103 protein-coding genes, 2 tRNA genes and 1 pseudogene are annotated in these 110,358 nt (G+C 54.1%); 57 read left to right on the forward strand and 49 right to left on the reverse strand.

Features of this window, described 5'->3' with window-relative positions; genetic code table 11:
• The first annotated feature begins 132 nt into the window (after positions 1 to 132).
• From K355_RS0114045 to K355_RS24055, 11 genes are all read left to right on the forward strand, one after another.
• The gene (locus K355_RS0114045; RefSeq protein ID WP_022732788.1) at positions 133 to 429 is read left to right on the forward strand and encodes an SCP2 sterol-binding domain-containing protein; all 297 of its coding nucleotides are present in this window, start codon (positions 133 to 135) and stop codon (positions 427 to 429) included.
• A gap of 21 nt (positions 430 to 450) precedes the next feature.
• Positions 451 to 1,116, forward strand: coding sequence for a DUF6134 family protein (locus K355_RS0114050; RefSeq protein WP_022732789.1), 666 nt, complete (start codon positions 451 to 453; stop codon positions 1,114 to 1,116).
• A gap of 55 nt (positions 1,117 to 1,171) precedes the next feature.
• Positions 1,172 to 2,482, forward strand: coding sequence for an OmpP1/FadL family transporter (locus K355_RS0114055; RefSeq protein ID WP_022732790.1), 1,311 nt, complete (start codon positions 1,172 to 1,174; stop codon positions 2,480 to 2,482).
• 97 nt (positions 2,483 to 2,579) lie between these two features.
• A complete protein-coding gene (locus tag K355_RS0114060; RefSeq protein ID WP_022732791.1) occupies positions 2,580 to 4,271 on the forward strand; it encodes a long-chain-fatty-acid--CoA ligase in 1,692 nt (563 codons plus the stop codon).
• A gap of 105 nt (positions 4,272 to 4,376) precedes the next feature.
• Entirely contained in the window at positions 4,377 to 4,781 is a 405-nt protein-coding gene (locus K355_RS0114065; protein WP_022732792.1) for a MerR family transcriptional regulator, read from the forward strand.
• A 45-nt stretch (positions 4,782 to 4,826) separates the two neighbouring features.
• Positions 4,827 to 5,963, forward strand: a complete 1,137-nt coding sequence (locus K355_RS0114070; protein ID WP_022732793.1) for a thiolase family protein — start codon at positions 4,827 to 4,829, stop codon at positions 5,961 to 5,963.
• Positions 5,963 to 8,299 carry a 3-hydroxyacyl-CoA dehydrogenase/enoyl-CoA hydratase family protein gene (locus K355_RS0114075; RefSeq protein WP_022732794.1) on the forward strand — a complete coding sequence of 779 codons (2,337 nt, stop codon included), beginning with the start codon at positions 5,963 to 5,965 and terminating at the stop codon, positions 8,297 to 8,299. The genes K355_RS0114070 and K355_RS0114075 overlap by 1 nt, the downstream gene beginning before the upstream one ends.
• Positions 8,300 to 8,316: 17 nt before the next feature.
• Positions 8,317 to 10,101, forward strand: coding sequence for an acyl-CoA dehydrogenase C-terminal domain-containing protein (locus tag K355_RS0114080; protein WP_022732795.1), 1,785 nt, complete (start codon positions 8,317 to 8,319; stop codon positions 10,099 to 10,101).
• Positions 10,102 to 10,156: 55 nt separating this feature from the next.
• Positions 10,157 to 10,687 carry an acyl-CoA thioesterase gene (locus K355_RS0114085; RefSeq protein ID WP_022732796.1) on the forward strand — a complete coding sequence of 177 codons (531 nt, stop codon included), beginning with the start codon at positions 10,157 to 10,159 and terminating at the stop codon, positions 10,685 to 10,687.
• A gap of 54 nt (positions 10,688 to 10,741) precedes the next feature.
• Complete coding sequence (locus K355_RS0114090) at positions 10,742 to 11,548, forward strand: enoyl-CoA hydratase (RefSeq protein ID WP_022732797.1); 807 nt, start codon at positions 10,742 to 10,744, stop codon at positions 11,546 to 11,548.
• Between the two features lie 23 nt (positions 11,549 to 11,571).
• A complete protein-coding gene (locus tag K355_RS24055) occupies positions 11,572 to 12,465 on the forward strand; it encodes an SDR family oxidoreductase (RefSeq protein ID WP_022732798.1) in 894 nt (297 codons plus the stop codon).
• Between the two features lie 262 nt (positions 12,466 to 12,727).
• Here K355_RS24055 and K355_RS0114100 read toward each other — a convergent pair whose 3' ends face one another.
• From K355_RS0114100 to K355_RS0114130, 7 genes are all read right to left on the reverse strand, one after another.
• Entirely contained in the window at positions 12,728 to 13,207 is a 480-nt protein-coding gene (locus K355_RS0114100; protein WP_022732799.1) for a hypothetical protein, read from the reverse strand.
• Positions 13,208 to 13,344: 137 nt separating this feature from the next.
• Positions 13,345 to 15,474, reverse strand: coding sequence for a glucans biosynthesis glucosyltransferase MdoH (mdoH, locus tag K355_RS24060; RefSeq protein WP_022732800.1), 2,130 nt, complete (start codon positions 15,472 to 15,474; stop codon positions 13,345 to 13,347).
• Between the two features lie 59 nt (positions 15,475 to 15,533).
• The gene (locus K355_RS0114110) at positions 15,534 to 17,354 is read right to left on the reverse strand and encodes an OpgD/OpgG family glucan biosynthesis protein (protein ID WP_022732801.1); all 1,821 of its coding nucleotides are present in this window, start codon (positions 17,352 to 17,354) and stop codon (positions 15,534 to 15,536) included.
• Between the two features lie 337 nt (positions 17,355 to 17,691).
• Positions 17,692 to 19,290 (reverse strand): gamma-glutamyltransferase family protein, encoded by a 1,599-nt coding sequence (locus tag K355_RS0114115; protein WP_022732802.1) that lies wholly within the window; start codon positions 19,288 to 19,290, stop codon positions 17,692 to 17,694.
• Between the two features lie 9 nt (positions 19,291 to 19,299).
• Positions 19,300 to 20,823, reverse strand: coding sequence for a tripartite tricarboxylate transporter permease (locus K355_RS0114120; RefSeq protein ID WP_022732803.1), 1,524 nt, complete (start codon positions 20,821 to 20,823; stop codon positions 19,300 to 19,302).
• Positions 20,824 to 20,838: 15 nt separating this feature from the next.
• Positions 20,839 to 21,390 carry a tripartite tricarboxylate transporter TctB family protein gene (locus tag K355_RS0114125; protein ID WP_022732804.1) on the reverse strand — a complete coding sequence of 184 codons (552 nt, stop codon included), beginning with the start codon at positions 21,388 to 21,390 and terminating at the stop codon, positions 20,839 to 20,841.
• Complete coding sequence (locus K355_RS0114130; protein WP_022732805.1) at positions 21,387 to 22,331, reverse strand: tripartite tricarboxylate transporter substrate binding protein; 945 nt, start codon at positions 22,329 to 22,331, stop codon at positions 21,387 to 21,389. Before K355_RS0114130 ends, K355_RS0114125 begins: the two co-directional genes overlap by 4 nt.
• Positions 22,332 to 22,567: 236 nt before the next feature.
• Here K355_RS0114130 and K355_RS0114135 point away from each other — a divergent pair, with 236 nt between their 5' ends.
• Both K355_RS0114135 and K355_RS0114140 read left to right on the forward strand, forming a co-directional pair.
• Positions 22,568 to 23,401 (forward strand): sulfite exporter TauE/SafE family protein, encoded by an 834-nt coding sequence (locus tag K355_RS0114135; protein WP_028791615.1) that lies wholly within the window; start codon positions 22,568 to 22,570, stop codon positions 23,399 to 23,401.
• Between the two features lie 110 nt (positions 23,402 to 23,511).
• Positions 23,512 to 24,183, forward strand: coding sequence for a FadR/GntR family transcriptional regulator (locus tag K355_RS0114140; RefSeq protein ID WP_022732807.1), 672 nt, complete (start codon positions 23,512 to 23,514; stop codon positions 24,181 to 24,183).
• Between the two features lie 11 nt (positions 24,184 to 24,194).
• Here K355_RS0114140 and K355_RS0114145 read toward each other — a convergent pair whose 3' ends face one another.
• From K355_RS0114145 to K355_RS0114165, 5 genes are all read right to left on the reverse strand, one after another.
• On the reverse strand, positions 24,195 to 24,953 hold the full coding sequence (locus tag K355_RS0114145; protein ID WP_022732808.1) for an aspartate/glutamate racemase family protein: 759 nt from the start codon (positions 24,951 to 24,953) through the stop codon (positions 24,195 to 24,197).
• The gene (locus tag K355_RS0114150) at positions 24,950 to 25,786 is read right to left on the reverse strand and encodes an ABC transporter permease (RefSeq protein WP_022732809.1); all 837 of its coding nucleotides are present in this window, start codon (positions 25,784 to 25,786) and stop codon (positions 24,950 to 24,952) included. The genes K355_RS0114145 and K355_RS0114150 overlap by 4 nt, the downstream gene beginning before the upstream one ends.
• Positions 25,787 to 25,788: 2 nt before the next feature.
• Positions 25,789 to 26,646, reverse strand: coding sequence for an ABC transporter permease (locus K355_RS0114155; RefSeq protein ID WP_022732810.1), 858 nt, complete (start codon positions 26,644 to 26,646; stop codon positions 25,789 to 25,791).
• Positions 26,647 to 26,784: 138 nt separating this feature from the next.
• Positions 26,785 to 28,101 (reverse strand): ABC transporter substrate-binding protein, encoded by a 1,317-nt coding sequence (locus K355_RS0114160; RefSeq protein ID WP_022732811.1) that lies wholly within the window; start codon positions 28,099 to 28,101, stop codon positions 26,785 to 26,787.
• 38 nt (positions 28,102 to 28,139) lie between these two features.
• Positions 28,140 to 29,225 carry an ABC transporter ATP-binding protein gene (locus tag K355_RS0114165; RefSeq protein WP_022732812.1) on the reverse strand — a complete coding sequence of 362 codons (1,086 nt, stop codon included), beginning with the start codon at positions 29,223 to 29,225 and terminating at the stop codon, positions 28,140 to 28,142.
• 318 nt (positions 29,226 to 29,543) lie between these two features.
• Between K355_RS0114165 and K355_RS0114170 the strand changes: the two genes are divergently transcribed.
• Positions 29,544 to 30,275, forward strand: a complete 732-nt coding sequence (locus K355_RS0114170; protein WP_022732813.1) for a GntR family transcriptional regulator — start codon at positions 29,544 to 29,546, stop codon at positions 30,273 to 30,275.
• 594 nt (positions 30,276 to 30,869) lie between these two features.
• The gene (locus K355_RS24065) at positions 30,870 to 32,447 is read left to right on the forward strand and encodes an aldehyde dehydrogenase (NADP(+)) (RefSeq protein WP_022732814.1); all 1,578 of its coding nucleotides are present in this window, start codon (positions 30,870 to 30,872) and stop codon (positions 32,445 to 32,447) included.
• Positions 32,448 to 32,571: 124 nt separating this feature from the next.
• On the opposite strand, the gene chrA is transcribed toward K355_RS24065, so the two are convergent.
• The 3 genes from chrA to K355_RS0114190 form a co-directional block, all read right to left on the reverse strand.
• Positions 32,572 to 33,939, reverse strand: a complete 1,368-nt coding sequence (gene chrA, locus K355_RS0114180; RefSeq protein ID WP_022732815.1) for a chromate efflux transporter — start codon at positions 33,937 to 33,939, stop codon at positions 32,572 to 32,574.
• A gap of 1 nt (position 33,940) precedes the next feature.
• Positions 33,941 to 34,759, reverse strand: a complete 819-nt coding sequence (locus K355_RS0114185; protein ID WP_022732816.1) for a chromate resistance protein ChrB domain-containing protein — start codon at positions 34,757 to 34,759, stop codon at positions 33,941 to 33,943.
• Between the two features lie 239 nt (positions 34,760 to 34,998).
• Positions 34,999 to 35,448, reverse strand: coding sequence for a PaaI family thioesterase (locus K355_RS0114190; RefSeq protein ID WP_022732817.1), 450 nt, complete (start codon positions 35,446 to 35,448; stop codon positions 34,999 to 35,001).
• A 315-nt stretch (positions 35,449 to 35,763) separates the two neighbouring features.
• Between K355_RS0114190 and K355_RS25570 the strand changes: the two genes are divergently transcribed.
• The gene (locus K355_RS25570) at positions 35,764 to 35,940 is read left to right on the forward strand and encodes a hypothetical protein (protein WP_022732818.1); all 177 of its coding nucleotides are present in this window, start codon (positions 35,764 to 35,766) and stop codon (positions 35,938 to 35,940) included.
• 92 nt (positions 35,941 to 36,032) lie between these two features.
• On the forward strand, positions 36,033 to 36,965 hold the full coding sequence (locus K355_RS0114200; RefSeq protein WP_022732819.1) for a LysR family transcriptional regulator: 933 nt from the start codon (positions 36,033 to 36,035) through the stop codon (positions 36,963 to 36,965).
• Positions 36,966 to 36,993: 28 nt separating this feature from the next.
• On the opposite strand, the gene K355_RS0114205 is transcribed toward K355_RS0114200, so the two are convergent.
• Complete coding sequence (locus tag K355_RS0114205; RefSeq protein WP_022732820.1) at positions 36,994 to 37,794, reverse strand: sirohydrochlorin chelatase; 801 nt, start codon at positions 37,792 to 37,794, stop codon at positions 36,994 to 36,996.
• 112 nt (positions 37,795 to 37,906) lie between these two features.
• Entirely contained in the window at positions 37,907 to 38,818 is a 912-nt protein-coding gene (locus K355_RS0114210; protein ID WP_022732821.1) for a LysR family transcriptional regulator, read from the reverse strand.
• Between the two features lie 139 nt (positions 38,819 to 38,957).
• Here K355_RS0114210 and K355_RS0114215 point away from each other — a divergent pair, with 139 nt between their 5' ends.
• Both K355_RS0114215 and K355_RS0114220 read left to right on the forward strand, forming a co-directional pair.
• Positions 38,958 to 39,659: a pirin family protein gene (locus K355_RS0114215; protein WP_028791616.1), complete on the forward strand. Its 702-nt coding sequence runs from the start codon at positions 38,958 to 38,960 to the stop codon at positions 39,657 to 39,659.
• A gap of 37 nt (positions 39,660 to 39,696) precedes the next feature.
• On the forward strand, positions 39,697 to 40,167 hold the full coding sequence (locus tag K355_RS0114220) for a DoxX family protein (RefSeq protein WP_022732823.1): 471 nt from the start codon (positions 39,697 to 39,699) through the stop codon (positions 40,165 to 40,167).
• A gap of 95 nt (positions 40,168 to 40,262) precedes the next feature.
• Here the strand turns inward: K355_RS0114220 and K355_RS0114225 are convergent, their stop codons facing one another.
• The 3 genes from K355_RS0114225 to K355_RS0114235 form a co-directional block, all read right to left on the reverse strand.
• On the reverse strand, positions 40,263 to 41,780 hold the full coding sequence (locus K355_RS0114225) for a sensor histidine kinase (protein WP_022732824.1): 1,518 nt from the start codon (positions 41,778 to 41,780) through the stop codon (positions 40,263 to 40,265).
• Positions 41,767 to 42,231 (reverse strand): putative pterin-binding protein, encoded by a 465-nt coding sequence (locus K355_RS0114230; protein WP_244271169.1) that lies wholly within the window; start codon positions 42,229 to 42,231, stop codon positions 41,767 to 41,769. Before K355_RS0114230 ends, K355_RS0114225 begins: the two co-directional genes overlap by 14 nt.
• 99 nt (positions 42,232 to 42,330) lie before the next feature.
• Positions 42,331 to 43,506, reverse strand: a complete 1,176-nt coding sequence (locus K355_RS0114235) for an EAL domain-containing response regulator (protein ID WP_162142303.1) — start codon at positions 43,504 to 43,506, stop codon at positions 42,331 to 42,333.
• Positions 43,507 to 43,671: 165 nt separating this feature from the next.
• On the opposite strand from K355_RS0114235, the gene K355_RS0114240 reads away from it, so the two are divergent.
• From K355_RS0114240 to K355_RS0114260, 5 genes are all read left to right on the forward strand, one after another.
• On the forward strand, positions 43,672 to 44,643 hold the full coding sequence (locus tag K355_RS0114240; protein ID WP_022732827.1) for a DNA-binding response regulator: 972 nt from the start codon (positions 43,672 to 43,674) through the stop codon (positions 44,641 to 44,643).
• A gap of 213 nt (positions 44,644 to 44,856) precedes the next feature.
• Positions 44,857 to 45,477, forward strand: a complete 621-nt coding sequence (locus tag K355_RS24070; protein ID WP_258548871.1) for a sugar transferase — start codon at positions 44,857 to 44,859, stop codon at positions 45,475 to 45,477.
• Positions 45,477 to 46,700: an outer membrane beta-barrel protein gene (locus K355_RS0114250; protein WP_022732829.1), complete on the forward strand. Its 1,224-nt coding sequence runs from the start codon at positions 45,477 to 45,479 to the stop codon at positions 46,698 to 46,700. The genes K355_RS24070 and K355_RS0114250 overlap by 1 nt, the downstream gene beginning before the upstream one ends.
• 1 nt (position 46,701) lies before the next feature.
• A complete protein-coding gene (locus K355_RS0114255) occupies positions 46,702 to 47,247 on the forward strand; it encodes a polysaccharide biosynthesis/export family protein (protein ID WP_022732830.1) in 546 nt (181 codons plus the stop codon).
• Between the two features lie 239 nt (positions 47,248 to 47,486).
• Positions 47,487 to 49,154 (forward strand): thiamine pyrophosphate-binding protein, encoded by a 1,668-nt coding sequence (locus K355_RS0114260; RefSeq protein WP_022732831.1) that lies wholly within the window; start codon positions 47,487 to 47,489, stop codon positions 49,152 to 49,154.
• A 26-nt stretch (positions 49,155 to 49,180) separates the two neighbouring features.
• Here K355_RS0114260 and K355_RS0114265 read toward each other — a convergent pair whose 3' ends face one another.
• From K355_RS0114265 to K355_RS0114285, 5 genes are all read right to left on the reverse strand, one after another.
• Complete coding sequence (locus tag K355_RS0114265; protein WP_022732832.1) at positions 49,181 to 49,828, reverse strand: 5'-methylthioadenosine/S-adenosylhomocysteine nucleosidase; 648 nt, start codon at positions 49,826 to 49,828, stop codon at positions 49,181 to 49,183.
• A 103-nt stretch (positions 49,829 to 49,931) separates the two neighbouring features.
• A tRNA-Arg gene (locus K355_RS0114270) sits at positions 49,932 to 50,008 on the reverse strand.
• A gap of 162 nt (positions 50,009 to 50,170) precedes the next feature.
• Positions 50,171 to 51,907, reverse strand: coding sequence for an adenylate/guanylate cyclase domain-containing protein (locus K355_RS0114275; protein ID WP_022732833.1), 1,737 nt, complete (start codon positions 51,905 to 51,907; stop codon positions 50,171 to 50,173).
• A 145-nt stretch (positions 51,908 to 52,052) separates the two neighbouring features.
• Complete coding sequence (locus K355_RS0114280) at positions 52,053 to 52,976, reverse strand: alpha/beta hydrolase (protein ID WP_245562951.1); 924 nt, start codon at positions 52,974 to 52,976, stop codon at positions 52,053 to 52,055.
• 224 nt (positions 52,977 to 53,200) lie between these two features.
• Complete coding sequence (locus tag K355_RS0114285) at positions 53,201 to 54,163, reverse strand: ABC transporter ATP-binding protein (protein ID WP_022732835.1); 963 nt, start codon at positions 54,161 to 54,163, stop codon at positions 53,201 to 53,203.
• A 182-nt stretch (positions 54,164 to 54,345) separates the two neighbouring features.
• On the opposite strand from K355_RS0114285, the gene K355_RS0114290 reads away from it, so the two are divergent.
• From K355_RS0114290 to K355_RS0114310, 5 genes are all read left to right on the forward strand, one after another.
• Positions 54,346 to 54,525: a zinc-finger domain-containing protein gene (locus K355_RS0114290; protein WP_022732836.1), complete on the forward strand. Its 180-nt coding sequence runs from the start codon at positions 54,346 to 54,348 to the stop codon at positions 54,523 to 54,525.
• Positions 54,526 to 54,650: 125 nt separating this feature from the next.
• Positions 54,651 to 55,874, forward strand: a complete 1,224-nt coding sequence (trpB, locus tag K355_RS0114295; protein ID WP_022732837.1) for a tryptophan synthase subunit beta — start codon at positions 54,651 to 54,653, stop codon at positions 55,872 to 55,874.
• A complete protein-coding gene (trpA, locus tag K355_RS0114300) occupies positions 55,871 to 56,719 on the forward strand; it encodes a tryptophan synthase subunit alpha (protein WP_022732838.1) in 849 nt (282 codons plus the stop codon). The genes trpB and trpA overlap by 4 nt, the downstream gene beginning before the upstream one ends.
• A gap of 61 nt (positions 56,720 to 56,780) precedes the next feature.
• A complete protein-coding gene (accD, locus tag K355_RS0114305) occupies positions 56,781 to 57,704 on the forward strand; it encodes an acetyl-CoA carboxylase, carboxyltransferase subunit beta (RefSeq protein ID WP_022732839.1) in 924 nt (307 codons plus the stop codon).
• The gene (locus K355_RS0114310; RefSeq protein ID WP_022732840.1) at positions 57,685 to 58,995 is read left to right on the forward strand and encodes a bifunctional folylpolyglutamate synthase/dihydrofolate synthase; all 1,311 of its coding nucleotides are present in this window, start codon (positions 57,685 to 57,687) and stop codon (positions 58,993 to 58,995) included. The genes accD and K355_RS0114310 overlap by 20 nt, the downstream gene beginning before the upstream one ends.
• Here K355_RS0114310 and K355_RS24075 read toward each other — a convergent pair whose 3' ends face one another.
• On the reverse strand, positions 58,996 to 59,574 hold the full coding sequence (locus tag K355_RS24075; RefSeq protein ID WP_022732841.1) for an alpha/beta fold hydrolase: 579 nt from the start codon (positions 59,572 to 59,574) through the stop codon (positions 58,996 to 58,998).
• Positions 59,575 to 59,607: 33 nt separating this feature from the next.
• Positions 59,608 to 60,390 (reverse strand): hypothetical protein, encoded by a 783-nt coding sequence (locus tag K355_RS0114320; RefSeq protein WP_028791619.1) that lies wholly within the window; start codon positions 60,388 to 60,390, stop codon positions 59,608 to 59,610.
• Between the two features lie 301 nt (positions 60,391 to 60,691).
• On the opposite strand from K355_RS0114320, the gene polA reads away from it, so the two are divergent.
• Complete coding sequence (gene polA, locus K355_RS0114325; protein WP_022732843.1) at positions 60,692 to 63,538, forward strand: DNA polymerase I; 2,847 nt, start codon at positions 60,692 to 60,694, stop codon at positions 63,536 to 63,538.
• A 90-nt stretch (positions 63,539 to 63,628) separates the two neighbouring features.
• On the opposite strand, the gene dapB is transcribed toward polA, so the two are convergent.
• Positions 63,629 to 64,429, reverse strand: a complete 801-nt coding sequence (dapB, locus tag K355_RS0114330; protein ID WP_022732844.1) for a 4-hydroxy-tetrahydrodipicolinate reductase — start codon at positions 64,427 to 64,429, stop codon at positions 63,629 to 63,631.
• A 104-nt stretch (positions 64,430 to 64,533) separates the two neighbouring features.
• Positions 64,534 to 65,418, reverse strand: a complete 885-nt coding sequence (locus K355_RS0114335) for an aldo/keto reductase family oxidoreductase (RefSeq protein WP_022732845.1) — start codon at positions 65,416 to 65,418, stop codon at positions 64,534 to 64,536.
• Positions 65,419 to 65,528: 110 nt separating this feature from the next.
• On the opposite strand from K355_RS0114335, the gene K355_RS0114340 reads away from it, so the two are divergent.
• A complete protein-coding gene (locus K355_RS0114340; RefSeq protein WP_022732846.1) occupies positions 65,529 to 66,443 on the forward strand; it encodes a LysR family transcriptional regulator in 915 nt (304 codons plus the stop codon).
• 65 nt (positions 66,444 to 66,508) lie between these two features.
• On the opposite strand, the gene dnaJ is transcribed toward K355_RS0114340, so the two are convergent.
• From dnaJ to K355_RS0114360, 3 genes are all read right to left on the reverse strand, one after another.
• Positions 66,509 to 67,663 carry a molecular chaperone DnaJ gene (gene dnaJ / locus K355_RS0114345; protein ID WP_022732847.1) on the reverse strand — a complete coding sequence of 385 codons (1,155 nt, stop codon included), beginning with the start codon at positions 67,661 to 67,663 and terminating at the stop codon, positions 66,509 to 66,511.
• A 103-nt stretch (positions 67,664 to 67,766) separates the two neighbouring features.
• The gene (dnaK, locus tag K355_RS0114350) at positions 67,767 to 69,689 is read right to left on the reverse strand and encodes a molecular chaperone DnaK (RefSeq protein WP_022732848.1); all 1,923 of its coding nucleotides are present in this window, start codon (positions 69,687 to 69,689) and stop codon (positions 67,767 to 67,769) included.
• A 336-nt stretch (positions 69,690 to 70,025) separates the two neighbouring features.
• Entirely contained in the window at positions 70,026 to 70,526 is a 501-nt protein-coding gene (locus K355_RS0114360) for a DUF2244 domain-containing protein (RefSeq protein WP_022732850.1), read from the reverse strand.
• A gap of 223 nt (positions 70,527 to 70,749) precedes the next feature.
• Between K355_RS0114360 and nth the strand changes: the two genes are divergently transcribed.
• Positions 70,750 to 71,391 carry an endonuclease III gene (gene nth, locus K355_RS0114365; RefSeq protein ID WP_033368946.1) on the forward strand — a complete coding sequence of 214 codons (642 nt, stop codon included), beginning with the start codon at positions 70,750 to 70,752 and terminating at the stop codon, positions 71,389 to 71,391.
• Positions 71,392 to 71,441: 50 nt separating this feature from the next.
• Here the strand turns inward: nth and K355_RS0114370 are convergent, their stop codons facing one another.
• The gene (locus K355_RS0114370) at positions 71,442 to 72,806 is read right to left on the reverse strand and encodes a penicillin-binding protein activator (protein ID WP_245562952.1); all 1,365 of its coding nucleotides are present in this window, start codon (positions 72,804 to 72,806) and stop codon (positions 71,442 to 71,444) included.
• Between the two features lie 2 nt (positions 72,807 to 72,808).
• On the opposite strand from K355_RS0114370, the gene rsmI reads away from it, so the two are divergent.
• Positions 72,809 to 73,843 carry a 16S rRNA (cytidine(1402)-2'-O)-methyltransferase gene (gene rsmI / locus K355_RS24080; RefSeq protein WP_022732853.1) on the forward strand — a complete coding sequence of 345 codons (1,035 nt, stop codon included), beginning with the start codon at positions 72,809 to 72,811 and terminating at the stop codon, positions 73,841 to 73,843.
• Positions 73,844 to 73,846: 3 nt separating this feature from the next.
• Entirely contained in the window at positions 73,847 to 74,245 is a 399-nt protein-coding gene (locus tag K355_RS0114380; protein WP_022732854.1) for a YraN family protein, read from the forward strand.
• Between the two features lie 27 nt (positions 74,246 to 74,272).
• Here K355_RS0114380 and K355_RS0114385 read toward each other — a convergent pair whose 3' ends face one another.
• Positions 74,273 to 74,680, reverse strand: a complete 408-nt coding sequence (locus K355_RS0114385; protein ID WP_022732855.1) for a DUF2000 family protein — start codon at positions 74,678 to 74,680, stop codon at positions 74,273 to 74,275.
• 32 nt (positions 74,681 to 74,712) lie between these two features.
• Here K355_RS0114385 and K355_RS0114390 point away from each other — a divergent pair, with 32 nt between their 5' ends.
• The 6 genes from K355_RS0114390 (at position 74,713) to K355_RS0114415 (ending at position 83,120) form a co-directional block, all read left to right on the forward strand.
• Positions 74,713 to 75,576 carry an AraC family transcriptional regulator gene (locus K355_RS0114390; protein WP_022732856.1) on the forward strand — a complete coding sequence of 288 codons (864 nt, stop codon included), beginning with the start codon at positions 74,713 to 74,715 and terminating at the stop codon, positions 75,574 to 75,576.
• Positions 75,577 to 75,711: 135 nt separating this feature from the next.
• Complete coding sequence (locus tag K355_RS0114395) at positions 75,712 to 76,374, forward strand: BON domain-containing protein (protein ID WP_022732857.1); 663 nt, start codon at positions 75,712 to 75,714, stop codon at positions 76,372 to 76,374.
• On the forward strand, positions 76,352 to 77,473 hold the full coding sequence (locus tag K355_RS24085; protein WP_022732858.1) for a SirB1 family protein: 1,122 nt from the start codon (positions 76,352 to 76,354) through the stop codon (positions 77,471 to 77,473). Before K355_RS0114395 ends, K355_RS24085 begins: the two co-directional genes overlap by 23 nt.
• Positions 77,474 to 78,127: 654 nt before the next feature.
• Positions 78,128 to 79,117 (forward strand): adenosine kinase, encoded by a 990-nt coding sequence (locus K355_RS0114405; RefSeq protein WP_022732859.1) that lies wholly within the window; start codon positions 78,128 to 78,130, stop codon positions 79,115 to 79,117.
• Between the two features lie 447 nt (positions 79,118 to 79,564).
• Entirely contained in the window at positions 79,565 to 81,385 is a 1,821-nt protein-coding gene (gene typA / locus K355_RS0114410; RefSeq protein ID WP_028791621.1) for a translational GTPase TypA, read from the forward strand.
• Between the two features lie 160 nt (positions 81,386 to 81,545).
• Positions 81,546 to 83,120, forward strand: coding sequence for an AmpG family muropeptide MFS transporter (locus tag K355_RS0114415; protein ID WP_022732861.1), 1,575 nt, complete (start codon positions 81,546 to 81,548; stop codon positions 83,118 to 83,120).
• Between the two features lie 136 nt (positions 83,121 to 83,256).
• On the opposite strand, the gene ptsN is transcribed toward K355_RS0114415, so the two are convergent.
• From ptsN to K355_RS0114455, 8 genes are all read right to left on the reverse strand, one after another.
• The gene (gene ptsN, locus K355_RS0114420; RefSeq protein WP_028791622.1) at positions 83,257 to 83,721 is read right to left on the reverse strand and encodes a PTS IIA-like nitrogen regulatory protein PtsN; all 465 of its coding nucleotides are present in this window, start codon (positions 83,719 to 83,721) and stop codon (positions 83,257 to 83,259) included.
• A 38-nt stretch (positions 83,722 to 83,759) separates the two neighbouring features.
• Positions 83,760 to 84,356 (reverse strand): ribosome hibernation-promoting factor, HPF/YfiA family, encoded by a 597-nt coding sequence (hpf, locus tag K355_RS0114425; protein WP_022732863.1) that lies wholly within the window; start codon positions 84,354 to 84,356, stop codon positions 83,760 to 83,762.
• A gap of 162 nt (positions 84,357 to 84,518) precedes the next feature.
• A complete protein-coding gene (rpoN, locus tag K355_RS0114430; RefSeq protein ID WP_022732864.1) occupies positions 84,519 to 86,099 on the reverse strand; it encodes an RNA polymerase factor sigma-54 in 1,581 nt (526 codons plus the stop codon).
• Between the two features lie 43 nt (positions 86,100 to 86,142).
• Positions 86,143 to 86,895 (reverse strand): LPS export ABC transporter ATP-binding protein, encoded by a 753-nt coding sequence (gene lptB, locus K355_RS0114435; protein WP_051146009.1) that lies wholly within the window; start codon positions 86,893 to 86,895, stop codon positions 86,143 to 86,145.
• A gap of 75 nt (positions 86,896 to 86,970) precedes the next feature.
• Positions 86,971 to 87,873, reverse strand: coding sequence for an LptA/OstA family protein (locus tag K355_RS0114440; protein ID WP_022732866.1), 903 nt, complete (start codon positions 87,871 to 87,873; stop codon positions 86,971 to 86,973).
• Entirely contained in the window at positions 87,870 to 88,577 is a 708-nt protein-coding gene (gene lptC / locus K355_RS0114445) for an LPS export ABC transporter periplasmic protein LptC (protein WP_022732867.1), read from the reverse strand. The genes K355_RS0114440 and lptC overlap by 4 nt, the downstream gene beginning before the upstream one ends.
• Positions 88,578 to 88,579: 2 nt before the next feature.
• Positions 88,580 to 89,602, reverse strand: a complete 1,023-nt coding sequence (locus tag K355_RS0114450) for a KpsF/GutQ family sugar-phosphate isomerase (protein WP_022732868.1) — start codon at positions 89,600 to 89,602, stop codon at positions 88,580 to 88,582.
• 167 nt (positions 89,603 to 89,769) lie between these two features.
• A complete protein-coding gene (locus K355_RS0114455) occupies positions 89,770 to 90,381 on the reverse strand; it encodes a ribonuclease D (protein ID WP_022732869.1) in 612 nt (203 codons plus the stop codon).
• Between the two features lie 194 nt (positions 90,382 to 90,575).
• On the opposite strand from K355_RS0114455, the gene K355_RS0114460 reads away from it, so the two are divergent.
• Positions 90,576 to 91,556: a hypothetical protein gene (locus K355_RS0114460; RefSeq protein WP_022732870.1), complete on the forward strand. Its 981-nt coding sequence runs from the start codon at positions 90,576 to 90,578 to the stop codon at positions 91,554 to 91,556.
• Positions 91,557 to 91,756: 200 nt separating this feature from the next.
• Here K355_RS0114460 and K355_RS0114465 read toward each other — a convergent pair.
• The 4 genes from K355_RS0114465 to rph all read right to left on the reverse strand — a co-directional run bounded on the left by K355_RS0114465 (position 91,757) and on the right by rph (position 94,856).
• Positions 91,757 to 91,843, reverse strand: a tRNA-Leu gene (locus K355_RS0114465).
• A 203-nt stretch (positions 91,844 to 92,046) separates the two neighbouring features.
• The gene (hemW, locus tag K355_RS0114470; RefSeq protein ID WP_022732871.1) at positions 92,047 to 93,240 is read right to left on the reverse strand and encodes a radical SAM family heme chaperone HemW; all 1,194 of its coding nucleotides are present in this window, start codon (positions 93,238 to 93,240) and stop codon (positions 92,047 to 92,049) included.
• A gap of 112 nt (positions 93,241 to 93,352) precedes the next feature.
• The gene (gene rdgB / locus K355_RS0114475) at positions 93,353 to 93,949 is read right to left on the reverse strand and encodes an RdgB/HAM1 family non-canonical purine NTP pyrophosphatase (RefSeq protein WP_022732872.1); all 597 of its coding nucleotides are present in this window, start codon (positions 93,947 to 93,949) and stop codon (positions 93,353 to 93,355) included.
• 190 nt (positions 93,950 to 94,139) lie between these two features.
• Positions 94,140 to 94,856: a ribonuclease PH gene (gene rph, locus K355_RS0114480; RefSeq protein ID WP_022732873.1), complete on the reverse strand. Its 717-nt coding sequence runs from the start codon at positions 94,854 to 94,856 to the stop codon at positions 94,140 to 94,142.
• 289 nt (positions 94,857 to 95,145) lie between these two features.
• On the opposite strand from rph, the gene hrcA reads away from it, so the two are divergent.
• The 3 genes from hrcA to K355_RS0114495 all read left to right on the forward strand — a co-directional run bounded on the left by hrcA (position 95,146) and on the right by K355_RS0114495 (position 97,881).
• The gene (gene hrcA, locus K355_RS0114485) at positions 95,146 to 96,204 is read left to right on the forward strand and encodes a heat-inducible transcriptional repressor HrcA (RefSeq protein ID WP_022732874.1); all 1,059 of its coding nucleotides are present in this window, start codon (positions 95,146 to 95,148) and stop codon (positions 96,202 to 96,204) included.
• Positions 96,205 to 96,256: 52 nt separating this feature from the next.
• Positions 96,257 to 96,898 carry a nucleotide exchange factor GrpE gene (gene grpE, locus K355_RS0114490; RefSeq protein ID WP_022732875.1) on the forward strand — a complete coding sequence of 214 codons (642 nt, stop codon included), beginning with the start codon at positions 96,257 to 96,259 and terminating at the stop codon, positions 96,896 to 96,898.
• Between the two features lie 236 nt (positions 96,899 to 97,134).
• Complete coding sequence (locus K355_RS0114495) at positions 97,135 to 97,881, forward strand: NAD-dependent deacylase (RefSeq protein ID WP_022732876.1); 747 nt, start codon at positions 97,135 to 97,137, stop codon at positions 97,879 to 97,881.
• A gap of 3 nt (positions 97,882 to 97,884) precedes the next feature.
• Here the strand turns inward: K355_RS0114495 and K355_RS0114500 are convergent, their stop codons facing one another.
• Positions 97,885 to 98,565, reverse strand: a complete 681-nt coding sequence (locus K355_RS0114500) for an ArsR/SmtB family transcription factor (protein ID WP_022732877.1) — start codon at positions 98,563 to 98,565, stop codon at positions 97,885 to 97,887.
• Positions 98,566 to 98,641: 76 nt separating this feature from the next.
• Here K355_RS0114500 and K355_RS0114505 point away from each other — a divergent pair, with 76 nt between their 5' ends.
• The 3 genes from K355_RS0114505 to K355_RS24090 are packed head-to-tail and all read left to right on the forward strand — an operon-like array spanning position 98,642 to position 100,162.
• Entirely contained in the window at positions 98,642 to 99,559 is a 918-nt protein-coding gene (locus K355_RS0114505; protein ID WP_022732878.1) for a DMT family transporter, read from the forward strand.
• 13 nt (positions 99,560 to 99,572) lie between these two features.
• On the forward strand, positions 99,573 to 99,914 hold the full coding sequence (locus tag K355_RS0114510) for an NIPSNAP family protein (RefSeq protein WP_022732879.1): 342 nt from the start codon (positions 99,573 to 99,575) through the stop codon (positions 99,912 to 99,914).
• Positions 99,911 to 100,162, forward strand: coding sequence for an antibiotic biosynthesis monooxygenase family protein (locus tag K355_RS24090; protein WP_022732880.1), 252 nt, complete (start codon positions 99,911 to 99,913; stop codon positions 100,160 to 100,162). Before K355_RS0114510 ends, K355_RS24090 begins: the two co-directional genes overlap by 4 nt.
• Positions 100,163 to 100,187: 25 nt before the next feature.
• Here K355_RS24090 and K355_RS0114520 read toward each other — a convergent pair whose 3' ends face one another.
• Positions 100,188 to 101,423, reverse strand: coding sequence for a metallochaperone AztD (locus K355_RS0114520; protein ID WP_022732881.1), 1,236 nt, complete (start codon positions 101,421 to 101,423; stop codon positions 100,188 to 100,190).
• A 178-nt stretch (positions 101,424 to 101,601) separates the two neighbouring features.
• Between K355_RS0114520 and K355_RS0114525 the strand changes: the two genes are divergently transcribed.
• Both K355_RS0114525 and K355_RS0114530 read left to right on the forward strand, forming a co-directional pair.
• Positions 101,602 to 101,943 carry an NIPSNAP family protein gene (locus tag K355_RS0114525; RefSeq protein WP_022732882.1) on the forward strand — a complete coding sequence of 114 codons (342 nt, stop codon included), beginning with the start codon at positions 101,602 to 101,604 and terminating at the stop codon, positions 101,941 to 101,943.
• Positions 101,940 to 102,302, forward strand: coding sequence for an antibiotic biosynthesis monooxygenase family protein (locus tag K355_RS0114530; protein ID WP_022732883.1), 363 nt, complete (start codon positions 101,940 to 101,942; stop codon positions 102,300 to 102,302). The genes K355_RS0114525 and K355_RS0114530 overlap by 4 nt, the downstream gene beginning before the upstream one ends.
• Here the strand turns inward: K355_RS0114530 and K355_RS0114535 are convergent.
• Positions 102,299 to 103,246: a DMT family transporter gene (locus K355_RS0114535; protein ID WP_022732884.1), complete on the reverse strand. Its 948-nt coding sequence runs from the start codon at positions 103,244 to 103,246 to the stop codon at positions 102,299 to 102,301. The genes K355_RS0114530 and K355_RS0114535 overlap by 4 nt on opposite strands.
• 246 nt (positions 103,247 to 103,492) lie before the next feature.
• On the opposite strand from K355_RS0114535, the gene K355_RS0114540 reads away from it, so the two are divergent.
• The 8 genes and pseudogenes from K355_RS0114540 to K355_RS0114575 form a co-directional block, all read left to right on the forward strand.
• Entirely contained in the window at positions 103,493 to 104,431 is a 939-nt protein-coding gene (locus K355_RS0114540) for a LysR family transcriptional regulator (RefSeq protein WP_022732885.1), read from the forward strand.
• A gap of 98 nt (positions 104,432 to 104,529) precedes the next feature.
• Positions 104,530 to 105,420, forward strand: coding sequence for a glycosyltransferase family 2 protein (locus tag K355_RS24095; RefSeq protein WP_022732886.1), 891 nt, complete (start codon positions 104,530 to 104,532; stop codon positions 105,418 to 105,420).
• A gap of 164 nt (positions 105,421 to 105,584) precedes the next feature.
• Positions 105,585 to 106,109, forward strand: a complete 525-nt coding sequence (ppa, locus tag K355_RS0114550; protein ID WP_022732887.1) for an inorganic diphosphatase — start codon at positions 105,585 to 105,587, stop codon at positions 106,107 to 106,109.
• A 335-nt stretch (positions 106,110 to 106,444) separates the two neighbouring features.
• Complete coding sequence (locus K355_RS0114555; RefSeq protein WP_022732888.1) at positions 106,445 to 106,987, forward strand: L,D-transpeptidase family protein; 543 nt, start codon at positions 106,445 to 106,447, stop codon at positions 106,985 to 106,987.
• Positions 106,988 to 107,056: 69 nt separating this feature from the next.
• Complete coding sequence (locus K355_RS0114560) at positions 107,057 to 108,031, forward strand: DUF2333 family protein (protein WP_022732889.1); 975 nt, start codon at positions 107,057 to 107,059, stop codon at positions 108,029 to 108,031.
• Between the two features lie 162 nt (positions 108,032 to 108,193).
• A complete protein-coding gene (locus tag K355_RS0114565; protein WP_022732890.1) occupies positions 108,194 to 108,763 on the forward strand; it encodes a NifU family protein in 570 nt (189 codons plus the stop codon).
• Between the two features lie 194 nt (positions 108,764 to 108,957).
• Entirely contained in the window at positions 108,958 to 109,950 is a 993-nt protein-coding gene (locus tag K355_RS0114570; protein ID WP_022732891.1) for a glucosaminidase domain-containing protein, read from the forward strand.
• A 110-nt stretch (positions 109,951 to 110,060) separates the two neighbouring features.
• Positions 110,061 to 110,358 (forward strand): annotated as a pseudogene (locus K355_RS0114575) (IS3 family transposase); the annotation flags it as partial.

Here is a 110,358-nt window from a genome sequence, read left to right on the forward strand (position 1 = left end):
AAAATTGTTAAATTTCAAAGCTCTATTCGTTATATTCCTCCCTCTATCGTAATTTGTTTTACGTTAACGTCACATTCCGCTACAGTTGAGCCACAATCATAAAAAAACACCGTCTTTAAGAGGGAGGCGTTCGTGGATGACATCCTCGAAACTGTAAAACAGAAACTGCCGCAGTTGCGCGGCCTGAATGCTGTTGTCGCATTTGATTGCGGCGATGACGGTCAGATTGTGGTCGATGCCACCGGTGATGAGCCGGAAATCACCGATGATGACCTGTCGGATGCGGATTGCATTCTGAAAATCAAAAAAGCCAACCTCGAAAAACTGATCAACGGAAAACTCGATCCGATGCTGGCCTTCACCATGGGCAAGCTCAAGATCAAGGGATCCATGGGAGTTGCGGCGAAATTATCGTCCATGCTGGACTGATCTGTTCTACGGGGGAACACCATGCGGAACCGCGTCTTACAACGCACCGTATCGGCTTTGGCGGCAGGATCTGTCGCCCTTCTTATGGCGTCATCGGCTTATGCTGGTGACATCCTGAATTTCCGCGTTCTTAAGGACGGGGAACCGATTGGCTATGAGAAAGTCGACATCACCCAAACGGCAAATGGCCGCACGGTTGAGGTTGAAACCCTGACCGATGTCCGGGTGCTGTTTCTTCAATTCCACTATGACCACCAGCGGACCGAGCAATGGCACGGAAACCAGCTGGTTTCGGTCAAAACCACCACCAATGATGACGGCACACACTACACCTATCAGGCGAACTATCAGGCAGATTGCTATGATGTTGCCGGAAAAGGTGTCGGGAAGCGCAACACCTGTGACGGCGCCTGGCCACTGACCTTGTGGCTTGAAGACGTCACAGACAAATCGCATCTCTATAGCGTCATCAACGCCGAACCTTATGCGGTGCAAACCAACAAGATCGGTGACGAAATACTAATGGTCGAAAACCGGGAAACACCGGCGACCCATTATGTAATGTCCGGCGATGTCGAACGCGACCTTTGGTATGGCAGCGACGGATATCTTCTTAAAACCAGTTTTAAAAGAAAGGGTTACGACATCGATTTTATCAGAGTCGATGCGATAGCCCTTCAAGAATGACAGCGGGCGCTTTGATCAAAGAATTTTGGCGCTTTACGATTAAGGGAGAAACTTTATGTCCAAGTTCAACAAAGGTTGCCTGTGGGGAGCAGCGTCGGGTACCGCACTTCTATGCGCACTCGCCACCGCCGGAACAGCACAGGCATCAGGCTTTCAGGTCCGCGAAACCAGTGGCACGCTGCAGGGATCGAGTTTTGCGGGTATGTCGACGCTCTCTACCGATGCGTCCACGATGTCCTATAACCCCGGCACCGTTGGTCAATATAAAGAAACGACCTACAGTACGGGTGTCACCGTCATTCGGCCTGTTGCCAAGGCAAAAAATGTATCTGCATCCGGCGGCACGCTAAACAATACGCAAAGCTTTAGCAGTCCAAGCGACGAGGATATGGCAAATGACGCTATCGTTCCAAACGCACATGCTGTCTGGAAGCTCAATGATCAATTGAATCTGGGAATGTCCATTACATCGCCGTGGGGCCTTGTAACGGATTACGAGGGTGACTTCGCAGGTCGGTTTTACGGCACGACTTCCTCGATTAAGACCATCAATATGAAGCCTGTGTTGGCATATCGTTTTGATAATGGTTTGTCGATCGGTGCAGGGCCACAGATCCAGTATATGGATGCTGAACTCTCAAAAGCTGTAGATAATCTTGCTGGCGCAGGCGAAGGCAGCAGCAAAGTTAGCGGGGACTCCCTTGATTATGGCTGGACTGCGGGCATCAACTGGGAGATGACCCCATCTACGACATTTGGTCTGTCTTATGTTTCCGAAGTTGAACACGAGCTAAAAGGTAAAATCGATTTCGACAGCGCTGCGGAAGGTTTTGCAGCACCTTATGTAGATAGAAATGCAACAGCAACCGTCTCAACCCCCGAGTCAGTTACGTTTGGCATCGCTCAGAAGCTAGACGAACAATGGACTGTAATGGCAGATGCGCAGTGGACCAATTGGAACACGATTGACACATTAACCTTCAAATTTGATGGTTTGACGAACGCTGCCGCTGCGACCTCCAATTCCAGTTCTGATGAATATAAATGGGGAAGTGCGTGGTTCGGATCGCTTGGTGCCCGCTACAAATATGATGAGAATTGGGCCTTTACCGGTGGTATTGCATTTGACGAAACGCCCATCAAAACCCAGTACCGCAATGTACGCCTCCCTGACTCCAACAGGTACTGGACATCATTGGGAGCCTCTTATCAGGTTTCCGATTGGGCAGTGGTCAGCCTCGGCTACACTCATATCTTTGCGGATGAAGCGCGCGTTGACCACACGACCTCGACGCTCGGCACGTTCCAAGCCGATTACGAGGCCCACGTCGACATCATCGCCCTGCAGGCGAACTTCAAGTTCTGATCTGCTATACTGTTCGGTGCGGGGGAGCGGATGCTGCCCCGACCGGGCCCGTTTTTTTTGCCCGTAAAGTGACGTTAACGTAATGGAGTTAACGCGAATGAACCAGATGAACGTTCAAGAATCCCCGACCCTGATCAATGGCGTTGACGTAAGCTCGCCGGTTTACACCTGCCCGGTTCATGAGATTTTCGACCGGGCTGCAGCACGTTTTCCCAATCGTCCCTGTATTGATTTTCTGGGTCGGATTTACGATTACAAAACCATCAAGGATCAGATTGATCGCGCCGCCGAAGGCTTTAAACAGCTTGGCATCCGCAAAGGCGACAAGGTTGGTTTGTGCCTGCCCAATACGCCGTATTATGTGGTGTGCTATTACGCGATCCTGAAATGCGGCGGCGTGGTGGTCAATTTCAATCCGCTGTATGCAAAGCGCGAGATCGCCTATCAGATCGAGGATTCCGGCTGTCGCCTGATGGTGACCCTGAACCTTAAACAGATTTATCCCAAGGTCGCGGCCTGTCTGGATCAAACCTGTCTGAAGCGGATTGTCGTTTGTGAAATGAGCGACATTCTGCCGCCGATCAAAAGCGTTCTGTTTTCATTGTTTAAACGCAGTGAACTGGCCGACGTCCCGACCGATTTGCGCCATATTGCCTATGATCGTGTTATCGGCTGCAAGCCGATTGATACGGCGGCCGATATCGTGGTCGATGATCTGGCAGTACTCCAATATACCGGCGGCACGACTGGTCGCCCCAAGGGGGCGATGCTGACCCACGCGAACCTCAGTGCCAATGTTGATCAGCTGACCCGCTGGATGCCAGACGCCAATCCCGGATATGAGGTCACGCTTTGTGTCCTGCCGTTCTTCCATGTCTTTGCCATGACCGTGGCGCTTAATACATCGGTCAACATGGGGTCGGAACTTGTTCTTCAACCCCGCTTTGAGCTTAATGCCTTGCTTAAGGCGCTCGATAAAAAGCGGGCAACGATCTTTCCGGGCGTTCCGACGATCTATACCGCCATCAACAATTCGCCAGAAACCCCCAAACACGATCTGTCACACATTCGATGCTGTATTTCAGGCGGTGCGCCGCTTCCCGTTGAGGTCAAACACCGGTTTGAGGAAATCACCGGATCGAAAGTCGTTGAAGGATACGGCCTTACCGAAGCCAGCCCGGTTTGTACCTGTAATCCGGTCAAAGGGGTCAACAAGGAAGGCTCAATCGGTCTGGCCATGCCGGGGGCTGAAATCGAAATTCGTTCGTTAGAACACCATGCTCAACCCGTGCCACTGGGTGAAAAGGGCGAGGTCTGCGTGCGTGGGCCGCAAGTTATGCCGGGGTACTGGCAAAACCCCGCCGCGACCGAGGAAACCTTTGTCGATGGATGGCTCCGGACAGGCGACGTCGGCTATCAGGATGAAGATGGCTATACCTTCCTTGTTGATCGGTTGAAGGACGTCATTCTGTGCAGTGGATACAACGTCTATCCCCGCGCGATTGAGGAAGCCCTTTATCTGCATGAACAAATCGCCGAGGTCACCTGTATTGGTGTGCCCGACCCCTATCGTGGGCAGGCGCCAAAGGCATTTGTCCGTCTGAAGGATGGCGTGACAGATATTACCGCCGAAGATTTGCGGGCATTCCTTGATGATAAAATTTCGCGAATCGAAATGCCGCGCGAGATTGAAATCCGTGAAGAACTTCCCAAAACCATGGTCGGCAAATTGTCGAAAAAAGAGCTGGTTGAGGAAGAGCGCCTAAAACGTGAGGGGACACGTCAATAAATTCAATGCGTTAACGTCACATCACACACAGAGAAAAAATCAATGTGACGTTAACGTAAACTAATTGACGTTAAGTGAAAAATAGGTACCATGGGGGGCGAGAACATGACGAAATTAGACGACCGGTTTTACACCGTGCCAGAACTGGCCGCTGATCTTGGCATCACGCCACGCACCATTCGGTTTTACGAACAAAAGGGTCTCGTAAATCCGCAACGTGCAGGTACCACACGGGTTTATACCCGGCAGGATCGCGCCAAGATGCTGATCATTCTGCGCGGCAAGCGACTGGGGTTCAGCCTTAGAGAGATCGCTGATTATCTTGATCTCTATGGTGCAGACCCCACCCAGGCAGAACAGATCAGAATGCTGCTTGGCCAGGTTCGCGAACGGATGTCGGATCTGGAAGAACAACGCCAGGCCCTGGACGTCACATTGGATGAATTGCGCGAGATCGAACAACAATCGATTGATGCGCTTAAAGAAAAAGGACTCGATCCGGTTTCGTAACAATATATCCGAAATCGAGGACAGCTCAGGAAGGAAGACATCGCCATGACCAACGCCGTAATTGCCGGATATGTCCGCTCACCCTTTACCCCGGCCCGCAAAGGGGCTCTTGCCAAGGTCCGTCCTGACGATCTTGCGGCACAGGTTGTCAAAGGTCTGGTCGAAAAGACCGGGGTCGATCCCAAAGATATCGAAGACCTGATCCTTGGCTGTGCCTTTCCCGAGGGCGAACAGGGTTTTAACGTTGCCCGTCTGGTGACCTTCCTGGCCGACCTGCCGCGCTCGGTCGCGGGGGTTACCGTCAACCGGTTCTGTGGGTCATCGATGCAGTCGATCCATCAGGCGGCGGGTGCCATTGCGATTGGTGCCGGGGATGTCTTTATCTGTGCCGGTGTCGAAAGCATGACGCGCGTGCCGATGATGGGCTTTAACCCGTTGCCCAACCCGGATCTGTATAAGGAAATGCCCGAGGCCTATATGGGTATGGGCGATACGGCCGAAAATGTTGCGGCGAAATACAGCCTGTCGCGCGCCGATCAGGAAGCCTTCGCGGTTGAAAGCCACAAGCGGGCTGCATCCGCACAGGCCGCAGGCAAATTCACCGATGAAATCATCCCGATCCAGACCAAAGATGGTGTTGTTTCCGAAGATGGTTGTATCCGCGCTGAAACCACCGCGCAAAGCCTTGCCGACCTGAAACCGGCATTCAAGGCCGATGGTGTTGTAACGGCGGGCACGTCTTCGCCGCTGACCGACGGGGCATCGGCGGTTCTGGTCTGCTCGGAAGACTATGCAAAGAAACACGGCCTGACCCCGCTTGCGCGGATCAAATCGGTTGCGGTGGATGGGTGTCTGCCGGAAATCATGGGCATTGGCCCGGTGGGTGCCTCGAAAAAGGCCCTGTCACGTGCCGGCCTTTCCGCATCCGATATTGATGTCACCGAACTGAACGAGGCGTTCTCTTCACAGGCGATGGCCAGCATTTCCGACCTTGGTCTGGACGGGGCAAAGGTCAATATGGACGGCGGTGCGCTGGCCCTTGGTCATCCGCTGGGTGCGACCGGTGCGCGTATTGTCGGTAAGGCCGCAGCCATCCTGAAACGGGATGGCGGCAAATACGCCCTTGCATCGCAATGCATTGGCGGGGGTCAGGGGATCGCGACCATTCTGGAGGCGATGTAATGCCCAACGTAACATCAGACATCAAACAGGTTGCCGTGATCGGCGCCGGTGTTATGGGGGCTTCGATTGCCGCCCATATCGCCAATTCAGGGACCCCGGTCCTGCTGCTTGATATCGTTCCCGACGGGGCCAAAAACCGCAATGCGGTGGCCGAGGGTGCGGTTGCCAAAATGCTGAAAACCGATCCGGCCCCGTTCATGTCCAAACGGGTCGCCAAACTGATCACATGCGGCAATATCGACGATGACCTTGATAAAATTGCCAAATGTGACTGGATCATCGAGGCGGTTATTGAACGCCTTGATATCAAGCAGGACCTGTATCGTAAAATCGATGCCGTCCGTGCCAAGGGATCGGTGATTTCGTCAAATACTTCGACCATTCCGCTGGCCACCCTGATTGACGGGATGGATAAGACGTTCGCGCAGGACTTCATCATCACCCACTTCTTTAACCCGCCGCGCTATATGCGTTTGCTGGAACTGGTGGGATCGGATGCGACCCGTGATGGCGTGATCGACATGGTTGCCGATTTTGCCGATCGCAAACTGGGAAAGACCTGTGTCACCTGCCATGACGAACCGGGCTTTATTGCCAACCGTCTGGGTGTTTACTGGATTCAGGCCGCCATGGTCGAGGCGATGGACCGCAAGCTTACCGTCGAAGAAGCCGACAGCGTCATTGGCCGCCCATTTGGCATTCCCAAAACCGGGGTGTTTGGCCTGATGGATCTGGTGGGTCTTGATTTGATGCCCCATGTGCAATCCAGCATGGCGGGCGCGCTTGATAAATCCGATCCGTTCCACGCCATTTACCGCGAAAGTGAATTGGTGACCAACCTGATTGCCGATGGCTATACCGGGCGTAAGGGCAAGGGCGGCTTTTACCGCCTGAACCGCGATGGTGGCGGGAAAGTCAAAGAATCGGTCGATCTGCAAACCGGTAAATTTTCCACATCCGAAAAGGCCCGTGTTTCAAGCGTGCGTGCGGCAGGCAAAGACCCGCGCAAAATGATGGAAGCATCCGATAAGGGCGGTCAATATGGGCGCGCTGTCATGGGCAAAACCCTTGCCTATGCCGCCTTCATTGCCGAGGTCGCGGCCAATTCGATTGTCGATGTCGATGATGCGATGAAGCTGGGCTATGCATGGAAAACCGGCCCGTTTGAGCTGATTGATGCCATTGGCGTTGATGTGCTGATTGCGATGCTTGAGGAAGACGGCGTTGAAATCCCGGCATTGCTCAAAAAGGCGGCTGGCAAATCGTTCTATAAGGTCGAAGATGGACAGCTTTTCTATCTTGGCTTTGACGGGGAATATACCGCCGTCACCCGCCCGGATGGCGTCATCCTGCTTGAAGACATCAAACGCAAATCCGAACGGGTTGCCGGCAACCGTGCCGCATCGCTTTGGGATATTGGCGATGGGGTTGCCTGTCTTGAATTCCATACCAAGATGAACGCGCTTGATGCCGACGTGCTTGGTGCAATCAAAACATCGATCCGAACTGTCAAAAAGCAGTTCAAGGCGATGGTGATCTATAACGAAGGCAGCAATTTCTCGGCCGGGGCCAACCTTGGTCTGGCATTGTTTGCCGCCAATATCGCCGCATGGCCGGAAATCGAGAACCTCGTTGAAACCGGTCAGGAAACCTATAAGGCGCTTAAATATTCACCCTTCCCGGTTGTTGGCGCGCCAAGTGGTCTTGCCCTTGGTGGCGGCTGTGAGGTTCTACTTCATTGTGACGCGGTTCAGGCGCACGGGGAAACCTATATCGGGTTGGTTGAACCCGGTGTTGGCCTGATCCCGGCATGGGGCGGATGTAAGGAAATGATCCGTCGCTGGACGGAAAATCCGAAATTCGTCAAAGGCCCGATGGCCCCAAGTGCCAAGGCGTTTGAAATCATCTCGGTCGCGACCGTTGCCAAATCGGCGATGGAAGCCAAGGAAAACCTGTTTTTCCGCGAATCAGATGGCATCACCATGAATCGCAACCGTTTGCTGGCCGATGCCAAGCAACGCGCGCTTTCGATGGTAAAGGACTACGAAGCGCCCGAGGAATTCACCTATCGCCTGCCCGGTGAAAGTGCCCGTGTGGCGTTTGAAATGGCGGTCGATGGTTTCCACCGTCTTGGCAAGGCCACCGATTACGACCGTGTCGTGGCCGGGGAACTGGCTAAGGTTCTGGCCGGTGGCGATACCGACGTCACCGAAGAACTGTCCGAAGACGACATGCTTGAAATGGAACGCGAAGGTTTCATGCGGCTGGTCCGCAATGAAGGCACCATGGCCCGGGTCGAGCATATGTTGCTGACCGGCAAGCCGTTGCGGAATTAAGGACGAGGAGACGGAAAATGGCAGAATATAAAGCACCCTTACGCGACATGCGCTTCGTCCTGACCGAGCTGTTTGATTTTAACGACATCAATCAGATGCCCGGTTGCGAGGATTTCACCCCCGACGTTGTCGATGCGGTTCTCGAAGAAGCCGCCAAGGTCTGTGAAGAGGTCCTTTATCCGATCAACCGGTCGGGCGACGAGGAAGGCTGTCACTGGGATGACGGGGTTGTTACGACCCCCAAAGGATTTAAGGAAGCCTATAGAACCTTTGCCGAAGGCGGCTGGACCGGCATTGCCTGTGACCCGACCTATGGCGGGCAAGGTGCGCCAAAATCGATCAATGCGCTGGTCGAAGAAATCATATGTTCGAGCAACCTGTCCTTTGGCATGTATCCCGGCCTGTCTTTCGGGGCCTATGCCGCCCTGCACAGCCACGCATCAGACGCATTGAAGGACAAATTCCTGCCCAAGATGGTCGAAGGTACGTGGGCGGGCACCATGTGCCTGACCGAACCACATTGCGGGACCGATCTTGGTATTATCAAATCCAAGGCCGAACCGCTTGATGACGGGTCTTATGAAATCACCGGGACCAAGATTTTCATCTCGGCCGGGGAACATGATCTGACCGAAAACATTATCCATCTCGTGTTGGCAAAACTGCCTGACGCGCCCAAGGGCACCAAAGGCATTTCGCTGTTTCTTGTCCCGAAATTCATGGTCGGGGATGATGGATCACTGGGTGATCGCAACGCGGTCAAATGTGGTTCCATCGAACACAAGATGGGCATCAAGGCATCATCGACCTGTGTGATGAACTTTGATGGTGCGGTTGGCTATCTGGTCGGTGAACCCCATCAGGGCATGCCCGCGATGTTCACCATGATGAACCAGGAACGCCTGTCGGTCGGTATTCAGGGGCTTGGTCTTGGTGAGGCCGCCTATCAGGGCGCACGCGCCTATGCCAAGGACCGCCTTCAGGGCCGGGCACTTACGGGGGCGAAATCGCCTGACAAGGCGGCTGATTCGATCATTGTGCATCCCGATGTGCGTCGCATGTTGCTAACAGCGAAGGCCACTAATGAAGGCTGCCGGGCGATGGGCATGTGGGTGGCACGCGCCCTTGATACCGCCAAACATCACGATGACCCGATCAAACGCGAAGAAGCCGATGAATTTGTTCAGCTGATGACCCCGATTGTAAAAGCCCTGTTTACCGATTGGGGTTTTGATAACGCCAATCTCGGTGTGCAGGTCTTTGGCGGGCATGGCTATATCCGTGAATGGGGCATGGAACAATATGTCCGTGATGCCCGCATTGCCCAGATTTACGAAGGCACAAACGGCATTCAGGCCCTTGATCTGGTTGGGCGTAAAATGCCCGCCAAGGCAGGCCGTTACCTGCGCCGGTTCTTCCACCCGGTACAGGAATATATCGAAGCCAACGTATCGAACGGGGAACTGGGCGATTACGTTCAGCCGCTGGCCAAGGCGTTCATGCGCCTGCAACAGATCACCGGTGAACTGGCCCAGCGCGGCATGAAAAACCCCGATGAAGCCGGGGCCGCCGCATCTGAATTCCTGCGTCTGTTTGGCTTGGTCGCGGTTGGCTTTATGTGGGCCCGCATGGCCGAAATCGCACTGGCCAAACGCGATGATGACCCGGACGGGTTCTATAAGGCCAAGCTGATCACGGCGAAATTCTATATGGAACGGGTTTTGCCGCAATCAGGGGCGCTGTTTAGTCAAATGATGTCGGGCTCCAGCAACATGATGGCGCTTGATGAGGAGCTGTTCTGATCATGGCATCGGACCGTATCCAGGATAACAGGGCACCCATGCCCGGGGGGATGTCGTGAACCTTATTTTCCGACTGATCCGGGTATTGATCCTGTCGCTGGTGCGGTCCCGTCTTGATCCGCTGGATCCATCTGTTTTGCATTTCCGGGCTTGGCCATTTGATCTCGACATCAACGTGCACATGACCAATTCGCGGTATTTTGCGCTGATGGACCTTGGCCGGACCGAGCTTATTTTGCGCAATGGCATCGCCAAACAGATGTTTAAACGCAAATGGCAGCCGGTGGTCTCGGGCTCCACCATGCGGTTTAAACGCGCCATCAAACCGTTTCAGAAGTTTGCTGTGGAAACCCACGCACTTTATTGGGATGACAAGGGATTTTATCTTGAACAACGCTTTGTTGCGAACGGAAAAACCCTTGCCCTTGGTGTTGTAAAGGCCGTGTTTGTCGGCCCCGAAGGCATTATCCGACCCGAAGAAATTTGCCGTCTTGTTGGTGCGGATGAAACCTCGCCACTGATGCCCGACTGGCTGTCGGGCTGGCCGGATATGGAAAGTGCGATTGAAGCACGCCTTGCGGCCTGATGCACAGGTAAGCACAGAAAGAAAACCGGGCAAAAGCCCGCGGGAGGAACTCACATGGCATCGAATGACGCCGTTTTGCTGTCGATAACCGATCAAATCGCAACCATCACGCTCAACCGGTCTGAGCGGATGAACGCGCTTGATCAGGCCATGGTCGCCGGACTGTCTGACGCCCTTGATCAGATCGAAGCTGACATTACCAATATCGGCGCGATCATCATCGAAGGATCGGGCGGGACCTTTATGGCCGGTGGCGATGTGAAGTTCTTTTATCAGATGGCCCAAACCCCCACCAATGAAGCCCGCCCGCTGATCGAAACCATGATTGGCGGCGTGCACGACATTATTGCCCGCATTCATGCCCTGCCCCGTCCTGTTGTGGCAAAGCTTGAAGGCGCGGTTGCCGGGTTTGGTATCAGTCTGATGAATGCCTGTGACCTTGCGGTTGCCGCCGAGGATACGGTTTTCACCCTTGCCTATATCCATATCGGCACATCCCCCGACGGGGGGGCGACCCATTCGCTGACCCGTTTGGTCGGCATGAAGAAGGCCAAGGAAATTGCCCTTTTGGGGGATCGGTTTGGTGCGGACGAGGCCCTTGATTACGGATTGATCAACCGGGTGGTTCCAACTGCACAGCTGCCATCGGCCACCGCGAAATACGCCACCCGTCTGGCCAATGGTCCCCGCGATGCGATTGCCCGGACCAAGGCGCTGTTGAACGCCGCCCCGGAAAACGACCTTTCCACCCAACTCGCTGCTGAGGCCACATCATTTGCCGACTGTGCGGTCAGTGCCGATTTCCGCGAAGGTGTCACCGCCTTTGTTGAAAAACGCAGTCCCCAGTTTGGCAAATCATAAAAAGAATTCAGGGAAAAACATCCATGGCAAATCTTGCAGGCAAAACACTGTTCATCACCGGCGCGTCACGTGGCATTGGCAAGGAAATTGCCCTGCGTGCTGCACGTGACGGCGCCAACATCGCCGTGATTGCCAAAACCGATGAACCCCACCCGAAACTGCCCGGCACCATCCATAGCACCGTCGCCGAAATCGACGCCGCCGGTGGCAAGGGTCTGGCACTTAAAACCGACATTCGCGAAGAAGACCAGATCGCCGCGGCGGTTGCCAAAACAGTCGAAACATTCGGCGGTATTGATATCCTGATCAACAATGCCAGCGCGATCAATCTGACCCCGACCCTGCAAACGCCGATGAAACGGTTTGATTTGATGCATCAGGTCAATACACGGGCCAGCTTTGCCTGTGCGCAGGCCTGCCTGCCGCATCTTCTGAAATCGGATAATCCGCATATCCTGACCATGTCCCCGCCGCCCAATCTGTCACCGCAATGGTTTGCCAATCACACGGCCTATACCATTTCGAAATACGGCATGAGCCTGGTGACCCTTGGTCTGGCCGCCGAGTTTGCCGACGAAGGCGTTGCGGTGAATTCATTGTGGCCGGTCACCGTGATTGAAACCGCCGCCTTGAACATGATCCCCGGACTGGAACAGGGCCGTGCGCGCAAACCTGAAATTATTGCCGACGCCGCGCACGCCATCCTAACGGCGCCATCGCGCGAGGTTACTGGCGGGTTCTTTACCGATGAGGCGGTCCTTGAAGCCATCGGCATCACTGATTTTGAACAGTACAACCTGACACCGGGAAAATCGCCCTACCCGGACTTCTTCCTTGAGCTTGACCGCAATGGCAAGAACGACCCGCAGGTTGCAAAACTTCTGGAAAAACTTGGCCGCTTTCACAAAGCCGCCTGAACACCGTTTGGCGCCGAAGTAGTGTGTGCTTCGGCGTCTTGCAGGGGCCTGATCTGACCAAGGTGGTTTTATCAGGTTTCTCGCCCGCTGAACTCAACCCGCCCTTTGTGGCGGGTTCTTTTTTGGAAATTTACCCAGAGTCAGGACATGCTTACACAAAAAAGCACCGCCAACATATGTGGCGGTGCCAATCCTTCAGGCTTTGCATATCAACGTTGAGGGTTAAGATGAAAAAGCAAAAGAGCGAAGGATACGTTCTGTATCAGGAAGCGCGGCGCTCAAGCGTTTGGCGCGGCATTTCACATGATTTCAAACTTGGTGTCGGCAACATCATCTGAACCGACAACGCAATTGCCAAATCATGATGGGTGCGAGTCTGATCAAGAAAATGCTCTGACCAGATGCCGTCGCGATTGGCCGACAAAAAGGCACAGCGCAGCATCGAAAACGTTCCTGAGCCATAGCAATCATGCTGACCGGTTACCTGTGCAAACCAGCCACCAATCGTGTCATGTGCGGCTTGATCCAGAAGGTCCTGCATGTTTGTCCGGTCATTTGCCGCAAAGCTGTCTTGCGCAAGCGCATCGCGCAGTGCTGTGACCAAACGCTGCTTGGCGGATGCATTGGTCAAACCAAAAGACCGCAGCCAAGCATGTGCTGTATCTTCGATCAGGCGCGTCATCGCAGCCGATTCAAAAGAAGCGTAAGAAAAGCCCTGTGATGCAATGGTCAGATCAGTCATTTTTTTGGCCCCTAAGAAGCTAAGCAGTCATCGGTGATTAACTGTTCGTTAAGAATGATATTCACCTTAAAAAGTCGGGATATTTTGCTCAAATCTGGGCGTTTTTGTGGCGATATGTATTGTTTTAAAACAATATCTTACGACAAAACGTCCGGGGATTTTGCCGCAGATGCATCCCGTCCCGCCATGATCTGATCAAGCGGCTTGACCGGCCAGGACAAGATCAGCAGCTTTTCATCGCGCGTCAGGCTTTCAATGCCAAGACGTGCCAGTTTTTCATAAATAATGCCAATCTCGATCGCGGTGCGGGAATCCGGTTTACGCGCGGGAAGCAATGCCGAATGCAGCGCATTGGCATACGGATCTTCGATCAGGCGCAAAAGCCCGTCCTTCACGTCACCACCACCACCATTTTCAGCCGTGATCCGTTCAAGGGCGCGCAGTTCTTCGGGGCTGTCATATTCTTCTGGTGTGACAAAAAGCTTCATCCGGCGTGCGGCCTTGCCAATGGCAAGGTTGCTCGAATAATGCGTTAACCACGGCGATAAAACCAAACCGGCCAAAATCGGCGAAAGCCACCAGAAGAACGCTGTATCAACAAAAACGGCAATCGCCCCCCAAATCAGCCCGATCACAATGATCGTACGATGGGTTTTAAGGGCGGCACGAAATGGCACACCGGCATCGTCGCGTTCCTGCGCATCCCAGCCAACCTGATTGCCGGTCAGAACCGAAAACACAAATTGCGCATGCAACATCATCATGATCGGCGCCTGCAACGCGGAATACAGCGTTTCAAGCAGGCCACTCATAAGCACCATCACCCCGCCATACTGCTTGCGATCCCGACCAAGACACACCATCAGGATCGAGATGATCTTGGGCAGCACCAGCATGCCGATGGTAAAGATCAAAAGGACCAGCATTTCAAACGACCGGTCCACCGGCCATTGCGGGAACATCGTGAAATGGCCGGGGAAGAAGCTATAGGTCAGCTGCGTATTTTGCAGTGTCGCAATGGTCGAGCTTAACAACAGCAACAACCAGAGCGGCGACGAGGCAAAGCTCATCACCCCCATAAAGAAATGAAGTCGGCTCAGCGGTTTAAACCCATCAGCCACCATCAGGCGGGCGTGTTGCATATTGCCCTGACACCAACGGCGGTCACGAATGGCAAAATCAATCAGATTGGGCGGTAATTCTTCCCAACTGCCTTCAAGCTGCGGGATCAGCCAGCACCGCCAGCCTGCTTTGCGCATAAAGGCTGCCTCGACGAAATCGTGGCTCAGGATATGCCCGCCCATTGGGGGCTTGCCCGACAGAACCGGAAGCCCGCAGCATTCAATGAACGCCTTAACCCGAATGATCGCGTTATGGCCCCAATAGTTCGAACTGCCCATGCACCAGAATGACAGACCCGCCGACATGGTAGGGCCATGGACGCGCGAGATAAATTGCAAGATGCGGGCAAAAAGCGTCTGACGGCCGGTCGGTTGCGGCGGACTTTGAACAATCCCGGCATCCGGATTGTTTTCCATCAGATAGGCCATGTTGACCATGGCATCGCCTGACATCACACTATCGGCGTCAAACACGATCATATGATCGTAATTGGCCGCATAGGTTTCACAGAATTCCTTAAGGTTGCCCGATTTTCGTTCGGTGTTTTCCGCCCGGCGGCGGAAGAAAATCTTGCCGCGTGCATTCAGATCGGTACAGGCCTTTGCCCATGCCATTTCTTCGGCAATCCAGATATCGGGATCGCGCGTGTCAGACAGAACAAAGAAATCAAACGCATCTATTTCGCCCGTGGCAGCAAGGCTTTCATAACTTGCGCGAAGGCCTGCGAACACGCGGTTGGGGTCCTCGTTATACACCGGGATCACAACCACGTTCTTGGATTGCAGCGGCCCTTTGCGTGCAATGGGTTTAAGACGTTTGAGCGTAATCGCATCAAGCTTCAACCCGCGCAGGATCAACCCGACAATACCGGTAAAGAACGACAGTGAAATCCAGGCAAAGTTGATGCTAAAGAACGCAACCACCACCATTTCCATGATGGTCAACTGGTCCGCGCCCAAGACATCGGCCATCAGCCACGCAGCATAGACCGTTGCGGCAAGCGATGCGCCAAACAGGAAGAATCGCCGTGCCCCAACACCCGGCCCGCGCAGTCTGACGGCTGGGTCATAGGCGACCGCATCGTCTGGACTGCCTTTCGGATGATCGGGCGTCGGGTCGTTCTGTGGATCAGAAATCCGGTTCATTTGGGGCTACCTGAATATGTCTGTGATCAGCGGTCTGATGGACGGTTCTGAAAACCGGGTCAAAAGACCCACGGCATCGTCCAGGTTTCACTTAGGACCTGTTCGTCATACAAAAGGAACGCACGCAAATCGCTGCTGGCAACATCGCCATCACGCAGCAGATCAAATATCACCCTGACCCCGCCGTTTTCCGGATCGGCCATCAGGCGGATGTTTTCAACCGTGCCATGGGCTGCACTGACGTTTGCCTTCATCTTAGCGATGTTTTTACTGAAATAGTCAAGATCACCACCGGCAAAGTTCAGAACGAACCGGGTTTTGGCCGGCTCATCATCGCCTTGTGGTGCAATCCGCATGATCCGGGTATCTGTCGCCTGTGCCATCTGGTGCAGATCATCACCGTCACGGGTTGCGGTAATGCTGTATTCGATCTGCATTTCGCCGCCTGCCACGGGTTTGGTTTCCGGCACCCAATAGGCAACGATATTGTCGTTGCTTTCACTTGGGATCGGGATTTCAACCAGTTCGACATGACCCTTGCCCCAGTTGCCCTTGGGCGTCACCCAATAGCCGGGTTGCTGATCGAAACGACGATCAAGGTCCTGATAATGGTCAAAATCGCGGTCACGCTGCAACAGTCCAAACCCGCGCGGGTTTTCATCGAGGAACGAACTGATCTGCAAGTTGACCGGATTATCAAGCGGCCGCCAAAGCCATTCACCATGACCATTATTGATCAAAAGACCATCGCTTGAATGCACTTCCCCGCGATAATCGTCAAAGGTGCGGCGACGCTGTTCGCCAAACAGGAACATGCCGTTCAATGGCGCAAGGCCGACCTTCTCAATGCCTTCGCGGAAAAACAGATTGGCCCGAATATCGGCTTTGCTGTCCGCACCCGGTATGATGTCAAACCGATAGGCCCCGGTGACGCGCGCACTATCAAGCAGCGCGTAAACCGTGATTTTGCGTTCGCCTTTTTTGGGCGCCACAATCCAGAATTCACGAAATACTGGCACTTCTTCGCCCGTTGGACCAGCCAGATCAAGCGCCAACCCACGTGCCATCTGACCAATCGACTGGCCTTCACCCTGCAAACGGAAATAAGACGCGCCTAAAAACCGCGCCAGTTCATCGTTGCTGGTGACATCGGACAACGGATAGCGCAGCCGGAACCCGGCATAGCCCTGTGTCGAAAAATCATTCCCCGACAATCCGGCCTCGCCAAAATCAAACAGCCCGGCGGAATAGGGCACAACCTGCAAATTGCCATCGCGTACAAGATTGATCGCAATCGGCACGTCATACATGTTGCCCGGATGGAACAGCTCAAGCGAGAAGCCGGAATTTGCCTGACTGAAAAATGCCCTTTGTGACTTGAACCTGATCTGGTCGTATTCTTCCGCACTCAGATTGGCCAAGGCGTCGGGCAAGTCACGATGCGGATCCTCAAACGGCTTTGCCGCCAGCGCACGAGCGCGATCAATCACCATTTTCGGATCAAATGCCACCGGAACAGACGTGACCGGCTTGTCCTGATCAACAGCAGCCGGGGGAGTTGCGTCAGTTGGGCGCGCCGTTGTGTCGTCTTGCGGAGCGGGTTCATTTTGCGGATTTTGCACCGGGACGACGTCCGCGCCAGATGGCGCAGCCTCGTCTGCCACAGGCGTTGTTTCGTCTGCCACAGGCGTTGCAACCGCTGCCGCACCGGGCTTCGGCTTTGCCGGCACCACGGCATCACCCTGCGCCGCCGCAGCAGGTTTGCTATCCTGCGCCAAAGCCGTATGTGATGTGCCCAGCACAATGGATCCGGCTGCAAATGCAACCAGAAGGACATGTTTCAAGCTCAGCGCTGAACGCCGTTGACTGTTTTGCATCATTCTCGTTTGAGTTACCCAACCAATGGACTTCTTTGGAATCCTGATTGTGTTTGTGCGCAAAAAACGAGGCAGGAATGTGTCGCGATAAGGGAAAGAATTCGCAGTCCCCCATAACACACCCTACACGTATGATCTGAATTACGCCCATCCACCCTATACGCAAAGCGGCATTTTTGCATGGGCTATCGTACTGTAATGCGTGGATTTCCGCCTTGACAGAACCGTGACTTTAAATGGCAAGCTGTGCATTTATGCCGTCCATAAAAAAGGGTCGGCCCATTTCAGGGCCGACCCGGACTTCAGATGACTGCGAATGCCGATCTGAAAGACCTCTTAATCAATAGCCAACCGCACAGCCATCCTTGCGCGGATCGGATCCCGCAACATAGCCAACATCGGTTTTGGCGATCAATTGTGCGCCCCCAAACCCGAAATTGGTGCTGTCTGGTGTTTCGACCGCAATGGCGTGGCCCTTGGCCTTCAACCCGTCAATGACGTCTGCACCAAGCGATGCTTCGACCGCGACTTCAAGTCCCGAAAGCGCCTGCCAGCGCGGTGCATCAACAGCCGTTTGCGGGTCCTGCCCCCAAAGCTGGGTGCGCAGGGTCATTTGCAAATGGCCTTGTGACTGCATCGGACCACCCATGACGCCAAAGCTCATCACCGGATTGCCGTCATCGCCCATCAGGAACGCCGGAATGATCGTCTGGAACGGACGTTTTCCGCCCGCAACATGGTTGGGGTGCCCCGGCGTCAGGCTAAAGCCATGACCGCGGTTTTGCAGGCTGATCGACGTGCCCGGCACCACAACGCCCGAGCCAAAGCCCATATAGTTCGACTGAATAAACGACACCATCATGCCGTTTTCATCAGCTGCGGTGACATAGACAGTCCCACCATGCTTGGGCGCACCGGCCTTGAAATCCTGGGCGGTATTCGTATCAATCAGTGCAGCACGTGATTTCAGATACTCATCAGACAAAAGATGTTCGACCGTCACATCGGTCATATAATCCAGATCGGCGACATAGGCGCGCATATCGGCAAACGCCAGTTTCATCGCCTCAATCTCAAGATGCAGCGCCTCGACCGAGTCGGACTCATAATCAGAAATGTTGGTGTGGCGCAAAATGCCCAAGGCAATCAGGGCCGAAATCCCCTGCCCGTTTGGCGGGATTTCATGCAGCTTCACCTTGCCAAAGCTTTGCGAGATTGTGCCAACCCAGTCGGCCTTGTGATTGGCAAGGTCGTCTTCGGAAAGGGCTGCCCCATTTTCCTTGGCAAAGGCGGCGATTTTGGCCGCCAGTTTACCACGGTAAAAGCTTTCGCCCTTGGTCTCGGCAATATCAATCAGGCTGTCGGCGGCGGCTTTATTGACAAACAACTCACCGGCCTTGGGCGCCTTACCGCTGGGCAGGAACGCCTCGGCAAAACCGGGTTGTTTGCCCAGCGTCTGACCGCCTTTTTCCCATAAGGTCGCAATGATCGGGGAAACGGCAAAGCCACGTGATGCATATTCAACAGCCGGTTCGAACAGCTTTTCAAACGGCAGCTTGCCAAATTTATCGGAAATTTCGCGCCATGCGGAAACGGCCCCCGGCGTTGTCACCGATTCCCAACCGCGCTGGGGCATTTTATCAGCCCCGGCAAACCGTTCCGGAGTCCATGCCCCGGGCGCACGACCAGATGCATTCAACCCATGCAGTTCCTTGCCATCCCAGATGATGGCATAGGCGTCCGAGCCCAGACCATTGCCGGTCGGCTCCACCACGGTCAGTGCAATGGCCGATGCCAGCGCGGCATCCGCCGCATTGCCCCCGGCAAGCAACATGCGCAAACCGGCCTGTGCGGCCAGAGGTTGGGACGTGGAAACGATGTTGCGCGCCAAAACCGGTGACCGGCGTGAGGCATAAAGCGCGTCATGACGAAGTTTCATTGGAGTCTCCTAATCGCCGTCTTGTTCATCGGTGACAGCGCGGTTTTTCTTACGCATCTTCAAAACAGACCGGATGCTGAAAATGACAGACAGCAAGGCTGCGGCCAGTAGCACGGCTGAAATCGGGCGGGTAAAGAACACCGTCCAGTCGCCGTCACTCATCAAGGCACGGCGCAGGTTGGTTTCGGCAATCGGTCCCAAAATCACGCCCAGCACCAAAGGTGCCAACGGGTAATCAAGCGATTTAAGCCCATAGCCAACCAGACCAATCGCACCAAGCAGATACAGGTCCGTTACACGGTTATTGAGCGCAAACGCCCCAATCACACAGCAAATCATCACGGTCGGCACGATGAACTGCTTGGGAATGTCGGTCACGCGCAGGAACAGACGCATCGACAACACACACACCACCAGCATCATCAATGACGCCACAATCATGGCAATGAACATACCATACGCCAGATCGGCATTATCCATGATCAAACGCGGGCCAACCGAAATGCCGTGCACCATCAGGGCCGCCATCAGGATCGCATCAACCGCTGATCCGGGAATGCCCAATGCAATCATCGGGATCAAACCGCCACCGGCCGTCGCAGAGTTCCCGGCTTCCGACGCGATCACGCCATCTGGCGTGCCCTTGCCGAATTCTTCGGGGGTTTTGGAGCTGCGTTTGGCCTGATCATAGGCCAGAAGGTTGGCAATCGAGCCACCTGCACCGGGCAATGCACCAATAAACACCCCAATCAGGGAGGACCGAATAAGGTTCACCGGATGCATCAGAACTTCGCGCATCACGGCCCAGGTTTTGAATTCGATCACATCGGGGATCAACGCCCCCTTGGTTTCTGATTTGCCATCATCTTCGACTTCACCCATCAGCTGGCTGATGGCAAAGATGCCGATCAAGACAATCAGAAACGGCAGGCCGGGCATCAGAATGTCCGAGTCAAACGTCAAACGCGGACGTCCCATCATCGGATCGGGCCCAACGGTCGCCAGACCAAGGCCAATCACACCGGCAATCAGGCCACGCATCAGTGAATTACCGACAAGCGATGCAACAATCGTCAGCGCAAACACGATCAACGAGAAATATTCCCACGGGCCCAGCTTAACCGCGATCAGGGCCAATGGCGGTGCGGCAACAATCAGAATGATGGTCGAAATGATCGTTCCAAAGAAAGATGACCAGACCCCCAGCGAAAGCGCACGCCCCGGTTCCCCGCCCCGCGCCATCGGATAGGCGTCAAAGGTGGTGGCAACCGAACTTGGTGTTCCGGGAATCCCCAAAAGGGCCGCACTGATCAGCCCGCCGGTATAGCCACCGACATAGACCGACAGCATCACCGAAACGCCCTGCAACGGATCCATGGCGAAGGTCAGCGGCAAGGTCAGAATGATTGCCATCGTAACCGTAAAGCCCGGAATGGCCGCCGCAACGATCCCGGCAACGGAACCAATCAGCATATAAATCAGGGTATCGAATGCGAAAACCTGATGGGCACCGGCAAGAAATGCATCCAGCATGATCGTAAACTTCTGTTAGCCCGCGAACAGTACGCCGCGCGGGAGAAACACGTTAAAGACTTCGGCAAACAGCAGATTCAAGCCAACCGAGAAAATCAGGGCGGCGATCAGGGACTGAATGACGGTCTTTTTCGAAATACCTGCGATCATAAGCTGTGTGATCAGCAGAAACACAAAGGTCGCCAGCGAAAATCCGGCATAGGGCAAAACGCCAAGGTAGATCACCAGCAAGCCAAACAGCGCAAAGGCAAACCGGCGCACCTTGAGCCATTCAGCCAAAGCCGCGCCAAGACCACTTAGGTGACCGGTCTTGCGAAGATCAATGACGGTCCGAACTGCCGAAATCAGGCACAAGACCGCCAGAACGGCAAAAACCAGCTTGGGGAACGATCCCGCACCAAGTGGTTCCCAGCGTGATGTCGGCAACGCACTCGCCCGGACGGACAGATAAACCGACCCCAAACCAAATACGATGTATGAAATCAGCCGTGCGAATTCTGCCCTTGCACGAGAAGCAGCGGATGCATCTGCACCCGCTGCTGCTGATTTCTCAGTCCCGTTCGTCATCCTGCGAGCTTGCCAACCAGACGGTTAACAGTTTCAGACAGTTTGCCGAGATAGGCTTTGTATGCATCCTGACCAAGGAAGACCGGCTCGGAACCAACATTTTTGATTTTGGTCCGGACGTCTTCGTTCTGCATGACTTTTTCCAGATGTGCTTCAAGCGCATCTGCAACATCCTGCGGCGTGCCTTTCGGAAGAACAACACCACGGGTCACTGCAAGATCAAGATCCTGACCAAGTTCCTTGAAGGTCCGAACATCAGGCTCTTCGGCGGTACGTTCTGGCATGCCAACAGCGGCAAAGATCAAATCGCCATTTTCAACAAACTGACCCGCCGATGAAACGTCACCGATGGCAACGTCGATGTTGCCACCAACCAGTGCACGGATACGCTGACCGGTACCTTCATACCCGACATAGGAAAACTGAATGTCAAAAGCATCTTCGATCATGGCCATGTGCAAATGCGGCACACCGGCAAGGGTCACACCGGCACGAACGGCACCCGGATGTTCTTTGGCATAGGCAACCATTTCTTCAAAGGTCGAGAAATTGTCGTTCTTTGACAGCGTCAGATACTGCGGCGACGAGGTCACCAGCGCGATCGGCATGAAGCTGTCCCAGTTCAGGTCCGTAATGCCGGTACCGTTTGAGATCAGAAGGCCTTCGTGGATCTGCGAAATCGTGTAGCCATCTGCCGGACGTTTGGCGAATTCTGCCAAACCAACATTGCCGCCAACGCCGGGCATGTTGATCACCGGAACAGCCTGACCGGTTTCTTCGGCAAGACCCTGTGCAACAAGACGCATCTGCGTATCACTGCCGCCACCCGGGCCCCATGGGACGATGAATTCAATTGGTTTCGTCGGATAGTCTTGCGCCTGCGCCGGACCGGCAATGGCAGCAGCCATCAAACCGGCGGCAACGGCAATCTTGCGGAACATGGTAAGTGCCTCCTGATGAGTTATTCGAATCAATCAAAACCAATTAAATTTTGGTTCCATCATTTTGTCGGCATATTGTTGTCATCTGAATATTGTATTCGCAAGCCTAAAAACGCATTTATGCGTATTTTTCGCGATATTTCACGTATTGTTGCGCAAATTTATTGCCAATCTGTAATCACTGGCGTTAGTACCTATACAGATGTAATCGCAAAATTGGTTTGGATTGGTTTGAGATGATTGAAATTGAAGGCACCATGAGCCTCTATCTGGTTTGGGGCGCTGCCATGCTGTTTGCCGGCGTTGTCGGTGGGATCATGGCCGGGCTTCTTGGTGTGGGCGGCGGCATTGTTATTGTGCCGGTGCTCTATCACTTTTTGACCACCATGGGGGTCGACGAGTCGCTGCGCATGCAGGTCGCGGTCGCCACCTCGTTAACGACAATCATCGCCACCGCCATCTCATCCACCCGAAGCCATTATAAGAAAGGGTCGGTTGATACGGCCCTTCTGAAACACTGGGGACCGGCCATTATCGTTGGTGTGATCATTGGGACCGCCATTGGCGGCCTTGCCGATGGTCGGGTTCTGACAATTGTGTTTGCCGTTGTTGCCCTTCTGGTGGCCGCCAACATGATCCTGGTCAAAGACCGCGAAACGGATGAGGCCAAAAATCCACCGAAATCAGTCTGGGCCGTACTGGGTGTGATTGCCGGTAGCCTGTCGGCCATGATGGGAATTGGTGGCGGCACGATTTGTGTGCCGGTGCTCAACTTCCTTGGCTATGACATCCGCCGTGCGGTTGGCACGTCTGCGGCCATCGGTTTGATCATCGCCATCCCCGGCACGATTGGCTATGCCATGTCCGGTATTGGTGTTGACGGGCGCCCGCCCTTCTCAATCGGCTATGTCAATGTTCTGGCCGCCGCCCTTTTGATCCCGATGACCGTGCTCTGTGCACCAATTGGCGCACGCATTGCCCACACCATTCCACGCCGGGCATTGCGCATGTGTTTTGGCCTGTTTCTGGCTGTGACATCATTGCGGATGTTCTATGATCTGATTAACTGATATCAGTTCAGACAAACGTCAAAGCCGAACCAGTCCTCTGGGAAATGACGCCGCAAAAAATGGGTGCGGATTGGTTCGGAATAGGGATCGCCATAAAAAGAATAACGACCATGCATGATATCGCGACACAGGGACTGGCCGAGAAACTCAAAGCGGGTTTCACCGATGGCAGCTTCGTCAAAGACGGGCGCGTCATTGCAGAACGTCACCTTGCGCAGCAACTTGATGTTGGCCGCCGCGCCCTTCGCAAGGCATTTGATTTGCTTGAGGCCGAAGGCATCATCTGGCGCCGTCAGGGACAAGGGACCTTTGTTGGCACCCCGCCAACCCCACGCCTGCGCAAGCTTGAAGGCATCGCCACCAAAACCAGCCCGTTCGAAATCATGGAAGTTCGTCAGGAAATCGAACCGTCCATGGCCCGCTTTGCCGCCCTTCGTGCGTCACAGGGCGATATTGATGCCATGCGCACCATGGTCGAACACGCCGCCCGCGCGATCACACAGGGCGAGTATGAAAAATGGGATGCGGCCTTTCACCAGAAACTGGCGGAATCGGTTAAAAACACCTTGTTTCTGGCGGTGTTTGAGGCCGTCAATGCCGTGCGACGTGATGCGGCATGGGCCCGCATGCGCGAAAGCAGCCATTCCGGCAGCCTGATCAATGACCTAAGTCGGCAACACCGTGAAATTGTCGATGCGATTGAACAGCGTGACCCCAAACGTGCAGAAGACGCCATGCGTCGCCATCTGGCACAGGTCGAACAGGCCCTAAAACAAAGCTGAGCTCTCGTTGCTCAACCTTGCGGGGCGAAACCGGAAAACATCCCATGATACGTCTTAAGCGGCGGGCTGGCATAGGCCCCGACCTTGCTGGTGTGAAGACCCAGCATCGCCATGGCTTCAATCATCTTGACTGCCGCACTGACCCCGTCAATCACCGGCACGCCAAGCTCGTCCTTTAGACGGTCGGCAATATCGGTCATGCCCGCACAGCCCAGAACGATGGCTTCTGACCGGTCTTCTGTCAGGCTGGCTTTTGCCTGTTTCTTAAGCGCCTGATAGGCCGCGTCTGCCCCATCGCCTTCGAAATCAAGCGTTCGGACACCCGCCGCCCGGACAACACATTGCGAGGCCGCGCCATACTTCGCGACCAGATGCTCAAGCGGACGGACCGATACCGGCATCGGAGTGACAATGGCAAAACGCGACGCCACGGCGGCGGCCATGCGAAGCGCCCCTTCGCACAGGCCCAAAACCGGCGCGCTGGTCAAACAGCGTGCCGCATCAACCCCGGTATCGTCAAAACAGGCAACCACATATCCACCAATCGGATTTGCGATATGATCGGGTGCGGCTTCAAGGTCGCGAATGACTGACAGCAACCCGACACTGGCAAAGGCCTCGTCGTAATATCCTTCGATGCTGGCCGGGCCAAATTGCGGATTAAGCGCGATGATATCAGTATTCGCGCCAACAATGCTGCGTGCCTGATCACCAACCTTTCGGGTGAACCCCTCTGAAAGGTTGGGATTGATAACCGCGATCTTGCTCATGCTTTTTGCCCTTTGCGCATTCTAAGGATCGCCACCGACCCAAGGGCAAGTGCGATCACCAGGAACGAGAACCCGGTGGTCACCGTGCCCAGCGCATACAGAACTGGCGTCGTGACATTGGTGGTCATGCCATAAATCTCAAGCGGCAGGGTATTAAGCGCGCCTGCCGTCATCAAAGTGCGGGCAAATTCATCGTAAGACAGGGTAAAGGAAAACATCGCCACCCCGATCAAACTCGGCCCGACCATCGGCAAGACAACATATTGAATGGTTTGCCAGTTACTCGCCCCCAAATCACGCGCGGCTTCCTCGTATGACGGATCAAACCGGTTAAACACCGCAAACATGATCAAAAGCCCGAACGGGAAGGTCCATGTCAGATGCGCACCAAGGGCAGATGTGAACCATTGTGGTTGCCATTCGATGATGTTGAACAGCAAGCCAATCCCCAGCGAAATCAGGATCGAGGGCACAATCAAACTGGCAATCGCCAGATAGAACACAATACTGTCGCCCTTAAACCGGCGGCGGAATGCCAGACCGGCCATAAAGGACACAACAACCGTCACCACCATGACAATCAGGCCAAGCTTAAGCGACCGTAAAAACGACCCGCCAAAGTCGCCGACCGCCTGACGTTCAAACAGATTGCCAAACCAGTGGAACGAAAATCCGTTCATCGGGAAGGTCAAACCACCATTCACGCCCTGAAACGACAGGATAAAGATCGTCAGCATCGGCCCATAAAGGAACAGGACAAACAGGGTGAAAAACGCGGCAAGGAAGTAAAAACTCGTCGGACGCCGTTCACGGGTCTTGCGCGACATTGCCATGATTACAGCTCCTTCCTGATATCAACCAACCGTAACAATCCGGTCACGATCAACAGAACCGTAATCAACAGCACCACCGCACTGGCCGCGGCGGCCGGGTATTGCAACAGACCGATTTCATTGGAAATCTGCAAACCAACCGATGCACTTTGCCCGCCACTCATCAAACGCACCGTGATGAAATCACCCATCACCACCGTGATGACAAAAATCGATCCGATGGCAATGCCCGGTTTGGACAGCGGTACGATCACTGATTTTAAGGTTTCAAACCCGCTGGCCCCGGCATCGCGGGCCGCCTCGATCAACGACCGGTCAATTCGCATCATCGAATTGAAAATCGGGACCACCATAAACAGCGTATAGAGATGCACATCTGCCAACACGACTGCGAAATCGGAAAACAAAAGGAACTCAAGTGGCTGATCGACAATGCCCATATTGATCAGGGCGGAGTTCAAAAGCCCGTTGCGCCCCAAAAACGGTATCCACGAAATCATGCGAATGATGTTTGAGGTCCAGAACGGGATGGTACACAGCATAAACAGCACGATCTGCCACGTCAGGCTGCGGACATGGAAGGCTAGGAAATAGGCCACCGTAAAGCCGATCAGAAGGGTAAACACCCACGTTAAGGCGGCATATTTCAAGGTATTGAGATAGATGCTCCAGGTCACCGAAGACCCAAGCAAGTAACTATAATTTTCTAAAATAAAATCAGGCAGGATTCGGTATTCGTCATAATCCCAGAAACTGACAATCACGATGGTCAGCAACGGAATGACAAGAAAGACCGCAAAGATCGCCGCCATTGGCGTGATCAGAAAATAAGACGATCGTTTGGACGTATCAGAAGCCATGGTCTGTCCCTGAATGCCTGCCGGAATAAATGGTCAAATAAGGAATGATCAAGTCTGGCATTTGAAATCAATTAGTGTCTGAACCCAATTGGGTGTCGGGCGCGGCATGAACCGCGCCCGACAATGTCAGTCGCCAAATTATGCGGCGACGAATTCGTTCCACTTGCGGATCATGTGCTTGTTCTCGTCCATGACAGAGTTCCAGCATGCGACCGAGCCCATACGCTCTTCGTACGAACCGCCATCGCGCACAGCACCGGCTTTTTCCATAACCTTGCCATCCGGGCTGAGGATATCGCCTTCGGCGGCTTTGCCTTCCATCCAGAAGCCCCATTCGTCTTCGGACATGAACTTTTTCGCGGTTTCAGGCGCAGCACTGTAATAGCCCTGACGGTTCAGATACGCACCGACCCAGCCCGACAGGTACCAGTCGATATATTCGTAGGCTGCTTCCAGTTCGAGACCCGAAAGGTGCTTGGCAAGACCAATGCCACCACCCCATGCGCGGTAACCTTCTTTAAGCGGCTGGTACTTACAGGCGATGCCTTTGGAACGCACGGCCGCAACTGCGGGTGACCACATCGACTGAATAACAACTTCGCCCGACGCCATCAGGTTGACCGACTCATCAAAGCTTTTCCAGAATGCACGGAACTGACCGGCATTTTTGGCATCGATCATCACCGCAATGGTTTTATCGATTTCTTCCTGGGTCATGTTGCCTTTATCGCCATAGGTAACTTCACCCATGGCTTCGCACACCATGGCCGCATCCATAATGCCAATCGACGGGATGTTCAGGATCGATGCTTTGCCTTTGAACGCCGGATCGAGCAGATCAGCCCAGCTGTCAATCGGACGTTCGATCAGGTCCGGGCGAATGCCAAGGGTATCGGCATTGTAAATGGTCGGGATCAGGGTCATCCACTGGGTCGGTGCGGATGCAAAATCAACGCTGTCGGGACCTTCGACAAAACCAACCTTATGCGGTGCGGTGCCTTGAGCAATTTCGGAATCCGGGGTCAGTTTACCGGTAATGAACAGCTTGGAAATCGCGTCATAGTTTTTAAGCTTGGTGGTGTCCATCGGCTGCATGGTGCCGGCCGGGAAAACCTTTTTACAAATCCAGTATTCGATATCGGCGATATCAAATGAATTTGGCTGGGTCACTGCGCGCTGGGCGACCGCGTCCGAATCAAGGGCGGTCATCTGAAGCGTAAAGCCAAGGTCTTCTTTCACCTTATCGGCAACCGCATTGATGTTGGAAACACCCGTGCCGAACTGACGCAGGGTTACATTTTTGATGTTCTGCGCCCAGATGGTCGGAAAGCCGGTAATTGCGCCCGAACCAATGGCCGCACCGGTGGTAATTGCCGCACCCTTAACAAAGCTACGACGCGAAACGCCGGTGTCGGTAAGAAGATTCTTCGCTGATTTTTTGATGTCGATCGTCATGTGAAGCACTCCTGATAGTTTGTTTGGTTTGTTTTCGTTTACGCCAGAACATGTGCGTGTTCAGGCTTCCAATAGGCGATGAACTTGTCCTGGCGCCTTACTGGCGCCTGCCGAAATTCACTTTCGGTCTTCATCAGAGTTATCTCCTTGCCGTCGCTTGTCGTCGCGACGATCCTGACCCACAGTCCGAGGTACTCGACCGTGGTAATTTCGACGGGGATTTGCCCGTTTTCGGTATCTTCTGGCGCGTTTTCGTCCAGACCGATCAGGTCTGTGCGAATGGTGAATTCAAGTTCCTCACCAGCCTTTCCGTCGGCAAAACCGGGCAGGAAAAAGCTGTCAGGTCCACGCGCAAGCAAGGTGCCCGCCGGGCTGGATTGCGAAACCGTGCCTTTGAAAATGTTTTGACCGCCCATGAAATTGGCGATGAAGCGCGATTTGGGCTGATTGAAGATTTCCTGCGGGCTGCCTTTTTGGCGAATGATCCCGTCTTCCATCACCACCACCATGTCCGACAGGGCCAATGCCTCGTCCTGGGCGTGGGTGACATGAACGAACGTAATGCCAAGTTCCTGCTGCAACCGGCGCAATTCATCACGCATGCGCGCACGCAAAAACGGATCAAGCGCCGAAAGCGGCTCATCAAGCAGAAGGACCGAGGGTTCTGTAATCAAGGACCGTGCAAGTGCGATACGCTGTTGCTGCCCGCCCGAAAGCTGATCGGGTTTGCGGTCGGCAAACTGTTCCATCTGAACACGCGCCAACATTTCCTTGGCGCGCTCTTTGCGATCCGGTGCTGAAACACCCTGCATCTTCAGGCCAAAGGCAACGTTCTCCGCACAGGTCATATGCGGAAACAGTGCATAATTCTGGAACATCATCGCCGTGCCGCGTTTGACCGGCGGCAGTTCCGTGACATTGCGATCACCGATCAAAAGATCGCCTTCGCTAATCACTTCATGACCGGCGATCATACGCAAAGTCGTCGATTTTCCGCAGCCCGATGGGCCAATCAAGCAGCAATATGCGCCCGCCGGAATTTGCAGATCAATGGATTTGACCGCCTGTGTGCTGCCATAGAACTTACTGACAGCAATCAATTCAATGGCTCCGTCGCCCTTCATTCGCTCACCCATCGCTGCACGCAAAATTGTTAACAATATTATTGTCGATTGCTGGCAAAATGCGTGCCACTTGTTCTTATTGGCTGTTTTGTGCGGGAGTCAGCTCAAACATTCATACAAACCGCAGAAGCCCTGCTTGTTTTCTGCACATCATTTGCGCGTTTTTTACGCATCTTGGTTTGGTTGATGGTTATTAATGCAATCATATGGAAAAGGATGAAACTGACCCCTTCGATTTTTTATTGTTAAAATCGTCAACAATTTTGTAGAAATAAACCCACACCTGAAAAACATGAACGAACGGAAAGAATCGTCACGATGGCCAAGGCCGAAGATTCGGGCGCCTACAAGGGCAGCGGGAAGCTCCGCCCGGAGGAAATGATCTATCAGGAAATGCTCGATGCGATTCTTGATCGCAGGCTCGAACCGGGCATGAAACTGGTCGAGGAAGATCTGGCCAAGACGTTTGGCGTCAGTCGGGCGCGCATCCGTGCGACGTTCCTGCAGCTTGCCCATGACAAGCTGATCAATCTTGTGCCCAATCGCGGCGCCTTTATTGCTGAGCCGACCATCAACGAAGCGATTGAGGTATTTTCTGCGCGCCGCATGATTGAGGACGGTGTTGCCCGCAAAGTGGCCACCAGCATGACGCCGGAACGTGCCGATCAAATCAGAAACCATCTGGCGCGCGAACATGCGGCCCACCATGACGGCGACCACCGCGCCGCCATCATTTTATCGGGTGAGTTCCATCTTCTTCTGGCCCGTCTGACCGGCAATCTTGTAATCGAGGAATTTCTTGAACGGCTGATTTTGCGAAGCTCATTGATCATTGCGATGTATGAAAGCCCGCAGCCGGTTGATTGCTCCCACAGCGAACATGACCGCTTGCTTGATGCATTACTCGGTGGCGATCCCGATGTGGCGGCCGCCGAAATGTCCCGCCACCTTGATGCCATCCGCGACCGGTTGCAGCTTCAGCGCCCCAAACCCGGCAAAACCGACTTTGCCAGCATTTTTGGCCGCACGCCAAGATCCGAAGCCAGCTAAGCTAAGCTAAGCTCAATCAAGCCAAGCCAAACCGGACAACTCCCTACGCCAACATCCTTCACTGTGACTGTGATGCCGCGGCCAACATGGGCAAAGCGATGATGATCCCCGTCATCTCCGGTCATCGCGGGGAACAACATCATGTCGTGCACCGTTAAACGTAGAACGCAGCTTTACCCTTAGACAGTTTTGCGCGGCAGACAGCATGCCGATCATGCCGACACCATGACCAAGTCACCCGCCACAAGGTGCGTGCATCACACCGGGCCCAGACCTGATATCGAAAGTCTGGCAATTGACCCTGCCCGGTCGCAACGTCAAAACCACCCCAAACCATCAGTCGACGAACATTGTATAAAATATTCGACCGGTATAAATGAGCCTGTTACTGTCCGGAAAACCATCAAATACGGCCCCGCCGCAATATTATCATATTGTATGATGTTTACATCCGGGGGCCGAGAACCTAAGCTGCGCCGAGTTTATCAAGACTGCGCCCTTTGGACTGCCGCGATGCTTGGCATCTGCCGCGGTCTGAACTGGATCGCGCGGTACATACAAAGTCACAGGACTTACATCTCATAGGAGACCTACATGCTTAGTGGACAGCATTATATCGCCGGTGAATGGCTCAATGGGCCAGACGTATTTCAGGCCGATAGCCCGGCAACCGGCAACAAACTGCCAACCAAATTTCAGCACGGCACCGAAGAACTGGTTGATCAGGCTGTTACCGCCGCACAAGCCTGTGCCGAAGAATTCGCCGCCATGCTGCCGGCCAAACGCGCAGAATTCCTGCGTGCGATTGCCGATGAGATTGATGCACGCGGCGACGAAATCACCGAAATCGGTACCCTTGAATCAGCTCTGCCTGCTGCACGCCTGACCGGCGAGCGCGGCCGTACCGTTGGACAGTTGCGCTTCTTTGCTGACTGGATCGAAGAAGGCTCATGGTTCGAAGCCCGCATTGAAACCGCACAGCCAGACCGTCAGCCGCTGCCAAAACCTGATCTGCGCGTGATGAACAAGGCGCTGGGTCCGATTGGCGTCTTTGGCGCGTCAAACTTCCCGCTGGCCTTTTCGACTGCTGGCGGTGATACCGCATCGGCATTGGCTGCTGGTTGCCCGGTTGTGTTTAAGGGCCATGCTGCCCATCCCGGCACCTCAGAAGTCGTTGCCAAGGCAATTGAAGCCGCCGTTGCGAAAACCGGCATGCCCAAAGGCGTGTTTAGCCTGATCCATGGCGGCACACGCAAAGTTGGTCAGGCACTGGTTGCCCATCCGCTGATCAAGGCGGTTGGCTTTACCGGTTCGACCGGTGGTGGTCGTGCGCTGTTTGATATCGCGGTATCGCGCCCGGAACCGATCCCGTTCTACGGCGAGCTTGGCTCAAACAACCCGATCTTCCTTCTGCCCAAAGCCATGGGCGAAAAGGCCACCGAAATTGCCAAGGGCTGGGTCGGGTCGCTGACCATGGGTGTTGGCCAGTTCTGTACCAATCCGGGTCTTCTGATCGCGGTTAAGGGTGCGGACCTTGACGCCTTTGTCGACAAGGCTGCCTCTGAGCTTGGTCAGGTTGACGGTGCTGCCATGCTGACCGACCGCGTTTCAAGTGCCTATCACGATGTCACAGACGCCATGAGCAAACATGGCAAAGTCACCTGTGCGCTGAAACGCCGCGATTCCGATGGCAAATTCGAAGGCAGCCCGGCGATCTTCCGCACCACGGCGGCCGATTGGAAAGCCAACCCGGAACTGGCCGAGGAAATGTTTGGTCCGGCCGGTATCATTGTTGAATGTGACACTGTTGATGAAATGATTGCCCTGTCGGCAACCCTGATTGGTCAGTTGACCGCAACTGTTCACATGGTTGATGGCGATTCAGACGTTGCAGGCAAACTGCGCCCGGCATTGGAGAAATGTGCAGGCCGTATCCTGATCAACGGTTGGCCAACCGGTGTCGAAGTTTGCCATTCTATGGTCCACGGCGGGCCGTACCCGGCAAGCACAGACTCGCGTTCAACCTCTGTCGGGTCGCTGGCGATCAAACGGTTTATCCGTCCGGTTTCCTATCAGGCCTTCCCCGATGCGCTGCTGCCAGCTGCCATTCAGGATGCCAACCCGCTGAACATTCCGCGTCTGGTCAATGGCAAGTGGCAGATGCCGGGCTAAAAAACCATCAATTGGTTTTACGCATAAAGGGCGCGGCCAGACGGTCGCGCCCTTTTGTATGAGGAATATTTCGTCCTGAAATATGTTCTCCCTTAAAGCACTTTGCATTTAGCTCACAGTCGGATCATAGAATGCCGGTCAGGTTAAACACCCCGCCAAGCCCTGCGCAAAGTGCCAATACCGCAATGGTTCCGACCCGAAACCGGAACACCGCCAACAGTGCCAACACGGTCAGTACCGCCGCCGCACTGTTCACCGATTCCAGAACCGGAACCATCAGGTCCAGACCATACCCCGTTACCAGTGTCAGTTCGGCAAAGACCACATGCAGCCCGAACCACACCGCAAGATTCAGGATCACGCCGACAACTGCGGCGGTGATTGCCGTCAGGGCCGCAGCCAGTTGATGATTGTCCCGCAGCCGCTCGATGAAGGGTGCCCCAAGGAAAATCCACAGAAAGCAGGGCGTAAACGTAACCCAGGTCGTGAGCAACCCGCCCAGAGTCCCAGCGATAAGCGGCGATAGTGTGCCCGCCTCACGCAAAGCGCCCATGAACCCCACGAACTGCGTGACCATGATCAACGGGCCCGGTGTGGTTTCGGCCATGCCAAGACCGTCGAGCATCTCGCCCGGTGCCAGCCAGCCGAAATTCTGCACCGCCTCCTGTGCGACATAGGCTAAAACCGCATAAGCGCCGCCAAAGGTCACCACCGCCATGACACTGAAGAATCCCGCGATCTGGCTGAACACATTCGCAGGACCGAGCACAAGAAAAAGCACCGCGACCGGCACGAGCCACAGACCAAGCAGGATGGCAGAGATGCGGAACGCCCAACTGCGGTTGACACGGGTATGGTCGGGGGATTCGTCACCCAGCAGCGTATCGGCATCGGCGACCTGTACCGAGCCGATCTTCCCATGTCCGCCCCCGTCGCGAAACGCCGGAATATTCGCACGTGCCCCGGCAAATCCGATCAGCCCCGAAACGAGGATGATCAACGGAAACGGCGCCTCGAAGGCGAAGATTGCGATGAATGCCGTTGTGGCAATCATCAGCATCGCGCGATTTTTCAACGCGCGCCTGCCGATCCGAATCACCGCCTGTACGACAATCGCCAGAACAGCCGCCTTCAGCCCGAAGAACAGCGCCGCGACAATCCCGACATTACCCCAGATGGCATAAATCCAGCTCACTGCCATGATTGCAATAACACCGGGCAAGACAAACAGAACGCCAGCAACGATCCCGCCAAACGTGCGGTGCATCAGCCATCCGATATAGACGGCAAGTTGCTGCGCCTCCGGGCCAGGCAGCAACATGCAATAGTTCAGTGCGTGCAGAAACCGCTTTTCGCCCAGCCATTTCCGCTCTTCCACAAGGATCTTGTGCATCATTGCGATCTGTCCGGCGGGACCACCGAAACTCAAAAGACCAATCCGGGCCCAGACTTTGATCGCCTCTCTCAGCGTCGGGTAATCAGGCTTGCCCATGTCATACCTGCGGCTTGTTGGTGGGCCAGTTATGCGCCTCCTCGCTGGCGTCACGCGCCCAACGATAAAACGCGTCATACAGCAGCATACCGGCGTCAAGCTGCTCCAGATCGTCGGAATACATGCGCGACAAGCCAAGCGAGGCGGCCAGTAGCCCTGCCGCTTCGGGTGCAAGATCGAGGCGCGCCGTATCCGCACCACGGATTATGGTGGCAAGCCGATCAAGGGCCGGGATTGACAGGCCGAATTCCGACACCATGATATCGAAGGTGCATAATGCGTCCCGATGGCTCCAGAACACGTCCTCAATATCAAAAGGCGCGGCGTCATATCGCTCGGCCACGCCCATCACCTCGGCAGGCGCAACAAACAGGATGACGGCGCGTGGGTCAAGAAAGCGCCGGATAAACCAGGGACAGGCGATGCGATCAATCTTGGGACGCGAACGGGTTACCCAGACCGTGCGCCCTTGGGAATCACGAGGCGGCAGCTTTTCAGGACAGATCACTGGCAGTTCCGAAGCTATCCAGCCCTCGAAGCCCCCCTCCAGATACTCTGACGGACAATCTTCGGCCCGCAGCCAGGCTGCGGCCCCCTGACTACGCTTGTGCCCGGCCTGACAGATCACGATGGAAGCGGTGCCGGTCAGGCGAGATGCAAGCTCCGGCAACGCCTGATCATCCGTTCTGATCGCCCCTGGTATCAGTCGGGGATCGGTCTTGAAATCTTCCTCGGAACGGACGTCGAGAAGAAGCGGGGCACGCGGGGTCCCGATGATTTTGGAAAGTTTATCACTGGAAATAGCGTTGGGCGCAGGCATATGCGTTCCTCCTTTGCAGGTTTGTATTGGAACGCGATCTTTAGCTGGCGCCTCGTGGGGAGTTCGCGAATCCCCATAACACGAAATAACGATAACGCGATGAGATAGTCAAGGGTAAAGCAAGGGACGCTCCAATTCCGAAAACCATCGGGGTTGCCTGTTTCACGGCGGATGCCGAACAGGGAAAAGGCGCGGCCATAGGGTCGCGCCTTTTTGTATGAGGAATGCAAATACCTTTGTCAGGCGTCGCGCGGCACTCCGTTGGGATCATCGCTGCCGCGCTGATATTTAAACGTTCCGGTGGCCGTTCCGATCACATCACCGTCGGCGTTATAGGCCGTTGCTTCGGTAAAGACGATCTTGCGCCCGCCGCCCTGTTTCCGACCCACCACACGCACAATCCCATCCGTCCCCGCCCCAATAAAATTGGTGGTCAGGGTCAGTGTGACCGATTTACGGACATTTCCCGGCACCGGGCAGTAACACACCGCATACCCCGATACGGTATCCAGCAAAGTCGCCAAAACCCCGCCATGCAAAATGCCCCCGCGGTTGCGGTGATAATCCTTGATGTCGAGCTCAATCACAGCATGGTCTTCAGCCCATTCCACCAAGCGGTATCCCAGATGATTTTGCAGGCCGCTGCCACTGGACTGTTCATAGGCAAGATTGTCGTCAATTGCAGTCATGGTTGCGGCCTTTGTGGTGAAAACTTTATCTAGGGTCTGAACCCAAGCTATAGCAGATATTTACCCGGCCCGTGAAGCATGCCAATGCCCGCCAGCCATCCCTGTAAACCCCACTTCCAAACGCCATAAAACCATTGAACCCGACAACTAATGCTGCATAGCAATATTGTTTAATACAATTATTTCAATACCTTAGCTTTATCGTTCTCCAAACAAGAACGGGATAGCGGTGAAACGAGAATAGTCGTTGCATCCGGTGTTTGATATTTCTGAAATCACAGCAAACGAACAGTATGCGGTATCAAGGAAAACATCATGACGACGATTACTTTTAAAGACAGCACCACCATCGAACGTGAAGTCCGTACCGGCTGGTTCACAAGTTTTGTCCACGCACTTCAGGTTGCCGTGATCATGAAGGCATCGCAGGCCAAAAATCACGCTGAACTGACCGCTGACTGGAACAATGCCTGGCGCAAGGTCGAGGGTTAATTCACCCTCGCGAGCGCCCCGTGCATCGATCTGCAAATCACCGCACGCTCAAAGCGCTTGACGCTTTTGGTTGAACCACCGAAAACGGTTCTATGCAAAAGTTTGATATTGTTACCATCCGGTTGTTTGTCGCCATTGTGCGCGCCGGAAGCATTAATGAAGCAGCACGGCGCGAACATATCGCGACGTCGGCAGTCAGTCGCCGCATCGGCGAGCTTGAGGCCATGCTGGGTGTCAAACTGTTGCGCCGCCTGCCGCGCGGGGTCGAACCGACCGAAGAAGGCGAGATTTTTGCCCGCTACGGCGAGAAGCTTCTGGGCGATCTGAACCATCTTTCCAATGAATTGCGCGATTTCAATGTTGGCGAAAAAGGTAAAATCTATCTTGCCGCCGTCACATCGGCCATTTTAACCGGCCTGCCAAATTTTCTGGCTGATTTCGAACGCGACTTTCCCGATATCACCGTTGATGTTCGCGAACTGACATCGCGCGAAAGTGCCGAGGCCGTTCGCGAAGGACGGGCTGATCTGGCCATTCTGGCCGATAACAGCCCGCGCGGGGATTTAAAGCATGATGTGTTTTGTGATGATCCGATCTGGGTCGTCACCCCCAAAGGTCACCCCCTGATCAGCGACGATACCAATCCAAAACCGGTCAAATTTTCCGACGCCGCCAAATACGACATCATCTCGTTACACGAAGGCGGGGTGATTGATGATCTGATCAGCGAAGCAGCATCGAAATTGAAACTCGACATGCACCCGCACATCAAGGTCGTGCGGTTTGGCTCCCTGCGTCAGATGATTGCCGCCGGATTGGGTATCGGGTTTTTACGCAAAAGTTCTGTTGCCGGGTATGTCGGGCATATGAACATTTCTGGTGCGCCGATTGCTGATGACTGGGCCAAACGTCAATTGTTGATCGCCCATGAAGGCGATGAAAACCTGACAAGCTCAGCCCGGACGTTCCGCGATTATCTGTTGAAAAAGTCGACAGAAACCAAATTCAAACCCGTTCTGGGATAAAATCCCCGGTCCATCGCCAACAACAGCCTCAGGCCGAACGCGCCATTCTTTCTGACCACAAATCATGACCGGTCGGGCCAAGTGGCACAGCATATTTACCAAACCGGGCAACATGACGGTTGGCTTCCGCAATGACGAGGGTTGGCAGTTCGTCCCACTGTCCGATTGGCGCAAGAATTTCGATTTCCTCACCCGGACGGGCAGATATCAACTGTGGTAAATCATCGCGCGCATGCATGCCCCCACCCGCAAGCATCGGGACAGTCAACGCATTTTTGCGCGATCCCAAATCGCGCCAATCAGCCAGCGATGGGTGACCTTCGATATTGCCCACCGTAATTTCCGCCGACGGGCAGAACCGCGACAGGTCATCGGCAAACCGCAACGTCTCCGGCAAGGCTTCGGTCAGGGTTTTCAAACCATGCGGGACAAGAAGCACCGATGTATCCGATGCCTGCCAACCGCGCCGCGCGATGCCATCCTGCACATGGTCGGCGACCATTTGGGTAAAGCCCGGCAAATTGATTGCCGGTGGCAGGATCACCGCATCGTCCAGACCGGCATCCTTAAGGTTCTTGGGCAGTTCTTCAAACACCAGATAGCCTTCGCTGAAAAACAGCGGGAAAAGGATCAATCTGTCGGCATCACCAAACTGTTTTAAGTGGTCAAGCTGATCTGAAACAGACGGTTGACTGCGCATATAGCCGAAACTGACACGCCCATCCCAACGATCACGCACCTTTGCCGCCAGTTGCCCGGCGGGATCACCGCCATTGCCACTGTTGCCATGTGCAACCATCATCAATGTTGGCATTTCAAATTGTGTCATGCTGACCAACCGTGATTTGGGTTCAGACCCTAGTGTTTCAATGATAACCTAATAGTCAATACGCAGTGTGCAACCGGTTGGATTGCCCCGAGCGTATTTTTGATCAATTTGATTACTGCACCAAATCCCAGCGTGGCTGACTGCCGAACCGTTCATGCATAAAATCAACCAGCAACCGGATACGCGATGACAGTTGCCGACTGGGCGGATACAGCAAATACAAAAACAGTTCCGGCGGCGTGTAATCACACAGGACCGTCACCAGCCGCCCGGTTTGCAATTCCGGCCCGGCAATAAAGGTTGGAATTTCGGCAATCCCCAACCCCGCCAGCGCAGCATCACGCAGGACTTCGGCATTGTTACAACAAAATACCCCGTTGACCTGAACCGCGACAGGCCCATCCGGACCAGTCATTTTCCAGCTCGATCCCGATGGCAAATTGCCGTAATGCAGGCAGGGCAATGTGGTCAGAGCCCGAATGTCATCTGGCTCCCCATGGGTGTGAATAAAGTCCGGCGACGCACATAAAACCCGCTTGATCGCGATAATCTCATGATCAATCAGGGCCAATGTGTCAGACGGTCGGCTGATGCGCACCGTCATGTCAAACCCGTCCGCCACCGGATCAATAAAATGATCATCTAATGCCAGTTCCACTCGGATGTCGGGATACAGACGAGCAAAATCGACCAACGCCGGGCCAAGATGCAAAGTGCCAAACGACATTGGCGCATTGATGCGAATGTCACCTGCCGGTGTTTCACGGCTTTCGCGAATAGACTCTTCAGCATCCACCAGATCGGCAAGGATTCCCTTGGCCCGCTGATAATAGGCCTGACCACTTGGCGTCACCGACACCTGACGGGTGGTTCTGTTTAAAAGTTGCACACCCAAATCATCTTCAAGGGCCGCCACCGCGCGGTTTACCTGTGAGCGTGATTGACCAATCTTGCGCGCGGCCGCGGCAAACCCCCCGTCTTCGACCACACGAATGAATGTCTGCAAACTGACCAGCTTATCCATTTTTCCTGATACCTATCCCGCCAATCGCCTCATTTATTGTCGCGTATAATGCAACACTATGGGCATCATTACATGAATTGTCTCATTTCATGAAAGGGGTATTGTGCTTCCAACACCACATCAACCCATGGAGGCAGACATGCTGACCAAAATAGACTCCAAAACACGTGGCCGCGCACAGTTCGGCTGGTTGGATTCCAACCACACCTTTTCGTTCGGTCACTATTACGATCCCAACCGTATGGGTTGGGGGCCACTTCGGGTGATCAACGAGGACCGCGTCATTGCCGGGGCTGGTTTTGACACCCACGGTCACAAGGATATGGAAATCATTTCCTATGTGCTTGATGGCGCACTTGAACACAAAGACAGTATTGGCACCGGTTCTGTTATCCGTCCGGGTCGTCTGCAGCGCATGACTGCAGGAACGGGCATTCGTCACTCGGAATATAACCACTCGAAAACCGATCCGGTGCATTTCCTGCAAATCTGGGTTATCCCCGAGGCGGATGGTCTTGAGCCGGGGTACGAGGAAAAGGAAATTGCACGCGGTGATACCGGTTCTGGTTTATCATTGATCGGATCCCGCACGGGACGGGATGGCTCGATCACCATTCATCAGGATGTCGATCTATATGTCGCGCATCTCACGGATGGAGAAAGTGCCAACCACAAGATTGCAAAAGGACGTCTTGCCTGGGTGCAGGTCGCACGCGGCAGTCTGACCGTAAATGGCGAAAGCCTTAACGCTGGTGACGGTGTGGCGATCAAGGATGAAGACGAACTTGTTTTCACCGACGCCAAAGACGCCGAAGCCCTTGTTTTTGACATGGTCCCCTGATCCGCAACACCGGACAGGCGATATATTGGAGAACGTTATGACCGATTTTTCACATAACAAACCGCGTGCGATCATTCCGGCACTTGAACCGCTATGGAATGTGCTTGAGCCCCTGTCGCCTGTCATCATTCGTGTGACAACCGGCCTTTTGATGGTGCCGCACGGCGCACAGAAACTGTTTGGTGCCTTTGGCGGCTATGGCCTTGAAGGAACAGCCGGTTGGCTTGAAAGCATCGGGTTTGTGCCGGGCTTTGCCTTTGCCCTGATGATCGGACTTCTGGAATTTGTCGGTGGCTTGATGCTGACAGTGGGGCTGTTGACCCGCCCGGTTGCCGCAGCCGTTCTGGTCTTTATGGCGATTGCCGTCAGCACCCATTTGCCAGCTGGCTATTTCTGGAACGAGGGTGGTTTTGAAATGCCGCTGATGTGGGGTTTGCTGGCTCTGTCGGTTCTGATCCGGGGCGGCGGCAAATTCTCGGTCGACCGTAAAATCGGCTACGCTTTTTGACCCCTGTGCTGCCAGAACATATTATGTAAAACGGGCTGCCTTTTCGGGCAGCCCGTTTTTTTTGGGACATTTCCGTCACCAGGCGCACAGTCGGGCTATCCCAAAAGCGCGCTCAGATCACCGGGCCCTTCGTGATCGGCCTGACGGCTCACTGCGTCATCCTGATCAGGTTTTGGCAAACGGATCACGAATTCTGCCCCGCCGTGATAATCGTCTGACAAGGTCAAATCACCGTTAAAATCATCCTGAATAAACTTGCGACAAATCGGAAGCCCCTGCCCAGTACCGACACCGCGTTCCTTGGTGGTAAAGAAATAATCGAAAATCCGGTCACGCACCGCGTCGGGAACACCCCCACCATTGTCACGCACATGGATATAGACATTCCTGTCATCGGATTTGACCACAAGATCAATTCGCCCACGGCGCTGACCGGTTTCCTTAATCGCCTGCGATGCATTGACAATAAGGTTGATCAAGGCCTGAGACAGATGGTTGCGACGTCCATTGATTTCGGTGACATCGGTTTGCATACCGACTTCAAGGTCGGCGATGTGTTTAACCTCATTGCGCGTCAATGTGATGGCCGTATCGATTTCTTCGGTGATTGAAATCCGTTCGACAATATCGGTCGCGGGATGGGCAAATTTGCGAATGCCCCGGACAATTTCAGCAATGCGGTCCAGACCCTGAATGCTTTCATCAATCGCCATCGGGACTTCTGCGGTCAGAAAATCAATCTTACCCTTATCAAGATCAAGCCGCGCGTCGTCTGCCGGATTGTCGCGTTTGATCGCGCCCATCAAATCAGCAAAGCTGTCAGACAGGAATTCAAGATTGTTCTGGATATATTGCGCCGGTGTATTGATTTCATGGGCAACGCCCCCCGCCAACGTCCCAAGCGCATGCATTTTGGCGTAATCGGCAGCTTCTTCGATGACTTCCTGTTCCTGACGGGCTTTCTGTGCGGCGATATCGGCCGCAAAGGCGCGCTGGCGCTGGCGGATCATAAATAGCCCCAAAAGCCCCATGGCAAACACGCCAAAGAAGAACAGATAGGACAATGTCTCGATATCGTTCTTCACCCCGGAAATATTATTGGTGTTATAGACCGAGACAAAATTGGTGGTGCGCACCACCGCCTGCTGAAGCGGATCACCCAAAGGTTCGAGCAACCGGGCCAGTTCGGTAATCCGTTCATGCGGTTCGCTCATCACGACGATTTCATCATCGATCACCACGATCTGCTTTTCGAGTGTTGCGATCAGGTCGGTGACTTCGGGTACGGAAAACAGCACGGTAAAGCCATCCCCGTCGCGCAACAGAAAGACACGGCTGACCAAAAGCTCATAGCCGAGCATGATGTTTTCGACGGCTTGTTCGGTCACCTCGGGTGCGGCCAATGCGGCCTGAATATCGCGTTGCAGGACAAGATACTGTCGCTGAACCTGAAACACCGCCCAGACGAAGTTTTCACGATAGGTAAACCGTTCATCTTCGAGTTTATGGACGATTGATGTCGACAGAACCGCGTACAGGATCAGAAACAAGACCAGGACGGCAAAGACCGTCCGTCCCGAAATCTTGGCAAAGAATGATTTAGTTTTGGCCATCAATCGCTTTCACCTGCCAGACGGAATACGCCCAATATGCATCGGTCTGGAACCGAACATCCTTGTCATAGGGGAAGACAACCCAGAACGGACCTTTTTCACGGACCGACATTTCCGCATCATTCATATGATAGGCAAGGATCGCCCCATCGGTCCGCAAAACATTGGCTGGCACCATGACACTGTAATCATTAAGTGCTGAAACCCGAACTGTTTCGGCATCAATACCTGCGGTATCAAGCAACAGTTTAAAATCGACACCGCGGAATTTTTGAATCCCGTTGGTCCATGGCGTCGACGTATAAAATTCAGTTACCGGCATTTCCATCATCTTTTCCATGGAAATCGTTACCGATGTACCGTCTGTCTTGGTCAGTGTCACACTGCTGCCAGCCATTGCAGGCGTTGCATACAGGCCGATCACCGCAACAAACATTACAAGCAGTTTCACGCAGCATTTCATCTTCATAACCCTACTCCCATACATGTTTTAAGTCTGAGCCGGACGTCCCTTCGCAATGGCCCGGATATCGTTTTGATGATTTAACCATCAACCAGAAGCACTCAACGGCACCGCAACCGCGGCTTCCCATTCTTCAAGTGAGACCGGCCCGCCAAGATAGAAACCCTGTAGTTCCGTAATCCCGTAGATCTGTAACTTTTCGACAAGTTGACGATTTTCAATGCCCTTGCCCGAAATCGACAGGCCCAGCTTGGAACAAACCCGCGCGATCCACTCAACAAAGGCATCATCGAGAAAATCGGTCATGATGCCGCCAATCAGATCCCGATCAAGTTTGATACCGGCAAAAACTTCATGACGCAGCAATTCTAGCGAATTGTTCCCCGAACCAAAATCATCAATCAACAAGGCAATACCGCGTTCGCGCAGGCGACATGCACCTGCAAGCAAATCATGGTCATCTGGCTGAATTTGACGTTCAGGCACTTCAAAAGTCACACCAACCCCGCGCATGCGCATTTTTTCATAAAACCGGATGAGCAGCTCAAGAAACTTGGGATTTCTAAGCGAATAGGCCGAAATATTGACCGCAACGCTGGCCGCATCTTCCATCAGCGCGCGATACCGCGGCGCTTGATCAATCATCAGTGCCATCAACTGGCTGGTCAGACGATCAATCACCGGATGGTCCCAGCAGGCTTCGAAAATCTCGTCGATGCCAAATTCTTTCTCAAGCGATGGCATACGGCACAGGAGCTCGCTACCACAGAGCGCAAGGTCGCTTGCCCGGAAACGTGGCTGTAAAACCGTGCGGAAATCAGCACGATCAATCGCCGCACTGATCATCTCTGGCGAAATTCCCGTCGCGGTCGCGGGCTTTGGCGCCGGGCATTTGATTTGAATGACCCGCTCAATCGCATCCTTAAGAACGGCCACAGAAACCGGCTTGGCCAAAACACGGGTGACCATGGCCTGATTGATGGCCTCGCGCAGCGAGATGTTTGAAACGTTCCCCGACAGCAAAATACGCGGGACAGTCGGTGCGGTGCGGGCCGCCTTTTTTAGAAACCCAATCCCGTCAAGGGTCGGCATCACCAGATCGGCAATAATCAGATCGATCTGGGCGCGGTTGTGCACAAGCCATGCAAAGGCGGCTTCTGGATCGGTATGAGTGACGAAATCAAAACTGCCCGACAGGGTGCGGCGCACCGCAGCCAGCAGCTTTTCATCATCATCAACCATCAAAATGACAGGACGCGTCAAACCAACCACTTCCATAAATGGAAACTCCAGACGTCTCAAAAATTCGGTATGTTTCTCGGATACGGCATTTGATATCGGCAGATATCAGTGCCAATGCTTTGATGCTGCCAAGAATAGTGTCAGAGTAGCTTGTCCAATATCCCCATTTGTGGAGGGCACTTTCTGATGGTTGCCAAAACGCCGGTCCGAATTGCCTTTGTCGATGATGACGAAAACCTTTTGTCATCGCATCGGCGCAACTTTGGCCGTCTGGTACCCGAATGGGATGGCGTGTTTTTTGGCGATCCCTTTTCCGCACAGGATGCCATCACGACACAGCCCGATATCGTGGCCGCAGTCATTGATATTCATATGCCGGGCATGACCGGGCTGGAACTGGCAACACACCTGCGTAAAACACGGGATGATCTGATCATTGTCATGCTGACCGGCTATGCCGATTTGCAATCGGCATTGATGGCGGTCAATGAACTTGGCGTGTACCGGTTTTATCCCAAACCCACCAACCTTCAGACGATCCTTGATGGGATTGCAGATGAACTCAAACGCCGTGATGAGCAAAGCGAAGAGTCCCTGCCCTCGGCATTTCTTGACCTGTTTCAACTCGGCGTGGTGGCCATTGATGAAACACGGACGATATCGCACATGAATGCGCAGGCCGCCGAGGTGGTACGCACATCATCGCTGGTGCGGATCGGCACGCAAAACAATCTGGTTTTTACCCCGATGCCCGACGGGCTCGAAAGTTTTTTACATCCCACTGCCAATCTTGCGCCGCGCCGTCAACAAAGTTTCTCGCTGGAACATGATGCTGAAAAACTGTCATTGTTTGTGCGCCGGATGCCCAAAACATCCGATGGAACCACAACCTTTATGGTCATTCTGGTCGACCCGTTGCAACAATGCCCACCAGCCATTGATGACCTGATGGATCTGTTTGGCCTGACCCGGTCCGAGGCAAAACTCACCCAAAAACTGACCGAGGGGCTTTCGCTTGATCAGGCCGCCGAAACGGTTGGTATTTCAAGCAGTTCGGCGCGCACCTATCTTAAAACCATCTTTTCGAAGATCGGGGTCAACCGGCAACCACAATTGATGAAAACCGTTCTATCCACCATCCCGTCTTTGCGATCCTAAACAAGGATGAACCACGGAGAGGTTTGGTAATACGACCAAAGACCTGCAACATATCACCTTGAATTACATCATTTCCGCGCTACCCTGAGTTTAATATACTGCTATGCTGCATTAGGGAAATGTGGGGGCATCAAGGGGTTGGCTGTCGTCAAAACAAATCCATCGCGGTCCTGTGTCACATGCCCGCGATTATCCGTGCGGCGGCCAAAGCCGGTGTGTTCACCGCATACACATCTCAAACGGTGTTGCGATCTATTGCTGGCAAGCATCGCTATCCTTGCCTGTGCGCCACTCATGCTGTGTGTCTATGGTCTGATCCGGTGTTACGGTTTTAACCAGCCGGTTTTCACCCAGAAACGGGTTGGACAGAACGGTAAGATTTTTACCATCTTCAAATTCCGGACCCTGCGCACGCGCCCTCACCAATCGCCTGATTTCTCAACTGATCACGGGCCAAAATCGATCCTGTCGTTGCTGAGATGCAGTGGGCTTGACGAACTGCCGCAACTTTTCAATATCTTGCGCGGGGACATGTCGCTGGTGGGTCCAAGACCCCACACAATTTCCGACCACATTCTTTTTGCGTCCATGCTGCCCGAATACGAAGCCCGACTGGTGGCCAAGCCGGGCTTAACCGGCTGGGCGCAAATACGGGGCTGGCGGGGTCCGGTCACATGCCAACGTCATCTGGCCGAACGTGTGGCGCACGATCTTGCCTATATCTCAAAGCAGCATTTTTTCTTTGATCTGGCCATTTTGGTCGGCACGGTTTTGCTGCCATTAACCGCATCAACAAGGCGCTCAGGGCTTCTTCAAACCAAGGATGTGTCCTGATGGCGGCCGGACGTTTGATAATTACGGTATTTGCACCGGTTTTAGCCCTTTTCCTTGTCCAGACATCGGGTCACACACAAACCAACACACCGTCTGAGGACAGGGGCATCCGATTGGGCCGGTTTATGATATCACCCGATGTTTCTGTTCGTGAACGGTTTGATGACAACATCTATCTGACAGACGACACCCCGACATCAGATGTCATCACCGAAATCGCACCGCGTTTACGCCTGCAATCTGAATGGCGTTACCTGAAACTTTACATGGGGGCCGGCGCGGAACTTGGATTTTATGCCGATTCTGACGACGACAATTATCAGGATGCCGATGTCCGTAGCGGTATCGCCCTTGATATCGGCCCCAATACCGTTCTTGACGGTACATTTGAATGGCACCGAGCCCATGATGCCCGTGGGGGAAATGATGTCCCCACCGGCGCAACCAAGCCGGTTGTCTTTAACGATGTCCGAGCAAGCCTTAACGCCCAACACATCGCCAAAAACCTGCATTATGAAACCGAACTGGCCCTACGCCGTCTGGATTTTGATGATGCCACCGACCAAAACGGCAATCGCATTGCCAATGATGATCGCAACCGGGTTGAAAGCCGCGAAACCATCCGGGTTTTGATGCCCCTTGATCTGGGCCGCGAAGCCTATGGCGAGTTTAACCTCAATCAACGCCAATATGACCGGACCCCAGATGATGAAGGTCGGGTGCGTGATTCTGCCGGGTTTCAGATGCTGGGCGGACTGCGGTTTGATCTGACTAACCTCGTCACAGCCGACGTTGCCGCAGGCTGGATGACCCAAAGTTACGCCGACCCGGCATTTGGCAACATCGCCGACTATACGCTGCGCGCCAATGTGAATTGGGCCGTCACACGGCTGACTGGCATCGGTGTCAAAGCCGCGCGCCAAGTCCGCGAAACAACCCTGCCCGGGGCAAGTGGTATTCTAGCCTTTGACTTTGGCGCAACCGTTTCACATGAATTGCGCCGCTTTCTTTCCATCACCGCCGACGCGCATTACACCGACGAAGCGTTCCGCCAAACCACCCGCCATGACCGCACGACGGGTGTCGGGTTGGGCATGACATATCAGCTCAACCGCTTTGCCCGGTTTGATGCCGGGATTGCCCATGACATGCGAAACTCGACCAGTTCGGGTCATGACTATCGCCGTTTTCAAACGCAATTCAGCCTCAAGCTGGAGATGTAGAATGCTTAAACACCCAAACGCCCTTTTGATGATGGTTCTGGCTTTCTTAACCGTGCTCTCGGGCAGCACAATCCCGGCACATGCCCAAACCATTTATCACATCAATTCGGGGGATACGGTCCGCGTCACTGTGTTTGGCGAAGCAGACTTATCGGGTGAATTCACCGTCGATGCCAACGGACGGATCAACATGGCGTTGATCGGGTCGGTCGATGTGCGCAACCTGACGACCGACCAAACCCGTCAAAAAGTCCATGATGCCTATCAGGACGGCTATTTACGCAATCCCGACATCGCCGTTGAAATCATTGCCTTTCGCCCGTTCTTCATTGTCGGCGAGGTCAATCAACCCGGCTCCTATGACTATGTGCCGGGGATGAATGTGCTCAATGCCATTGCACTTGGCGGCGGCATGACCTATCGCGGCGATGAAGATGACGTCGAAATCCTGCGCGGCAATGACACCGACCGGATTGCCATACCCGCAACCCTGGCCACCATCGTCATGCCCGGCGATATCGTCAGGATTGCTGAACGGTATTTTTAGGCTCAAGACCAAAACACTTCAAACCAACATCTTTACGATACATCCTGCTGTGGATTTAGCGCCAAAAACCATCGTCCTTGGAAACCTTCAACAGCGCGTTGAATTTTCCCGGTGTTTTCGATCCTGATATCTTTACCTTTGCCCCTGATCCGTGATGAAATCGCGTTTGCGCATCCACCGCGCCAACAACAAACAAAACCCATTAAGGCAAAAGCCCCACCATACGGAGTTCTTCACACATGTCGGCGAAAACGCAAATGCGACACGGCGGACGTATTCTGGTTGATCAACTGGCCCTTCACGGGGCGGAACGCGTCTTTCTGGTGCCCGGCGAAAGTTATCTGGCGGTTCTCGATGGTCTTGTTGATCATCCCGACATTGATCCGATCATTTGCCGTCAGGAAGGCGGGGCTGCCATCATGGCCGAGGCGTATGGCAAACTGACCGGAAAGCCCGGCATTTGCATGGTCACACGCGGCCCCGGTGCGACCAATGCGTCGGCGGGTGTGCATGTTGCCCATCAGGACAGCACACCGATGATCCTGCTGGTCGGGCAGATCGGGCGCGACATGGTGGACCGTGAAGCATTTCAGGAAGTCGATTACCGCAAGATGTTTGAACCCCTGGCAAAGTGGGTCGGGCAGATTGACGACATCAACCGCATCCCGGAATATCTTAGCCACGCCTACCATATCGCAACATCGGGTCGCCCCGGCCCGGTGGTTCTGGCCCTGCCTGAAGACATGCTGTCGTCCGAGGCCGAGGTCGCGGACGCCAAACCCTACGTCCCGATAGAAGCCAAAACAGCCTCTGAAGACGTCGCGCGGTTCCACAATGCTCTCAACTCGGCAAAGCAACCGGTCATGATTGTCGGGGGTGGCGGCTGGACCCGTGAAACCACGGAAAATCTTAAATCGTTTGCACTTCGAAACAATGTTGCGATTGCCACCAGTTTCCGCTGTCAGGACTATATCCCCAACACCCACAGCCACTTTATCGGTGATGTCGGCATCGGGATTAACCCCAAACTGGCCGAATTCATCCGCGACAGTGACCTTGTGATTTTGGTCGGCTCGCGCATGGGCGAAATGACAAGCAGCGGCTATAGCCTGCTTGATATTCCCTGCCCACGTCAAAAACTGATCCATGTGTATGCCGGACCAGATGAGTTGGGCCGGGTCTATCGCCCTGATATCGCGATCAATGCGTCACAGCGATCCTTCATCCGCGCCATTGCCATGATGGAACCGGTCGATGGCAGCGCCCGTGACGGTCAGATCGAATCTGCCCATGCGTCCTATCTTGCCTTCTCAACCCCGGTGGAAACGCCCGGCGATGTCAAGATGGCGCATGTGGTGGCGACGTTACGCGAAAAGCTGCCCGAAGACGCGATTGTCACCAACGGGGCGGGCAATTACGCCGCCTTCCTGCATCGTTTCTTCCGTTATGGAAAATACCGCACCGAACTGGCCCCGACATCGGGCTCTATGGGCTATGGCCTGCCGGCCTCGGTATCGGCAAAACTGACCCACCCGGATCGACCGGTGGTCTGTCTTGCCGGTGACGGCTGCTTTTTGATGCATGGGCAGGAATTTGCAACTGCCGTGCAGTATGGTGCGAATATCATCACGCTTGTGGTCAATAACGGCATGTTTGGCACCATCCGCATGCATCAGGAACGCAATTATCCCGGCCGTGTGTCGGGCACCGAAATCCAGAACCCGGATTTCGCGGCCTATGCGGTTGCCTTTGGCGGATATGGGGAAACTGTGACACGGACCGAGGATTTCGGCCCGGCCTTTGACCGTGCGGTCGCGTCAGGCAAACCCGCGATCCTTGAAATTCAGGTTGACCCGCAAGCCTTAACGCCAATCAAAACCCTGGATCAAATCCGCACCGGCAATTGATCATTTCGAAAATGCAACAAGGCAGATCAGCCTTTCGAAAGGCTGATCTCGCCGCTTTCCAGTCCTGCTTTAAGCTTATCAACCGCATGGCTCAGTTTTTCGTCAACCACATGCAAATAGGCCGTCCAGTCCGACAGCTTGGAAAGCTCCTCTTTGCCATCTGAAATCCCGCGCAGGCCAATCAGCGGCACGTCAAACTTCTGACAGGCCCGCAGGATTGCAAAACTTTCCATATCGACCATATCGGCATCAATCGCGTCATAGGCAGCCCCCGACACCACATTGGCCCCGGTCGACAGACGCGCTTCGGGAATGCCGGGAATACGATGGGGCAGCATGATTTCGGCGGGGAAATCGACAAACGGCGTACAGCCCTTTTCAAACCCCAGCACGGATGCATCCATATCGCGGTAGGACACCGAAATCGCCTGATAAACCTCGGCCTGCTCTAACGTCCGCGACCCGGCCGATCCCAGCGTCACGACAAGATCGGGCAGATCATTTGACTGCTGCAACTCGGTCAACGCCGCCGTGAGATTAATCGCAGCCTCCACCGGCCCCACCCCGATCATCAACGGCGTGAACTGCTTTTTGAGAAAATCCCCATATTCCGCCGGTGCCGCCATTGAAAACAGCACATTGTGGCCTGCAAAATCATGGAGATATCCGCGCATCAAACTAACCTCGTCGATAAACTGTAAGGACGTGCAGATTAGCGCCAGACACATGAAATAACAGCCCCAAAAGGAGCGTTGGTTCAGAGAATTGTTTGGAAAATGGCGCACCCGACAGGATTCGAACCTGTGGCCTCTGCCTTCGGAGGGCAGCGCTCTATCCAGCTGAGCTACGGGTGCGCAATATGTGGGGCCACGTCTGGATCAAGTGGCCCGAGCGGTTTGGGTGATACAGGTTTTATCCCCGGCGGGCAAGGATTTTTGAGGGTTGCTGTTCACCAAATCCGGTGTCGAGCATAGCGGCCTTTGGGTTAAGCAATTCTTGCCTCCGCCATCGTGCAATCAGCTTTCGACATCGCGGCGTTCATACGGGTCACGCACCACCCATGTGCCGTTCCATTCGCGGTCCTGTTCGCGGCGTTCCAGCCGTTCCATCCGGTTCATCATCAGCTGGGCAGCAAAATCGCTGTCGTCAAATTCGATCACGGATTCATAAAGCGGACGGGCTTCGTCAAAACGGCCATCTCGGTAATGGGCCATGGCGGCTTCATATTTTTTGCGCCATTCCTGGCGTTCATCTGAAAGCTGCCCACCGGCTGCGAGCACTTCATACAGATAGACCACTTTTTCCGTTCCCAGCAGCACCACATGGTCAAGGTCGCGCATTTCAATGTCGCCCGTCGCCATATTGGCAGTTTCATGGGATGCCAGAATCCGCGTACCATAAACCCGGTTGGCCTTTTCCAGACGGTTGGCATAGTTCACGCAATCGCCAACCACCGTATAGGCCCGTGATTTATCCGTCCCGATAGAGCCCACAACGACTTCGCCGGTTGCAATCCCGACACGGATATCAAGCCCGTGATCACCGATCAAATCGGCATATTTTGTTTTAAGCGCGTTAAAGCGCGCAACCTGTTCGATTGCCGCCTGACAGGCATGACCGGCATGGGCACCTTCACCACAAAACGGTGGGCCCCAGAAACCAATCACCCGGTCGCCCACGAAATTGTCGATAATCCCACTATGGCCAGAAATCGGTTCGGTCATGGCGGTCAGATAATCATTAAGGAAATCAACCAGCTTTTCGGGAGCAGTATGTTCGGCCAGCCAGTCAAACCCGGTCAGATTGACAACACTGACCGTCATCACCCGCTTTTCAGAGGTTTCAAGCGCGGTTTCCTGATTGATCAGGTTATTGACGATTTTCGGATCGACATATTTGCCAAACCGTTCACGCATGCGAAACCGGATGCGTAATTCACGGGTCATACGGTTAAACGCATCGGCCAGACGGGCAAAATCGCCCTTGCCCTTAAAATCAAGGCTGGTATCAAGTTTACCCGACTGCACCGCATTGAGCGCATTGGTAACCTGACGCACGGCAATGACCACCGCATGGGCCATGTAATAGGCCAGCGACACGCCAATCACCACCGCAGCCAGCATCATGATGAATTCGGCCTGTATCAGGAAATCTTCGCGTGACGAGACGTTTTCGACCGTATCGGCCGCATATTTTTCCAGCAGCAAAATCTCGTTGCGCAGATCAAGCACGATATTGCGATGCAGGCCGCGCACCAGATTTTCCTGACGCTGGGCATCCATCAGATCATCATCCCTGACCCGGCTAAGCAACCGTTCAACGCCAAGGGAAAATTGCGCCGAGACATCGGCGAACTCACGCATGCGCACATCAAGATCAAGCAGAACGCCGTTATCGAAATGCCCCGATGCCTGTGCCCGGCCAAGGGCGGCAAAGGTGAATGCCTTGCGAAATGCCTGTTCGATCTGGGTTTGCTTGGCGTTGATTTCGATCTCAAGACCGTTCAAAAGCGGCGCGTGCGGGCCATCGTTTTCGACCACCCGCATATAGCGATCAATCAGCGAAATCTGTTCAAGTTGACGCGCGCGCACATCCGAAATCGCATCCTTGACCGGCGTGACATAGCGCGACACAGCTTCGAGGTCGCCATTAATACCAAGCGATTGAATGACAGAGAATCCGGTGGCCACAACCAGCCACACGACAAAAAAGGCCGCAACACCCAGGAACTTCGCCCGAACGGTCCGTAGCATGGCGGTCCTGATCCTCCGAAAAATCGCTGCACAAAGCGCGTTTATTGCTGCCATATCGGGATTGAAAGAGCGTTAAACAACCCAACCGACACCGCGCAAATGATTAAAAAGGCTACCTGATCGGCTTTCCTTGGTCAAAAAGCAATCATGATTGTGTGCAGGAATAATTTTCTGCCGTCCCCAATGATGTGATCCAGCGACCAATATCGCCAATCACGACCGGCCCATTGAGGTCACGCAACACCATGTGATAGCCCGATGCATACAACCATCTGGAATAGCGGGGTAAATTTTGCGCCCGAAGGTCACGATCAATCGTATCAATGGCATCGGGCGGAATGACCTGATCCTGCTGACCCGACAATAACAGGGTCGGAACGGAAATGTCCGCCGCCCGCGCGTGCGCCAAATCCATTAAATCGGCCACCCCGGCGATCATATCCACCCGCACCGCAGACATCATCTGTGGGTCGCGTGACAAACGACGCAGCATTTCAATATTGTCGGACGGCCAAATATCAAGCCCCCTGCCCGTCAGCGGCAACCATGGCAGGCCATAGGACATCATACTCAGCGGCACAGTTTGATACCACGGCATCGTGTTCCGGTCCCAAACCGCCGGGGCGGCCAGCACGATACCATCCATCAATGAGGGCCGGGTCGCTGCGGTGACAATTGCCACCGCCCCGCCCATGGAATTGCCCAAAAGATAAATCGGAACATTGGGGTAACGTCCACGCAACAAAACCAGCATGTCACTGGCATCATCAACCATACTGCGCGTTCCGGCCCAGAACGGGCGCGTCGGGCTGCGCCCAAACCCGCGCTGATCGAACGCGTAAACAGCAATGCCGGTCGGGCCAAGTGCGTCACCAAGTTCCATAAACGCATTGGCATAATCGCCCATGCCATGCAGGCCAAGGATCACCGCAGACGGGTGATCAAGTGCGCCCCATGACTGCAGGGCAAGCCCGGTTCCATCACTTGTCTGAAAACTATCGGAGGTAAACGAAATTTGCGCAATTGGCGGCCCGGCGGAATGCACAGAAGGTGCGCAGGCTGACAGCATCAGCACCACCCCCGGCACCATCAAATATGCTAGAAAGCGAACCGAAATCCTTCGGAAGACCCGACGGAATAATTGAGTGACCGACACAGAAACTCCGAAGGAAAAGGTTTCAGACAAGACATTCATGTTAAAGCCAAAAACAAGAACCCCACAACAAATTGCGGGGTTCTTATATCGATCATGACGGACAAGGACCGCCTGATATTCTGGTACCGCGCAGCAGCCTACGCCGCCGCACCGGCCCGCGCGGCATTATTATCGCGGGTCAGCATCAGGAAGATGTCTTCAAGATCGCCTTCCTCGGTCGACAGATCCTTAACCGCAAGACCACAGCCATGAATGGCTTCGAGGATTTCGGTCATCTGGGTGTTGCTGGGACGATAATGCAGCGCAATCTGGTTTTCCGACCGAAGCTCCGCCCCCCAGGGGGCCAGCACATCGGGAACCGCATTGAGTTCATTATTCACCGTCAGGATCAGGGTTTTGTGATCAATCCGGCGCAGCAGGCTACGCTTATCTTCATGGGCAATCACTTTGCCCTGATTGATGATCGCGATCTCGTCACACAGCTCTTCGGCTTCTTCAAGATAGTGCGTGGTCAGAACGATGGTCACACCGGCGTTGTTCAGTTCTTTGACATAGGCCCAAAGCTGCTGACGCAATTCGATATCGACCCCGGCGGTTGGTTCATCAAGAACCAGAACCGGTGGGGTATGAACCATGGCCTTACCGACCAAAAGGCGGCGACGCATCCCGCCCGAAAGCGATCTTGAGTACGAGTCTGCCTTGTCTGCCAGACCAAGGGCGGCAAGAATCTCATCGGTGCGACGTTCTGGTTTGGGCACGCCATAGAGGCCGGCCTGCAATTCCATCGCCTGACGCGGGGTGAAAAATGCATCCAAATTTAGTTCCTGTGGCACGATCCCGATCGCGCAACGCGCCGCGCGCATTTCCGCCTCGATATCATGGCCCCAGATTTTTGCCGTGCCGTTTGTCTTGGTGACAAGACCGGCCAAGATGTTGATAAACGTTGACTTTCCGGCACCATTTGGTCCGAGAAGCGCGAAAAAAGACCCGCGGGGAATTTTCAGTGAAACATCATCAAGGGCAAGTTTTTCGCCGTTTGACCCCGTATAGACCTTGGTCAAGCCTTCGACTTCGATGGCATAGTCGGGCATTGCAGTCATGTGTCAGTGATCTCCACTCTTTTCCGCGTCGCTTGTTTGCGCTAAGACCATGGAGCGCCATGAGCATGCGGAAGTATTGATTGAATATGCGCAATCGGTATCATCCCCGTTAAACCGGGGTCAATGCTGACCGCAATCGCGTGGCCAATCCCGATGGCCATACAAAACTTGGAACTGGATATATGAAGCTCACCGAAGAAATCAAAGTCGGCACTCTGAATGTAGCCTGCGACGGCGGAAAAGGTCACCTTGGCCACCCGACCGTTTACCTCAATCTTGAGGAAAAAGGCGAGATCGTCTGCCCGTACTGCTCAAAAAAATATATCTTCGACAAATCCCAGGCCGATCACGCAGCCCATTAATCCGTTACGCCCGTTTGCGGGTATTGTAACCAGCCAGCGCGACACATTTCGTCAGCGCTTTGCGGATTAATCGGTCGTCACCAGCCTACGCCGCAGGAATTGCGGCCTATCCACGGGGAATTTCTATGACGTCTTCATCGCCCAAGCCCAACAGCTACCGCACCCTTCCTGATACGGACGGGCATTTTGGTAATTACGGTGGCCGTTTTGTCGCCGAAACGCTCATGCCACTGATTCTTGAGCTTGAGCAGGCCTATAAGGACGCCAAGAATGACCCGGAGTTCCAAAAAGAACTCGATTATTACCTGAAATATTACGTTGGCCGTCCAAGCCCGCTTTATTTCGCCGAACGCATGACAGCAGAACTTGGCGGGGCCAAGGTCTATTTCAAGCGTGACGAGCTCAACCACACCGGCGCGCACAAGATCAACAACTGTATTGGTCAGATCCTTCTGGCCATGCGCATGGGCAAAACCCGCATTATTGCTGAAACCGGTGCGGGTCAGCACGGTGTTGCAACCGCGACCGTTTGTGCGCGCTTTGGTCTGCCCTGCACGGTTTACATGGGAGCCAAAGACATCGAACGTCAGTCGCCCAATGTGTTCCGCATGAAGCTTCTGGGGGCTGAGGTCAAACCGGTCGAGTCGGGTTCGCGGTCCTTGAAAGACGCGATGAACGAAGCTTTGCGTGACTGGGTGACCAACGTCGAAGACACGTTTTACATCATCGGCACCGCGGCTGGACCACACCCCTATCCGGAACTTGTTCGTGATTTCCAGTGTGTGATCGGCAACGAAGCCAAAGAACAGATCATGGAAGCCGAAGGTCGCCTGCCCGATCTTCTGGTTGCAGCCATCGGGGGTGGATCAAACGCCATCGGGCTGTTCCACCCGTTCCTTGATGACAAGGATGTCGAAATCACCGGGGTCGAGGCGGCTGGTCACGGTGTTCATACCGGCAAGCATGCCGCCAGCCTGACGGCAGGCGCACCGGGCGTTTTGCACGGCAACCGCACATACCTTTTGATGGATGATGATGGTCAGATCACCGAGGCAGACTCGATTTCGGCTGGCCTTGATTATCCGGGGATTGGCCCGGAACACAGCTGGCTTAAGGATATCGGGCGTGTCAATTACGTTGCGATTACCGATAAGGAAGCCCTTGCTGCTTTCAAGCTGTGTTCTGAATGTGAGGGCATTATCCCGGCACTCGAACCCAGCCATGCACTGGCACATGTCATCAAAATCGCACCGACGATGAGCAAGGATAAAATCATCATCGTCAATCTGTGCGGCCGAGGTGACAAAGATATCTTTACCGTGGCTGAAGCACTGGGAGTTAAACTGTGAGCGACGCAATCATTGGCGGCAAAGACCGCATCGAAAAACGTTTTGCCAAGCTCAAGGAAGAAGGCCGTGCCGGTCTTGTAACCTTCATCACGGCGGGTGACCCGGACCCCGAAGCTTCGTTTGAAATCCTCAAAGCCCTGCCAGAAGCCGGGGCGGATATCATCGAACTGGGCATGCCGTTCACCGATCCGATGGCCGATGGTCCCGCCATTCAGGAAGCATCGAACCGGGCACTTGCAGCGGGCATGCACATGCGCAAAACACTGTCGCTGGTGCGTGGTTTCCGTGATCAGGACCACGAAACGCCGATCATTCTGATGGGCTATTACAACCCGATCTACATCTATGGCGTGGCGGAATTCCTTGAAGATGCGCGCAATGCCGGGGTTGATGGCCTGATTGTTGTTGATCTGCCGCCCGAAGAAGACGCAGAGCTTTGTGTTCCGACGGTCGAAAAAGGTCTATCGTTCATTCGACTGACCACACCGACCTCTGATGACAAGCGTTTGCCGAAACTTGTTCAGAATACATCCGGCTTTGTTTACTATGTGTCGGTGGCCGGGGTAACCGGTGCCGGTTCGGCAAGCAATGAGCAGATTATCGAAGCAATGGAACGCCTGCGTCGTCATACCAAACTGCCGATCGCAGTCGGGTTTGGCATCAAGACAGCCGCACAGGCTGCCGAGGTCGCAAGACAGGCCGATGCAGCTGTTGTTGGTTCGGCAATCGTATCAAAAATTGCCGAAAGTCTTGACGAAAACGGCAAGGCCACCGATAAGACCGCCTCTATGGTTACCGGCCTTGTACGCGAACTGGCAAGCGGGGTCCGGGACGCACGCAAATAAGCAATCGCTGTGCGTTTGTAAAAGAACCGATATAGACAGAACCTAAGGATCAGTATCCGATATGTCGTGGCTGACTGAATTCGTCCGTCCCAAGATTCAACAACTTGTTCGCCGGACAGATGTGCCTGAAAATCTTTGGCACAAATGCAAATCATGCGAACAGATGATTTTCCACCGTGACCTGGCAAAGAACAATCATGTTTGCCAGCATTGTGGGCATCACATGCGGATTTCCGCGCAAAACCGTCTTGAACTCCTGTTTGATGGGGGTAAATACCAAACCATCGAACTGCCGAATGTTCCGGTTGACCCGCTGAAATTCCGCGATCAGAAAAAATACACTGACCGCCTCAAAGCAGCTCAAGCCAAAGCAACCTATAAGGATGCGTTGGCTGTTGCCCATGGTGAGGTCGGTGGTCATGCGACGGTGATTGCCGTTTTCGATTTCTCCTTTATGGGCGGATCGATGGGGATCGCGGTTGGCGAGGGCATCGTTGCCGCGGCCGAACTGGCATCGGTTCAGGATGCGGCTTTGATCATTGTCCCGGCGTCGGGCGGTGCACGTATGCAAGAAGGCATCCTTAGCCTGATGCAGATGGCACGCACCACGGCTGCGATTGAAAAGGTCAAGGAAAAGGGCCTGCCCTATTTCGTGCTGCTGACCGATCCGACCACGGGGGGTGTTTCGGCATCCTTTGCCATGCTCGGTGACATTCAGGTTGCCGAACCCGGTGCCCAGATCGGCTTTGCCGGTCGGCGCGTGATTGAAAACACCATTCGCGAAAAACTACCCGATGACTTCCAGACGGCAGAATATCTGCTGGACCATGGCATGGTCGATATGGTGGTTCCGCGCAACGAATTGAACGCGACCTTTGGCCGCCTGATTGACATGATCCGCCGCACCAAACCCGGTGCGTCGATTGTCCCGATCAAGGATGCCAAGAAAAAGCCGGACACCAAAGGTGCCAAAGCAGACAAGTAACACTGCCCGAAGCGATGCAATCATTGCACGCCTTGGTCAGTTGCACCCGAAAGTCATTGATCTTTCGCTCGGGCGGATTACCCGGCTTCTTGAAAAGCTTGGTAATCCGCACCTGAGTCTGCCGCCTGTCATTCATTTGGCCGGCACCAACGGCAAAGGCTCCACCCAGGCTTATTTGCGCGCGATTTACGAGGCGGCTGGCCTTCGGGTTCATTGCTCGACATCCCCGCATCTTGTGCGTTTCCACGAACGTATTGTCGTTGCCGGTGCGCAGATTTCCGAACAGGCGCTTTGTGACCTGCTTGAAGAAGTCGAAACCGTTAATAACGGCGATTCCATTACCTTCTTTGAAATTGCACAGGCTGCGGCATTTCTTGCCTTTGCGCGCATTCCGGCCGATGTGCTGATCCTTGAAACCGGACTGGGTGGACGGGTGGACGCATCCAATGTGCTTGATACCCCTGCGGCAACCGTGATCACGCCAATCTCGCTTGATCATCAGGGTTTCCTTGGCGATACGATTGCCAAAATTGCCTTTGAAAAGGCCGGGATCATGAAGCCGGGGGTCATCAGCATTCTGGCCCCGCAACCCCTTGAAGCCTTTGATACGCTTGCCCGTCATGCCAATACGATCAACGCGACCATTTTCAATGATTTTGACGTCCTTGAAGAAACGGCTGATGGTTTTACGCTGCGCATCGGGCGCGACACATTAAACCTGCCACGGCCTGCCCTTCCCGGTCGGCATCAATATGTCAACGCCGCCACGGCGATTGCCGCAGTGCGCAAGGCGAACATACCCGGCTGTGACGGCATGGATGTGGATGTGCTGGCCAATGGTTTGCGCACAGCACAATGGCCCGCACGCTTGCAGCGCCTTAAAAAAGGTCCGCTGATCGACGCCCTGCCGGAAAATTGTGAGCTTATCCTTGATGGCGGCCATAATATCGCCGCTGCCGAGGTGATCTCTGAATGGCTGTCACAGCAGCCAAAGGGCGATACGCTTGTGATTGTCGGTATGCTTGACAACCGCGACCCTGTTGCCTTTCTGGCACCACTGGCACCCCATGTATCGGCCTTGGCGGGGATTGTTATTCCCGGCGATCATGAGGCGCATGATGCGATCACCCTGCAAAACGCCGGGCGTGATTGCGGCATTGCCAAAAGCCACGCCTGTAACGACCTCAAACACGCGGTTGAGGTTTTGCTGGCAGAAACCCCGGCGCCATCGCGGATTTTGATCCTTGGGTCGCTGTATCTGGCCGGTGTCGTTCTGGAAAATCATTCCTGATCAGGCGAATGCGGCGATCTTTTCAATCAGATCGTCAGCATCCCCGTCTGACAACAAATGCCCGGCTGATCTAAGCCGGATGCAGCCCGCATGGGGAAAATGATCAGCGTAAGCGTCCTGATGCCCCGGCGGCACGATGCGATCATCCGCACTGTGACAGAAATACAGGTCTTTTAGACCCTGTAATGCGGCAATTTCCGGCGCGGACAAGGCAAAATCCGTAACTTCCCAGTCTTTTAGGCCCCAAAACGGTGCTGAAATGCTAAAAACCGCCGATAACCAGTTATCATCACGGTATATTTCACGATTCCGCCCGAGGTATTGCAAAATCGTTGACCCACCAAACGAATGACCGACAAGCACCGCCCCCGGTCGGGCATCAGACTTGCTGTTGGAAACCACGCGGTCAATTTCGCGAAGCCATAGTTCAACGTCGGGGCGCTCCGGGGTCGGCATTTCCGGTGCGACAATGCGAAACTGGCCGTCCAGCGCGGCTTCAAGCCGGGCTAGAAACCGGCTACTGCCGTCATCTCCGCCCTGTTTTCCTGCACTGTGGATAAAAATCAAGTCGCGGCACATAAAGGCCCTCCTCTGATCATGGTTCAGAATGCGTTAGATTTCCGGCAAACGGACCTTGCCACCATTGCCGGTTCCAGATCCCCCACCCGTTGCATCACCACGGCCATCGGTACTGCGCAGCCGCAGGTTGCCTGCTTTGTGGACTTTGCGGCGATCCTGTCGCACCCCGGGCGGCAGGTTACCATGACCCGCCGCACCTATTGGGTCGCCTGCCGGTGTGAAATCGCCATATTTTACCGTTTCACGGCGCACCTTACGTCCGGTTATCCATGTATAACCAAGGACATACAGCAAAAATCCACCAACCCCGATGGTCAGGATCAAGAACTGCAAAACCGGGATAAAACTGCCAAAAAGAGCACCACCGCCATAGATCATAAAAATGCAAAGGGCGGCCACCGGGGCAAGCGCCAAAAAGAAAATGCCCCGAACCTTGTGCCGAATGGGCCCGTAATGCATCAGCATGGCGTAAAACAGATACATCAACGCCACAAACACTACGAGTTTGATCAGCAAGACAAAATGATCAAAGTTTGCAAGGCGTTCATTGCGTTCATACACGCCAAAGACAATGAACAAGCCATGCAGAACCAACCCAAAACTACCAAAAGTCAGGACAAAACGCAGCCATGCACTGACGCTAAAAAATCTGCGCCATCCTGTATCGTTCGCAGCTATCCCGCGACGATCGCCCTTCTTCTTTTTGCCTTGCCGGGTCGAGAGCCTCATATCATCTGAAAGCTCACGTACCGGACCTGCAGTTTCAACGCCGATGCCCTTTGGGCTAAATTCCGGCTTGCTTGTTTTCCGGGCCACGAACCGGATCTCCCATGTCCCTTGGGATGAAGTTATCACATCACCATAGCAACACCGCAGCAGAACGATAAGCACAAACAGACCGTCCGCCAAAAATCGTCCAGCCCCCGGTATTTAGCTTATTTGTTTTGATATCGAAATATATATCAAGCCAGCGTCAAAGGCCGACACTTTTCCACCCGTTTTTGTCAGGAGACAGGTGCGGTTTTTGATCGTAGGCGACACCGCGCCCTCGACTTACCGACACGGATCGGGCATTCTGCGGGCCAACATTATCCTCGAACATAAGAGCAAGAGACGCATGACAGATTCCGCCCCATCCGACGCCAAAACGTCCAGCGGACAAAAACCGCGCCGCGTCGTACTGGTTGATGGTTCCGGCTTTATTTTCCGCGCTTTCCATGCCCTGCCGCCGATGACCAGCCCGGACGGCACGCCGGTAAACGCGGTGTATGGTTTCTGCACCATGCTGATGAAACTGCGCGAAGACACCAAGCCCGACCATATGGCGGTCATTTTCGACCCCAAGGGCAAAACGTTCCGCAATGATTTCTATCCCGAATACAAGGCACATCGCCCACCAGCACCGGAAGAACTGGTGCCGCAGTTTGGCCTGATCCGCGATGCGACCCGGGCGTTCAACCTGCCGTCGATCGAGCTCGAAGGATATGAGGCCGACGACCTGATCGCGACCTATGCCCGTCAGGCCGAAGCCGAAGGTTCTGACGTTATTATCGTATCTTCGGACAAGGATTTGATGCAACTTGTCACCGATCGGGTGCAAATGTTTGATGCGATGAAGAATCGTACCATTGGTGCTGCCGAGGTGATGGAGAAGTTTGGTGTTTCTCCAAACAAAGTCATCGATATTCAGGCACTTGCCGGTGATTCTGTCGATAACGTCCCCGGTGTTCCGGGCATTGGCATTAAGACCGCATCCCAACTTATTGATGAATATGGTGATCTTGATTCTCTACTGGAGCGCGCAGGCGAAATCAAACAGCCCAAGCGCCGCGAAAAACTGATTGAGAATGCCGAACTGGCCCGTATTTCCCGACGTCTGGTCACCTTGAAAACCGACGTTCCAGTGGTTGAGCAGATCAGTGGGTTTGAATTAAAAGAACCCGACGCAGAAGTTCTTTTAAGCTTTATTGCAAGTCACGGCTTTAAATCACTGCTTTCTAAAGTAAAAGCAAAATTTGGCGGCGATATTGAATTTGAAAGCCCGACCCAGCCCGGTGTCGGTGTCAATAAAATCAACGTCGAAAAGGCAGAATATGAACTTGTGCAGGATGAAGAACGTCTAAAGCACTGGATTGCAAAGGCCGAATATGCCGGGACAGTTGCGGTCGATACCGAAACCACGTCCCTTGATGCCCATCAGGCCAAACTGGTTGGCATTTCACTTTCGACAGAGCCAGGAAATGGCTGTTACATCCCGCTCGGCCATGGCAAGAGTACTGAGAACAGCGAAGCCAAAGGCACACAGGGTGGCTTTGATTTTGGCGATGCCGAAGAAACCCCTGCCAAGGCCGACATCCCCAAACAGATCGCGCTTGATCGCGCTATTGAGCTGATCAAACCGTTGTTGCAGGACACCGGCGTTCTGAAAATCGGGCAGAACCTGAAATACGATATGATTGTTCTGTCGCGTCATGGCATTGATGTCGCCCCGATGGATGACACCATGGTCCTGTCCTATGTCCTTGATGGCACCAGCCACGGACATGGCATGGACGAACTGGCTGATCTGCATCTTGATTACCAGCCAATAAAGTTCTCGGAGGTTTGCGGGTCGGGCAAAACCCAGATCACCTTTGATCAGGTCCCGCTTGATAAGGCGCTGGATTATGCCGCCGAAGATGCCGATATCACCCTTCGTCTGCATCGGTTGCTCAAACCCCGCATTGCTCAGGAACATATGGCAAGCGTCTATGAAACGCTGGACCGCCCGTTGGTGCCGGTCTTGGCCAAAATGGAACGGTTGGGGGTTAAGGTTGATACCGACATCCTTAAAAACCTGTCGGATGACTTTGCCAAACGCATGGCGATACTCGAAAAAACCATCCATGAAATGGCCGGTGAACCATTTAACCTTGGCAGTCCCAAGCAGCTCGGCGAAATCCTGTTTGATAAGATGAGCCTGCCGGGTGGCAAAAAAACCAAAACCGGCGCATGGCAAACCGGTGCTGACGTTCTTGAAGGATTGGCTGCACTCGGTCATGACCTGCCGACCAAAATTTTAGAATGGCGCCAACTGTCAAAACTTAAAAGCACTTACACCGATGCCTTGGCAAATCACGTTAACCCGCTGACCGGGCGCGTTCATACAAGCTACGGTCAAACCAATGTGAATACCGGGCGGTTGTCGTCAAACGATCCGAACCTGCAAAACATCCCGATCCGCAGCGAAGAAGGCCGCAAAATCCGCACCGCCTTTGTCGCCGATAAGGGCTGTAAGCTTATTTCTGCCGACTATTCGCAGATTGAGCTGCGTCTTCTGGCCCATGTGGCCGAGATTGATGCGCTCCGCGATGCGTTCAAAAATGGCGAGGATATCCACGCGGCCACCGCATCAAAGGTGTTTGGTGTGCCGATTGAGGGCATGGACCCGATGGTGCGCCGTAAGGCCAAGGCGATTAACTTTGGCATCATCTATGGTATTTCCGCCTTTGGTCTGGCCAATCAGCTGGGCATTGGCCAAAAAGAAGCCAAGGCCTTCATCGAAGCCTATTTCGAAATTTACCCCGGCATTCGCGATTACATGGATCAGGCCAAGGAATTTGCCAAAAAGCACGGGCATGTCCGTACCCTGTTTGGCCGCAACATCCATATCAATGGCATCAACGATAAAAATGGCATGCGCCGAAGCTTTGGCGAACGGGCTGCCATCAACGCCCCGATTCAAGGCGGTGCGGCCGATATCATCAAACGTGCGATGATCGCGGTTCCCGGTACACTGGTTGATGCGGGCCTTAAAACCCGCATGCTGTTGCAAGTGCACGATGAATTGATCTTTGAAGCCCCCGAAGACGAGGCCGAAAAAGCCATCAAAATCATCCGCGACGTCATGGAAAATGCCGCCCATCTGTCGGTCCCGCTGATTGTCGATGCGGGCATTGGCGATAGCTGGGCGGATGCGCATTAGATCAGAAATGACGCCTGACACACAAAACCCCGGCTGCTTTATCGCGACCGGGGTTTTGTGTTTTACCAAATACTGAGCATATCTGGGCGGTTAAAGCCCCAGTACATCACGCATGGAATATAGACCCGGTGCCTTGCCCTCGGCCCATTTCGCGGCACGGACTGCACCCTTGGCAAATACTTCGCGCGAGGATGCCTTATGGGTAATCTCGATGCGCTCACCCTCGCAGGCAAACACCACCGTATGATCCCCAACAACATCACCACCGCGCAGGGTCGCAAAGCCGATGGTGCCGTTCTCACGCGCACCTGTGTGCCCGTCGCGTGATCTCACCGACACATCATCAAGCGCAACCCCACGCCCCTTTGCTGCGGCCTCACCAAGGCCAAGGGCAGTACCCGATGGGGCATCGACCTTATGCTTGTGATGCATTTCAACGATTTCGATGTCGGCCACGTCCTTATCAAGGACGCTTGCGACTTTCTCGACCAATGCAAAGGCAAGGTTCACGCCCACACTCATATTCGGCGCGAAAATGATCGGGGCGTTTTGCGCAGCAACCTTAAGCTCGTCTTTCTGATCACTGGAAAGGCCAGTGGTGCCGATCACAAGGATGGTGCCGGTTTCGGCTGCCAATTTGGCGTGTTTCATGGTGGCCGCCGGGGCGGTGAAATCAATCACCGCATCAACCGTTTCAAACAGTACCTTGGGATCATCGCCAACCAGAACGCCACTTTCTTCCAGACCGGCAATCAAGGTGACGTCTTTCCCGATAAACGGACTACCGGGAAGGTCCGTGCCACCACCAACGTCACATCCCTTGGTCTTGGCGGTTTCATTCACCAGCATCCGGCCCATCCGGCCAGCACAACCAACAATCCCGACTTTCATTTCCGGTCTCCTAGGATCCGTAATTTCAAACGTGTGATTGCTTTATCACATGCCGCCGCACGATGAAATCACCGGAAATGCGCAAAAGCCCCTGATTGCTTCAATCAGGCCGTTGTCGCCGACTGTCCTGCAATGCCATCAAGTTCGGCAATGGCATCGGCGGGCAATTTCAGCTCTGCTGCCGCAAGGTTCTGTGAAAGGTGATCACGCGACGATGTGCCCGGAATAAGCAAAATATTAGGTGAACGCTGCAACAACCACGCCAGAGCCACTTGCATCGGCGAAGCATTCAGACGTTTAGCGACCTGTGACAGGGTTTCAGACTGCAACGGCGAAAACCCGCCCAACGGGAAAAAGGGCACATAAGGGATGCCATCCGCCGCAAGGCCGTCAATCAGACTGTCATCTTCACGATGGGCAAGATTGTACTGATTCTGCACACAGGCAATATCACATATTTTTCGGCCTTCGGCGATCTGCGCCGGTGTCACATTTGACAGTCCGATATGTTTAATCAGCCCCTGACGCTGAAGTTCGGCAAGAACGGAAACCGGCTCTTCGATGGATCCCTCTGCCGGGCCATGAAGGCCATGCATGGAGCGGAAATTCACCACATCAATCGCCTCGATGCCAAGATTGCGCAGATTATCATGCACAGCAGATGTCAGCTCATCGGGCGTCAGGGCAGGCAACCACGCCCCGTCATCCCCGCGTTTTGCAGCGATCTTGGTCACGATCACCAGATCATCCTGATAAGGGTGAAGTGCCTCGCGGATCAATTGGTTGGTGATATGCGGTCCGTAAAAATCGCTGGTGTCGATATGATTGACCCCGGACGCGACCACCGCACGTAAAACGGCGATTGCTTCATCCCGGTCCTTCGGCGGGCCAAAGACACCCGGCCCGGCAAGCTGCATCGCCCCATAGCCCATGCGGTTTACGGTCAGATCGCCAATGGCAAATGTTCCGGCCTGTTTCACAGTCGACATGAAAAATCTCCTTTTATGTCGGGTTGTTCGTTGTCTGAGCCAAAACTACGCCCTACTCCTGTGGTCGACAATCCGATACAATCGACACAGGCTGTACGGAAAATGAAACAATGAAACCTGATCTGGCGACCATTACGGCATTTGTCACCGTCGCGCGTGCAGGCGGATTTCGCGAAGGTGCGCGCCTAAGCGGCGGCAGCGCATCACGGCTAAGCGATCAAATCCGTCGACTTGAATCCCAACTTGGCGTTCGGTTATTTAACCGCAGTACGCGCAGTGTCGCCCTGACTGAGGCCGGAGAAGGGCTTTTAAACCGCCTGTCGCCTGCCCTTGATGAAATGGAACTCGCCCTTGATGTCGTTAACAGTTACCGCAACCGCCCTGCAGGGATGTTGAAACTAAACGTTCCAACCGCTGCTGCGCGCCTTGTCTTGCCCGATATCATCCCGGCCTTTCTCGCCGCCTATCCCGATATTCGGGTTGAGGTGATTACCGAAGAAAACTTTGTCGATGTGCTGGCCGAAGGATGCGATGCCGGCATTCGATATGATGAAAGCCTTGAACAGGACATGATCGCAGTCCCGATCGGGCCGCGCACACAGAAATTTGCCGCTGCGGCCTCACACGAGTACCTACGAAAGCACGGTATGCCGGAACATCCCCGCGATCTTTTGGACCATGCCTGCCTGCGCGGGCGCTTTGCCAGCGGGGCACTACATCCGTGGGAATTTGAACGCGGCGACGAAACCATCGAACTCAACCCGACCGGTCCGTTACTTGTCCGACCGGGCGGCGGGACCGACCTTGCGGTGCAGGCTGCTTGTGCGGGAACAGGCATCATCTATCTGTTTGAAGACTGGCTGGCACCCTATTTTGACCGCGGCGACCTTATCCCCGTCCTTGCCGACTGGTGGCCGCACTTTCCTGGACCGAAACTCTATTACCCCGGACGAAGGCTGGTCCCGACACCATTGCGGACCTTTATTGATTTTATCAAAACCCAACCGGTACGGGCATCCCGATAAGAAAACACCCCGTCACGGCAACCGCGACGGGGTGTTTTCAAATTTCTGTGCGTAAAGGCGCTGACCTAATCGGTCAGGTCTTTCCAGATTTCTTTCATCTTGGAAAAGAAGCCTTCGCTTTCCGGGCTGGAGCCTTCTGCACGCGAAATCTCGTCGAATTCTTCCAGAAGTTCTTTCTGGCGGTCGGTCAGATTGACCGGCGTTTCGACACTGATTTCAACAAACATGTCCCCGCGCGCCTGTGAGCGCAGGATGGTCATGCCCTTGCCCCGCAGCCGAAGCTGCTGACCCGACTGGGTCCCAGCAGGAATGTTGATCCGGGTCCGCGTGCCTTCAATCGTCGGCACCTCTATGGTACCCCCAAGGGCAGCCTTGCCCATCGGGATCGGAATCCGGCAATACAGGTTGGCCCCTTCACGCTGGAAGAACCGGTGATGCGCAATATCAAGGAAGATATAAAGATCACCCGCCGGTGCCCCATTGGTTCCGGCTTCGCCTTCGCTTGAAAGACGAATGCGTGTGCCGTCCTCGACCCCTTGCGGGATCGTGACCTGCAGGGTCTTTTCCTTTTCAACGCGACCGACCCCGTGGCACGATTTGCACGGGTTTTTAACGATCTTGCCTTTGCCATGGCAGCTCGGGCAGGTGCGTTCAATGGTAAAGAACCCTTGCTGGGCACGGACTTTACCGTGGCCATTACAGGTCGGGCAGGTCACAGGCTGGGAACCGGCTTCTGCACCGGTACCGTCACATTCTTCACACGAAACCGATCCCGGAATGGTGATTTCGGCTTTCTTACCGTCGAAGGCTTCTTCGAGCGTGATCGCCATGTTGTAGCGCAGGTCAGCACCGCGTGACGATCCACCGCCACCACGGCGACCACCGCCACCCATGGCGCCAAAGATTTCGTCGAAGACGTCGGAAAATCCGCCGCCACCGAAACCGCCGCCGCCAAAACCACCACCTCCAAAGCCGCCCCCACCGGGACCGCCCTGTTCAAAGGCAGCATGACCAAAACGATCATAGGCCGCGCGCTTCTCGTCATCCTTGAGGATTTCGTAAGCTTCGTTGACCTGCTTGAATTTAACTTCTGCGGCCGTATCGCCCGGATTTTTATCCGGGTGGAATTTCATGGCCTGCTTGCGATAGGCGCTTTTGAGCTCGGCCGCGCTGGCGTCTTTACTGACACCCAACAGCTCGTAGTAATCTTCTTTCGCCATCTGTAACTCCGAAATACGGTCGGGCCGTCCCAGCAGTTTCTGCGTCCGGAACGGCCCGATTTTTATTTACAGGGCGTCGTTAAAGACGACCTCTGCGGTCGTCTTATTTATCTTTTTTGTTGTCGTCGACTTCTTCGAAGTCGGCATCAACAACACCGTCATCAGCCTGTGCTGACGCACCTGCATCCGCAGCGTCACCTTCTGCGCCACCGTCTTCTGCCTGCTGGGCCTGATACATGGCTTCGCCAAGTTTCATCGCAGCCTGCTGAAGTTCGTTGACCTTTGCGGTGATGGCTTCGGCATCTTCACCGTCCTTGGCTTCTTTCAAAGCCGACAGGGCGTTTTCGATTTCCGACTTGGTGGCATCGTCAACCTTGTCGCCATGCTCGGTCAGGTTTTTCTCGGTCGAGTGAACAACGGCTTCGGCCTGGTTACGGGCTTCAACAAGTGCCTTACGCTGTTTATCAGACTCGGCATTGCTTTCCGCGTCTTTGACCATTTTTTCGATTTCGTCATCGCCAAGACCACCAGATGCCTGAATGCGGATCTGCTGTTCCTTGTTGGTTGCCTTATCTTTGGCAGACACGTTGACGATACCGTTGGCATCAATGTCAAAAGTCACTTCGATCTGCGGAACACCGCGCGGTGCCGGCGGGATACCAACCAGATCAAACTGGCCAAGCATCTTGTTATCAGCCGCCATTTCACGTTCGCCCTGGAAGACGCGGATGGTCACGGCCGTCTGATTGTCTTCAGCGGTCGAGAAGGTCTGCGACTTGCGGGTCGGGATCGTGGTGTTACGGTCGATCAGGCGGGTAAAGACACCACCAAGGGTCTCAATACCCAGCGACAGCGGGGTCACATCAAGCAGCAGGACGTCTTTAACGTCACCCTGCAAGACACCACCCTGAATCGCTGCACCAAGTGCAACAACTTCGTCCGGGTTCACACCTTTGTGCGGCTCACGGCCAAAGAACTCTTTCACGCGTTCCTGAACTTTCGGCATACGGGTCATGCCGCCAACCAGGATCACGTCATCAATTTCGCCTGCGGTGATGCCGGCATCTTTCAATGCGGCTTTGCACGGCGTCATGGTGCGTTCGATCAGATCGCCAACCAGACCTTCAAGCTTCGCACGCGACAGTTTGATGTTCAGGTGCTTCGGACCTGATGCGTCTGCGGTGATGAACGGAAGGTTCACATCTGTCTGCATCGAAGACGAAAGCTCGATCTTGGCTTTTTCAGCAGCTTCTTTCAGACGCTGCAGGGCCAGACGGTCTTTACGAAGATCGATCTGCTGTTCTTTTTTGAACTCGTCAGCAAGGTAATCAATGATCTGTTTGTCGAAGTCTTCACCACCAAGGAAGGTATCGCCGTTGGTTGATTTAACTTCGAAAACGCCATCACCGATTTCCAGAACCGACACGTCAAAAGTACCGCCACCAAGGTCATAAACAACCACGGTGCCAGCTTCTTTTTTATCCAGGCCATAGGCCAGGGCAGCAGCGGTCGGCTCGTTGATGATACGTTTGACATCTAGACCCGCGATCTTGCCGGCGTCTTTGGTTGCCTGACGCTGCGAATCGTTGAAATACGCAGGTACGGTAATCACGGCTTCGGTCACCGGCTCACCAAGATGGCCTTCTGCGGTTTCCTTCATTTTCTGAAGTACCATGGCTGCGATCTGGCTCGGGGCCATTTTCTCGCCATTGACTTCAACCCATGCATCACCGTTTTCGCCGGCAATAATTTTGTACGGCACCAGATCCTTGTCTTTTTCGACTTCAGCGTCGCTGTAGCGACGGCCGATCAGACGTTTGATCGCAAACAGGGTGTTTTCCGGGTTGGTCACAGCCTGACGTTTTGCAGGCTGACCGACAAGACGTTCATCGTCATCGGTGAATGCGACCATTGATGGCGTGGTACGGGCACCTTCACTGTTTTCAATCACGCGGGCTTCTTTGCCGTCCATGACTGCAACGCATGAGTTTGTGGTGCCAAGATCGATACCAATAATTTTGCCCATAGTAAGTTCCTCTTTTAGCGGCCGGTCCGTCCCGCAGCCTTCGCTATGAAGCGCCGCGCAGGACCTCCTGGGACCAATGGTGTTAATACACGTAATTTTTCTGGGGGTTCTTCGTTACCCCGCGCACCTATATATGAAAGTCCCCACAAAGTCGCAAGCGGTCAAAACAGGGAATCTTGGGTGTTTTTGGTGATCAAACGCCGATTTTGATCCAATGACGGGCATTTTAACCCGCTCCAGAACGCCAAATTGGCGCATAAGGCCGGTTTTGATCCTTGAAATTCGCGCTTTTCAAATCGGTCATAACCGGGTTGCAAAACGCGCAAATCTAATTTCTCAGGCAGGGTTTTGCGCCGGATAGCAACGGTTTTTACGCAACACGTCTTCAAGTCGCGAGGCCAGATCGGCCTTTTCATCGGGTCCTAGAAAACCGGCAATTTCCAGACTTTTGCCATGTGTTTGCAAAAAAAGACTGCACTGCGCGTCTTCGCCTCGTTCAAGAACAACGCGCAGCCAATATGGCTGAAAATCATATTGCTGACGTCGGCCACGCACCGGGATTCGCGTCACCCGTAAATTCCCCGGATGCAACTCAATCCGTTCTTCTTCGCGTGCCGCCCGGAAACTGAAATGAAATGCCAGGGCGAGGAAAATCACATCAACCCCCAAAAAGCCGATCACCGGCCACGCCCCCACCGACCAAAAGATCAAGCCAATCGTCGTTGTCGCCCCGGCCAGCAGGAAAACAACATTGCGCGCCCCGCGCCGTGACAGGGAACGCGGCGGCCTCAGGGCAATGCTAAAGATCGGTTTCGAACTGCGCGGTACGGCGGGCACTATATATCCCTCTGATCGTGGTCGTCTTGTGCGCGGCGATTTTGCGCCCGGCCTCGACCGGGCTGCAATCAGAATTCGATTTTTTGAACCTGCACGTTTATATAATAGCAGATCAAGAGATCGGATCACGGAACCCGCATTCCAATCAAATTAATGGGTCCTGACCCTAAATCGACCGCAAAAATGCGGCACCAAGAAAGAGTTCTCTGCCATGGCCCGCCCGATGAACAAAGCCGCTATTGACGCCTTTTTCCAGCGTCTGTCTGATGCCGACCCGGAACCCAAGGGGGAGCTGGACTACACCAATCCCTATACGCTTCTGGTTGCTGTGGCCCTATCAGCACAGGCGACCGACATCGGGGTGAACAAGGCCACCAAAAAGCTGTTTCAGATCGTTGAAACCCCGCAAGACATGCTTGATCTGGGCGAAGAAGCCCTGATCAGTCATATCAAAACCATTGGTCTGTATCGCGGCAAGGCCAAGAACGTCATGGCCGCGGCCAAAATTCTGGTCGAGAAACATAATGGCATCGTGCCCAACGATCAGGACGCGCTTGAAGAACTGCCCGGTGTCGGGCGTAAAACCGCCAATGTGGTGCGCAATATTGCCTGGGGCGAACACACCATGGCGGTTGATACCCATATTTTCCGTCTGGGCAATCGTACGGGCATGGCCAATGGCAAGACGGTTCTGGCTGTCGAAAAGGGACTGATGAAAAAGGTGCCTTCGCGCTTTATGACCCATGCCCATCACTGGCTGATCCTGCATGGACGCTATATCTGCAAGGCCCGTAAGCCGCGTTGTGGCGACTGCATTGTTAATGATCTGTGCAATTTCAAAGACAAAACGCCCGCCGGAGCATAACCCGGCAGGCGTTTTGCGTCATACTGTCGATACGGTTTTACCCGATCAAATCAGAATACCTGATCAAAGCTGGCCGGGGCCGGCGCAATGACCTTTGCCCCCTCTGGCCCGATTTGCATGATGGCATACCCCCGCTCAGACCGACCGTCTGGGGTCAGGCGAAACACACCATCCACACCGACAAATCCGCTGGTGTTGGTCAACGCAGCCTCGGACATATTGTTTTCATCACGCGCCATCAAGGCCGCCAAAGCGGTACTGTCATAGGCCAGACTTGAAATACGTGGCGGCTGATCGCCAAAGGTGCGCGCAAACCGATCCGCAAACAGTTCCCAGTTTTCCGGGTTCGGGGCGGCAAAAATCCCGCCCTTAAGGGCTGGTTCGGTAAACAGTCCCGGATCGTTCCAGCCAAATGTCCCGATGAATTGCACCACCGACGGGTCAATATCGAAATAGGCCAAAAGGGCTGATACCTGACGCAAGTCCCCACCGGTTGCCGGCAGGATCAAGGCATCAAAATCAAGCTCGCCAAGGGTATCGACACCTTCAAGACGCCGCAGTGCGCGTTTGGCTGCGGTCCCGCCTTCGGCATTCAACTGTGCCTTGCGCGCCCGCAAATTCGCCCGCCGTGCGTCATAATTTGCAAAATCGCGGATGGTTTGCTGAAGGCCTTCGGACCCCGGCTGATAGAAGGCAACCCGGCCAAGTGTACCGCCAACGCGTGACACGACACTTTGCAAGGCACCGGCAATCTGACGACCGTAATCATTTTGCGGCAACAGGGCGGCAAAACGATATTTGCCCTGCGTCGTGGCATAGCCCACCGCACGCGCAATCTGGTCTTCAGGGATCAGGCCGTTGACCCACACACCATTTTCCGCAACCCGACGGTTGTTGGAAAAGGCCACCACCGGCACATTGGCCGATTTGGCAACTTCGCTGGCACCGCTTACCGATTCGGAAAACAGCGGACCAAGGATCATCTTGGCACCGGCGTTAATCGCCTGACGCGCGGCATTCTGCCCACCCTGATAGGTCCCGGCGGTATCAATCGGCATCAGGATGAAATCATCCGCGGCGATATCAAACATTGCCAGTTCAGCGGCATGGCGCATCGCACGGCCAAGGGCCGCATTCTGCCCTGACAGTGGTAATAACAACGCAACACGTTTTTCCGATGTTGCAGCCTCATCATTAAACAATGTCGGGATTTCTTCGCCTACCCCTTCTGGCAAGGCGGCATCGTTTGTCCACGGATTGGCATCCGGGATCAATCCCTGATCCGGTGCGCGGGTCTCATTCGCGCCGGGGTCGTTGGCGGTTTCCACCGGTGCCCCGTCTCGTTGCATGCCAAACAGGTCCGTGATACTCGTGGTCGCACTACATGCGGCTAGCCCGATAGAGAGGACAAACACAGATGCCGTCCGGCACACGACACGGCACCAAGCCGAATCCCGATCAAAATTCTTCAACGCCTGACGACGCGGCGCCTGATTTTGCCCCGGATGACGTTTCGGAGAATCCACTCTCACCTCCCGATAACTCGTTTCGCACGCAGGGTAATGCGGGCGACCGATCAAGTAAACATGATGAAAGCCATTTACCACTTTCATCTGGTCTTTATCTTGTTGCTACTCCAATCGGAAATTTGGGCGATATTACGTTCCGCGCACTCGATATCCTCAAACGCGCCGATATTATCCTGTGCGAAGACACCCGCACATCGGGAAAATTGCTGTCGCGCTATGGGGTAAAAACCAAACGCATTGCCTATCACGAACATAACGCCGCCAAATTGCGGCCGGAAATCATGGACCGACTTGGCAAGGGTCAGGGACTGGCGCTGATTTCCGATGCGGGCACGCCGCTGATCAATGATCCGGGCTATAAACTTGTGCGCGATTGTAAGGCCGAAGGCTTTAACGTTACCGCAGCACCGGGCGCATCCTCCCCGATTGTCGCCCTGATCCTGTCGGGCCTGCCCAGTGACCATTTCTTTTATGCTGGCTTCCTGCCGCCCAAAACCATGGCGCGTAAAAAGGAACTGGCGCGCTTTGCCCCGATCCCCGGCAGTCTGATTTTCCTTGAAAGCCCCAAACGTCTTGCCGCCAGTCTGGTTGATATGGCTGAAATGCTTGGTGGTACGCGCGAAGCCGCGGTCACCCGCGAACTGACCAAGATGTTCGAAGAAGTCCGCAACGGCACACTTGATGAATTGGCCGCCCATTACGCCGAACAAGGTGCGCCCAAGGGCGAGGTTGTTGTCATTGTCGGCCCCGCCGATGAAACCGGTAACGAACCAAGCCCCGAAGACATCGACGCCCGACTTTCCGACCTGATCAAAACCCACCGCACCAAGGATGCGGCCGATATCCTTGCCAAGGAAACCGGGCTTAAAAAACGCGACCTTTATAACCGTGCGCTCGCACTTGCCAAACCATCGGACGACTAAGCGATGGCCCCGTCGCGTTCTCGCCCCCCAGCACCCGGTGATAAATCAAAACGCAAACGGGCGGAGAAGGCCGGTCGTCGGGCAGAAACCCTGTGTGGATTTTGGTTACGTCTTAAGGGATATCGCATTCTTGCCACCCGGTATCGCAGCCCGCTTGGCGAAATTGACATCATTGCCAAGCGCGCAAACCTGATCGCCGCGATCGAGGTTAAAAACCGCACCAATCGCGCCGATGCCCTTCTGGCCATCCGCCCGCAACAGCAAAACCGCATTGCACGTGCGCTTGAATCTTATGCCGGACACGTCGGCCATCAGGGTGATTTGCGTCTTGATCTGATGATTGTTGGCAAATGGTACCGGATCGAACATCTGAAAAATGCCTGGCATACAGAAACGCGCTAACCTGCCGATACCCACACCCCCAATATCTTAGGGATGCATCTTTGCCCCCTTGGTGATTTTATCAACAATGCGTTTGTCAGCATGAATGCCAATACCCACAAACTGGGCGTCATCGGGGGCCAGTCTGGCAAAAACATCCCGGTTGGCGCCATCATGGCCGGTGGCAAACATTTCTTCGATATAGGCAGATGCCCGAATGCCACGGTTTATGGCGCGTTGATGAATTTTCGCAATGGTTTGCGCATCCGCCGCCAGAACGATGGCCGGCTGACGTGACAGCGGGTTGTAAAGATTGTTCTTCGCATCGACATAGGGTTCGCCGATGATGTCAGGTGTTTGGGCGACAATGCCGCTCATCAGAAAGGCCGTCACATTCAGTGACTGCCACATCTGCAAATCATCGCGCAACACCAGCGCCACTTTGGTCTCGAACATATGCGTCCTCCATCCGGTTGGGTTATCAGGTCATGACAGAAGCAATAGAACAGGACGGCGAACCAGGTATTGAACGTTTGTGCAAAACGCGTGAGCGGTTCATTGCGGCCCCTGCGTCCCCCGGGATTGAACGCATCGAAGCACAGTTCTTTGGCAATATGTTTTCCCCACACCGCCATGACACCTATGCGCTTGGCATTACCATGCGCGGGGTGCAGACGTTTAATTATCGTGGCGAATATCGCGCCAGCAATCCGGGCAACGTCATTGTTCTGCATCCCGACGAATTACATGATGGCGGCGCTGGCACCGATGACGGATTGCAGTATCGCATGCTCTATCTTGAACCGGCCCTTTTGCGGCGCGGGCTTGATCATGAAACAGCATCCCTGCCGTTTGTCAGAGATCCCATCATTCACGATCCTGCACTGTGGGCGATCCTTGCATCTGTTTTGGGTGAACTTGAAAGCAACGTTGATCCATTGTTGCGCGATCAATTCGTCACCGACATTGCACATCGCCTTTCACAACATGCCAAAACACCCCTGAAACAATCGCGATACAATGCAAGCCTGCAGATGGAGCAGGTGCGCGCATTCCTTGAAGCCAATTTTGATCGCCCGGTTCTGTCGCACGAACTTGAACAGGTGGCCGACATGGATCGTTATCGGTTGATCAGGCATTTTCGCGCCCGTTTCGGAACAACACCCTATCGCTATCTGATCATGCGGCGCCTGCAACAGGCCCGCGCCCTGATCACGCTGGGTCAACCGCTTGCGGGCATTGCGGCTGAAACCGGATTTTCCGATCAAAGCCATTTTAACCGGCATTTCCGTCAGGCATTTGGCCTGACACCGGGACGCTGGTCGGAACTGGCGGCCCCTCATCGCCACTGAACATCCGGAAATTAAAAGGCTTCGGCAAAGATAAAATGCATATTTTCTGATAAACCGGTCCGGATTTTAAAACTCCTTAACCCGATGGGGTAATGATGGGACATTATTTGGGGAATCGGGACGAGACTTCGGCATATGGCGTCAGCATATGACACAGCCCGGCATTTCATTGGCACATGGCCAAGCAATGCCAAGCGGCGTTTTTGTATTTTACTAACTCTGGCATTCACCGGTTTTGGCATTCTGCCGTTGGCGGGCTGCACATCGATGGCCATTGGGGCCGGGGCAACCGCCGGGGTCGCGGCCTTTCAGGAACGCGGGTTTGAAGGGGCGGTAAGCGACACGGCAATTACAGCTGAAATCTGGCAAAAGTTTCTAGCACAGGACGAATCCCTGTTTCTCAATATCGAAATCGAAGTTGTCGAAGGCGAAGTTCTTCTGGCTGGTGAAGTCAAATCAGCAACAGACGAACTTGAAGCCGTGAAACTCACCTGGCAGGTTGGTGGTGTCCGCAGTGTGCTCAATGAAATCAGTGTCGGCGAAGGTGCGTCCTTCATGGACAATGCCAATGACCTTCTGATCACGACCCGCATTAAAACGGCCCTGATGTTTGATACCGATGTCTTTGCGATCAATTACAGCATCGAAACCGTAAAGGGCACGGTGCATCTGATGGGGATTGCCCAGGATGACCTTGAACGCAATCGCGTCATCGCACATGCCCGCGATACCAGCTATGTTAGACGGGTGGTCAGCCATATTCGCCTGAAAAATGATGCAAACCGGCAAGGAACCTGATCCTATTAACAGTATTCGCCACATCACAGACCCGACCGATCCGGATCGCCAATGGCTTGTCGATTATGGCAAGGGCAATAAGCCCGACGCCACGGCAGCAGAAGCCGCATTGCGTTTTGCACGGATCAACGATCCAAACAACGCACGCGACATTGCACCGTATCTTGCGCGGCTTGATGATCTGGCCGATCAGGTTCGTTCCGATCTTGCCGCCCTGTTGGCGTCATCCGGGCACGACACAGTGGCATCCGCCAAGGTGGCGCCAGAAACCTTGGCACAGGCCTCCATCGAACAAATCGTATCGATACTACAATCTGTCATCCCGACCCGACATGGCTTTCAGGGGGATGCGGAAAACTATGATGACATGGAAAACGCCGATCTGATGAAGGTCATGGACCGCAAACGTGGTCTGCCCGTCGCATTGGCCATGCTTTATATCCATGTGGCGCGCCGTTGTGACTTTGCGATCACCGGCATTGATTTCCCGGGTCATTTTCTGTTGCGTCTGCAGTCAAATGGCAAACGTCGCATGATTGACCCGTTCCATGGCGGCATTGCCCTTGGCCCGGCCGAGCTACGTGAACTTTTAAAATCGTTTAGTGGCCTCGATGCCGAACTCGAACCCCGCCATTATTGCGAATCTTCCGACGTTTCTATTTTGTTACGACTTCAAAACAACATTAAGGTTCGTGCGCTTCGTGCCGGGGAATTGACCCATGCGACCCGCATTATCGAGCATAGCCTGTTGATCGCACCCGACCATGAAGGCCTGTGGCATCAGCTCGGCGCACTGTATGCCCGCCTTAATGAAGATCATAAGGCGCTGGGCGCCTTTGAAAAGTTTGTGGCCCTGTGTGAAGACCCCCTTCATCGCACCAGAATCGAAGCGGTTATCGAAGAATTACGCGATCGGCTTGGACTTGATGTCCTCTGCCACACCGATGGGCTCACCAAAACAAAAGCCCCTGCCGTCACAGATGATGACAGTGTCAAAAACGACGCAAAGGACAATGCGCCAATCCCGCTTTATCCCAATTTGATGTCGGTTACCAACACCACAAACGCGTCTGACACCCCCTCCTCAAGCGACCATTGACTCGAATGAAGGCTTGGTCGGCCACAAACCGGCACAGCATACTAAAATGCCATTTTTCGCTATGTTAGATTAATTAATATTATCTATATAGATCATCATACAGATAAATTATTACTCTTATTTCAATACAAACCAGTTTGTCCGTTACCTCAAAGAAATCGAATGCAGGTAAATCCGAGATTAAAAACAGTTAAAAATTCTTGTTTGCATATTTTTGCCCCGTTCTCACCTTCATATCCGGGGAGTGTCCCTTGTCGTGCATCACGAACCGCTAATTTGCGAAATCTGGCAGTTTTCCGGGACTTATGATTCATTCTTCCCCGCCGGATGGGATTCAATTGACTCATCGCACGATGTTTAAACTGCAGGCTCGGGAATCTCGTTTCAAAATCGGCGCAAAAAACATCGTATGTAGTTTTTCAGGTCCTTAACGCGAGGTTAAACGACCGGTCACGAAACGGTCGCAACACTTGCACCAATAATTGCAATGCCTATACTCCCGCCAATGCCCAATGGCCCCTATGATATAACGTCACCTATTATATGAAGACCATCCGGTTCGGCACATGCCCAAACGGCCCGTTGCGCGGAAGGCCTGCGCGCCATACCGTACGCACCAAACACGCAAACGCACACATCGCAGGAATGAATTACATGCACGACACCAAAGTCGACGTCGTCGGGATCGGAAACGCCATCGTTGATGTCCTTGCCAACTGCAAGGAAGAAGACCTCAAACGGCTGAACCTGGTTAAGAACTCTATGACCCTGATCGACGCGGATGATGCGGATCGTTTGTATGAACAGATGGGGCCGGGCATGGAAATGTCGGGCGGGTCAGCTGGCAACACCATGGCTGGCATCGCAGCCCTTGGTGGCAAAGGCGCCTATATCGGCAAAGTCCGCGATGATCAGCTCGGTCAGGTGTTTCGCCATGACATTCGTGCGATTGGTGTGCAGTTCAATTCCACCCCGTCAACCACAGGGTCGCCGACCGCGCGCTGCCTGATTTTTGTCACGCCGGATGGTGACCGCACCATGAACACCTTTTTGGGTGCCTGTGCGGAACTTGGTCCGGAAGACATCGACGAGGATCTGATCAAATCGGCAAAGCTGACCTACATGGAAGGCTATCTTTGGGATCGTCCAGAAGCCAAGGAAGCCTTTATCAAGGCAGCCAAAGTCGCCCACGAAGCAGGCCGTCAGGTTTCCATTAGCCTGTCTGACTCATTCTGTGTTGACCGTCATCGCGAATCGTTCCGCGATCTGGTGCATAACCATATTGACGTGCTGTTTGCCAACGAAGACGAAATCAAGTCGCTCTATGAGGTTGAAACCTTTGAAGAAGCCCTGGCCGAAGTGCGCAAACACTGCAAGGTCGCGGCCCTGACCCGCAGTGAAAAGGGTGCGGTGATTGTTTCAGATAACGAATTGTATGAAATCAGTGCCGAACCTGTCGCGCGCGTACTTGATACCACCGGGGCCGGTGATTTGTTCGCATCGGGTTTCCTCTATGGCTACACCAAGGGGCATGACCTTGCGACCTGTGGTCAACTGGGTGCGATTTGCGCCGCCGAAGTCATTTCACATATGGGCGCACGCCCGGTTGCCGACCTTAAGGACCTGATCAACAAGGCCATTTGATCGGTTTGCAGGACATGATTTACATGCCCTGAGACAAGCCTCGAAAGATTTCACGGGACGGCAATATTTGTTTGCCGTCCCGTTTTATTTTGGCAAACAGCACAGATTCCGTGGCTTTGCACTGCACACAAGCATTGACTTTATACAGAGTTTAGCGCAAACAGCCCGCATTGCAGAAAAATCAACCCCGCATGGCGTGCACGAGGCTGGTCATTCGCCTCCACATTGGCTATGACAGGGCAGCTTTCGAGCCAGCCTGCAAAATGTCTTTGGGCCAGTAAACATTCAGCATGTGCCGTGCTGCGCAAATTGCGCGGGTTTGACCTTGCCGACCGGATGAACCCGGTCTTAGGGCGGCTGAATATCTACTGGCCTTGAAACTTTTACTGACCGATGCGCAAGGGACACATCCCGGCGCGCGGCATTTTTATTCTGGAGTCCGCGCCAATGAACTTGCGCAATATCGCCATCATCGCTCACGTTGACCATGGCAAAACCACCCTCGTCGATGCGATGTTCCGCCAGTCGGGCGTCTATCGTGACAACCAGCGCGTTGATGAACGCGCCATGGACAGCAACGATCTGGAACGCGAACGCGGCATTACCATTATGGCAAAGCCGACCGCAATTCAGTGGGGCGAGACCCGTATCAACATCGTTGATACCCCGGGCCACGCCGATTTCGGCGGTGAAGTCGAACGTATCCTGTCGATGGTTGATGGTGTTGTTCTGCTGGTTGACTCGGCCGAAGGCCCGATGCCACAGACCAAATTCGTTTTGGGTAAAGCCCTGAAACTGGGTCTGAAGCCAATCGTCATCATTAACAAGATCGACCGTCCGGATGAGCGCGCCGAAGAAGTTCTCGACGAGATCTTCGATCTCTTCGTGTCGCTTGAGGCATCCGATGAACAGCTCGACTTCCCGACGCTTTATGCATCTGGCCGTGATGGTTGGGCTGCCGAAGCACCAGAAGGTCCGAAAGAAAACCTGACCCCGCTGATGGATCTGGTTCTGAATTATGTGCCGGCCCCGAAGGCAGACGTTGACGCACCGTTCGCAATGATTGCGACCATGCTGCATGCTGATAACTTCCTGGGTCGCATCCTGACCGGTCGTATCGCGCAGGGCCGTGCGAAACTTAACATGCCTGTTAAGGTTCTTCGCGGCGATGGCACGGTTGAAACCGGCCGTCTGTCCAAACTGATGGGCTTCCGCGGTCTGGATCGTGTGCCACAGGAAGAAGCAAATGCTGGTGACATCATCGCAATTGCGGGCCTGACCAACGCAACCGTTGCTGACACCATCTGCTCGACCGAAATCACCACCGCGATTGCAAGTCAGCCGATTGATCCGCCGACGCTGGCGATGACCTTCTCGGTCAACAACTCGCCGCTGGCCGGTCAGGAAGGCGACAAAGTTACATCCCGTATGATCCGTGCCCGTCTTGAGCGCGAAGCCGAAGGCAACATCGCGATCAAGATCGGTGAAACCGCTGATAAAGACGCCTTTGAAGTCGCCGGTCGTGGCGAACTTCAGCTTGGCGTTCTGATCGAAACCATGCGCCGCGAAGGCTATGAGCTTTCGATCTCGCGTCCGCGCGTTCTGATCCAGGAAATCAACGGCGTCATGTCTGAGCCGTTCGAAGAAGTCCAGGTCGACGTTGACGAAGAATACGCCGGTTCGGTTGTTGAGAAAATGAGCCTGCGCAAAGCCGAAATGACCGATATGCGGTCATCAGGTGGCGGCAAGACCCGTATCATCTTCCACGCACCGTCTCGTGGCCTGATCGGTTATCACGGTGAATTTCTGACCGATACCCGCGGTACCGGCGTTATGAACCGTGTGTTCCATTCCTATGGCCCGGTCAAAGGTGCCATTGCAGGCCGTCGTAACGGCGTTCTGATTTCAAACGATCAGGGCGACGCGGTTGCCTATGCTCTTTGGGGCTTGGAAGATCGTGGCGCGATGTTCATCGAATCGGGTACGCGCGTTTACGAAGGCATGGTCATTGGCGAACACAATCGTAACAATGATCTTGAGGTTAACATCCTCAAAGGCAAAAAACTGACCAACGTTCGTGCATCGGGCAAGGATGACGCCATCACCCTGACCCCGCCGCGCCGCATGTCCCTGGAAGAGGCCCTTGCCTACATCCAGAACGACGAGCTGGTCGAAGTAACGCCGACAAGCATTCGTATTCGTAAGCTGCACCTCGATCCGAACGTGCGCAAACGCGAAAGCCGTAAATCAGAATCCGAAACCGTCTAATCGTTTCGCAGCTGAATTGAAAAAGGCCGGTCCAGATGGATCGGCCTTTTTTGCGTTTAAGGCCCTTTAAGGTCCCTGGCATCATAGCCGGACGATTTCGGTATTCCTTAACCAGTTTCCCCTACTTTGTGGCCACGTGGCATGCAAACGGGGGAAATTGATGCACAGCGCAGAAAAACGAAGCTGGAGCGAGGCCTTTGGCGCCTTCATCCATCCACGTGTCATCACAATGCTGTTTATGGGCTTGTCTGCGGGCATTCCTATCCTTCTGATTTTCTCCACCCTGTCGATCTGGCTGCGCGAAGCGGGTGTGGATCGTTCCACGGTCACCTATTTCAGTTGGGCCGCCCTTGGCTATTCGTTCAAATTCGTCTGGGCGCCACTGATTGACCGACTGCCTTTCCCGGTCCTGCACGGTATTCTGGGGCGTCGGCGCAGTTGGCTGATCATTGCCCAAGGGTGCATCATCGGCGCCATCCTGTGGATGGGGCTGACCGATCCGGCACAAAACCTGACCATGATGGCCTTTGCCGCCGTTGCCCTTGGCTTTGCCTCGGCCACACAGGATATCGTGATTGATGCCTATCGCATCGAGGCCGCCGATACCGATCTTCAGGCGATGATGAGTTCGGCCTATATTGGCGGCTATCGCATCGGCATGATCGTTGCCGGTGCCGGGGCGCTCACCATTGCCGGGCTGTTTGAAGCCGAAGGTAGTTACCAACCTTTTGCCTGGACAATGGCGTACGGCTGTATGGCGCTTGCGATGTGTATCGGGGTGATTACAACGCTATTGATCCGTGAACCGGCCGTAAACCGCACCGACAGCAAGTATTTTCACGAAACATCCGATTACGTGCGATTTCTTGCGATGTTTGCCGTCACGGTCATCGCCTTCATCCTTGCCAATCTCTATGCCGGGGACATCACCGACCCACTCAAAGCCATCTTGCGCGATGGTGGCATGATCAGCGAGCTTGCCGGGTTTATTGCCGGCACCCTCAAACTGGCGATTTCGATTGCCGTTGCCATTCTGGTCGCTTGGCTGACCACGCGGGTCGGCCTCACTCCGACGGGCATGGTGCGTGAAACTTATATCGCACCGGTAAAGGACTTCATTGATCGTTATGGCAAGGCCGCGATCATTATCCTGATCCTGATTGGCGTCTATCGCATTGCCGATATCGTCATGGGGGTCATGGCCAATGTGTTTTACACCGACCTTGGCTTTTCCAAGGAAGAAATCGCCGCCGTGTCCAAGACATTTGGTCTGTTCATGACCATTGCCGGCAGTTTCATGGGCGGGGTTTTGTCGGTGCGCTACGGGGTTGTGCGCATCCTGTTTGTCGGGGCGTTACTTTCGGCGATCACCAATATCCTGTTTGCCTTTATGGCCCATATGGGGGCGAACACCATCATGTTTGCCGTGGTGATCATGGCCGACAACCTGTCGGGTGGTTTGGCAACGGCGGCCTTCATTGCCTATCTGTCAGGCCTGACCAATATTTCCTTTACGGCCATGCAATACGCGATCTTTAGTTCGATCATGACCCTGTTTCCAAAGATCCTCGCCGGGTTCTCTGGCACGGTTGTCGATGCGGTCGGATACAGCTGGTTCTTCATTGGCACCGCCATCATCGGCATTCCGGTATTGTACCTTGTCGTTCTGGCGGGCCGTTTAACCGATGTGGAAAATCCAAACAAGGATAGCATGCCTGCCAAAGCTGAGGGTTGATGGTCAACAGCTGATCACTCTTGCGTGCCGTCCCGTCCCATAAAGCAAAACCGGACGCCTTAACGGGCGTCCGGTTTTTTTAAATTCTGGGCTGTTATCTGTGCGTACGGGGATTACCCGCCGGTCACTGACCTTTTCAGGCGGCCTGTTCGGCCTCATCCTGTGTCAGCAGCGCATAGATCGCATCAGCAGAGCCCGCACCACGCAGCTTGTCACACATGCCCTGATTGCGCAGCAGGCGGGAAATCCGCGCCAGCGCCTTCAGATGATCCGCACCGGCTTCTTCGGGCGCAATCAACATGCAGAACAAATCCACCGGATGCTCATCAACCGCATCGAACTCAATCGGGTTCTGAGCACGGGCAAAGACCATGTAAAGCCGATCAAGATCATTCAGCTTGCCATGCGGAATTGCGACACCACCGCCAACGCCAGTGCTGCCTAGTTTCTCACGATCAAGCAGGACAGAAAAAATCTCGCTTGCATCGCGTCCGGTAACTTCGGCTGCTTTCTCGGCAAGTTCCTCAAGCACAGCCTTTTTCGCACCGGACCGCAGGGCCGGAATAACCCCGGACGGGGTAAGAATAGATGATATGTCCATTTTTCGCGTTGCGTTGTTTGGCTCAGAATCCGCGTCCGTCACGCTGCACCGGCTTCCTCATCGGCTGGATCAAGCCACCCGATATTTCCGTCGGCACGACGGTACACAACATTCAATCCGCCATGTTTGCCATTCCGGAACATAAGTGCCGGAATGTCCCCCAAGTCGAGCCGCATGACCGCTTCCCCAACAGAAAGCGTATCAATGCGATCGGGCGTTTCGGCAACAATCACTGGTTCATAGCCATTTACGTGAGTGTCATCCGAATGATCATCGTCTTCTTGCGCGATCACATAGTGGATCGCATCTAGGCGGGCCTGCTCATGATGGTCCCGGCTGGCGTGATGATCACGCAGGCGCCTTTTATAGCGCCGCAACTGCTTGGCCACTTTGTCGCAGGCTCCGTCAAAGGCGGGATAAACTTCATCCGCCGATGCCTTGGCCTGCACCATCATGCCCTTGCCGACATGGACCGAAATTTGCGTATGATAGAGATGCGCCTGTTTGGTGAGTGTCACCGTGGCTTCGATCGCGTGATCGAAATATTTCTCTACCGCAGGGTCCAAGGTCTCGACGACGTGCTCGCGAAGAGCATTTCCTACGTCAAGTTGCTTACCGATAACCGTAATTTGCATGGATCGCCTATCCCTCTTTGAGTGACTTCCCAGTACATATGGATGTTTGGAGCCCCTCAATCAGGTGGGCGCACCATATTCCCTCGTAATAGCCAAGTCAAGATATGGGTATTCTACCTTAAATTACAGCACCTTATGGCGCATTTTTCTGGTAAAAAAGTGCTAGGAAGCACGTGATTTTTTTTCGCGACGCCGCTGAACAGAAGACGCAATGCGCATCGCTTCGCGGTATTTTGCCACTGTTCGGCGTGCAATGTCGATCCCTTCCTTTTGCAGAAGTTCGACCAGTTTGTCGTCTGACAAAATCTTTTTCGGATCTTCCATATCGATCAATGACTTGATCCGGTGACGCACCGATTCCGACGAATATGAATCTCCGCCCACCGATGATGAAATCGCCGTGGTGAAGAAATATTTCAGCTCAAACATCCCGCGCGGGGTCGACATAAACTTGCCATTGGTCACCCGCGATACCGTACTTTCATGCATGCCGATGGCCTCGGCAATGTCACGCAGGATCAGCGGGCGCAAATGCGACACGCCATGGCTAAAGAACCCGTCCTGCTGGCGGACAATTTCGGTCGACACCTTCATGATGGTGGTCGCGCGCTGATGCAAGGCCTTCACCAACCAATTAGCGGTCTGCAGCTTCTCGCTCATGAAGCCGCGTTCTTCGCGGTCACGCAAACCAGACCCGATTTCCGCGACATATTCCTCATTGACCAAAACCCGCGGCAGCGCATCGGTATTCAGCTCAAGATGCCAGTTGCCATTGCCCGCAGCGCGCATCAAAACATCGGGGATCACCGGTGTTGCCACTTCACCGTCGGCCGTGCGGCCGGGGCGCGGATCAAGCGTTTTGATCTCGGCGATCATGTCGTGCAGATCATCGGCATCGACACCGCAAATCCGGCGCAACCGATCAAATTCGCGTTTTGCCAGCAATTCAAGATTGGCCAAAAGGGCCGCCATTGCCGGATCAAACCGGTTTAGATCGCGCAATTGCAGCTCAAGACATTCGGCCAGACCGCGGGCAAAAATTCCAACCGGATCAAACCCCTGCATCACCGACAGAACATGCTTCACATCCGAAAGGCCGCATTCAAGCGAGGATGACACCTCGTCAAGTTCGCCACTGAGATAGCCATTATCATCAAGCATATCGATCAGATAACTGCCGATCATACGTGAGCTTGCATCGGCAAATGCAATATTGAGCTGATCATCGAGCGACTGACGAAGCGTTGCTTCATCGGCAAGGGTTTGCTCAAGGCTGGGAAGCTCATCACCACTGCCCCCACCTGAGCCGCCACCACCGCCCGCACCGCCGCTATAGGGGGCGGAATAGTCATGGCTGCCCGAAACAGGCGCACCATTTTGGGAAATCTCGCCTTCGCCGTCATACAGCGCGTCGCTGGCGACATCGAGCGGACTGTCACCCGCCCCCATGGTTTCACTGGCAGTCAGGCGGTCGGTACCGAACTGGTCGTCGCGGTCGGTGAAATTGTCGCTGGTGCGTTGATCGATCCCGTCGTCACCATTGCCGACGGCGCTATCGCCCGATTCGGCATACGTCTGCCCCGGGTCCGCGCGTTCCAGCAGCGGATTCTCAAGCAGCTCACTGTCAATGAAATTGGAAAGTTCAATATTGTTGAATTGCAACAGCTTAATCGCCTGCTGCAATTGCGGCGTCATGACAAGAGACTGGGACTGGCGAAGATCAAGCCGCGCCTTCAGGGCCATTTATGCACTACCCCGTGTCAATCCGATTCCCCCCAAGAAATGGTCACAGGCTAAAACGATCGCCCAGATAAACCCTGCGAACATCGTCATTTCTAACGATTTCATCGGGACCACCTTCCATCAAAACCCGGCCATCATGCAAGATATATGCCCGGTCAATAATGTCGAGAGTCTCGCGCACATTGTGGTCGGTAATCAAGACCCCAATGCCACGATCTTTCAGATGACGTACAAGATCGCGAATATCCCCCACGGCAATCGGGTCAATCCCGGCCAGCGGTTCGTCCAGAAGAACAAAGTTCGGATGGGCCGCAAGCGCACGTGCAATCTCGCAACGTCGGCGCTCCCCGCCCGACAATGCCAGTGCCGGTGTACGGCGCAGGTGCTCGATGGCAAATTCTGCCAAAAGGTCTTCAAGGTTCTGTTCGCGCTTGATGCGGTCATCTTCGACCACCTCAAGCACGGCCATGATGTTTTGTTCGACCGTCATGCCGCGGAAAATCGATGCTTCCTGTGGCAAATAGCCAATCCCAAGGCGCGCGCGCTGATACATCGGCATCGATGTAATGTCGCGTCCATCAAGCGAAATAGATCCGCGATCAGAGGCAATCAGCCCGGTAATGATGTAAAAACTGGTGGTTTTGCCCGCACCGTTTGGCCCCAAAAGACCAACCGCCTCACCGCGCTGCACAGACATCGACACATCTTTGAGAACCGGGCGCTTCTTGAAGCTTTTGCCAAGATTATGCGCCACCAGCCCCTTGTTCGCGGTCACCAGACGCGGCCCGCCGTCCACAGAAGATGTAGCCTGCCCGTTTGCTGTGTCGGATTTTACGCCTTTGCGCGACCAGAACAAATTACCGACCTTTCCTCAATTTCCTGTCCCGGCGTCTGCCGGGCCGTCTTTTTCGTCTTTTTCTGGGATCAGAAGGCCCCGGACACGGTTTTTGCTGCCACCTGTGCCATTGGTCGTCAGGCGGCTGATGCCGGTATTCAGGTCAACAACCGCGCGATCCCCGTTCAACTGGTTCTCGCCGCGCGTAATCTTAACCGATCCGATCAAAGTAGCGATACCTGTTTTAGCATCATAAACCCCTTGATCACCAATGACAAAGTCGGTTGGTGTGCGAATTGTTACATTGCCGTCGCCATCGATGCGGCGCAGTTCGTTGGTCCCGCCCTTGCCCGGCTCAAACCGTGCAGTCAATGTATCGCCCCGCAATGTCCGGTCTTCGGCAACCGCAACCGCATTGCCACGGGCCACCGCAATCCGGTCAGTTTCCCAGTATTCCAGACTTTCTTCCGCCGTCAGGGTTTCTTTCGGGGTTTGGTATTTCAGGTTTTCACCGGTCAATACCACAACAGCCTGATCAATATCGTAAACCGCCTTATCGCCGGTCGCGACATCGGTATCAGATGACAATCTGACGTTGCCGGTCGCAATGATGCGGTAAATCTCGCTGTTGCCATCGCGATCCCGATATAATGCCTGCAATTCATCGGCATCGACCCGCGATGTTCCGCGTTTGGCCACCGCATTGCCGCGCGCAATCAGGATTTGCTCATTGCGGCGCCATTCAATGCCGTTGTCAGACTCAACCTCAAGCCCGCCACTGCCGTTCTGTGCTAGCCCCAGCGGATTGGCATGCGCCTGTTGCATCACGGCCGCCTGCATCAAGGTGCTGGCACCCGCAATGCTTCCGACCAAAAGGGCCGTTGCCAATAAACGCCCTGCGGCTGCCTGTGTGCGGGCCAAACGCGCCGTTGCGATCATGACTTCCCTTTCAATGCACTATCGAAAATCACCATTTTGGCGTTCCCCAAAAAGCGGATGACCGCCCCTTTGTCTTCCAGTTCAAACCCGGAATCCGATTTGATCGTGCCAAACGGCCCCTGCCCATCAACCGGAACCGATCCGCTGGCGTTGCCAACGTTCATTTCGATTTCAGCTTTCTGGGTGTGAATTTCAAACCCGTTATCGTGGTACATATTCACCGCTCCGACCAGATCAAGCAAACCATCGGTTTCGGTATAGAACCCTTCATTGGCCGTCAGCGCAATCCACGAACCGTCTTCAAGCGTGATATCGGCCTGTGGGGTATCAAGGTAAACATGATCATCGTGACCGTCATCGGCCTGGTTTTCGATGGCTTCCTGTGCGGTGACGGTAAATGGCTGCCGATTGCCATCCACACCGAAAAAGCGCGGGTTGGACATGGCAACATTTTCCATCAAATCCTCAGGAGACGTCGAAAAGCCAAGACGAAACCCACTGTCCTGAACCTGTTCGATCTGCGGCCATAACACCACCAACGCCATCAGGGTAAGCGCGATTAACGGTAAGACAAGCTTAAGCGACGTCACAATGATCCGGCGAAACGGATTGATCCGTACATCGCGACGCCCAGACGGAAGCCGGTCACGGCTGCGTGCGTCACGCGCCGCTTTCTCAGCCTTTTGCGTCCGATCCTCGGCCATGCTCAGGCAACCCCCGACCGCAGCAGATCATGAATATGGACCAGTCCAACAGGCACTTGCGCGTCATCAAGCACGAACAAGGCGGTAATGCTGCGATCATTCATGATGGCAAGTGCTTCAACCGCAAGCGCCATTTCACTGGTCACCTTCGGCCCGGCCGTCATCACATCCACTACCTTCATCGCCACAATGTTATCGGCCATGTGACGGCGCAAATCGCCATCGGTCACAATCCCGATCAGCTCACCGCGATCCCCCAGCACCCCGACACAGCCAAACGAATGGCTGGTCATGGTCACAAGCGCCTCGGACATCAGGGCATCCTTGGCTATCAGCGGCAAAACGTCGGCTGGATGCATGACATCGCGCACATGCAGCAACCGCTGACCCAGCTTGCCGCCGGGATGGAATGTACGAAAATCTTCGGCGGAAAAGCCACGCCGCTCCATCAAGGTCACCGCCAGCGCATCGGCACAGGCCAGCATCGCGGTGGTTGAGGTCGTCGGTGCCTGCTTATTCGGGCAGGCTTCCGGACTTGCCGGCAACACCAGCGGGCAGTCGCTTTGCATCGCAAGCGAGCTGTTTGGTTTGCGCGTCATGCCGATTAGCGGCACGTTAAACCGACGCGTAAAGGCGATAATATCGGACAGCTCCGGGGTTTCACCGGAATTGGACAGGGCCAAAACCCCGTCATCCTTGCCGATCATGCCAAGATCACCGTGGCTGGCTTCGGCCGGATGGACAAAAAACGATGGTGTGCCCGTCGAGGCAAAGGTCGCAGCGATTTTCTTGGCGATATGACCGCTTTTGCCCATCCCGGTAATCACAAGGCGACCTTTAAGCCCCTCAATCAGGTCAATCGCCGCACAGAAAGCACCATCAAGCGATTCGGCCAGTTCGTGTAGGGCAGTTGCTTCGATCTCAAGCACGCGGCGCGCCACAGCGAGATCGGCACTGGAAGCAGGTGCAGGGGTATGTCCGACATTTTGCGGGGCGTTTTGTTTGGCTTCTGGGGTCACTGTCATCTGTTTCTTGTTTGCGTTTCCCGCCCGGAACGTCAGGCGTATTGACCAACATGCACGGCCATTTTGCCAAAACTATGAACCTGCCCGGTGTGGGGGTCAATTGCCTAGCACATCCGACATTCACAGGCGGTTAACCGATATGCAAATATCTGCAGGCGGCCTGAAAACTAGTGGGCAAAGATATCAGTTTCGTCCCAGCCCGAAAGATCCAGCGTTGCGCGCGTTGGCAGGAAGTCAAAACAGGCCTGCGCCAGTTCGGTGCGTCCTTCGCGCGCCAAACGCCGATCCAGCTCTTCTTTCGCCTTGTGCAAATACAAAACGTCCGACGCCGCATAATCGATCTGATCCTTGGAGAGCTCAGGCGCCCCCCAATCGGAACTTTGCTGCTGCTTGGAAATCTCGACCCCGACCAGCTCGCGCAGCAAGTCTTTCAGACCATGACGGTCGGTATAGGTGCGGATCAGCTTGGAGGCGATTTTGGTGCAATAAACCGGCGCGCAGCGCACACCGAGGTATTTGTCCATCACTGCAATGTCGAAACGTCCGAAATGAAACAGCTTCAAAACGCTTGGATCGGCCAGCAACTTCTTCAGGTTCGGCGCGCTGTAATCTTCCCCATCAAACTTGACCAGATGGGCATCGCCATCGCCGCTGGACAATTGCACGACACACAAACGGTCGCGGTGCGGATTAAGGCCCATGGTTTCACTGTCAATGGCGACAACTTTACCAAGGTCAAGATTGTCCGGCAGATCTCCGAGATGGAGGAAATTGGTCATCGCGGTGCTCCAAATATTGAGGATTTGCCTGTTCTTAACACAGCAAACCACGCATCGCATTGCAAAAGTCGCACGCACAGAGAAAGGATTGCGAATCAATAGTATTGAGATAGCATTAAGAAAGTGACTAACCACCAAACTCAATTTAAGATTGCCTCATATTCAACACATACCATTACAAAGGTCATCGTATTATGAGCATCAAAAAACCGTCTACCAACGCGTCCACGGCCTTCAAAACTATTGGATTTCTGTGTTTAATTTTAGTAGCTGGAAACTTTATTCTACTGTGCACGTGGTATGATCTACTTGTTGAACAAAGATACAATTTCTACGTATCTTTTTTTGCCTCATCCTTAGAAAATCTAATTTTCTTTATCTTGATTGGACTAGCAATAGCAATATACAGCCTTAGACGACCTGAATCCGAGTTACTTGAGAATAGAATTTGGTACTTATATTCTAGCGAACATGCGACGGATGATTCGTTACATTATAACAAGAATCAAATAAAGAAGCTTGCCGCATTTTGCAAATCAGGAACCAGTAAAATCACAATTACTGATTATGATCTGTCAATGAATGCGTATCGTATTGAGGTCGAAAAGCGTTACACGCTTCAAAACATGTTTAAAGACCGAGATTATGAAGACGTGATAGACATCTCCATCTCACCTGATTCAATCGAGAGTGATCAGTTAGAAATGAATTTAGGTGGTGTACAGAGCAAAGTCATGGGGGAGGTACACCTACTTCAGACCACGGTCATTGGTGAAGCACCTGTTAAGCACAATGAGAAAGTCATAAAAATAACTGATCAAGACTATAAAACTAAAATAGGCATTAGAATTCCGGCAAACGGTACGACCGAATATGAGTTTAATTATTGGATGTGGTGTCTTGTAGGAGAACCACACGCAACCCAAGTTCTCAGATACACGGAAACTTTAAAGACCACTATTGTTAATCACTGGAATGGGAAAGCTGTGATTAGTCTAAAAGGTCAGGAGGGACCTGTAGAATTCTTGGAGCACAATGCCCAGTTTGATCTCGAAGAGCGCAAAAAGTTCACTCCAGCAGATAACTTGACATTTTGGTGGAGAGATCCAGATGCAATGGCTCAGCCGTCGGAAGACAGCTCTCCAACCAAATCCGAAAGTTCAGTTGCAAATTAGTAACCAAAATGGTTTAGATTATTGGCAGAATTAATTACGGAGGTAGTCATGACTTACATAAGCGGCGATCAAAGCGGCTAAAAACAATTACTTAGCCAAAAGAAAAGGCCCCACAAAATATTGTGGGGCCTTTTCGATTCTAAACATAGGCTAGTGCCCAAAACAACAATACCCCAGCACATCATCAATGTGCTGGGGTATGGTGCCCAGGAGAAGACTCGAACTTCCACGACCTTGCGGCCACTGGCACCTGAAGCCAGCGCGTCTACCAATTCCGCCACCTGGGCATAGGGGCTTGTGGTTTTGTTCCGACGCTATGCGCTGGAACGGGGCGGAATATACGCGGTCAGCTTGAAGTGTCAACCACCTTTTTGATGGTTTGATGAAACTAAACCCCACAAGTTTCCACAACACTCGGCTGACGCCTGTTCCATATCGGAAACGTCACGGTTTTCAAGGTGTTTCGGGCATTTTAATGCCGTTGCTTACATCACGCTGCAGGGTCGAATAAGTAGCCCAATACACCGTTCAAACGGTTCCGACCTTGATCGGTAGTGCGAAGCCCGGCCGAATCACAAATCAAATCCCCCGATCCGATCAGGGTTTCAAGCCGCGCATTATCCAAAACATCGCGCGGGCCTTTGCCAATAATCCGTTCAAACCGGGCTGTTGGAATGGTTTCATTAAGCCGCAAGCCCATCATCACCATTTCAAGCAGACGTTCGTCGGCCTCAAGCACGATTTCTTCCTGTGTACCGTTCCCGGCCTTTTCCACCCGATCCAGCCAGATATCGGGCGCCCGGTGGCGGCGCACTGCCGTCGGGACGGTCGTGCCATCTGGCTGAATGATCGCTTCGCGGCCATGCGCGCCGGGACCAATGCCGAGATAATCGCCATAGCGCCAATAGACCAGATTATGGCGGCTTTCCTGCCCCGGTTTGGCGTGGTTTGACACCTCATAGCAGCCATAACCAGCCGCCTGCGTTTCTTCCTGCGTAATCTCATAAAGCTCGGTCGCAAGGTCTTCGTCGGGGACGACCAACTCACCGCGCTGATGCAGGGTGTAAAACTGCGTGCCCGGCTCAATCGTCAGCTGATAGAGCGAGATATGCCCATTGGCGATCGCAAGCCCTTGGCGGAGCTCCTTGCGCCACGCCTTGGGATCATGTTCCGGACGGGCATAAATCAGATCGAACGAAAACCGGTCAAATACTGATGTCGCAACATCCAGCGCCCGCATGGCTTCCTCGGCACTGTGCAAACGGCCAAGGAATTTAAGGTCACGGTCATTGAGCGCCTGAATGCCAATCGACACCCGGTTAATGCCATTGGCGGCAAAGGCCGAAAACCGGTCGATTTCAACCGTCCCCGGATTGGCTTCCAGCGTGATTTCAATATCATCGGTCACGTTCCAGAACGTCTTGATGTCATCAATCAACGCACCCGCGGTTTCCGGATCCATCAGCGACGGCGTGCCCCCGCCAAAAAACACCGATCCCACCGCCCGGCCCGGATGGCGAGCGGCACCCGCCGCCAGTTCGGCGCGCAATGCCTTGCGCCAGCGCACATGATCGACACTGTTGGCGACATGGCTGTTGAAATCGCAATAGGGGCATTTCGACAGGCAAAACGGCCAGTGGATATAAATGCCAAACGGCACGGTTTCAGCGGAGGTTGCGGACACGCGAAATTCTTTTCAAATACGGGAATGTTGGCCGATAAACTAACACGCACCGCCGATCATGACATCAGCGATGCGTGCATATGTTCAATGCAGGACAATTATTGCCGAAAGCTTATTTAAAGCAGGCCGCAACCAACTGCGCGAAGGCATCGGCCCGGTGGCTCATCTCATGCTTTATGGCTGGCTCTATTTCGCCAAAGGTTTGATCACATCCCTTGGGCTGGAAAATCGGGTCATAGCCAAATCCATGACGGCCGCGCTTGGGCCAAACGATGTCACCCTCAAGCCGTCCTTCGAAATTCTCAACATGCCCATCAGGCCACGCCAGTGACAGCGCACAGATAAACGATGCCCGTCGATCCGGATGGCTGCCTATCCCGTTCTGGACCTTTTCCATCGCCATATCGAAATCCTTATCCGGCCCGGCCCAGCGCGCCGAATAAATCCCCGGTGCGCCATCAAGGGCCGACACCGCAAGCCCGCTGTCATCGGCCAATGCCGGCAGGTTGGCCGCAGTGGCCGCCGCAGTCGATTTTAGCTGCGCATTGCCAATAAAGGTCTTTTCGGTTTCTTCGGGTTCGGGAAGATCAAGGTCACCGGCGGAAAACACTTCGATCCCAAAGGGTGCGAGAAGGTCACCGATTTCCTTGATTTTTCCTTTGTTGTGACTGGCGATAACCAGTTTTTTTTCCGTAAAGCGACGGGCCATGTTCTTGCCTGAAGATTTTCAATAGAGAAAGATCGAGATAGTCGAAAGATGAGCGTGGCGAGGTTCGTTTCATGCCGTGGCGAAAATGGCTGGTTTTGAGAACCGGCGCGCAGCGTACGTTAAGTACGTGAGCACCGAAAGCCCAGAAACTCGCCATTTGCAGCCCGGCATGGAACGAAGACCGGCATGTTCAAAGGCCGAGCGCTTCACGCTGTTTCGCAAACAGCTCCTTGCAGCCTTTTTCGGCCAGCGCGAACATCTGATCATACGCTGCACGATCAAACGGCACGTCTTCTGCTGTTGCCTGAACCTCAACAATGCCACCATTGCCAGCCAGAACAAAGTTGGCATCGGCCCCGGCATTGCTGTCTTCGGCGTAATCAAGGTCAAGAACCGCGTTGCCGTTATAAATGCCGCATGAAATGGCGGCGACCGGCTGGGTCAGCGGGATTTCCTTGATCAGGCCAAGGCGGCGCACGCCCTGAAACGCCAGATGGGCTGCCACATAGGCACCCGTGATTGATGCGGTGCGCGTGCCGCCATCGGCCTGAATGACGTCACAATCAAGGCGCATCTGCATTTCGCCCATGGCCTTCATATCGGTCACGGCCCGGATCGAACGCCCGATCAAACGTTGAATTTCCTGTGTCCGACCCGACTGACCACCGCGCGCAGCTTCACGGTTCATGCGACTGTCGGTCGCACGCGGGAGCATGCCATATTCTGCGGTAATCCAGCCCTTGCCGGAGTTGCGCATCCAGCCCGGCACCTTGTCCTCGACCGTTGCCGTACAGATGACATGGGTATCGCCAAATTTGATCATGCATGACCCTTCGGCATATTTAGAAATGCCGGTTTCAATCGAAACGTCGCGAAGCTGATCTTGGGTACGGCCGGATGGGCGCATGGGGGAGAACCTCTTGTTTGTCTGTATGGCACTGGCCTTGGCAACCAATGCGAATAATCTGAAATTTCGCCCAAAGTAAGATGACACCCGCCAAAGGTCCAGCAGTTTCCCCGTGATATTTGGCGCGATTCGCATTGCGCTTTGACAGGTTTTGAAACTAAGTACTTGATTGATGGTACCCTTGCGCTTCTCACTGCAAATCCGGTGCGATTGACGGTTGGACTTGGGCTGACTAAATTCGTATCACCTTTTGACGCAATCTTGCGCAAACTATGGTCACACACAGAAAATGGCGCATTTCGACGACACCCTACTTGGCGATATGAACGTGCGGACACGCGAAGTGTTCCGCCAGATCGTTGATGCCTACGTCGCAACCGGCGAACCCATCGGGTCACGGTCGATTGCACGACGGATGTCTGAAAACCTGTCGGCGGCGACCATTCGCAATGTCATGTCCGACCTTGAAGACATGGGATTACTGGTGGCCCCCCATGTCTCGGCTGGACGGTTGCCCAGTGAAAAGGGCCTGCGTCTGTTTGTAAATGCCTTGATGGAGGTCGGTGACCTTCCCAATGCCGAACGCGATCAACTGACCAAAAATTGCGAACAGGCGGGTTATTCGCTTGATCAGATGTTGGGCGAGGCCACTACGATGTTATCAGGGCTATCGCGCTGTGCCGGGCTTGTCGTGGCCCCCAAAACGGATGGCTTACGGCTCAAACAGATTGAATTTGTTGGACTTTCGCCGGGCAAGGTTCTTGCTGTTCTGGTGTCGCAGAACGGCAACGTTGAAAATCGAATCCTTGATGTTCCAGCAGATTTGCCCGGTTCGGCATTGACAGAAGCCGCGAATTATCTAAATAGCCGGTTGGCTGGAAAGACTCTTGACGATGCGCGCCTGCTGATCACCGAGGAACGCGATCAGTTGCGCCAGGAACTTGATGACCTTTCAGCCGGATTGATTGATGCAGGCCTTGCAACATGGGCCGGCGGGATCAAGGGATCGTCCCTGATTGTTAAGGGCCAATCCCAGCTGTTGGAAAATATCGATACGATTGAACAGCTTGAATCCGTGCGCCGCCTGTTTAACGTGCTTGAGGCCCGCGATCAGATGATCGAACTGCTCGATGTGACGACGGACGCCCAGGGTGTTCAGATTTTCATCGGGTCAGAGAACAAATTATTCGGTGGATCGGGCCTTTCGATGGTGATTTCGCCCTATCAAAACGCCGAAGGCAGCATTGTGGGCGCAATCGGGGTTGTCGGACCAACCCGGATCAATTATGCCCGGATCATTCCGCTGGTCGATTACACCGCCAAACTGGTCGGTCGACTGATTGGATAAATCGCGGCGCTGCGTGTCAGGCCGCACTAACGTGAAAGTACATAGGTTAGCCATGTCGGAAACCGCAAAAAACACCCCGGACGATCTGCACGATGTAAATGCAGAGCAAGCCGCAGCCGAAGATATCGCAGCAGAGGCGAACGCGGCTGAGCACGAAGATGTCGTGATCGAAGATCCGATCACCGCCCTTGAAGCCGAAGTTGCCGAACTGAAAGACCGCCTGTTGCGCCAGGCCGCCGAGGTGGAAAACACCCGCCGCCGCGCCAAAAAGGATGTCGAGGACGCTGGCAACTACGCAATTACCAAATTTGCCCGTGAGCTTCTTGACGTTGGGGATAACCTGCGCCGCGCCCTTGATGCTGCTGGCGACACCTCCAATGCCGATCCGGCGATGAAAACGCTGTTTGAAGGCGTTGAAATGACCGAACAGACGCTTCTCAAGGCGCTTGAAAAGAACGGCGTTGAAAAGCTTGAACCGCTTGGTGAAAAGCTCGACCCGAACAAGCATCAGGCCGTGTTTGAAATGCCGAACCCGGACTATCCGGACGGGCATGTCGCACAGGTCATGCAGGCCGGTTATATGCTCAAAGGCCGATTGTTGCGCCCTGCCATGGTCGGTGTGACCAAAAACCCGCCTGCTGAGCAAGCACCCAAGGACGACACTCCGGGCGGGAATGTCGATACATCGGCCTAAACACGACAGCACCAAAATAAACCGGTTTTAGCGGATCGGGTTTATCAACGGCCCTGCCAGACAGACTTGGCGGGGCCGTTTTGAGTCCAGACGCACAGAGCTTCCCGCCTTTCGCAGGAATGACGTACTCTCTCAAGACGGTTACTCTGAATCCCTCTACAGTCGTCATGTCCGCGCTAGGCGGGCATCCATGAACCGCGAAAACATTGATTGCCAACTCGACAGGACACCTCCCCATGCCACTTCGTCCCGACCTGATTGACATCCTGCGCGATGAGGCCGCCCCGATTGTCATTTTGACCGGGGCTGGCATTTCAAAGGAAAGCGGGTTGCATACATTCCGCGATCCCGATGGCATCTGGGCGAAATACGATATTTCCGAGGTCGCCACCCCCGACGCCTTCGTCAATAATCCCGATCTGGTCCATCACTTTTACAATGACCGGCGCGCAGCCCTTCTGGATTCGAATATCCAGCCCAACGCCGCCCATCATGCGCTTGCCCGGCTTGAAACCAAATGGCCCGGTGATGTGTTGCTGGTGACCCAGAACATCGATGATCTTCATGGCCGGGCCGGATCGAAAAACCTGATCCATATGCACGGCGAGCTGCTTAAAATCCGCTGCAACCACTGTGATCTTCTGACCGCGTGGGCAGACGACCTCGCCAAGGAAACCGCCTGCCCGTCGTGTGGCAAGGCTGGCGGCCTGCGTCCACATGTCGTCTGGTTTGGCGAAATGCCGCTTGAGATGGACCGCATCTATGCCGCCTTGGGTGATTGCGGATTGTTTATGTCGATTGGCACATCGGGCAATGTCTATCCGGCAGCCGGATTTGTTCAGGTTGCCCATCAAGAAGCCGGTGCCGAAACGGTTGAGCTCAACCTTGAACCGAGCAACGGTGCCACCCTGTTTGATCACAGCACCTATGGCCCGGCAACAGAACTGGTCCCCGCCTTTGTCGATGCGCTTTTAAAAGGCTGACCTTTAGTCTCCGACCAGTTCGCGAAATTTTTGCTCCCCGTCGACACTGAACCGGACAATCCGCGACTCGCTCATACGCCGAGCCCAACCCAAATCATAAAACCGATCCAGCAACGCCGCCCCGAACGACCCAGCCAGATGCGATTGTCGGGCACTCCAGTCCAGACATTCACGGCATAACGGACGGCGATTTTGGCGCAACGCCGCCAGATCTATGCCAAACCCGTTGCCAAAATCCACACCGGCATCGGTCAAGGCCACTCCATTCAAATCGGTCTTGATAAGCTTGCGTTTTGACAGACCGTCAAACAGCGCTACCCCCATATCCCCCGCCAAATGGTCGTAACACACCCGTGCACGACGCAATTCGGGGTCTTTGGGGCCGGTACGCACCCGGTTATGCCCAACCCGATTGGCAATCCCCATCATGACTTCAAGCGCCTCGACAATATCGGGACCAGACAGCGTGAAATAGCGATGCCGACCCTGCTTGCGCGGGATCACAATCTGTCCGGCTTCAAGTTTCGCCAGATGCGAACTTGCGGTTTGCGGCGTCACCCCGGCTTCCTGTGCCAATTCGGTTGCGGTTAATGCTTTGCCGCCCATTAAGGCTGTCAGCATATTTGCGCGTGCCGGATCGCCAAGCAATGCGGCCACGCGGGCAATATCGGGTCCTTCTTTCATAGTTCGATGCTAGTCGAAGCATTGACTGCAAACAATCGGTTATCTGTTCTGAATTACATCCAGTCCGGAGAACCACATGACGCCGTCAAAACCATCCCTGCCACTTGAAATCGGTTTGCTGGCTGTACTCGCCCTGCTTTGGGGGTCGTCATACCTGTTCATCAAAATCGCAGTAAACGACATCCCGCCAATCACCTTGATTGCGATCAGGGTCGGTATCGCATCGCTGTTTCTTCTTGCCGTCATGTTGTGGCGCGGCGAGCGTTTTCCGCGCGATGGCAAGGTTCTTGGCATGTTGCTGATCCAGTCGGTTCTCAACAGTCTTGGTGCCTGGACCATCCTTGCCTGGGGGCAGCAACATGTCGATAGCGGCCTTGCGAGCGTGTTGAACTCGACATCGCCGATTTTTGTCTTCCTGATCACGGCCTTTCTTGCACACCATGAACGGATTGATCTGCTCCGTCTCGTTGGCGCGTGTCTTGGCCTCGCGGGTGTGGTTCTCATTGTCGGTCCCGGTGTCATTACCGGCCTTGGACAACATGTCGGCGGTCAGCTCGCTGTTCTGACCGGAGCAATCCTTTATGCCGGAGCCGCGATCTATGGCAGACGTTTTAACGCTCTGCCCGCCACTGTCACCGCTGCTGCGACCATGATCTGGGCCAGCATCTTTTTGATCCCGGCGAGTCTGATACTGGACCGTCCGTGGACATTGGCCCCGTCAACAACCGCCATTCTTGCAACGCTCGCTCTGTCGGTTTTTTGCACGGCAATCGCCTTGCTGATCTATTTCCGGCTTTTGCGTACGCTCGGCTCCATCGGGGTTGCCAGCCAAAGCTATCTACGCGCCGGGATCGGCGTTTTGCTTGGCAGTCTATTACTTGGCGAAACCATAAGTCCACCGGCTGTTGCCGGTATCCTCTGCGCACTTGTCGGCGTCGCCATCATCAACATTCCGCGCCCATTCCGACAAACATCTCCTTCCCCAAAAAAGTAAGAAAGACTGAACCATGATCACCTGTTTCATCCGCTATGAAATTGATCCTTACAAAAAGGATGCCTTCATCGAATATGCCCGCAATTGGGGGCAGGCTATCCCGCGCTGCGGGGCACACCTTGTTGGCTATTTCGCACCACATGAAGGATCGGTTTCGACCGCCTATGGTATCTATCATTTGCCCGATCTGGCATCCTATGAGGCCTATCGCGCAAAACTAGCCGCCGATCCGCTGGGTCAGGAAAACTATCAATTCGCCCAGCGCGAAAAATTCATCCTGCGCGAAGAACGCCAGTTTCTGAAAATTGCCTCGACACCCCATGCTGGCCCGCAGACGGAGCTTATCAAACCATGATCGCCGTGATTTTCGAAGTCACCCCGCATAAGGCGCATTACGACGAATATCTCGCCATCGCAGGCGAGTTGCTTCCGATTTTGCAAGACATGGATGGCTTTATCTCGATCGAGCGGTTCAGCTCGCTCACCACACCGGGCAAGGTTTTATCCCTGTCGTTCTGGCGCAGGCCATCCAGATCAATGCCAAAGGACGGGCAGAAAAACATCTGCCCGTCCCAGTTCCAATCGCACCCTCAAGTTCGATAGATACATATCAGACTTTATAACGGCCTTAGTGCGACAGCCCGGACCCGCCAATGGCAACAATGTTGAACGGAAGCCCCTGAACCTTAATCTCGCCTTTATCGGCAAAGCTTTTGGCATCAACAAGGCGCACAAGATGGTCACGCGGGTCGGTCACGGCAATAACATCCCCGGCAACTGCAATGCGAGGCCGCGGATCGCGCCAGTGCCCATCCTTGCTATAGGGCTTGGTAATCTGCTGCGAACGAATAATCTTGCCATCAAGAACATCCACCGCATGCAGATAACCATCTTCGGTAAAGACATAGGCGATGGTCACCTGTTCCGGATCAAGCGCGAAATGAACATAGCGCACAGGCAAATCAACCAGCCGGAAAGGTGCGTCTTCGGTTGGCTCAATCACCACCAGCTTGTCCGCACCGTAATCACCAAGGAAGAATTGCATGGCTTTGCCACCGGCCAAATGGCCCACACGTCCGCTTGGCATATCGTCGCCATAAGACAGCATCTTGATCGTTGGCGCATCATTGCCGCTCAGCTGGGCAGTAATCACCCCTTCTTCACAGCCAAACGCCACAATACCCGCCGAATAGGCTTCGCCGTGAAGCCCCGTGCAGGTGTGAACATCCCCAACCTGCTTGCCCGCATAATCGACAACTTTAAGCCCAAGACGCGGCGGCAAACTGCCCGGCTTGGTTTCGACCTCAAGATCAGGTTCAGACATCAGATAATAATCACCCATCGGCACCACGACACCATGATGAGGGGCAGTCGCTGTCACTTCGCCATGGGTCGCACTTCCCGCAAGAAGATCATCTTCACCAAAAACCTTTGCAACGCCTTCGCCGTCAAAGAACATATAAAACGCGCCATCATGGGGAACCGCATGAACCGGGCGTTTACCGTTAATACCAACCGGCAGCAACGCCGCATTCTTAATGTCAATATCGGCATGATCACCGTGGGAGAAAACCTCAATCCCGCTATCGATCACCGCCACGGCATCATGATCCATTTGAACCGCGGCCAAGGTCTTTCCACTCTCGCTTGGCACCAGATGGGTCACATAGCCTGTGGTGTCAAACCGATCGATAACCGCCTTTTTCTCCAGATCAACAACGGTGACACCGCCCTCTTTCTGGTCAGTAACAAAAAGACGCCATGCCTGCCGTGTTTCATCTGCCGCCTGTGCGGGTGATGCCCCGAAAACCGGCATCAAAACCGCGCCGCTCACCATGACGGCCCGCGCAATATTTTTGAACAAAAGATGCTCCTATTTACTGTAACGTTATAACATAACATTCAATACAATCCTTTGTCCGGTCTGTCCATATCGATAGTTCGATCTGTATCGAAACATCACTCAGGCTGGGTGCGCTATGCCTTTCTACGCAAGGTGCTCATACCCTGCCTCGCCACCCGCAAACCATAAGGTATTCCCCATGATCACCTGCTTTATCCGCTATGAAATTGACCCGTATAAAAAGGATGCCTTCATCGAATATGCCCGCAACTGGGGACAGGCGATCCCGCGATGCGGGGCAGACCTTGTTGGCTATTTCGCGCCGCACGAAGGATCGGTTTCAACCGCCTATGGCATCTATCATTTGCCCGATCTGGCATCCTATGAAGCCTATCGCGCGCGTCTGAAGGACGATCCGCTGGGCCGCGAGAACTACGAATTTTCCCAGCGAGAAAAATTCATCCTGCGCGAAGAACGCCAGTTTCTGAAAATTGCCTCTACACCCCATGCTGACCCGCACAAAGAGAAGATAAATCCATGATCGCCGTTATCTTTGAAGTGACTCCTCACCAAGCACATTACGACGAATATCTCGCCATCGCTGGCGAGTTGCTTCCACTTCTGCAAGACATGGACGGCTTTATTTCGATCGAACGGTTCAGTTCGCTCACCACACCGGGCAAAGTTTTATCGCTGTCGTTCTGGCGTGATGAGGATGCAGTCAAGGCATGGCGCAATATTGCCGAACACCGTGCGGCCCAGGATGAGGGCCGCAACCGTGTCTTTGCCGATTACCGCCTTCGGGTGGCCGGGGTAATCCGTGATTACGGCATGACACCGCGCGATCAGGCACCCGATGATTCACACGCTCATCACGACATGGCAGGTAATAAGCCTTAGGTTTTGACACTGACCGGTTTCGGGGACGGATCATCCTCCCCGATACTGGCAGCCTCATCAACCTCAACCGGTGCCGCGCCGCCCTTGTAATCAAGCAACATCACCGCCAGCACAACAATACCCGCCCCAATGAAAATGACTGGCATCGGCAGCATGTCAAAAAAGATCAAATCCATGGCCACCGAAAACGGCAATGCGGTGTAGGCCGCGGGCGACACCACGCTGGCATCAGCCACACGCACCGCACGCAACACCATGTAATTGGTCATCATGGCAAAGAACCCGGCACCCGATGAATACAGCCAATCGGCCAAAGACGCCGGATGCCAGGTGATGATGGCAATCGGCACCCAGATCACCACCGCAATGATTTGCGGCCAGAACAGCATTGAAAAATTGGTCTCTGTCCGGGTCAGCACCTTGGCAAACAGGGTCTGGGCCGAAAAACAAAACGCCCCGATCAGCGCCGCGCCGACGCCAAGTGGCACGCCAAAGCCCTGCATACGCGGTGCACACATCACCCACACCCCGACCAGTCCAAGTAGGGTGGCGATCAGTTTACGCGCCGTCAGCTTTTCCCCCAAAATCACCACCGCCAGCAGCACAGTCAAAAGCGCTTCGATAAACAAATAGGCATTGACCTCGGCGATGCTCATTTGACGCAGGGCAAAAAACACGAAGAACAACGATCCATACCACAACAGCCCTCGGGCAACATGCGCCATGGGCCGCTTGGTGCGCACCAAACGGGTGCCGAGAAACATTACAATGATCAGGAAAACCGGGACCGTGGTAAGCGCCCGCATCGCAAGAATCTGTGCGGTCGGCACATCATGCGATACCAGCTTGGCACAGACATCGACACAAACGCCCGATGCCATGGCCGCAGTCATCCACAAAACACCGCGGACATTTCCGCTAAGGCGCAACAGCGTCTCGGTCATGATCGTTCCTGAGTGAAAATGATAATGGGGGTTTCCGGCAGCCCGGGGAGACTGCTGCGTGGTGGCGCAAGGAGACATCTTTTGCAAAGCAGGCCGGAAACCCTTATGGCGATGATCCTGCCTGCAAACTTCACAAAATACGAATGAGGAGTTTTCAGCCATTGCTGAGATTTTTTTGCCCCACTTCGCGAGCGATCCTGATAGACAGTAAAGCCCTGCAAAAATCAGCCCTGACGGATATGCCTCATGCGTCGCAAATTGCCACCGCTCCGCGCACTTGTCGCCTTTGAAGCCACCGCCCGCCACCAAAGTGTCAAGGGGGCGGCTGAGGAATTGCATGTCACGCAAAGTGCGATCAGCCATCAGCTGCGTCAGTTGGAAGAAAACCTTGGTGTGGTGCTGTTTACCCGCAAGGGCCGTGGCCTTAGCCCAACGAAATCCGCAGAGCTTCTTTTACCCCGCCTGACCGAGGCGCTGGACGGCATTGCCGATATCACTGGCGAAGTTGGCCCGGACAAGGGAAAGGCCATCCGCATTGGCGCGCTGGCGACCCCGGCCCTGACAGTTTTGCTATATGAACTTGATAATCTGCGCGGTCGCCTGCCTGCCGACATTCCGGTCCAGTTTCGCAAGATTGAATTTGATGACGACCTTGATCCGCTTGAGATTGACCTGGCCCTGCAAATCGCCCCCAAAGACCTGCCGGGTCCGGAAAACTGGATCACCGAACTTTTGACACCCGAAGTTTACACCGCCTTTGCCGCCCCGGAATGGCTGGAAAAACGCGGGCTTGATGCCTGTAAAATTGATGTCGGGCAGCTCAGTCCGCGCGACATTTTGCTGATCGACAGCGACAGTGAACAGTTTTCTCAAATCGAACAATGGTTCAAAGACGCCCACTTCTCTCTCGCTGATTGCTGGACCTTCAGCCACCATATCTGGGCGCTGGAAGCCGCCCGCGCCGGACAGGGCATCGTTGCCAGCACCGATGTCGTGGCGCGCAACTATGTCGAACGCGGTGAGTTGGTCGCACTGAATTTCCCCGACTTCATTTCCCACTGGTGGTACCGCCTTCTGATCCGACCAGCCCGCCAAAAAGACCCGGTCGTGATCGAAGCCGCCAACTGGATTCGCGAACTGATCAATCCAAAAACTGCTTCGCTTGCGCGGCGCAAGGTTTTGTAATTGATTTGTCGGTTGTGCTGCCCTGCTCTAAGAGATAAGGTTTATACATAAAAAAGCAGGAAAACCTGCCGATGTAAAAATAGGGTAATGTGGGGAAGATGACATCCTTGGTATCGGTCGTCGTAACGACCTATAACTGGCCAGAAGCGCTTGGGCTGGTGCTGAATTCTCTTGGTGATCAGACAGATCGAAATTTCGAAATCATCATCGCCGATGACGGATCAGCCGGTGAAACCACCCGCGTGATCGAAAATTTTGCTGCCAAATGCTCTATTCCCGTCAAACATTACTGGCACGAAGACAGCGGGTTTCGCGTCGCCAAGGCCCGCAACGGTGCGATCGCCATGGCTGAGGGTGAACTTGTTATCTTTATTGATGGCGATTGCTGCGTCATGCCGGACTTCGTCACCCGTCACCGCAAAGCAGCCGAGGCTGGCTGTCTGGTGTCAGGCAAACGGGTATTCCTTAAACAACGGCTGACCAAAACACTTCTTGCGCGCCGCTGGACCTTTCACAAATGGCCGCGCGCGGGGCTTTTCATGCTGTCCCTGTTTGGTTTTGCCAACCGCCCGTTCCAGTTCATACGCCTGCCCCACAAAGGCCCCTGGCTCTGGGAACATCGCGATTGCTGGCGCAAGGCGCAAACCTGCAATCTCGGGGTTTTCAAATCCGATATTGACCGTGTTCAGGGTTTTGACGAAGCCTATGAAGGACATGGCCTGGAAGATTCGGACTTTGTCCTGCGTCTTTTGCGCTCGGGGTTGAAACGCAAGAATGTTGAATATTGCTCCCCGGTTTTGCATTTATATCATGCGCGCGGAACAGCCAGCCGGGAGGCCAAGCGTGCCGAAGGTACAATTTCCAACTGGTCGCTGTTTAACGAACATCTGCTAAAAGACAGCGAACGCTTCCTGCCATTTGGTAAAAAACCCACTGCACCGCAGCAAAAAACCTCGGTTGATTCCAAACCCAATCCTGAGTTTACCTGAATTTCGACCAAGGATGCATGCGCGCCCCCTTGGAACTGGCAACATTTCGCGATAAAAGGGCGGCATCATTCTCCTTCGGGTGCGTTTGCGCATCCCCGAAGCCCAAAACAGTCGTCCCGATCATTCGGGGCATGCCTTTATAAAAGCGAAAGGGATTTTCCCAGATGGATCTCAATAAGATTCCCGTCGGTAAAGATGTTCCGTGGGACGTCAACGTCGTCATCGAAATTCCGCAAGGCGGTCCGGTCAAATACGAAGTCGACAAGGATTACGGTGCGGTATTCGTTGACCGTTTTCTGCATACCTCAATGTACTACCCGGTCAATTACGGCTTCATCCCCAACACCCTTGGTGAAGACGGTGACCCGGTTGATGCGATGGTCATGTTCCGCGAGCCGGTAGTTGCTGGTTCGGTGATCCGGGCCCGTCCGGTCGGCGTTCTGATCATGGAAGACGAAGCCGGTCAGGACGAAAAACTGATCTGCGTTCCCCATGACAAGATCGACCCCTATTACACCGACATCAAATCGCATGAAGATCTGCCACAGATTTTCCGTGATCAGATTCAGCACTTTTTCGAACGCTACAAAGACCTCGAAAAAGGAAAATGGGTCAAAGTCACCGGTTGGGAAGGCGCTGAAAAAGCTGCCAGCCTGATCGAAGAAGGTGTGGCCCGTCTCGCCAAGTAATTGGCCTGACGCCAAGCGATAGATCTTCCAGCAACGCTCTGCCTCATAGCAGGGCGTTGTTTTTTTCACCTATGGCGAAATGCGATCGGGCTTGCCATATCTAAAACACAGACAAACACGCCATTCCCGGCCCTATCGCCAGGTCTTTTTAAAGACCGACAAGGCCAGGCGGCGAAATTAATCGTATCAATGATTTGTGAACGGACTTGCGAAACGTTCGATTTGCCACATTTCTACCGTTGTTGTTTTGCACCGTCCCTGTGACAGCTGATGAACATCGATTTGAAACGCTGTCCAAGACGACATTGCCCCATTGCCGCGAGGAAACTGATCGAATGCAAAGCGAGGCCATCGCACATTCTGTTTCCCATCCGGTCGAGATTTCTGTCTCGCCGGATGGCATGTTGCGCGTGGGTGATGATACATTTCGCTGCGCGCTGGGGGTGAATGGTGTCATTGAGGCCAAGGATAAAACCGAAGGCGATGGCAAAACCCCGGCCGGTCGCTGGCGGCTGCGCTATGTGATGTATCGCGCCGATCACAGGCCGTGCCCGCGCACCAAATTGCCGGTAACAACAATTTCCTTTGCCGATGGCTGGTGCGACGACCCAACCCATCGTGACTATAACTGCCCGGTACGCCTGCCGTTCGATGCCAGCCATGAGAAGCTATGGCGTGACGATAACGTCTATAACATCGTGGTTGTCCTTGGCCATAATGATGACCCGCCGGTTCCCGGAAAAGGGTCTGCAATCTTTATGCATGTCGCCAAACCCGGTTACAGTGGCACAGAAGGCTGCGTCGCCTTGTCAGAACCCGATCTGGAAACAGTTCTGCGTCTGGCAACGTATGACACATACATCACCATCAATCCGTAAAATCATGCACTTGCCGTTTGAGCGCTGACATCCTAGGTTCATTGGCCGGATATAATTACAGGACAGGTCATGATTGAAGACGATTATCTCTATAAAAAAGGTGGCATAGCAGGTTTTGGATCGCGTCTGAAAGGTGTTTTCGGATCGCGCAAATTCTGGCTGCGCGGCCTTGCCATAATCGTTCTTGTCGCTGCGGTATATTATCCTGCAGGCATGGCAATGATCCACAACGTCGATGATAATCCGGATTTTTCTGGCAATTACCAAGGTGGCAGCCATGCGGTCAACACCGCCGCTGCCCTGATTGACCGCGAAGTTAATCAGAACCGCTGGACGGCAAATGATCCGTTTTTCCTGCCCGGCGGGGCTCTTGACAATATGCCAAACTTCCAGACCGGCATTATCTATGCCCTGTCACGCTTTTCGATCGAGCTGTCTGATCAGATTGGCCGCACACGTGGATCAAGTCAGGTCGATCCCGATCTTGATAATGCCGCGGGCCTGTTGAAATTCCGCGGTGACAAATGGGTGTTTGATCCCAGTGTATCGCTGCTGCCCGGTGTCACCTCCGAACAGCAATATCGCGACGCCATCCGTTCGCTCGATAAATATAATCAGCGCCTGATCAACGGAAATGCAGTTTTTGAACGCCGTGCCGATAACCTGCAGGAAACCCTGAACCGGTTTGCCAATGATCTTGGTTCGGCATCTGCCGTGATTGACGACAAGGTTGACGCTCCGTCGGTCTTTGATCGTACGGCTGATGACGTGTTCTATGCCACCAAGGGCCGCCTTTATGCCTATAGCCTGATCCTGCGCGATCTTGGCACGGATTTCGAACAGGTCATCAATGAGCGCCAGGTCGCCCCGGCATGGGCAGAAATGGTTGGATCTCTTCAGGCCGCTGCCGCCCTTGATCCGCTGGTGGTGGTCAATGGATCAGCAGATGGCATCATTTTCCCCAACCATCTGGCAGGTCTTGGTTTTTACCTGCTCAGGGCCCGCACTCAGATACGCGAAATCAGCAGCATCCTGCAGCGCTAATCATCATTTTGGCCCCCTATCGCAGCTTGCGAATACCTGACCCGCGCGCTGCGACTTGATCTTTTCGCCTTTTTGCCCCATTTAAGGGCTAACCATATGAAACGCAGATTGCCGAGCGGGCGCGCATTCGCCCCGGCAATCAGAGTGAGAGGACAAGCAACCATGTTCATTCAAACCGAACCGACCCCGAATCCCGCGACGCTCAAATTCCTGCCGGGCGAAGAGGTTATGGGCCGTCTGGGCACAGCAAACTTCGTCAAAAGCGACGAAGCCGTCAAATCGCCGCTGGCGCGCAAGCTGTTTGAAGTTGATGGCATCGCCGGTGTCTTTCTGGGCGGTGATTTCATCACCATCACCAAAGACGACTCCAAAGACTGGCAGACCTTAAAGCCCCAGGTTCTCGGCGGGATCATGGAGCATTACACCTCTGGTCAGTCGGTTCTCGATCAAAATTCGGATGCCGCAACCGGTGCCAGCACCGCGGCCGAAGGTGACAACGAACTGGTCAGCCAGATCAAGGAACTGCTTGATACCCGTGTCCGCCCGGCCGTGGCACAGGATGGCGGCGACATTGTCTTCCATAAGTTCGAAGACGGTGTTGTTTACCTTGAAATGCACGGCGCATGTGCCGGCTGCCCCAGCAGCACCGCGACCCTGAAAATGGGCATTGAAAACATGCTGCGCTATTACGTGCCCGAAGTTCAGGCTGTTGAACCCGTCATGGCTGACTAATTTTCCGAGTCGTTAAAAAATTCTTACGCCCGGCGCAAACTTTTCTGTGCGCCGGGCGTTCTTATTGCGCGCCGAACGTAAAGGATAGTGGGGACTTCTCAACCACGGGAATATTGTCCGTTGCGATCCATGCCGTCGGCAGGCATAGATAACGGCCACTTGGGACGGACAGTGAACCTGATCCTGGAGATAGAATGATGACTAGCGCAGAAACTGGAAATTACCGTAAAATTGCGCTCGCTTCGCTCGTCGGAGCGGTCAGCTTACTCTATATTGGCATTTTTGCCGGAATTGATATTTCGCCAGTACCAACAAGCCCCGACACAGAAACTTCTGTGGAGGTGATTGATGATGCTGTTGTCAAAAAAACCAAACCGGCCTATCGCCGGGGTCCTGAAGTCATCGCACTGGGCCAGTACTTCAAAAGCATCGGCTATCGCCTGCCCGATGTTACCGAAGTCCCGCGCGTTTATATCAAACGCGTTCCCAAAGGGCTTGGCGAACTGGCATCGGTCGATGAACGCAAACAGCTTTTCCTCCGAATCATGCTGCCGCTGTCGATGCGCGTAAACGAGGAAATCATTGTCCGTCGTGAACGGTTGATGGCCATTCAGGCCAAAGGTATTTCCGGCATCCCGGTCAACGCCAATGATCAGCAATGGGTCGAACAACTGATGAAACGCTATCGCGTGACCGATGGTGGCATCACGGCCTTGCTGGAACGCATCGACATTATCCCGACCTCCTTGATGCTCGCCCAGTCGGCTGAGGAAAGCGGTTGGGGCACGTCGCGTTTCGTGCGCAAGGGCAATGCCCTGTTTGGTCAATGGGCGTGGGGCGATGACGAAGGCATTGTTCCCGAAGATCGCGCCGATGGTAAAACCCACGTCATCAAGGCCTTTGCCAGCCTGATGGACAGTGTGCGGGCCTATGCACGCAACATCAATTCGCATCCGGCCTATCAGGTGCTGCGTGAAAAACGCGCTGAACTGCGCGCCGACGGGCAGTTGGTCACAGGCTGGGACCTTGCATCCACCCTGACAAAATATTCCGAACGCGGCGAAGAATATGTCGATAGCCTGCATGCCATCATGCGGGTCAACGACTTGACCGACCTTGACGGACTGGCGTTTGCCGCAGATGACGTGCCACCCCCGCCAAAGGTTCTGGCATTTCTTGAAGACTGATCAGACCTGCTGTCACCATGACAAAGTTCACAAAAAAAGGGATCCAAATGGATCCCTTTTTTATTTAACTGTCACGTCCTGAAATACGTTGTCACCTACAGGAGATGACAATGTCTACTTCAGGCAAAGTGCGTCGTAAGCGCACACAACGAGATTACAACATGGGCTTTAAACTGGCTGTTGTTGATCAGGTTGAAAAAGGCGAACTGACCTATAAGCAAGCGCAGGACCGCTATGGCATTCAGGGACGAAGTACAGTCCTGAACTGGTTGCGCAAACATGGTAAGCTCGACTGGTCCACAGCGAGGCACACAGCCATGTCCAAATTGGAAGAAACCCCGGAACAAAAGATCAAGCGTCTTGAAAGGGAGCTTGAGGATGAGCGGATCCGCGTCATGGTCCTTGATG

It is taken from the genome of Thalassospira lucentensis MCCC 1A00383 = DSM 14000, from assembly GCF_000421265.1.
In the GTDB taxonomy this organism is placed as follows: Bacteria; Pseudomonadota; Alphaproteobacteria; order Rhodospirillales; family Thalassospiraceae; genus Thalassospira; species Thalassospira lucentensis.

Excerpts from the sequence above, each read along its gene's own strand:
- K355_RS0114125 (WP_022732804.1), bottom strand. The coding sequence starts at position 21,390 with ATGACGAACGGGACTGAGAAATCAGCAGCAGCGGGTGCAGATGCATCC.
- K355_RS0114210 (WP_022732821.1), bottom strand. The coding sequence starts at position 38,818 with ATGGATAAGCTGGTCAGTTTGCAGACATTCATTCGTGTGGTCGAAGAC.
- K355_RS0114395 (WP_022732857.1), top strand. The coding sequence starts at position 75,712 with ATGGCGTCAGCATATGACACAGCCCGGCATTTCATTGGCACATGGCCA.
- K355_RS24075 (WP_022732841.1), bottom strand. The coding sequence starts at position 59,574 with ATGTGCCGCGACTTGATTTTTATCCACAGTGCAGGAAAACAGGGCGGA.
- K355_RS0114225 (WP_022732824.1), bottom strand. The coding sequence starts at position 41,780 with ATGGCCAAAACTAAATCATTCTTTGCCAAGATTTCGGGACGGACGGTC.
- ptsN (WP_028791622.1), bottom strand. The coding sequence starts at position 83,721 with ATGGACATATCATCTATTCTTACCCCGTCCGGGGTTATTCCGGCCCTG.
- K355_RS0114070 (WP_022732793.1), top strand. The coding sequence starts at position 4,827 with ATGACCAACGCCGTAATTGCCGGATATGTCCGCTCACCCTTTACCCCG.
- rpoN (WP_022732864.1), bottom strand. The coding sequence starts at position 86,099 with ATGGCCCTGAAGGCGCGGCTTGATCTTCGCCAGTCCCAGTCTCTTGTC.
- K355_RS0114525 (WP_022732882.1), top strand. The coding sequence starts at position 101,602 with ATGATCACCTGCTTTATCCGCTATGAAATTGACCCGTATAAAAAGGAT.
- K355_RS0114275 (WP_022732833.1), bottom strand. The coding sequence starts at position 51,907 with ATGCTACGGACCGTTCGGGCGAAGTTCCTGGGTGTTGCGGCCTTTTTT.
- K355_RS0114200 (WP_022732819.1), top strand. The coding sequence starts at position 36,033 with ATGCAAAAGTTTGATATTGTTACCATCCGGTTGTTTGTCGCCATTGTG.
- lptC (WP_022732867.1), bottom strand. The coding sequence starts at position 88,577 with ATGGCCGAGGATCGGACGCAAAAGGCTGAGAAAGCGGCGCGTGACGCA.
- K355_RS0114185 (WP_022732816.1), bottom strand. The coding sequence starts at position 34,759 with ATGCCTGCGCCCAACGCTATTTCCAGTGATAAACTTTCCAAAATCATC.
- trpB (WP_022732837.1), top strand. The coding sequence starts at position 54,651 with ATGACGTCTTCATCGCCCAAGCCCAACAGCTACCGCACCCTTCCTGAT.
- K355_RS0114055 (WP_022732790.1), top strand. The coding sequence starts at position 1,172 with ATGTCCAAGTTCAACAAAGGTTGCCTGTGGGGAGCAGCGTCGGGTACC.
- K355_RS0114505 (WP_022732878.1), top strand. The coding sequence starts at position 98,642 with ATGACGCCGTCAAAACCATCCCTGCCACTTGAAATCGGTTTGCTGGCT.
- K355_RS0114240 (WP_022732827.1), top strand. The coding sequence starts at position 43,672 with ATGGTTGCCAAAACGCCGGTCCGAATTGCCTTTGTCGATGATGACGAA.
- K355_RS0114250 (WP_022732829.1), top strand. The coding sequence starts at position 45,477 with ATGGCGGCCGGACGTTTGATAATTACGGTATTTGCACCGGTTTTAGCC.
- K355_RS0114220 (WP_022732823.1), top strand. The coding sequence starts at position 39,697 with ATGACCGATTTTTCACATAACAAACCGCGTGCGATCATTCCGGCACTT.
- K355_RS0114290 (WP_022732836.1), top strand. The coding sequence starts at position 54,346 with ATGAAGCTCACCGAAGAAATCAAAGTCGGCACTCTGAATGTAGCCTGC.
- K355_RS0114115 (WP_022732802.1), bottom strand. The coding sequence starts at position 19,290 with ATGAAACTTCGTCATGACGCGCTTTATGCCTCACGCCGGTCACCGGTT.
- K355_RS0114460 (WP_022732870.1), top strand. The coding sequence starts at position 90,576 with ATGAGCATCAAAAAACCGTCTACCAACGCGTCCACGGCCTTCAAAACT.
- K355_RS0114205 (WP_022732820.1), bottom strand. The coding sequence starts at position 37,794 with ATGACACAATTTGAAATGCCAACATTGATGATGGTTGCACATGGCAAC.
- K355_RS0114285 (WP_022732835.1), bottom strand. The coding sequence starts at position 54,163 with ATGACTGCAATGCCCGACTATGCCATCGAAGTCGAAGGCTTGACCAAG.
- K355_RS0114170 (WP_022732813.1), top strand. The coding sequence starts at position 29,544 with ATGGCCAAGGCCGAAGATTCGGGCGCCTACAAGGGCAGCGGGAAGCTC.
- nth (WP_033368946.1), top strand. The coding sequence starts at position 70,750 with ATGAACAAAGCCGCTATTGACGCCTTTTTCCAGCGTCTGTCTGATGCC.
- hpf (WP_022732863.1), bottom strand. The coding sequence starts at position 84,356 with ATGCAAATTACGGTTATCGGTAAGCAACTTGACGTAGGAAATGCTCTT.
- K355_RS0114555 (WP_022732888.1), top strand. The coding sequence starts at position 106,445 with ATGCAAAGCGAGGCCATCGCACATTCTGTTTCCCATCCGGTCGAGATT.
- K355_RS0114280 (WP_245562951.1), bottom strand. The coding sequence starts at position 52,976 with ATGCTGTCAGCCTGCGCACCTTCTGTGCATTCCGCCGGGCCGCCAATT.
- K355_RS24065 (WP_022732814.1), top strand. The coding sequence starts at position 30,870 with ATGCTTAGTGGACAGCATTATATCGCCGGTGAATGGCTCAATGGGCCA.
- chrA (WP_022732815.1), bottom strand. The coding sequence starts at position 33,939 with ATGGGCAAGCCTGATTACCCGACGCTGAGAGAGGCGATCAAAGTCTGG.
- K355_RS0114390 (WP_022732856.1), top strand. The coding sequence starts at position 74,713 with ATGACAGAAGCAATAGAACAGGACGGCGAACCAGGTATTGAACGTTTG.
- K355_RS0114050 (WP_022732789.1), top strand. The coding sequence starts at position 451 with ATGCGGAACCGCGTCTTACAACGCACCGTATCGGCTTTGGCGGCAGGA.
- mdoH (WP_022732800.1), bottom strand. The coding sequence starts at position 15,474 with ATGAACCGGATTTCTGATCCACAGAACGACCCGACGCCCGATCATCCG.
- K355_RS0114155 (WP_022732810.1), bottom strand. The coding sequence starts at position 26,646 with ATGGCTTCTGATACGTCCAAACGATCGTCTTATTTTCTGATCACGCCA.
- K355_RS0114215 (WP_028791616.1), top strand. The coding sequence starts at position 38,958 with ATGCTGACCAAAATAGACTCCAAAACACGTGGCCGCGCACAGTTCGGC.
- K355_RS0114540 (WP_022732885.1), top strand. The coding sequence starts at position 103,493 with ATGCGTCGCAAATTGCCACCGCTCCGCGCACTTGTCGCCTTTGAAGCC.
- K355_RS24055 (WP_022732798.1), top strand. The coding sequence starts at position 11,572 with ATGGCAAATCTTGCAGGCAAAACACTGTTCATCACCGGCGCGTCACGT.
- K355_RS0114110 (WP_022732801.1), bottom strand. The coding sequence starts at position 17,354 with ATGATGCAAAACAGTCAACGGCGTTCAGCGCTGAGCTTGAAACATGTC.
- K355_RS0114100 (WP_022732799.1), bottom strand. The coding sequence starts at position 13,207 with ATGACTGATCTGACCATTGCATCACAGGGCTTTTCTTACGCTTCTTTT.
- typA (WP_028791621.1), top strand. The coding sequence starts at position 79,565 with ATGAACTTGCGCAATATCGCCATCATCGCTCACGTTGACCATGGCAAA.
- K355_RS0114415 (WP_022732861.1), top strand. The coding sequence starts at position 81,546 with ATGCACAGCGCAGAAAAACGAAGCTGGAGCGAGGCCTTTGGCGCCTTC.
- K355_RS0114145 (WP_022732808.1), bottom strand. The coding sequence starts at position 24,953 with ATGAGCAAGATCGCGGTTATCAATCCCAACCTTTCAGAGGGGTTCACC.
- rsmI (WP_022732853.1), top strand. The coding sequence starts at position 72,809 with ATGCCGTCCGGCACACGACACGGCACCAAGCCGAATCCCGATCAAAAT.
- dnaK (WP_022732848.1), bottom strand. The coding sequence starts at position 69,689 with ATGGGCAAAATTATTGGTATCGATCTTGGCACCACAAACTCATGCGTT.
- K355_RS0114255 (WP_022732830.1), top strand. The coding sequence starts at position 46,702 with ATGCTTAAACACCCAAACGCCCTTTTGATGATGGTTCTGGCTTTCTTA.
- K355_RS0114335 (WP_022732845.1), bottom strand. The coding sequence starts at position 65,418 with ATGTCGACTGTGAAACAGGCCGGAACATTTGCCATTGGCGATCTGACC.
- dapB (WP_022732844.1), bottom strand. The coding sequence starts at position 64,429 with ATGAAAGTCGGGATTGTTGGTTGTGCTGGCCGGATGGGCCGGATGCTG.
- K355_RS0114135 (WP_028791615.1), top strand. The coding sequence starts at position 22,568 with ATGATTGAAATTGAAGGCACCATGAGCCTCTATCTGGTTTGGGGCGCT.
- K355_RS0114130 (WP_022732805.1), bottom strand. The coding sequence starts at position 22,331 with ATGTTCCGCAAGATTGCCGTTGCCGCCGGTTTGATGGCTGCTGCCATT.
- polA (WP_022732843.1), top strand. The coding sequence starts at position 60,692 with ATGACAGATTCCGCCCCATCCGACGCCAAAACGTCCAGCGGACAAAAA.
- K355_RS24085 (WP_022732858.1), top strand. The coding sequence starts at position 76,352 with ATGCAAACCGGCAAGGAACCTGATCCTATTAACAGTATTCGCCACATC.
- rdgB (WP_022732872.1), bottom strand. The coding sequence starts at position 93,949 with ATGGCCCGTCGCTTTACGGAAAAAAAACTGGTTATCGCCAGTCACAAC.
- K355_RS0114265 (WP_022732832.1), bottom strand. The coding sequence starts at position 49,828 with ATGCGCGGATATCTCCATGATTTTGCAGGCCACAATGTGCTGTTTTCA.
- K355_RS0114090 (WP_022732797.1), top strand. The coding sequence starts at position 10,742 with ATGGCATCGAATGACGCCGTTTTGCTGTCGATAACCGATCAAATCGCA.
- grpE (WP_022732875.1), top strand. The coding sequence starts at position 96,257 with ATGTCGGAAACCGCAAAAAACACCCCGGACGATCTGCACGATGTAAAT.
- K355_RS0114165 (WP_022732812.1), bottom strand. The coding sequence starts at position 29,225 with ATGAAGGGCGACGGAGCCATTGAATTGATTGCTGTCAGTAAGTTCTAT.
- K355_RS0114080 (WP_022732795.1), top strand. The coding sequence starts at position 8,317 with ATGGCAGAATATAAAGCACCCTTACGCGACATGCGCTTCGTCCTGACC.
- K355_RS24090 (WP_022732880.1), top strand. The coding sequence starts at position 99,911 with ATGATCGCCGTGATTTTCGAAGTCACCCCGCATAAGGCGCATTACGAC.
- K355_RS0114120 (WP_022732803.1), bottom strand. The coding sequence starts at position 20,823 with ATGCTGGATGCATTTCTTGCCGGTGCCCATCAGGTTTTCGCATTCGAT.
- K355_RS0114405 (WP_022732859.1), top strand. The coding sequence starts at position 78,128 with ATGCACGACACCAAAGTCGACGTCGTCGGGATCGGAAACGCCATCGTT.
- K355_RS0114065 (WP_022732792.1), top strand. The coding sequence starts at position 4,377 with ATGACGAAATTAGACGACCGGTTTTACACCGTGCCAGAACTGGCCGCT.
- K355_RS0114535 (WP_022732884.1), bottom strand. The coding sequence starts at position 103,246 with ATGACCGAGACGCTGTTGCGCCTTAGCGGAAATGTCCGCGGTGTTTTG.
- K355_RS0114140 (WP_022732807.1), top strand. The coding sequence starts at position 23,512 with ATGCATGATATCGCGACACAGGGACTGGCCGAGAAACTCAAAGCGGGT.
- K355_RS0114455 (WP_022732869.1), bottom strand. The coding sequence starts at position 90,381 with ATGACCAATTTCCTCCATCTCGGAGATCTGCCGGACAATCTTGACCTT.
- hrcA (WP_022732874.1), top strand. The coding sequence starts at position 95,146 with ATGGCGCATTTCGACGACACCCTACTTGGCGATATGAACGTGCGGACA.
- K355_RS0114450 (WP_022732868.1), bottom strand. The coding sequence starts at position 89,602 with ATGACAGTGACCCCAGAAGCCAAACAAAACGCCCCGCAAAATGTCGGA.
- K355_RS0114060 (WP_022732791.1), top strand. The coding sequence starts at position 2,580 with ATGAACCAGATGAACGTTCAAGAATCCCCGACCCTGATCAATGGCGTT.
- K355_RS0114440 (WP_022732866.1), bottom strand. The coding sequence starts at position 87,873 with ATGATCGCAACGGCGCGTTTGGCCCGCACACAGGCAGCCGCAGGGCGT.
- K355_RS0114160 (WP_022732811.1), bottom strand. The coding sequence starts at position 28,101 with ATGACGATCGACATCAAAAAATCAGCGAAGAATCTTCTTACCGACACC.
- ppa (WP_022732887.1), top strand. The coding sequence starts at position 105,585 with ATGGATCTCAATAAGATTCCCGTCGGTAAAGATGTTCCGTGGGACGTC.
- K355_RS0114565 (WP_022732890.1), top strand. The coding sequence starts at position 108,194 with ATGTTCATTCAAACCGAACCGACCCCGAATCCCGCGACGCTCAAATTC.
- K355_RS0114385 (WP_022732855.1), bottom strand. The coding sequence starts at position 74,680 with ATGTTCGAGACCAAAGTGGCGCTGGTGTTGCGCGATGATTTGCAGATG.
- accD (WP_022732839.1), top strand. The coding sequence starts at position 56,781 with ATGTCGTGGCTGACTGAATTCGTCCGTCCCAAGATTCAACAACTTGTT.
- K355_RS0114190 (WP_022732817.1), bottom strand. The coding sequence starts at position 35,448 with ATGACTGCAATTGACGACAATCTTGCCTATGAACAGTCCAGTGGCAGC.
- K355_RS0114530 (WP_022732883.1), top strand. The coding sequence starts at position 101,940 with ATGATCGCCGTTATCTTTGAAGTGACTCCTCACCAAGCACATTACGAC.
- K355_RS0114495 (WP_022732876.1), top strand. The coding sequence starts at position 97,135 with ATGCCACTTCGTCCCGACCTGATTGACATCCTGCGCGATGAGGCCGCC.
- K355_RS0114500 (WP_022732877.1), bottom strand. The coding sequence starts at position 98,565 with ATGAAAGAAGGACCCGATATTGCCCGCGTGGCCGCATTGCTTGGCGAT.
- K355_RS0114340 (WP_022732846.1), top strand. The coding sequence starts at position 65,529 with ATGAAACCTGATCTGGCGACCATTACGGCATTTGTCACCGTCGCGCGT.
- rph (WP_022732873.1), bottom strand. The coding sequence starts at position 94,856 with ATGCGCCCATCCGGCCGTACCCAAGATCAGCTTCGCGACGTTTCGATT.
- K355_RS0114075 (WP_022732794.1), top strand. The coding sequence starts at position 5,963 with ATGCCCAACGTAACATCAGACATCAAACAGGTTGCCGTGATCGGCGCC.
- K355_RS0114510 (WP_022732879.1), top strand. The coding sequence starts at position 99,573 with ATGATCACCTGTTTCATCCGCTATGAAATTGATCCTTACAAAAAGGAT.
- K355_RS0114150 (WP_022732809.1), bottom strand. The coding sequence starts at position 25,786 with ATGGCAATGTCGCGCAAGACCCGTGAACGGCGTCCGACGAGTTTTTAC.
- K355_RS0114570 (WP_022732891.1), top strand. The coding sequence starts at position 108,958 with ATGATGACTAGCGCAGAAACTGGAAATTACCGTAAAATTGCGCTCGCT.
- K355_RS24095 (WP_022732886.1), top strand. The coding sequence starts at position 104,530 with ATGACATCCTTGGTATCGGTCGTCGTAACGACCTATAACTGGCCAGAA.
- K355_RS25570 (WP_022732818.1), top strand. The coding sequence starts at position 35,764 with ATGACGACGATTACTTTTAAAGACAGCACCACCATCGAACGTGAAGTC.
- K355_RS0114380 (WP_022732854.1), top strand. The coding sequence starts at position 73,847 with ATGGCCCCGTCGCGTTCTCGCCCCCCAGCACCCGGTGATAAATCAAAA.
- K355_RS0114560 (WP_022732889.1), top strand. The coding sequence starts at position 107,057 with ATGATTGAAGACGATTATCTCTATAAAAAAGGTGGCATAGCAGGTTTT.
- K355_RS0114260 (WP_022732831.1), top strand. The coding sequence starts at position 47,487 with ATGTCGGCGAAAACGCAAATGCGACACGGCGGACGTATTCTGGTTGAT.
- dnaJ (WP_022732847.1), bottom strand. The coding sequence starts at position 67,663 with ATGGCGAAAGAAGATTACTACGAGCTGTTGGGTGTCAGTAAAGACGCC.